At 30.7% G+C, this 115,343-nt stretch carries 120 protein-coding genes, 1 pseudogene and 1 riboswitch (1 of these 122 running past the window's edge); of the genes and pseudogenes, 11 read left to right on the plus strand and 110 right to left on the minus strand.

The annotated features are described in order from the left end of the window. From DR024_RS13240 to DR024_RS13315, 15 genes are all read right to left on the minus strand, one after another. Nucleotides 1-330 (minus strand): helix-turn-helix domain-containing protein (locus DR024_RS13240; protein WP_146742888.1); only part of this gene is annotated, 330 nt, incomplete at its 3' end. 177 nt (nt 331-507) lie between these two features. Then, nucleotides 508-1,893, minus strand: coding sequence for an FtsK/SpoIIIE domain-containing protein (locus DR024_RS13250; protein WP_000813488.1), 1,386 nt, complete (start codon nt 1,891-1,893; stop codon nt 508-510). A gap of 28 nt (nt 1,894-1,921) precedes the next feature. Further along, complete coding sequence (locus DR024_RS13255; protein ID WP_001234286.1) at nt 1,922-2,305, minus strand: YdcP family protein; 384 nt, start codon at nt 2,303-2,305, stop codon at nt 1,922-1,924. 18 nt (nt 2,306-2,323) lie between these two features. Then, a complete protein-coding gene (locus DR024_RS13260; protein WP_000420682.1) occupies nt 2,324-2,638 on the minus strand; it encodes a YdcP family protein in 315 nt (104 codons plus the stop codon). A 606-nt stretch (nt 2,639-3,244) separates the two neighbouring features. Continuing rightward, nucleotides 3,245-3,565, minus strand: a complete 321-nt coding sequence (locus DR024_RS13270; protein ID WP_027097581.1) for a rhodanese-like domain-containing protein — start codon at nt 3,563-3,565, stop codon at nt 3,245-3,247. Nucleotides 3,566-3,748: 183 nt separating this feature from the next. Next, nucleotides 3,749-4,138 carry an aspartate 1-decarboxylase gene (gene panD / locus DR024_RS13275; RefSeq protein ID WP_027097580.1) on the minus strand — a complete coding sequence of 130 codons (390 nt, stop codon included), beginning with the start codon at nt 4,136-4,138 and terminating at the stop codon, nt 3,749-3,751. Nucleotides 4,139-4,151: 13 nt separating this feature from the next. Beyond that, nucleotides 4,152-4,997: a pantoate--beta-alanine ligase gene (gene panC, locus DR024_RS13280; RefSeq protein ID WP_055184331.1), complete on the minus strand. Its 846-nt coding sequence runs from the start codon at nt 4,995-4,997 to the stop codon at nt 4,152-4,154. Between the two features lie 10 nt (nt 4,998-5,007). Further along, on the minus strand, nt 5,008-5,832 hold the full coding sequence (gene panB, locus DR024_RS13285; RefSeq protein ID WP_111919016.1) for a 3-methyl-2-oxobutanoate hydroxymethyltransferase: 825 nt from the start codon (nt 5,830-5,832) through the stop codon (nt 5,008-5,010). A 3-nt stretch (nt 5,833-5,835) separates the two neighbouring features. Then, nucleotides 5,836-6,693: a Rossmann-like and DUF2520 domain-containing protein gene (locus DR024_RS13290; protein WP_082419901.1), complete on the minus strand. Its 858-nt coding sequence runs from the start codon at nt 6,691-6,693 to the stop codon at nt 5,836-5,838. Between the two features lie 140 nt (nt 6,694-6,833). Beyond that, nucleotides 6,834-6,971 carry a hypothetical protein gene (locus tag DR024_RS17785; RefSeq protein ID WP_155849283.1) on the minus strand — a complete coding sequence of 46 codons (138 nt, stop codon included), beginning with the start codon at nt 6,969-6,971 and terminating at the stop codon, nt 6,834-6,836. 138 nt (nt 6,972-7,109) lie between these two features. Next, nucleotides 7,110-8,090 carry an SPFH domain-containing protein gene (locus tag DR024_RS13295; protein WP_027097576.1) on the minus strand — a complete coding sequence of 327 codons (981 nt, stop codon included), beginning with the start codon at nt 8,088-8,090 and terminating at the stop codon, nt 7,110-7,112. 12 nt (nt 8,091-8,102) lie between these two features. After that, complete coding sequence (locus DR024_RS13300) at nt 8,103-9,161, minus strand: hypothetical protein (protein WP_055253745.1); 1,059 nt, start codon at nt 9,159-9,161, stop codon at nt 8,103-8,105. A 13-nt stretch (nt 9,162-9,174) separates the two neighbouring features. Further along, a complete protein-coding gene (locus DR024_RS13305) occupies nt 9,175-9,804 on the minus strand; it encodes a PspA/IM30 family protein (RefSeq protein ID WP_051195907.1) in 630 nt (209 codons plus the stop codon). A 153-nt stretch (nt 9,805-9,957) separates the two neighbouring features. After that, nucleotides 9,958-10,731, minus strand: a complete 774-nt coding sequence (locus tag DR024_RS13310; protein ID WP_027097575.1) for an ABC transporter ATP-binding protein — start codon at nt 10,729-10,731, stop codon at nt 9,958-9,960. 6 nt (nt 10,732-10,737) lie between these two features. Then, on the minus strand, nt 10,738-12,021 hold the full coding sequence (locus DR024_RS13315) for a hypothetical protein (RefSeq protein WP_027097574.1): 1,284 nt from the start codon (nt 12,019-12,021) through the stop codon (nt 10,738-10,740). Nucleotides 12,022-12,151: 130 nt separating this feature from the next. On the opposite strand from DR024_RS13315, the gene DR024_RS13320 reads away from it, so the two are divergent. The 3 genes from DR024_RS13320 to DR024_RS13330 all read left to right on the plus strand — a co-directional run bounded on the left by DR024_RS13320 (nt 12,152) and on the right by DR024_RS13330 (nt 13,965). Continuing rightward, complete coding sequence (locus tag DR024_RS13320) at nt 12,152-12,475, plus strand: hypothetical protein (protein ID WP_027097573.1); 324 nt, start codon at nt 12,152-12,154, stop codon at nt 12,473-12,475. Nucleotides 12,476-12,607: 132 nt separating this feature from the next. Next, the gene (locus tag DR024_RS13325; protein ID WP_055184475.1) at nt 12,608-13,180 is read left to right on the plus strand and encodes a LemA family protein; all 573 of its coding nucleotides are present in this window, start codon (nt 12,608-12,610) and stop codon (nt 13,178-13,180) included. Nucleotides 13,181-13,182: 2 nt separating this feature from the next. Then, complete coding sequence (locus tag DR024_RS13330) at nt 13,183-13,965, plus strand: TPM domain-containing protein (RefSeq protein ID WP_034865882.1); 783 nt, start codon at nt 13,183-13,185, stop codon at nt 13,963-13,965. A gap of 46 nt (nt 13,966-14,011) precedes the next feature. Here DR024_RS13330 and DR024_RS13335 read toward each other — a convergent pair whose 3' ends face one another. From DR024_RS13335 to DR024_RS13350, 4 genes are all read right to left on the minus strand, one after another. Next, nucleotides 14,012-15,400, minus strand: coding sequence for a methyl-accepting chemotaxis protein (locus tag DR024_RS13335; RefSeq protein WP_027097570.1), 1,389 nt, complete (start codon nt 15,398-15,400; stop codon nt 14,012-14,014). A gap of 106 nt (nt 15,401-15,506) precedes the next feature. Then, nucleotides 15,507-15,824, minus strand: coding sequence for a DUF1540 domain-containing protein (locus tag DR024_RS13340; RefSeq protein WP_027097569.1), 318 nt, complete (start codon nt 15,822-15,824; stop codon nt 15,507-15,509). Between the two features lie 6 nt (nt 15,825-15,830). Next, a complete protein-coding gene (locus tag DR024_RS13345; protein WP_027097568.1) occupies nt 15,831-16,382 on the minus strand; it encodes an NADH peroxidase in 552 nt (183 codons plus the stop codon). Nucleotides 16,383-16,513: 131 nt separating this feature from the next. Beyond that, nucleotides 16,514-16,732 (minus strand): hypothetical protein, encoded by a 219-nt coding sequence (locus tag DR024_RS13350; protein ID WP_111919018.1) that lies wholly within the window; start codon nt 16,730-16,732, stop codon nt 16,514-16,516. A 117-nt stretch (nt 16,733-16,849) separates the two neighbouring features. Here DR024_RS13350 and DR024_RS13355 point away from each other — a divergent pair, with 117 nt between their 5' ends. Then, entirely contained in the window at nt 16,850-17,830 is a 981-nt protein-coding gene (locus DR024_RS13355) for an amidase domain-containing protein (RefSeq protein WP_051195906.1), read from the plus strand. A gap of 23 nt (nt 17,831-17,853) precedes the next feature. Here DR024_RS13355 and DR024_RS13360 read toward each other — a convergent pair whose 3' ends face one another. After that, entirely contained in the window at nt 17,854-18,396 is a 543-nt protein-coding gene (locus tag DR024_RS13360) for a hypothetical protein (protein ID WP_143331501.1), read from the minus strand. A 77-nt stretch (nt 18,397-18,473) separates the two neighbouring features. After that, a complete protein-coding gene (locus tag DR024_RS13365) occupies nt 18,474-18,875 on the minus strand; it encodes a hypothetical protein (protein ID WP_111919020.1) in 402 nt (133 codons plus the stop codon). Nucleotides 18,876-19,061: 186 nt separating this feature from the next. Between DR024_RS13365 and DR024_RS13370 the strand changes: the two genes are divergently transcribed. Beyond that, on the plus strand, nt 19,062-19,406 hold the full coding sequence (locus DR024_RS13370; protein WP_027097564.1) for a phenylpyruvate tautomerase MIF-related protein: 345 nt from the start codon (nt 19,062-19,064) through the stop codon (nt 19,404-19,406). A 48-nt stretch (nt 19,407-19,454) separates the two neighbouring features. Here DR024_RS13370 and glpK read toward each other — a convergent pair. The 38 genes and pseudogenes from glpK to DR024_RS13565 all read right to left on the minus strand — a co-directional run bounded on the left by glpK (nt 19,455) and on the right by DR024_RS13565 (nt 60,580). Beyond that, nucleotides 19,455-20,939, minus strand: a pseudogene (gene glpK, locus DR024_RS13375) (glycerol kinase GlpK). Nucleotides 20,940-21,044: 105 nt separating this feature from the next. Next, the gene (purB, locus tag DR024_RS13380; protein ID WP_027097562.1) at nt 21,045-22,475 is read right to left on the minus strand and encodes an adenylosuccinate lyase; all 1,431 of its coding nucleotides are present in this window, start codon (nt 22,473-22,475) and stop codon (nt 21,045-21,047) included. Nucleotides 22,476-22,901: 426 nt separating this feature from the next. Beyond that, nucleotides 22,902-23,162, minus strand: coding sequence for an HPr family phosphocarrier protein (locus DR024_RS13390; protein WP_027097561.1), 261 nt, complete (start codon nt 23,160-23,162; stop codon nt 22,902-22,904). A gap of 127 nt (nt 23,163-23,289) precedes the next feature. After that, nucleotides 23,290-23,550, minus strand: coding sequence for a stage V sporulation protein S (locus tag DR024_RS13395; RefSeq protein WP_027097560.1), 261 nt, complete (start codon nt 23,548-23,550; stop codon nt 23,290-23,292). A gap of 177 nt (nt 23,551-23,727) precedes the next feature. Then, nucleotides 23,728-25,257: a ribonuclease Y gene (gene rny / locus DR024_RS13400; protein WP_207734618.1), complete on the minus strand. Its 1,530-nt coding sequence runs from the start codon at nt 25,255-25,257 to the stop codon at nt 23,728-23,730. 355 nt (nt 25,258-25,612) lie between these two features. After that, nucleotides 25,613-26,662: a recombinase RecA gene (gene recA, locus DR024_RS13405; protein ID WP_027097558.1), complete on the minus strand. Its 1,050-nt coding sequence runs from the start codon at nt 26,660-26,662 to the stop codon at nt 25,613-25,615. Between the two features lie 266 nt (nt 26,663-26,928). Then, nucleotides 26,929-27,519 carry a CDP-diacylglycerol--glycerol-3-phosphate 3-phosphatidyltransferase gene (gene pgsA, locus DR024_RS13410; RefSeq protein WP_027097557.1) on the minus strand — a complete coding sequence of 197 codons (591 nt, stop codon included), beginning with the start codon at nt 27,517-27,519 and terminating at the stop codon, nt 26,929-26,931. Further along, nucleotides 27,503-28,840, minus strand: coding sequence for a 30S ribosomal protein S12 methylthiotransferase RimO (rimO, locus tag DR024_RS13415; RefSeq protein WP_027097556.1), 1,338 nt, complete (start codon nt 28,838-28,840; stop codon nt 27,503-27,505). The genes pgsA and rimO overlap by 17 nt, the downstream gene beginning before the upstream one ends. Before the next feature lie 78 nt (nt 28,841-28,918). After that, a complete protein-coding gene (locus tag DR024_RS13420) occupies nt 28,919-31,291 on the minus strand; it encodes an FtsK/SpoIIIE family DNA translocase (RefSeq protein WP_027097555.1) in 2,373 nt (790 codons plus the stop codon). An 80-nt stretch (nt 31,292-31,371) separates the two neighbouring features. Continuing rightward, nucleotides 31,372-32,013 (minus strand): ClpP family protease, encoded by a 642-nt coding sequence (locus DR024_RS13425; protein ID WP_394899442.1) that lies wholly within the window; start codon nt 32,011-32,013, stop codon nt 31,372-31,374. A gap of 155 nt (nt 32,014-32,168) precedes the next feature. Continuing rightward, on the minus strand, nt 32,169-33,365 hold the full coding sequence (dapG, locus tag DR024_RS13430; protein ID WP_027097553.1) for an aspartate kinase: 1,197 nt from the start codon (nt 33,363-33,365) through the stop codon (nt 32,169-32,171). A gap of 17 nt (nt 33,366-33,382) precedes the next feature. Further along, complete coding sequence (locus DR024_RS13435; RefSeq protein ID WP_027097552.1) at nt 33,383-33,664, minus strand: YlmC/YmxH family sporulation protein; 282 nt, start codon at nt 33,662-33,664, stop codon at nt 33,383-33,385. 57 nt (nt 33,665-33,721) lie between these two features. After that, nucleotides 33,722-35,029 (minus strand): M16 family metallopeptidase, encoded by a 1,308-nt coding sequence (locus DR024_RS13440; protein ID WP_027097551.1) that lies wholly within the window; start codon nt 35,027-35,029, stop codon nt 33,722-33,724. A gap of 123 nt (nt 35,030-35,152) precedes the next feature. Beyond that, a complete protein-coding gene (locus DR024_RS13445) occupies nt 35,153-37,264 on the minus strand; it encodes a polyribonucleotide nucleotidyltransferase (protein ID WP_027097550.1) in 2,112 nt (703 codons plus the stop codon). Between the two features lie 84 nt (nt 37,265-37,348). Next, nucleotides 37,349-37,612, minus strand: a complete 264-nt coding sequence (rpsO, locus tag DR024_RS13450; RefSeq protein ID WP_027097549.1) for a 30S ribosomal protein S15 — start codon at nt 37,610-37,612, stop codon at nt 37,349-37,351. Between the two features lie 120 nt (nt 37,613-37,732). Further along, nucleotides 37,733-38,659 (minus strand): bifunctional riboflavin kinase/FAD synthetase, encoded by a 927-nt coding sequence (locus DR024_RS13455; protein WP_027097548.1) that lies wholly within the window; start codon nt 38,657-38,659, stop codon nt 37,733-37,735. A gap of 16 nt (nt 38,660-38,675) precedes the next feature. Next, on the minus strand, nt 38,676-39,551 hold the full coding sequence (truB, locus tag DR024_RS13460) for a tRNA pseudouridine(55) synthase TruB (protein WP_027097547.1): 876 nt from the start codon (nt 39,549-39,551) through the stop codon (nt 38,676-38,678). A 2-nt stretch (nt 39,552-39,553) separates the two neighbouring features. Continuing rightward, nucleotides 39,554-40,525 carry a DHH family phosphoesterase gene (locus DR024_RS13465; RefSeq protein ID WP_027097546.1) on the minus strand — a complete coding sequence of 324 codons (972 nt, stop codon included), beginning with the start codon at nt 40,523-40,525 and terminating at the stop codon, nt 39,554-39,556. A gap of 1 nt (nt 40,526) precedes the next feature. Beyond that, nucleotides 40,527-40,877 carry a 30S ribosome-binding factor RbfA gene (gene rbfA, locus DR024_RS13470; RefSeq protein WP_027097545.1) on the minus strand — a complete coding sequence of 117 codons (351 nt, stop codon included), beginning with the start codon at nt 40,875-40,877 and terminating at the stop codon, nt 40,527-40,529. 13 nt (nt 40,878-40,890) lie between these two features. Continuing rightward, nucleotides 40,891-42,972, minus strand: coding sequence for a translation initiation factor IF-2 (gene infB / locus DR024_RS13475; RefSeq protein ID WP_027097544.1), 2,082 nt, complete (start codon nt 42,970-42,972; stop codon nt 40,891-40,893). Nucleotides 42,973-42,991: 19 nt separating this feature from the next. Beyond that, nucleotides 42,992-43,306, minus strand: a complete 315-nt coding sequence (locus tag DR024_RS13480; protein ID WP_027097543.1) for a ribosomal L7Ae/L30e/S12e/Gadd45 family protein — start codon at nt 43,304-43,306, stop codon at nt 42,992-42,994. Further along, entirely contained in the window at nt 43,299-43,565 is a 267-nt protein-coding gene (gene rnpM, locus DR024_RS13485; RefSeq protein ID WP_027097542.1) for an RNase P modulator RnpM, read from the minus strand. Before rnpM ends, DR024_RS13480 begins: the two co-directional genes overlap by 8 nt. A gap of 12 nt (nt 43,566-43,577) precedes the next feature. After that, nucleotides 43,578-44,660: a transcription termination factor NusA gene (gene nusA, locus DR024_RS13490; protein WP_027097541.1), complete on the minus strand. Its 1,083-nt coding sequence runs from the start codon at nt 44,658-44,660 to the stop codon at nt 43,578-43,580. Nucleotides 44,661-44,676: 16 nt separating this feature from the next. After that, nucleotides 44,677-45,138, minus strand: a complete 462-nt coding sequence (gene rimP / locus DR024_RS13495) for a ribosome maturation factor RimP (protein WP_027097540.1) — start codon at nt 45,136-45,138, stop codon at nt 44,677-44,679. Nucleotides 45,139-45,530: 392 nt separating this feature from the next. Continuing rightward, nucleotides 45,531-46,580, minus strand: coding sequence for a flavodoxin-dependent (E)-4-hydroxy-3-methylbut-2-enyl-diphosphate synthase (ispG, locus tag DR024_RS13500; protein ID WP_111919022.1), 1,050 nt, complete (start codon nt 46,578-46,580; stop codon nt 45,531-45,533). A 14-nt stretch (nt 46,581-46,594) separates the two neighbouring features. Then, the gene (locus tag DR024_RS13505) at nt 46,595-47,608 is read right to left on the minus strand and encodes a M50 family metallopeptidase (protein ID WP_055184496.1); all 1,014 of its coding nucleotides are present in this window, start codon (nt 47,606-47,608) and stop codon (nt 46,595-46,597) included. Between the two features lie 11 nt (nt 47,609-47,619). After that, complete coding sequence (gene dxr / locus DR024_RS13510; RefSeq protein WP_027097537.1) at nt 47,620-48,780, minus strand: 1-deoxy-D-xylulose-5-phosphate reductoisomerase; 1,161 nt, start codon at nt 48,778-48,780, stop codon at nt 47,620-47,622. A gap of 19 nt (nt 48,781-48,799) precedes the next feature. Continuing rightward, the gene (locus tag DR024_RS13515; protein WP_027097536.1) at nt 48,800-49,765 is read right to left on the minus strand and encodes an AI-2E family transporter; all 966 of its coding nucleotides are present in this window, start codon (nt 49,763-49,765) and stop codon (nt 48,800-48,802) included. Nucleotides 49,766-49,851: 86 nt separating this feature from the next. Then, nucleotides 49,852-50,646 (minus strand): phosphatidate cytidylyltransferase, encoded by a 795-nt coding sequence (locus DR024_RS13520; protein ID WP_027097535.1) that lies wholly within the window; start codon nt 50,644-50,646, stop codon nt 49,852-49,854. Nucleotides 50,647-50,661: 15 nt separating this feature from the next. Continuing rightward, nucleotides 50,662-51,432, minus strand: coding sequence for an isoprenyl transferase (locus DR024_RS13525; protein ID WP_027097534.1), 771 nt, complete (start codon nt 51,430-51,432; stop codon nt 50,662-50,664). A 69-nt stretch (nt 51,433-51,501) separates the two neighbouring features. After that, complete coding sequence (frr, locus tag DR024_RS13530; RefSeq protein ID WP_111919024.1) at nt 51,502-52,059, minus strand: ribosome recycling factor; 558 nt, start codon at nt 52,057-52,059, stop codon at nt 51,502-51,504. A 10-nt stretch (nt 52,060-52,069) separates the two neighbouring features. Further along, nucleotides 52,070-52,783 carry a UMP kinase gene (gene pyrH / locus DR024_RS13535; RefSeq protein WP_027097532.1) on the minus strand — a complete coding sequence of 238 codons (714 nt, stop codon included), beginning with the start codon at nt 52,781-52,783 and terminating at the stop codon, nt 52,070-52,072. Nucleotides 52,784-52,853: 70 nt separating this feature from the next. Further along, nucleotides 52,854-53,765, minus strand: coding sequence for a translation elongation factor Ts (gene tsf / locus DR024_RS13540; RefSeq protein WP_027097531.1), 912 nt, complete (start codon nt 53,763-53,765; stop codon nt 52,854-52,856). 88 nt (nt 53,766-53,853) lie between these two features. Further along, nucleotides 53,854-54,555, minus strand: a complete 702-nt coding sequence (rpsB, locus tag DR024_RS13545; protein ID WP_027097530.1) for a 30S ribosomal protein S2 — start codon at nt 54,553-54,555, stop codon at nt 53,854-53,856. Nucleotides 54,556-54,953: 398 nt separating this feature from the next. After that, complete coding sequence (gene codY, locus DR024_RS13550; protein WP_027097529.1) at nt 54,954-55,730, minus strand: GTP-sensing pleiotropic transcriptional regulator CodY; 777 nt, start codon at nt 55,728-55,730, stop codon at nt 54,954-54,956. A 156-nt stretch (nt 55,731-55,886) separates the two neighbouring features. Next, complete coding sequence (gene topA / locus DR024_RS13555; RefSeq protein ID WP_027097528.1) at nt 55,887-57,989, minus strand: type I DNA topoisomerase; 2,103 nt, start codon at nt 57,987-57,989, stop codon at nt 55,887-55,889. A 41-nt stretch (nt 57,990-58,030) separates the two neighbouring features. Further along, nucleotides 58,031-59,041 carry a DNA-processing protein DprA gene (dprA, locus tag DR024_RS13560; RefSeq protein WP_099313305.1) on the minus strand — a complete coding sequence of 337 codons (1,011 nt, stop codon included), beginning with the start codon at nt 59,039-59,041 and terminating at the stop codon, nt 58,031-58,033. Nucleotides 59,042-59,056: 15 nt separating this feature from the next. Then, entirely contained in the window at nt 59,057-60,580 is a 1,524-nt protein-coding gene (locus DR024_RS13565; protein WP_027097526.1) for a YifB family Mg chelatase-like AAA ATPase, read from the minus strand. Nucleotides 60,581-60,732: 152 nt separating this feature from the next. Here DR024_RS13565 and DR024_RS13570 point away from each other — a divergent pair, with 152 nt between their 5' ends. Continuing rightward, nucleotides 60,733-61,089, plus strand: a complete 357-nt coding sequence (locus tag DR024_RS13570; RefSeq protein ID WP_242829702.1) for a YraN family protein — start codon at nt 60,733-60,735, stop codon at nt 61,087-61,089. A 55-nt stretch (nt 61,090-61,144) separates the two neighbouring features. On the opposite strand, the gene DR024_RS13575 is transcribed toward DR024_RS13570, so the two are convergent. The 20 genes from DR024_RS13575 to pta form a co-directional block, all read right to left on the minus strand. Beyond that, nucleotides 61,145-61,951, minus strand: coding sequence for a ribonuclease HII (locus tag DR024_RS13575; protein WP_027097524.1), 807 nt, complete (start codon nt 61,949-61,951; stop codon nt 61,145-61,147). A 16-nt stretch (nt 61,952-61,967) separates the two neighbouring features. After that, entirely contained in the window at nt 61,968-62,810 is an 843-nt protein-coding gene (gene ylqF, locus DR024_RS13580; RefSeq protein ID WP_027097523.1) for a ribosome biogenesis GTPase YlqF, read from the minus strand. A gap of 81 nt (nt 62,811-62,891) precedes the next feature. Further along, nucleotides 62,892-63,239 carry a 50S ribosomal protein L19 gene (gene rplS / locus DR024_RS13585; protein ID WP_027097522.1) on the minus strand — a complete coding sequence of 116 codons (348 nt, stop codon included), beginning with the start codon at nt 63,237-63,239 and terminating at the stop codon, nt 62,892-62,894. A 120-nt stretch (nt 63,240-63,359) separates the two neighbouring features. Then, complete coding sequence (gene trmD, locus DR024_RS13590) at nt 63,360-64,076, minus strand: tRNA (guanosine(37)-N1)-methyltransferase TrmD (protein WP_111919026.1); 717 nt, start codon at nt 64,074-64,076, stop codon at nt 63,360-63,362. Continuing rightward, complete coding sequence (rimM, locus tag DR024_RS13595; RefSeq protein WP_027097520.1) at nt 64,066-64,563, minus strand: ribosome maturation factor RimM; 498 nt, start codon at nt 64,561-64,563, stop codon at nt 64,066-64,068. Before rimM ends, trmD begins: the two co-directional genes overlap by 11 nt. Before the next feature lie 58 nt (nt 64,564-64,621). Further along, nucleotides 64,622-64,849, minus strand: a complete 228-nt coding sequence (locus DR024_RS13600) for a KH domain-containing protein (RefSeq protein WP_027097519.1) — start codon at nt 64,847-64,849, stop codon at nt 64,622-64,624. Nucleotides 64,850-64,895: 46 nt separating this feature from the next. Further along, nucleotides 64,896-65,141, minus strand: coding sequence for a 30S ribosomal protein S16 (gene rpsP, locus DR024_RS13605; protein WP_027097518.1), 246 nt, complete (start codon nt 65,139-65,141; stop codon nt 64,896-64,898). Between the two features lie 36 nt (nt 65,142-65,177). Continuing rightward, complete coding sequence (gene ffh / locus DR024_RS13610; RefSeq protein ID WP_027097517.1) at nt 65,178-66,533, minus strand: signal recognition particle protein; 1,356 nt, start codon at nt 66,531-66,533, stop codon at nt 65,178-65,180. A gap of 19 nt (nt 66,534-66,552) precedes the next feature. Further along, nucleotides 66,553-66,882, minus strand: coding sequence for a putative DNA-binding protein (locus DR024_RS13615; RefSeq protein ID WP_027097516.1), 330 nt, complete (start codon nt 66,880-66,882; stop codon nt 66,553-66,555). An 81-nt stretch (nt 66,883-66,963) separates the two neighbouring features. Beyond that, a complete protein-coding gene (ftsY, locus tag DR024_RS13620; protein WP_027097515.1) occupies nt 66,964-67,875 on the minus strand; it encodes a signal recognition particle-docking protein FtsY in 912 nt (303 codons plus the stop codon). A gap of 17 nt (nt 67,876-67,892) precedes the next feature. Then, nucleotides 67,893-71,447 (minus strand): chromosome segregation protein SMC, encoded by a 3,555-nt coding sequence (gene smc, locus DR024_RS13625; RefSeq protein WP_027097514.1) that lies wholly within the window; start codon nt 71,445-71,447, stop codon nt 67,893-67,895. A gap of 15 nt (nt 71,448-71,462) precedes the next feature. After that, nucleotides 71,463-71,558, minus strand: a complete 96-nt coding sequence (locus DR024_RS17905; protein ID WP_195259236.1) for a DUF4044 domain-containing protein — start codon at nt 71,556-71,558, stop codon at nt 71,463-71,465. Between the two features lie 124 nt (nt 71,559-71,682). Further along, nucleotides 71,683-72,681, minus strand: a complete 999-nt coding sequence (locus DR024_RS13630) for an elongator complex protein 3 (RefSeq protein WP_027097513.1) — start codon at nt 72,679-72,681, stop codon at nt 71,683-71,685. Then, the gene (gene rnc / locus DR024_RS13635; RefSeq protein WP_027097512.1) at nt 72,674-73,372 is read right to left on the minus strand and encodes a ribonuclease III; all 699 of its coding nucleotides are present in this window, start codon (nt 73,370-73,372) and stop codon (nt 72,674-72,676) included. Before rnc ends, DR024_RS13630 begins: the two co-directional genes overlap by 8 nt. Before the next feature lie 98 nt (nt 73,373-73,470). After that, the gene (acpP, locus tag DR024_RS13640; RefSeq protein ID WP_027097511.1) at nt 73,471-73,701 is read right to left on the minus strand and encodes an acyl carrier protein; all 231 of its coding nucleotides are present in this window, start codon (nt 73,699-73,701) and stop codon (nt 73,471-73,473) included. 84 nt (nt 73,702-73,785) lie between these two features. Beyond that, nucleotides 73,786-74,784 carry a phosphate acyltransferase PlsX gene (plsX, locus tag DR024_RS13645; protein WP_099313303.1) on the minus strand — a complete coding sequence of 333 codons (999 nt, stop codon included), beginning with the start codon at nt 74,782-74,784 and terminating at the stop codon, nt 73,786-73,788. 55 nt (nt 74,785-74,839) lie between these two features. After that, nucleotides 74,840-75,022, minus strand: a complete 183-nt coding sequence (rpmF, locus tag DR024_RS13650) for a 50S ribosomal protein L32 (protein WP_027097509.1) — start codon at nt 75,020-75,022, stop codon at nt 74,840-74,842. A 2-nt stretch (nt 75,023-75,024) separates the two neighbouring features. Next, on the minus strand, nt 75,025-75,534 hold the full coding sequence (locus tag DR024_RS13655) for a YceD family protein (protein ID WP_027097508.1): 510 nt from the start codon (nt 75,532-75,534) through the stop codon (nt 75,025-75,027). A gap of 97 nt (nt 75,535-75,631) precedes the next feature. After that, complete coding sequence (locus DR024_RS13660; protein ID WP_027097507.1) at nt 75,632-76,828, minus strand: acetate/propionate family kinase; 1,197 nt, start codon at nt 76,826-76,828, stop codon at nt 75,632-75,634. A 27-nt stretch (nt 76,829-76,855) separates the two neighbouring features. After that, nucleotides 76,856-77,857 carry a phosphate acetyltransferase gene (gene pta / locus DR024_RS13665; protein WP_027097506.1) on the minus strand — a complete coding sequence of 334 codons (1,002 nt, stop codon included), beginning with the start codon at nt 77,855-77,857 and terminating at the stop codon, nt 76,856-76,858. A gap of 214 nt (nt 77,858-78,071) precedes the next feature. Between pta and DR024_RS13670 the strand changes: the two genes are divergently transcribed. Beyond that, nucleotides 78,072-79,283 carry a nucleotidyltransferase gene (locus DR024_RS13670; protein WP_065254467.1) on the plus strand — a complete coding sequence of 404 codons (1,212 nt, stop codon included), beginning with the start codon at nt 78,072-78,074 and terminating at the stop codon, nt 79,281-79,283. A gap of 50 nt (nt 79,284-79,333) precedes the next feature. After that, nucleotides 79,334-80,509, plus strand: a complete 1,176-nt coding sequence (gene ylbJ, locus DR024_RS13675) for a sporulation integral membrane protein YlbJ (RefSeq protein ID WP_027097504.1) — start codon at nt 79,334-79,336, stop codon at nt 80,507-80,509. On the opposite strand, the gene DR024_RS13680 is transcribed toward ylbJ, so the two are convergent. The 6 genes from DR024_RS13680 to DR024_RS13705 form a co-directional block, all read right to left on the minus strand. Next, the gene (locus tag DR024_RS13680) at nt 80,489-81,034 is read right to left on the minus strand and encodes a hypothetical protein (protein WP_027097503.1); all 546 of its coding nucleotides are present in this window, start codon (nt 81,032-81,034) and stop codon (nt 80,489-80,491) included. The two genes, ylbJ and DR024_RS13680, sit on opposite strands and share 21 nt — an antisense overlap. Nucleotides 81,035-81,047: 13 nt before the next feature. After that, nucleotides 81,048-81,527, minus strand: a complete 480-nt coding sequence (coaD, locus tag DR024_RS13685) for a pantetheine-phosphate adenylyltransferase (RefSeq protein WP_027097502.1) — start codon at nt 81,525-81,527, stop codon at nt 81,048-81,050. Between the two features lie 10 nt (nt 81,528-81,537). After that, nucleotides 81,538-82,086 (minus strand): 16S rRNA (guanine(966)-N(2))-methyltransferase RsmD, encoded by a 549-nt coding sequence (gene rsmD, locus DR024_RS13690; RefSeq protein WP_055184512.1) that lies wholly within the window; start codon nt 82,084-82,086, stop codon nt 81,538-81,540. Between the two features lie 66 nt (nt 82,087-82,152). Further along, complete coding sequence (recG, locus tag DR024_RS13695; protein WP_027097500.1) at nt 82,153-84,189, minus strand: ATP-dependent DNA helicase RecG; 2,037 nt, start codon at nt 84,187-84,189, stop codon at nt 82,153-82,155. A 53-nt stretch (nt 84,190-84,242) separates the two neighbouring features. Beyond that, nucleotides 84,243-85,892 (minus strand): DAK2 domain-containing protein, encoded by a 1,650-nt coding sequence (locus DR024_RS13700; protein WP_027097499.1) that lies wholly within the window; start codon nt 85,890-85,892, stop codon nt 84,243-84,245. An 11-nt stretch (nt 85,893-85,903) separates the two neighbouring features. After that, nucleotides 85,904-86,254, minus strand: coding sequence for an Asp23/Gls24 family envelope stress response protein (locus DR024_RS13705; RefSeq protein WP_027097498.1), 351 nt, complete (start codon nt 86,252-86,254; stop codon nt 85,904-85,906). A 197-nt stretch (nt 86,255-86,451) separates the two neighbouring features. On the opposite strand from DR024_RS13705, the gene rpmB reads away from it, so the two are divergent. Continuing rightward, nucleotides 86,452-86,643: a 50S ribosomal protein L28 gene (rpmB, locus tag DR024_RS13710; RefSeq protein ID WP_027097497.1), complete on the plus strand. Its 192-nt coding sequence runs from the start codon at nt 86,452-86,454 to the stop codon at nt 86,641-86,643. Nucleotides 86,644-86,916: 273 nt separating this feature from the next. Here rpmB and DR024_RS13715 read toward each other — a convergent pair whose 3' ends face one another. The 19 genes from DR024_RS13715 to DR024_RS13805 form a co-directional block, all read right to left on the minus strand. Continuing rightward, nucleotides 86,917-87,552, minus strand: a complete 636-nt coding sequence (locus DR024_RS13715) for a thiamine diphosphokinase (protein ID WP_027097496.1) — start codon at nt 87,550-87,552, stop codon at nt 86,917-86,919. Then, nucleotides 87,552-88,202 (minus strand): ribulose-phosphate 3-epimerase, encoded by a 651-nt coding sequence (gene rpe, locus DR024_RS13720; RefSeq protein ID WP_027097495.1) that lies wholly within the window; start codon nt 88,200-88,202, stop codon nt 87,552-87,554. The genes DR024_RS13715 and rpe overlap by 1 nt, the downstream gene beginning before the upstream one ends. Beyond that, the gene (gene rsgA, locus DR024_RS13725; RefSeq protein ID WP_027097494.1) at nt 88,196-89,065 is read right to left on the minus strand and encodes a ribosome small subunit-dependent GTPase A; all 870 of its coding nucleotides are present in this window, start codon (nt 89,063-89,065) and stop codon (nt 88,196-88,198) included. Before rsgA ends, rpe begins: the two co-directional genes overlap by 7 nt. A 132-nt stretch (nt 89,066-89,197) precedes the next feature. Beyond that, nucleotides 89,198-91,168 carry a Stk1 family PASTA domain-containing Ser/Thr kinase gene (gene pknB / locus DR024_RS13730; RefSeq protein ID WP_027097493.1) on the minus strand — a complete coding sequence of 657 codons (1,971 nt, stop codon included), beginning with the start codon at nt 91,166-91,168 and terminating at the stop codon, nt 89,198-89,200. A 1-nt stretch (nt 91,169) separates the two neighbouring features. Then, nucleotides 91,170-91,889: a Stp1/IreP family PP2C-type Ser/Thr phosphatase gene (locus DR024_RS13735; protein ID WP_027097492.1), complete on the minus strand. Its 720-nt coding sequence runs from the start codon at nt 91,887-91,889 to the stop codon at nt 91,170-91,172. A gap of 20 nt (nt 91,890-91,909) precedes the next feature. Next, nucleotides 91,910-92,953, minus strand: coding sequence for a dual-specificity RNA methyltransferase RlmN (gene rlmN / locus DR024_RS13740; RefSeq protein WP_055184514.1), 1,044 nt, complete (start codon nt 92,951-92,953; stop codon nt 91,910-91,912). Between the two features lie 8 nt (nt 92,954-92,961). Beyond that, complete coding sequence (gene rsmB / locus DR024_RS13745) at nt 92,962-94,281, minus strand: 16S rRNA (cytosine(967)-C(5))-methyltransferase RsmB (protein WP_027097490.1); 1,320 nt, start codon at nt 94,279-94,281, stop codon at nt 92,962-92,964. Between the two features lie 12 nt (nt 94,282-94,293). Next, nucleotides 94,294-94,983 carry a zinc metallopeptidase gene (locus DR024_RS13750; protein ID WP_027097489.1) on the minus strand — a complete coding sequence of 230 codons (690 nt, stop codon included), beginning with the start codon at nt 94,981-94,983 and terminating at the stop codon, nt 94,294-94,296. Nucleotides 94,984-94,997: 14 nt separating this feature from the next. Further along, nucleotides 94,998-95,924: a methionyl-tRNA formyltransferase gene (fmt, locus tag DR024_RS13755; protein ID WP_111919028.1), complete on the minus strand. Its 927-nt coding sequence runs from the start codon at nt 95,922-95,924 to the stop codon at nt 94,998-95,000. Nucleotides 95,925-95,941: 17 nt separating this feature from the next. After that, nucleotides 95,942-96,385: a peptide deformylase gene (gene def, locus DR024_RS13760; RefSeq protein WP_049176851.1), complete on the minus strand. Its 444-nt coding sequence runs from the start codon at nt 96,383-96,385 to the stop codon at nt 95,942-95,944. An 11-nt stretch (nt 96,386-96,396) separates the two neighbouring features. Next, nucleotides 96,397-98,604, minus strand: coding sequence for a primosomal protein N' (gene priA / locus DR024_RS13765; protein ID WP_111919030.1), 2,208 nt, complete (start codon nt 98,602-98,604; stop codon nt 96,397-96,399). A gap of 45 nt (nt 98,605-98,649) precedes the next feature. Then, entirely contained in the window at nt 98,650-99,840 is a 1,191-nt protein-coding gene (coaBC, locus tag DR024_RS13770) for a bifunctional phosphopantothenoylcysteine decarboxylase/phosphopantothenate--cysteine ligase CoaBC (protein ID WP_111919032.1), read from the minus strand. A 2-nt stretch (nt 99,841-99,842) separates the two neighbouring features. Next, a complete protein-coding gene (gene rpoZ, locus DR024_RS13775) occupies nt 99,843-100,061 on the minus strand; it encodes a DNA-directed RNA polymerase subunit omega (protein ID WP_027097484.1) in 219 nt (72 codons plus the stop codon). After that, a complete protein-coding gene (gene gmk / locus DR024_RS13780) occupies nt 100,054-100,677 on the minus strand; it encodes a guanylate kinase (RefSeq protein ID WP_111919034.1) in 624 nt (207 codons plus the stop codon). The genes rpoZ and gmk overlap by 8 nt, the downstream gene beginning before the upstream one ends. Before the next feature lies 1 nt (nt 100,678). Further along, on the minus strand, nt 100,679-100,948 hold the full coding sequence (gene remA, locus DR024_RS13785; RefSeq protein WP_027097482.1) for an extracellular matrix/biofilm regulator RemA: 270 nt from the start codon (nt 100,946-100,948) through the stop codon (nt 100,679-100,681). A gap of 19 nt (nt 100,949-100,967) precedes the next feature. Beyond that, entirely contained in the window at nt 100,968-101,849 is an 882-nt protein-coding gene (locus DR024_RS13790) for a YicC/YloC family endoribonuclease (protein WP_027097481.1), read from the minus strand. A 712-nt stretch (nt 101,850-102,561) separates the two neighbouring features. Then, on the minus strand, nt 102,562-103,929 hold the full coding sequence (locus DR024_RS13795; RefSeq protein ID WP_027097480.1) for an NCS2 family permease: 1,368 nt from the start codon (nt 103,927-103,929) through the stop codon (nt 102,562-102,564). 80 nt (nt 103,930-104,009) lie between these two features. Further along, nucleotides 104,010-104,107: riboswitch (purine riboswitch) on the minus strand. 86 nt (nt 104,108-104,193) lie between these two features. Next, nucleotides 104,194-105,189, minus strand: a complete 996-nt coding sequence (locus DR024_RS13800) for an asparaginase (protein ID WP_027097479.1) — start codon at nt 105,187-105,189, stop codon at nt 104,194-104,196. Between the two features lie 192 nt (nt 105,190-105,381). Further along, entirely contained in the window at nt 105,382-105,783 is a 402-nt protein-coding gene (locus DR024_RS13805; RefSeq protein WP_027097478.1) for a PBECR3 domain-containing polyvalent protein, read from the minus strand. A 150-nt stretch (nt 105,784-105,933) separates the two neighbouring features. Between DR024_RS13805 and DR024_RS13810 the strand changes: the two genes are divergently transcribed. Next, nucleotides 105,934-106,959 carry a branched-chain amino acid aminotransferase gene (locus tag DR024_RS13810; RefSeq protein WP_111919036.1) on the plus strand — a complete coding sequence of 342 codons (1,026 nt, stop codon included), beginning with the start codon at nt 105,934-105,936 and terminating at the stop codon, nt 106,957-106,959. Nucleotides 106,960-106,991: 32 nt separating this feature from the next. Here DR024_RS13810 and spoIVA read toward each other — a convergent pair whose 3' ends face one another. Then, nucleotides 106,992-108,470, minus strand: a complete 1,479-nt coding sequence (gene spoIVA / locus DR024_RS13815; RefSeq protein ID WP_027097476.1) for a stage IV sporulation protein A — start codon at nt 108,468-108,470, stop codon at nt 106,992-106,994. 244 nt (nt 108,471-108,714) lie between these two features. Here spoIVA and DR024_RS13820 point away from each other — a divergent pair, with 244 nt between their 5' ends. Further along, nucleotides 108,715-109,239, plus strand: coding sequence for a hypothetical protein (locus DR024_RS13820; RefSeq protein WP_111919038.1), 525 nt, complete (start codon nt 108,715-108,717; stop codon nt 109,237-109,239). 31 nt (nt 109,240-109,270) lie between these two features. Here DR024_RS13820 and DR024_RS13825 read toward each other — a convergent pair whose 3' ends face one another. The 5 genes from DR024_RS13825 to phoU form a co-directional block, all read right to left on the minus strand. Beyond that, nucleotides 109,271-110,263: an NAD(P)H-dependent glycerol-3-phosphate dehydrogenase gene (locus tag DR024_RS13825; RefSeq protein ID WP_027097474.1), complete on the minus strand. Its 993-nt coding sequence runs from the start codon at nt 110,261-110,263 to the stop codon at nt 109,271-109,273. After that, nucleotides 110,263-111,582, minus strand: a complete 1,320-nt coding sequence (gene der / locus DR024_RS13830) for a ribosome biogenesis GTPase Der (protein WP_027097473.1) — start codon at nt 111,580-111,582, stop codon at nt 110,263-110,265. The genes DR024_RS13825 and der overlap by 1 nt, the downstream gene beginning before the upstream one ends. Then, nucleotides 111,582-112,916, minus strand: a complete 1,335-nt coding sequence (locus DR024_RS13835) for a DUF512 domain-containing protein (protein ID WP_027097472.1) — start codon at nt 112,914-112,916, stop codon at nt 111,582-111,584. Before DR024_RS13835 ends, der begins: the two co-directional genes overlap by 1 nt. A 205-nt stretch (nt 112,917-113,121) precedes the next feature. Beyond that, on the minus strand, nt 113,122-115,119 hold the full coding sequence (locus DR024_RS13840; protein ID WP_027097471.1) for a methyl-accepting chemotaxis protein: 1,998 nt from the start codon (nt 115,117-115,119) through the stop codon (nt 113,122-113,124). A gap of 116 nt (nt 115,120-115,235) precedes the next feature. Then, a protein-coding gene (phoU, locus tag DR024_RS13845) for a phosphate signaling complex protein PhoU (RefSeq protein WP_027097470.1) crosses the window boundary here: on the minus strand, nt 115,236-115,343 show its final stretch. It continues 555 nt past the right edge of the window; only the last 108 of its 663 coding nucleotides appear in the window; its start codon lies off the right edge, out of view — the gene reads right to left on this strand; it ends in the stop codon at nt 115,236-115,238.

A 115,343-nucleotide genomic window follows, 5' to 3' on the forward strand; every position in this document is an offset into this window, starting at 1 on the left:
ATAGAAACCATAGTCCTCATGAAGAAAATAGGACAGTTTCAGTTGTAAGATGTTTTCGACCACCTGCTGTACGTCTGTTGTCGGAAAGCGAATTCTTACATAATCAAACAGCATTTCAAGGGGAGCGTCGGGATTGAAGCGTTCCAGAGCTTCCCAAAGGGACTGCTGTAAATCCTCTGATGGCTTGACTTTTCCTGTTTCAATATCGCTTAGATACTGCCTTGTAATACCAGTCGCAACAGCTAAACGGTTTTGAGATAGTCCATAAGCCAAGCGTTTTTCTTTTAAATGCTGTAACCAAGTTTGTTCATTCAGTAAAAATCCCTCCAATCAAAAAGGCGTATGTCAACTTTTAAAGCCCATTTGACATACGCTGAAATTTTGTAAATCCCTTGTAACCAAAGGATTTTCTAATGTTTTTTTGACTGTTTCCTGTCGATTTGTACCCCCCTGTTAGATACGGGGGGTTAAGTGCTGGCGTGGCTATTGCCACACCAGCCAGCAAGATCAGTCCACACCTGCGACTTCCGCTTCGCACGTCGCCTGCGTGGACTGTCTGCTGTTGGATAACTTTTTAATTTCCTCCAAGAAATCATATCCTTTTGGTACAAGGGGAGTATAAAACTCTGATATGACACTTGTTCCTACATCAACATAGCCACGACCTTTGATTCGCTTTAAGAAGAAATCCTTTTGTACGTCACTGCCAAACATCATGCCATAGCCCATTTCAGACATACGACCTAAAGCCACTCTGAAATTAAACTGATCACGGATTCCGTCGCCTAAATATTTTGCGTCTGGACGTTGACAAGCCAGTATTAGAAAGAAGCCAGCTTGACGACCTAACATGACAATCTGTTTCAGCTTATTCATAACTGCGGTGTTTTCTTTTGTTCCCAGCATTTCCATGAAAGCGACGTATTCATCAAAGATTAAGAAGTGTGCCGGGAGACCTAAGTAAGCATAATTTTTGCCAGTCTTATAGTTCTTCATCTGCTTCATTTCCTCACTACGTTTCATCATTTCTTCATAGAATGTTTCAATGCAAGAAAGCAAGTCTTCTTTTCTATAGTAGACATTTGCCATCACAGAACCTAAGTCCGCAAGATCAGCATTTTTCGGGTCAAGAATATACAGTTTTGAATCTGTATGAAGCAAGGCTTCAATCAGTGTCAGTATAAAGTAAGTTTTACCGCCACCTGTACCACCAGCAATCAACATATGAGGGAGCTTATCATATTCCCACCATACGTTTTTCATTAAGCGAAGTTTACCATCTTTAGCTTCTACTTCATCAATAGAAATACGACTGGCTATGGTGTCATAGAGCAAAGTATATTCCACATAGGAATCCTTTAACTCTTTATCCGTCAGCTCACAGTACAAGCCACTCTCTAATTTCTTTTCCAAGTGTAAGAGTTGGTCTTGATATTTTCCCAGCGTGATTTCCACCCGTATCTGTATCAAGCCATTTTTAAGTCGATAATACATTTTAGGGAAGTAGGTTATCTTTTCCTTTGTACGACCAGCACTATCTTTAAAGAAACCCTCTGTTTTGACCTGTTCAGATTCATACCACTTGTTTTCAAGTATCATCTTTGCCAGTTTTTGACGGTGGTAAAGTTGTTTAACCGTATCATAGCGAACCCGTTTGAATACAAACGCTACCAGCAAGCAGATAAGAATTGCGACACTGAAACTGATAATTAAATAGGGAATGTCAATCTTATCTGCTTGTGATAGGTTAAAATCCTGCCAGTTGATCTGCTGGATTGTCTTCACATGAAACAGTCCGACAACCAGCAGGAAAACAGGCAGGAGTGACGCTATCGTAAAATGAAAGACTAAATCTTTACCAGATGGGCGAATCCTTTTACCACGCTGTTTCATGCGAAAAAGTCTCCTTTCTACCTAGCGACTATTTGTCTTGTGTCGGTTCTTTCTTTGCTTGTGGTTGAGCTTTGAATGAACTAGAATCCTTTGTCAGCACAATATCGTCTGCCTTGATATACCAGTCAACATCTGCTCCTTGATAGGTGGCAGTAGCAACGGTGTCCGCAATGGGATTGATAAGTTCCACCCGTGCGTTATAATCAAACTCTTTCAAAGGCACGCTGGCAGGAATACTTACTTGAATCATGCGTCCTTGTCCTTTGGATTTTAAGTCATAGGTACGTTCCTTGATTTCATCTGAAACCGACCCGTCTTCATTTTGGATTCTCACTTCACGACGTAGAGCAGAGAATTTCAATTCTCCAAAAGTCGTGTCTTTATCTAATACAATGCCATTTGCTAATCTCATCATTTTTCCTCTCTTTCTTTATTCTTTTATCATGTCGTCAGCATGTAAAAGGTAATTTGTAAAACCACGAGTGCCGATTTTGTAGCCCTCTGCGGTAATACGTGGATTGACTAACTTCACACGTTCCTCAAAGCCGAAATGTTTTTCGCCAGCTTCAGCAGGAAGCACCACCACAATATCATCTGCTCTTTGAACATCAGAATAGAGATTATAGCTTCTTGATAAGACAGTTAGCCGTCCGTTGATTCTTCGCTGAACGACTTTATCCTCGCCAGCAAATTCTAAATTGCCGAATGTTTTTTCCATGTTGGGAATCACAAATTTAAGTTCCATATTTTTACCTATCCTTTCTTTTTTATTGGCTGAATGAATGTTTGATGGTCTTAAAGAGTGGGGAACGACCTTTTGATTCTTGATTTTTTGTTTTCATAAGTTCACTTCCTTTCAAAATCGGGTAAAAAAATAGACACCTCATTTTTTGAAGTGTCTACCTATTAAATATTCAAATTTTATTGGAAGTATCTTTATATCTTCACTTTTCAAGGATAAATCGTCGTATCAAAGCTCATTCATAAGTAGTAAATTAGTAGTAAATTGAGTGGTTTTGACCTTGATAAAGTGTGATAAGTCCAGTTTTTATGCGGATAACTAGATTTTTATGCTATTTTTTTTATAAAAAAAGGGTGGAATAAATTTTAAACTTATTCCACCTAATAACTATAATTTTTTATGAATTTAGGATTACTATTAGTTTACCAAACTAAAATTTTTTTATACCCTAATAATTTATATTTTTAACTTTACTTGTTTAAAATAATTTATTCTGTCAATAATTAAGATATAAATAACTTTCAAATCAATATTTTAATTTCATATATGATTTAAACCCAGACTTAGAGCGAAAATAATTCGCTCTATTTTTTTATCTATTTATTGCATTTAAATAGGCTCTAATCTTCCTGTATATCCTAGTGTACCATATGACAAGTTATATAATTTTTCAAATCCTGCATCATTAAGTATATTACATGCAACAACACTTCTATGACCTGCTCTACAATAAACTAAAATCGGTTTATCTTTATAATCTTCTAACTGCTCAATTTCCCATTCAAGTTCCTCTACAGGAATATTAATAGAATTAGGTATATTACCTGTTTTAAATTCATTATATCTTCTAACATCTAGAATTACTAATTCTTTGTTATTTTCTATAAAAGCCTGCGCTTCTTTATCACCTAAGTTTTTTATAAAATCCATCACTTTACCTCTTGTGTTTAAAATTTATACTTATTATATTATTTTAATAATATATTTTCAATAATATAAATAAACTCTAGTAAAATTATTTACTAGAGTAAGATTGTAGACAAAAAGCATTTTCTCCGATTGGAGAAAATGCTTTTTGTCTATAATCTGAAAGGGAACATTATCCCATCTAAATTAAATATATTCCAATAATCCATGTCTTTCATATCGTGATAATTTTTCTATCTTGTTTTTTTCATCAACAAATACTACACGTGGTTTATGATCCTTTGCTTCCTTCTCGTCCATATTACAATAAGCCATTATTATAATTTTATCTCCAACTTGTACACATCTTGCAGCTGCACCATTCAAGCAAATTAAACCGGATCCTCTTTCTCCAGCTATTGTATATGTCTCAAATCTACTACCATTATTTATATTAACAATTTGAACTTTCTCATATTCTAATATTCCTGATGCTTCTAATAAATCCTTATCTACAGTTATACTTCCAATATACTCTAATTCAGCTTGTACTACAGTCGCTCTATGAATTTTTCCTTTTAACATTTTTATATTCATTTGCTTTCCTCCATTAAATCTCATAAGTAAAATTATCTATTAGTCTTGTTTTTCCTATATATATAGCTATTGCAACTAAAACATTATCTTTAATTATATCCAGCTTTTCCATAGATAACGAATCCACAACTTCTATATAATCTACTTTAGCTAATGGTTCTAATTGTATCTCTTTATTAATTATATCTACTAATTCACTACACTCTCTTAATCCATTATCTAAAGCTTCCTTACCCAATTTTAGGGCTTTATTTAATATAGTAGCTGCTTTTCTCTCTTCATCATTTAAATAAGTATTCCTAGAACTCTTAGCCAATCCATCATTCTCTCTAACGATTGGACAACCTATTACATTAACATCAAAGTTAAAATCTCTTACCATTCTCTTTATAACAGCTAATTGTTGTGCATCTTTCTCCCCAAAGTATGCATTATTAGGTGAAACTATATTAAATAATTTACAAACTACAGTACATACACCTCTAAAATGTATTGGTCTACTCTTACCACACAATCCTTTAGTTAATCCCTCCATATCCACAAAACTGCAGAAATCATCAAAATACATTTCATCTACTTTAGGTGCAAATATCAAATCAACTCCTGAGTCACTACATAAACTAGCATCTCTCTCTAGATCTCTTGGGTAATTAGCTAAATCTTCTTTAGGGCCAAATTGAGTTGGATTTACGAATATACTTACTACCACTCTATCATTTTCTTTTACCGCTCTATCTATAAGGCTCTTATGCCCTTCATGTAAATATCCCATAGTTGGAACAAACCCTATTTTAAGGCCTTCTAACTTCCACTTTGATACGTATTTCCTTACATCTGTTATACTATTTGAAATATTCATAATTTACTCCTTAATATAATTTTTCTATTACTTCATCATCTATCTTAAATCCATGCTTTTCTTCTGGAAAAATTCCATCTTTAACTTCATTTATATATTCTTTAAAAGCTAATTTCATAACTTCTCCTACATTTGCATACTTTTTTACAAACTTAGGCGTAAAATCAGAAAACATTCCTAACATATCTTGATAAACTAATATTTGACCATCACATCCATCACCAGCACCAATTCCTATTGTGGGTATACTTAATTTACTTGATACCAATTTAGCTAGCTTTACAGGAACACACTCTAGAACAATTGCAAATGCTCCTGCTTTTTCTACAGATAAAGCATCTTCTAATAATTTTTTAGCTGCTTCTTCACTTTTTCCTTGTACCTTGAATCCACCGAATGAATTTACTGATTGAGGTGTCAATCCAATATGCCCCATAACAGGTATAGATGCATTTACAATAGCTTTAATCTGCTCATACATATCTTTACCACCCTCAAGTTTTATAGCCTGCGCACCACCTTCTTTTATTAATCTACCTGCATTAACTACAGCATCATATACAGATGTCTGATAAGACATAAAAGGTAAATCAGCAACCACCAATGTATTTTTAGCTCCCCTTGAGACAGCTTTTGTATGATGTATCATATCCTCCATAGTAACAGGTAATGTATCTTCATAACCTAAACATACCATTCCTAATGAATCTCCAACCAATATTCCATTTATTCCAGACTCGTCCATTAACTTTGCCGTAGAGTAATCATATGCTGTTAGCATAGTAAGCTTCTCTTTATTTTTTGACTCTTTAAATGTAACTGATGTATTTTTCATTGTTTATTCTCCAATCATTAATTCTATTTTCTCATAACTTCTGTATGCATTTTTCTCCTTTGCTATATTCAACAAACTTCTACTAAGCAAAGTATATATAGCCTTGACATCTCCATCTAACACATCTAAGTGACCCTTAATAGTAGTAACATCTCCTCTTTCTATAGGACCAGTTAATGCTTCTTTAACCCCCTTAGTATATACATTCTCAATGTTATTTTTAATTAATGGGTATAAAGCTTCAATAGCCTCTATATCAGTAAAATTACATTCTTTTAATAACGAAACACTATTATTTATTAATGCAATAATATGATTACTTACCATAACAGAAGCACAATGATATTTATACTTATTTTCTTTAGATATTACTTTTACTGTGTTTCCTAAACTACTAAATAACTCTTTAATGTTATTTAAATACTTTTCAGCCCCTTCGATTGTTATAAATGCACTTTTTAAATTTTTATGAGAATTATATTTGTCGCTGAATGCGAAAATAGGATGGATTGAATAACCATATGAACTATAATTATCTATTTCAGAAAATATACTTGATGATAGTGACCCACTACAATGACATATTATTTTTTCATTAATGTATAACTTTTTAATACTATTCCAAACTTCTTCTATTACTCCATCTGGAGTAGTAATGATAATAGTATCACATTCTTTTATAATATCTTTAATACTTGTAAAATATTTTGAATTTGTAAATTTAGCTGCTTCAATTGCTGAATTTATATTTTTGCTATAATACCCCACTAAATTTATATTATTTTCACTTAAATACTTCCCTAGCGCAAATCCTACCTTTCCTGCACCTATAAATCCGATTTTTATTGTTATCACCTCCATTCATAGAGTGTGATACATATTAGTCCCATTCTAAATAGATATGAGCTATACAAAATAAAAAAATTGTCAATCTGGTGTAGCTTCCTGAAAATACCACCCATGATAAAAATTTAACACATTTCCTCACATATTTCAATATTTTAAAATTTGGACATATATGAAAATCCATCTTTTAATTCTTTACATAAATCAACGAAGCCCACACTATCATGCACATTTCCAGCAGTAATATCAAACTCTAAATTAAAATCTAAATCTTCATTAATTTTCCTACTCAAATGGTCTTCAGGAACTAATGAATCTACACTACTACATTCTATTTATAATTTGTTATCTATATCTCTTTTTATCAAAAAAGGGTGTCGATTTTGTCGACACCCTGACTCTAGTAAAATTATTTACTAGAGTTATTATATTTATGAAAGTTTTTGACCACACTCACTACAGAACTTTCCTCCAGAAGTCTTTGTCCCACAACTTGGGCAGAACTTTGGATAAGACCCATTACTTGAATCTTGAATATTATTATTCTGAGTAGTATTATTATTGCTATTTTGTTGCATATTATTCATCATTTGTTGTCCCATTGACATACCCATTTGCATTGCTAACATATCAGATGCAACATTACCACCATTCATCTTTCCAGATGTCATTCCTTCAACCATACTAACTTGTTGATACTTACTCATATCCCCAACCATACTTTGAGAAGCTATTTTATTAATCATCTTTTGAACTTCTTCAGGATATGAAAAACTTGCTATATTAAAATTAGTTATGGATATTCCAATTTTACTCATTTCATAGTCTAAATCCTCACAAATTCCTCTTGATATATCAAAAGAATTAGCTTGAAGGTTAAACATATCTTTTCCCTCTTTAACTATCCACTTCATTAAAAGTTGGTCGAGAAAAGATAAAACTCTTTCTTTAGTTTCATCAATTGAATACTGATGCTTTATACCAGCTATTTTATCAATAAAAGCCATATGGTCTGAAAGCTTACAATTAAATGTCCCATTTGCTCTTACAGGCATTCCTCCTGGCAATGCTTGATTAGGAATATTTATAGCTTGTCTTGTTCCCCATCTTACAGTAAACTCTTTGGTATTAATAAATAATACCTCAGCTCTTATTCCACTATTAAACCCAAATTTAAAGCCTTTTAATGTAGATAAAAAAGGAATAATTTCAGATTCAATATCATAGCTTCCTTCATCGGTAAATACACCTTCAAGTTTTCCATTATACATAAATATGGCATCTTGCCCTGGACGAATTATTAATCTTGAACCCTTTTTAATTTCTTTATTATCCCACTTCCAAAATAACAAATCATCTCTATACTCTTCCCATTCAACTACATTTGAAAATTGTTTTGAAAATAAACCCATGCTCTTCTCCTCCTATGAATTGCTTAAATACATAAATAAACAAAATACTATAATTAAAACTATCACTATTAATACTATTTTGGCAATACTATATGGATATAATCCACTAACTTTTCCTGTTTGTCCATTTATCATAACCGTATAATTTTTACCTTTATAGTTATATGTTGTAGAATATACAGGAATTAAAATATACTTATATGTTTCATTAGAATATCCACCACTTAACCTTACACTTCTAACTCTATCATATCTACGTCTAACATTACTTTCTGCCATAGATCTTACTCCATCATTCATAATACCTATTGCATCTCTATGTCCACTTTCTAAATCTACGCTGTAGTTCTCTGATAAATGTCCTGATATATAATCAGGTGAATAAGGTAATAACTGCTTTAAATTAAATGGTTCTATTCCTTTAAATAGACCACTCTTATATCTAATTGAAGCTGGCACTTGTATGTCATCAAAGAAATTTTCTATATGGCCTGAGGTAAAATACCAATCAGTAACTACCTTGCGATATGTCTTACCATCTGCTCCTGTTCTAGTAACAGTCCTATCTCTGCCACCCTCTGCAGTGTAATCAAAAGAAGCTTGTGCATCAAAGGTCCAATAAGGTACATAAATACTTTGGAAGCCACCTCTTTGATATAAGTTCTTTAGTTCACTTGGTGCTAGTAGTCTCTTTTTCATCCAAGTATTAAATCTTTCATGAGCATCATTTTTATCAATTTTAAAAGGAACAACTCCATCAGGTATTAATGTTTCCTCTTGCTTTTCTGCCAAAACGTAAGCAGAACCACAATAAGGACATTTTTTAGCCGTCTCTAATCCTGAAACCTCAATTAAAGCCCCACAACCTTTACATTCCATTGTTTGAGTTTCTTTAATTTCAACCTTTATACTTCTTTTAGCATCTATTGTTAATGTATGTTCTTCTATAATTCCATCATTAGATTTTACATTCTCACTATTACCACAGTTTGGACACTTTAAGCATTGAGCTTTAGCATCAAACTCCATTACACCACCACAGCCCTCGCATTTGTAAACTGTACTAGACATATTACCCTCCCCCTTATTCTTTTTCTAACTCATCAAATAATCTCTTTAACTCCTCTTCCTCTGCTTTATCACTTGATAAATCATTTAATTCCTCCAAAGCTTTAGCATTAAATAACTTTTTGTCTGCCTCTTCCTCTAATTTTGAGACCTTATCCTCTATAGACCCACCATTTTTACCTGGAAGATTTCTCTCTTCAATCACTTTAGCACTATCTAATGTATTTTTAATTGTATTCATTCTTTCTTTTAAGGTATTAATATCTTTTGTCAATTTTTCTTCCATCTGCTTCATCTTATTAGAATTGTCTAGAATTACATTATAGTCACTAACTAGTTTACTCTCTTTAACCTTCAGCTCATTTATTTTATCTAGGAACTCACTTTCCCTTGAACTATCCCTGTCATCTTGAGCTCTTCTTAAATATCTCTCAGCCTTTGTTATCTCATCTCTGCATTCATTTAAACTTCTCTTCATTCTCTTTTCTTCAGTTATACAAGTTTCAACCTCTGACCTTATACTTCCTAAATCATCTTCGATTTTTCTTAAATATTCGTTAACCAGCTTTTCTGGAGCATCTTCCTTAGTTAAAATAGAATTAATGTTTGATGTCATTATGTTTGTAAATCTTTTTATAATACTCATAGCTCCCCCTTATATATACCATTTTATTTATGCCTATCTCTTAATATAATATTAATTTTACTGTAGATTACTGTCAATACAAACTGTTATTTACATATCTATAATATTAAAAAAACCAGAGTAAAATTCTATACTCTAGCTTTTTATAATTTATTATTCTATTTCACTAAATAAGCTTTGTGATTCCTTAGATGTCATGTCCACTATTTTATAAAAGAATTCCTTTTGCGATAAATCTTCTCTTTCTAAATTTCCCTCTATTTTTCCATCTTTTATTAGTAATATTCTTTCACAGTAACTTGCTATCATTGAATCATGGGTTACCATTACTATTGTTTTTCCTTCTTTACTATTTAACTCTTTTAAAATCTTTAATAACTCATGAGAATTCTTACTATCAAGGTTTCCTGTAGGTTCATCAGCAACAATTATAGAAGGATTATTTACTAGAGCCCTTGCAATTGCAGCCCTTTGCCTTTGCCCTCCCGAACACTCATTAGGATATTTATCTACCACTTCTTCTATTCCTAACCTTTTTGCATACTCAACGGTTTTTTCCCTAATTTCTTTTGTACCTAACTTTTGGGATAGGGTTAGGGGAATAGCTATATTTTCCCCAACAGTTATATTATCAATCAAATTAAATTCTTGAAATATAAATCCTATATTTTCATATCTAAACTTGCTTAATTGAGTATCATACATTGAACATACTTCTATTCCATTTAACTCAACTAGTCCTTTTGATGGGTTATCTATTGTAGAAATTATATTTAAGAGGGTAGTTTTTCCTGAACCTGATGGTCCCATTATTCCTACAAATTCCCCTTTATAAACCTCTAAATTTATATTATCTAATGCTATTGTCTTACTTGTTGCAGTTCCATATATCTTTGTTAAATTTTGAACTTCTATAACTTTTTCCATATCTAATCACCCCTTAATCATTCTAAACACTCTATCTTTATATAACTTATAAGATATAATCCCTAATATAATAATAGTAATTAAAGGTACTATAATTATTTGAATTAGCTCTTTTATTAATAAACAATTTCTAATTACTGATGAAGTTCCCATTATAATTAAAGGAATAAATGTTAATACCAAAAATACAGAATAAAATACAAACATTTCTTTTTTTATAATAGATTTTAATTTTTCATCACTATAACCAATAAACTTTAAGTTTCTATAAATTATTTTCCTATTATTTATTTCAATTAACATCTTAAAAATAATTGCAAAGCTCAGCAAGGCTAATAAACTAAATAATTGTATATTAGTTATAAATATAGTTGAATATGATACATCCATAGAGTTTAACACAGGCCCTATTGTAGATGATATCGCCACCATTATAAATGCCATTAAGGGGGATATTTTCATTATTAGATTTATTACATTTCCTGACCACACACTTCTTTCAGAATCATATAGCTTTCCAGATTTCCTTTTTTTATCTAAATATTTTGGAACGCCAAATCTTATGGTTCCCATAGCACCTGCAACACACATAATCATATTTATCCAAATTACAGGTCCAACATTTTCTCCTGCAAGATAATATGTTGATACTAATCCTAAAATATAAGTTATAAAATACATAGCCGTTGGCTTTTTAAACAGCCTTTTATCTCTTTCAAATGTAGTTCTATTATAATTCATAAGTTCCAAAATAGTTCTTCTATAGCAGAAACCTGTAGCTACTAAAACAGACATAATAAATTCAATTATTATAACCCCTATAGTGAGTCCTATTGCCTCAGGAGATATATATAATATTGGTCTTTCTATCTCTAAATTTATTTTTATAAAATAATTATATATTGGTGAAGATAGTACAGCTAGCAATAATCCAATAATAATTCCAATGCCTTGTAATATAATATTTTGGACTCCTATATAAATAGCCGTCTTTTCAACTGATCCTCCACTTATTCCAATAATACCTATATCACGTACTTTTGTAGTTCCATAATAATTACTAATATAGCAACACATTAAAAAAGCTATAATTACAATTACAAGCATTATTGTCATATTAGATATTAGTACTTCACCACTCATATCACTAGAATAAAATATCCATTTATCATAAGTAGAATTTAGAATATTAAATATTACTATAACTGAAATCGCGTAGGTTCCTATACATACATAATATTCTTTTAAATTTTTAAGTAAGTTGTCTTTTGCCATTCTAATAAAATTCATATATTCATCTCCCCACAACAAAATACATATATTAATATTATAACATTTATGGTATTATTTACAATATATTGTATTAATCACCACTATATGTTACTATATTTAAAAACTTATAAAAAAGGGGGAAAATAAAATGTTTATATCATATCCTATGCTAATTATATTCAATCAAACCTCTATACTTATAAAGGATGTTAACATTACTTCTACACATCCATTATGGAAAGAAAAATGTAAAAAAATAAAAAAGAATGACAACAAAAGCTTTGGTTTAGGTAAGTTTACACAAAACGGAGTTACTGATATAGTTATTTCTTTTAAAGATACTGAAGGTAATTCTCACGAAGTTATAGCTGCAAAAGATGTTTGCATGAAAGGTATGCCAAAAGTAAAAATATTCATTAAATATAGTGAAGATGGTAAATATATAGCTGATTATAAATTAGATTTCGAATAAATATATAAAAACTTAAAAGTGTGCTGTTATAAAAAATATTAATTATTATGACAGCATACTTTTATTATATAAATATATTTTTTATTGCACATACTAACAATATAAGAAAGGAGTGATACTATGAATTTTAAAATGAGTAATGGACTAAAAATAGCTTTAATAGTTCTAGCTGTAATTCTAGTTATTGCTATTCCCATTGTTGGTAGCTATAATAGCTTAGTTAATTTAGAACAAACTGTTAATAAAGCGGAATCAAATATTGATACTCAACTTCAAAGGCGTTCAGATTTAATTCCAAACCTTGTTAATACAGTAAAGGGATATGCATCTCAAGAAAAAGATATATTTACTGACATAGCAAATGCAAGAAGTAAACTTGCTGGAGCCACTTCAGTAACAGAACAAGCAGATGCAGATAGTCAATTGTCTAATGCATTATCTCGACTTCTTGTTGTTGTTGAAAGATATCCAGACCTTAAATCAAATCAAAACTTTAGGGATCTTTCAGTACAGCTAGAAGGTACTGAAAATAGAATTGCAGTTGCTAGACAAGACTATAATACTGCTGTAACAAACTATAATGCTAAAAGGAGAAGATTCCCTACAACAATTATTTCATCACTTTTTGGATTTCAAGAAAAACCTTTATATAAAGCTAGTGCAGGTGCAACTGATGTACCTTCAGTAGATTTTAATCAACAATAAGGATGAAATCTAGAGTATTAAAATTTTTATCTTCTCTTTTATTAATACTACTATTAAGTTACAACTCCATAAGTTCAGCAATTTCTATTCCTACTCAAACAAATCTTAAATATTTAAATGATTACGTTGGAGTTATAAATGAGCCTCAGAAAGGAAATATACTAGGAATAGGAAGAGAGCTTGAACTAAAAACAGGTGCACAAGCCACTATAGTAATTATTAACTCAACTAATGGAACACCTATTGAAAATTATTCATTAGAGTTATTTCGTAGTTGGGGAATTGGCCAAAAAAATAAGGATAATGGTTTATTAGTTCTTATCTCAATTGATGATAAGGCTTGGAGAGTTGAAGTTGGTAGAGGACTAGAAGGCGCTATTCCTGATGCTTTAAGTAACAGAGTTATGGAAACCCTATCAAAACCAAGCTTCTTAGAAGGAAATTATAGCGAAGGTGTAATGAACTCCTATAGCACATTTTGTGATATAATTGCTAAAGAATACAATATAACTTTAGATAAGTCCTTACATCTTACAGTACCTAGTTATGGTAATCCAACCGAAAGGTCATCAAGAGGTTTTGCCTTTTCAGGAGGTATAATACTAATTTTATTTTTGCTAGATATCATACTGAATCGCGGAAGAATCTCTTCTACTCTACTTCAAATAATATTTTGGAGTAATATTGGTAGAGGTGGTCCTAGAGGAGGACCCGGTGGTGGTGGTAACTTTGGTGGCTTTGGTGGAGGCTCTTCAAATGGTGGAGGCTCTTCTGGAGGATGGTAAAAAGGACATACAAGAATCCCCAATTTCTTGTATGTCCTTTTTTATATTAATCTTCTTCTGCTGGTCCATCTAGTTCAAATTTATTAACGTATACTGCAGTATTATCAGCATTCTTTTCCAACTCCTTTGCATATTCTGCTAAGTGATTTGAATATTCCTTAGTTGATTCTGAAGATACTGCAATTTCTTCAGCTGAACTAAATATCTGTTGATTTACTAAAGATAACTTTTGTATTTGTTCCATAATAATCTTACTACTCTTATAAATCATATTTGAACTATTTGCTAGATTACCCATCTTTGGAGTCATAGTTGCTACATATTCTGATATATTAGCAAAGGATTTAATAGACTTTTCTACCCCTACCCACTGCTTGTCCAATTCTACTTTCATAATTGAAGTACTCTCAACCAGATTTTTAGAATTAATAAGTACATTATTAATTAATTGGTTAATTGAAACAGATGATTCCTTAGTTTTTTCTGATAACTTCCTTATTTCATCTGCAACAACAGTAAATCCTCTTCCAGACTCACCAGCTCTTGCAGCTTCAATTGCAGCATTTAATGCAAGCAAATTTGTTTGTTCTGCTACATTGTTAATTAATTCAGTGATATCATTTACCTTTTTTATATTATCATTCATTGCTTCTAATGTATTTAAGAAAGTCATAAATATATTATTAAATCCTTTTAATGAATTAGTTAGTTCTTTTAAATCAGCATTACTTTCAACAGCATTATTATCTACTGTTAATGTCATATTAGAAACTGTTTTTATATCACGTGCTGCTTCTTTAACCATTCTTGTAAGATTATTTATTTTCTCAATCATCCCCTCTATATTTGATGATTCATTAGAAATAGATTTAACTATATTGTTTATAGATAAAGAAATATTACTTGTATTATCCTTCAATTCAGAAGAAACACTAGTTAGTGCTAGGGATTGCTTGTTCATAGAATATGTTGACTCTTTTAGTTCCTTTATCATACCTATTGTAGATTTCTGCATAATATCTAACGCTCTACATATTGCACCAATCTCATCTTCCCTATTAAAATATTTTTCTTTAATTTTATAATGATATACCCCATTTGTTAAATACTCTATATGCAATCTTAGTCCGTTTAATAGCCTTGCAGTTTTACCATAAAACTTCCAAGAATACATTGCTGCTACAACAATTGCTACTATGCTAAATATTAATAAAATTCCTAAAATTAAATTTAAAGATGAATTTATTGATGACGTAACCCTCTCCACTTCATCTAAAAAAACAATTTCTTTTAATTTATTAGAAATTATTATACCAGAAATAATTCTAGAGAATCCCACAATCCCTAATGCAACAAAAGATACAATTAAGATTGTAGTTCTCGTTGTATTGTACTTAAAACTTTTTTTCGAGTCAAAATTTGCATTTAATCTCATAACATCCCCCTACGTAATCTTACCCATTTTTATACATAAAATAATCTTTTTAACAAATTATCCACAAATTAATACTATCATTAATTTGTGGATAATTCAATTAAAACTATTCTAATTTAAAACTATGGCACTTAGTTTCTGTATATACTTCTACATTATTTCCGGTTACTTGTATCCCTTCTAATGAGCATAAATTATTATCATTATACTTACATGGTTTTACGAAACATACCAAACTATCACACTCACCATCAGAATTTGTGTTGTTTGTAAGATCACTGTATAAAAGTCTATTTAAAAAAGATCCACAACATGTTTCTTCATCTACTGCTGCTGCTTTTCCTCCAATATTAACTCTATTAGCATAACAAGTGCCACACTTATTATGTGAACAATTTGTAACACTACAATCTATTCTATTCATACCATCTTACCTCTTTCCACTAAAATATCTGTCTAATAATCCCTTAAATGCTCTTCCATGTCTAGCTTCATCTTTACACATTTCATGAACAGTATCATGTATAGCATCTAGATTATTTTGTTTTGCTACTGTAGCAAGCTTTTTCTTACCTTCACAAGCTCCATATTCTGCTTCTACTCTAGCTTCCAAATTTGATTTAGTATCTGCTACAACTACTTCCCCTAATATTTCCGCAAATTTTGCTGCATGTTCAGCTTCCTCATAAGCAATTCTCTTATAAGCTTCTGCAACTTCTGGATAGCCTTCTCTATCTGCCTGACGAGACATAGCAAGATACATACCTACTTCTGTGCACTCACCCATAAAATTTGCTCTTAAATCATCAATTATCTCTGATGATAAGTCTTTAGCAATTCCAATTCTATGTTCATCAGCCCATTGTAAATCACCTTTAATTTCTTCGAACTTTGAACTGTCTACTTTACAAATAGGACAAATTTCTGGTGGTTCACTACCTTCATGTATATAACCACAAACAGTACAAATAAACTTTTTCATTATTTTACCTCCTATATATTTCTCATTACTATTATTCCTATCTTTTCATTTAATAATTCTATTAAACAAGAAAAAAAGAGAAATTGTTCTACAATTCCTCTTTCTATCTCATTAATATATTATTCTATTTTTTAAACCCATATATTTAATATTGCTAATATACTAACCACTATAATTGTTATAAAAGAACACACCATAGATATTATAGTAAACTTCATAGCCTTCTTACTCATAACTTCATTTTCTTCTTCTGATTCACTTACTCTCTTTGATATTTTTCTTCCATATATATATATAGAAATATTAATTGCTATCATGATAAAAATTATCGATATTAATAAAATCTTCATTATAAATCCTCCTCTTATTGTAACAAAATTAATTTCAAAAACATTATATCATCTACATTCACATTTAGCCATACATTCAATATATACTGTAATATCTAAAGAAAATAGGAGGTTATAATGGTAAAGCTATACATCTACAAATTATTCTATCTTCTGCAAAATCCATCATCTAATTTAAAGAAATTATCATCTCTTATAATGAATGATAATATTTTAAAAGAAATTTCTCTACAAAATAAATATAAAAATAAGATAAGAAAAACATTTGGATATAATATTGAAAATGAAAAATATAAAATAGAAAAAATATCTATTGATAAAGAAAAATCAACATTCCGAATAAAAATTTCCGCTATTCATTCTTTTAATTATATCAATAGTACATTAAAGACAAAATCCTCTGAAAGACTGTACTTTATCCTTATCTTAAAAAAAGTAAATAAACTTTGGACTATATTAGATATGTGTAATAAAGACGTATTTCCTTCTACATATGATAAACTCTCAAAAAAAACTCTATTTTATAACATTAAGGAATGCCTTGACTTAGACTATAGATTAAAGTTTTTAGAGAATCAACTATCTTCTCTTAATTCTTTTCTTATAGATTATAAAAGAATGGTTAGGACTTCAAACTCACCGCTCCCTTTTAGAGGAAGCAACTATAATTCTAAATTAGCTAGCGAGTATGCTCAAAAATATGCTTTAAATTATAATACTAAATATAAAAGCTTTGATAATTCTGGAGGAGACTGTACAAATTTTGTATCTCAATGTTTACATGCAGGTAATATTCCAATTACAAATAGTTGGAGACCTTATAGTACTTCTTGGATAAGAGTTAATGAATTATATCATTACCTTATCAAAAATGCTATTGGTGTTAATATAACCTCGAAACACCCTTATAAAGAAGGTGATGTAATACAATTTTACGCTAACAGTAAGGGATACTTTTCTCACTCTGGTGTAATAACCAAATCTCTTGGCTACGGTGAATATTTATATTGTTGCCATAGCTATGATAAGCTAAACTTTCCTCTTAGCGAAATATTTCCTTTCATGTACGATAAAATACGTGTAATTCAGCCAAAATAAAAACGGGAATTCAACTCCCGTTTTTATACTTTATATACCTTCTTTATCTTAAATTTCTTATTTGCTTTCTTTTGATTTGCTTCTTTTAATAGCCTCTTCTCTCTATCATTAGTGGATTCCTCATAATCACCACTACTCATTATCTCTTCAGGAAAATATCCACTTATATTTTCTTCCTTTGTATCTACATCAATAACTTTATAAATACCAAACTTCCTGCTTAAAGTAACTATTCCTTTTCTATACTCTACATCTAACAAACTTAAATCTTTTTTTTCCTTTCTATATCTACATATACAAATAAAAATATATACATTTTCTAAATCATTTAAATATCTACTTCCAATCATTCTAAATGTGCAAATTGTCTTTTCTTTTTTCTTCTTTGAAACAAAAGTATCTTCAATATATTTTTCTATAGTTTCTCTTTTAGTGAAACTAAGACCTAACACTGATGGCAAATCTGAAATAAAACCTATTCCAAGTAATACAATCAATATTACCAAGATGATTATAGCCTGACCTATCCACAAATGCTGTAGCATTGCTTCACCCCTTTTCTTCATTAATTAATTACATAATACTATAAATCATTCTTTACTTCTATAGTATAGATGTTTTATATAAATATCCATACTACTAATTAAAAAAGATAGCCTTTAGCTATCTTTTTTAAAATAATCCTTAAGAATTTTTTATCTAAGTTATTAATTTCAAAATTATCTATATCATTTACATTAATCCATTTTACTTCTTTGTAATTCTTATCTAAAGTTACTTTTTCCTTTAGTATACCTAAGTATACCATAGTACTTTCATTTTCATTTATAGAATACTCATCTAAAGGCTCTAAATCAAAAACAATAGATTTCAATATATCCTTCACACCTCTATGTATTGTTTTCTCATGCTCTTCCTTACTTCTCTTCTTTTGAGTTAAAAGAGACCATTTTTCGATTTGTCCTCTCTTAACCTTTTTCTTAAGCAATAACACGTTATTAAAATCATCTCTAATGATTAAGCTACAACTAACAACCGTGGACATAATGCCTCCCCCTATTAATAAATTACTTTTACTATATTTTATCATAATTTGACTAATTAAGCCATTATTTTGTTATTTTTTTAATATAAATAAAATTTTAGAAAGTTATTTTAATTTGTAGAGTTTAAGATTAATTGCTATAATATGGATATAAAAACAAATCATTTATGATTAGGGGTGATTTAGATGCCATATATTAATTCTAAAGTAACAGTAAGTTTATCAGAGGATAAAACTAATAAACTAAAGGAAGAACTAGGAAGAATAATTTGTGACATTCCTGGAAAAAGTGAAAACTTTCTAATGGTAGGTTTTGAAGATAATTACACGCTTTATTTTAAAGGCGAAAAGCTTAAACTTGGAGCTTTTATAGAAGTTAAAATCTTCGGTAAAACCTCAAAGGATTCATTAAATACAATGACAAAGCACTTATGTGAATTATTCACTAGAGAACTTGGAATACCTGGTGAGACTATATATATCAAATATGAAGAAGTTGATAATTGGGGATGGAATGGTTCTAACTTTTAGTATACCTATTAAAATTAAGAAGCATAGTTTGTACTATACTTCTTAATTTTATTCTTCCCATGCTAGACTTCTTTCTACAGCCTTTTTCCACTTAGAATAAAGCTTATTTCTATCTTCATCTACCATGCTTGGATAATACCTTTCACTTTCATGCCATCCCTTTGATAGTTCATTTCTATCCTTCCAAAATCCTACTGCTAATCCTGCAAGATAAGCTGCTCCCAATGCTGTAGTTTCTGTTATTATTGGTCTAGAAACTTCTACATTCATAATATCTGATTGAAATTGCATTAAAAAGGTATTTCTACTTGCTCCACCATCAACTTTTAACCTTTTTATATTTATATTTGATTCTTTTTCCATTGTCTCCATTACTTCTTTTGATTGATAAGCAATAGACTCTAGAGCTGCACGAATTATATGGTTTTTGTTAGTCCCCCTTGTCAAACCAAAAATAGTGCCTCTTGCATACATATCCCAATAAGGAGCTCCTAATCCCACAAATGCAGGTACTAAGTAAACACCTCCATTATCTTTTACTTTACTAGCAAAATATTCGCTATCACTTGCATCACTTATTAATTTAAGCTCATCTCTAAGCCATTGAATTACTGCTCCTCCTACAAATACAGAGCCTTCTAATGCATATTGAACCTTATTTTCAATGCCAATTGCAATAGTTGTAAGCAAACCTTCTTTACTTTCTACCAATTCTTCTCCTGTATTCATTAACAAGAAGCATCCGGTACCATATGTATTTTTAGCCTCTCCCTTATTAAAAGCAGTCTGCCCAAATAATGCTGCTTGTTGGTCTCCAGCAATTCCTGCAATAGGAACTTTCCACTCTCTTAAACTTATATAACCATATACATCTGAAGAGTTTTTCACCTGTGGTAACATAGATATTGGAATATTGAAAATCCTTAATAACTCCTCATCCCACTTTAATTCTCTTATGTTATATAACATAGTCCTTGAAGCATTTGTATAGTCAGTAACATGTACTTCTCCTTCTGTCATCTTCCACGTAAGCCATGTATCAACTGTTCCAAATAATAATTCTCCTTTGTCAGCTTTTTCCCTAGCACCTTCTACATTATCTAAAATTCACTTAATTTTAGTTGCAGAAAAATATGCATCTGGAATTAAACCTGTTTTCTTTTTTATATATTTATCTATTCCACTATCTTTCAATTGGTCAATCATCTTTGAAGTACGTCTACATTGCCATACAATTGCATTATAAATTGGTTCACCTGTTGTCTTATCCCATACTATAGTAGTTTCTCTTTGATTTGTAATGCCTATTGCAGCTATATCTTTAGGGCTAATATTAATCTTAGCCATAACTTCTTGAAGTACACCATATTGACTAGCCCAAATCTCCATAGGATTATGCTCTACCCATCCCTCTTTAGGGTAAATTTGTGTTATTTCCTTTTGACTTATCCCTAATATATTTTGATTTTTATCAAATACAATAGCTCTTGAACTTGTTGTTCCTTGATCTAAAGCAATAATATATCTTTTCATAATTAATTTTCTACTCCTTTTATTAGATGGCGTAAATGTTTTCTTTAACTATAACTATTATAGCAGAAAAAGTCCAAGTATACCATGCTCGGACTTTTTGCTAAACTATACATTGATTTCACTATGAATATCAACAGCATCCTTATTATCTTCTATGATCGGAGTAATATACTCATCAATAAATTCAACAACTTGGCTTGGGGCTCTACCTACAAACTTTGTTGGATCTATTATAGCTAAAATTTCTTCTTTTGAAAGATTAAAACTATTATCTGCAATGATTCTCTTAATAAGATCATTATCTAACCCCTCACCCTTAACCCTTTGAGCTGCAGCCATTGAATGTTCTCTAATTCTTTCATGAAGTTCTTGTCTATCTCCGCCTCTTTTAACTGATTCCATCATAATATTTTCAGTAGCCATAAATGGTAATTCATTATTAACATGAGCTGCTATTACTTTATCATAAACAACCATATTTTCTGATATATTTATATAAAGATTTAATACACCATCTAAAGCTAGGAAAGCTTCTGCTACTGAAATTCTCTTATTTGCAGAGTCGTCTAAAGTTCTTTCAAACCATTGAGTTGAAGCTGTTATTGCTGGGTTTAATGCATCAACTATAACGTATCTAGCAAGAGCTCCCATTCTTTCACTTCTCATAGGATTTCTCTTATACGCCATAGCTGAGGAACCAATTTGATGCTTTTCAAATGGCTCTTCCATCTCCTTCATATTTTGAAGTAATCTTAAATCATTTGAAAACTTATAGGCACTTTGAGCAACTTCTGATAATGTGTTTAAGATTATTGAATCAAGCTTTCTTGGATAAGTTTGACCTGTTACTCCAAAACTCTTATCAAATCCCATTTTTTCAGCAACCATTTTATCAAGAGATTTAACTTTAGCTTCATCCCCTTCAAATAAGTTCATGAAACTTGCTTGAGTACCAGTTGTTCCCTTAACCCCTCTTAACTTTAAAGTTGATAATAAATGGTCTATATTCTCAATATCCATTACTAAATCTTGCATCCATAAGGTAGCTCTCTTACCAACAGTAGTTAATTGTGCAGGTTGGAAATGTGTAAATCCTAGAGTAGGCATATCCTTATATTGCATAGCAAATTTACTTAATCTATCTAATACAGTTACTATCTTCTTTTTAACTAATAAAAGTGCATCTCTCATAATTATTACATCTGTATTATCACCTACATAACAACTTGTAGCACCTAAATGTATGATTCCTTTTGCACTTGGACATTGTAATCCATACGCATATACATGACTCATTACATCATGTCTTACTTCTTTTTCTCTCTTAATTGCATCTTCATAATTTATATTATCAATATGAGATTTTAACTCATTAATTTGTTCATCAGTTATGTTTAATCCTAATTCTTTTTCGCACTCTGCTAAAGCAACCCATAACTTTCTCCAAGTTGTGAACTTCATATCATCCGAAAATATGTAACTCATTTCCTTTGAAGCATATCTTGAATTTAATGGGCTATTATATAAATTTCTCATCACTTACCTCCATACGAATATATTTTTATTTCTGCAAAACATCATTCGTATTATATCATATTTTTTTAAATTTTACATTACTTTATAAAAAAAATATTTAACCTAGTAATATTTATGTTTTGTTTACATATAAATTAAATTAGAACAAACTTTTGATAGGAGTGAACTATATAATGTGCAAATTAAATATTTTCGATAAAATTTCATTTTTAATTTCTCTTTTAGGTGGACTCAATTATGGCATACTTGCTTTAATAAATATCAATATTTTTTATATACTTTCGTTTGGTTCTGCCTTAATACTTAGACTCTTTTACTTTCTTATATTCTTAAGTAGTATTGACTTAATATCACTAGTATTTAGATGCAAATATATTTTTGAAAACAAATAAAAGGTTCCTCTTACGAGAAACCTTTTTTGACATATTAGTCTTCTAAGTTTTCAATTAACTTAACTATTTCTTCAACAGCTAAAGCTTCATCATCACCGTTAGCAATAACGTTTATTACAGAATCCTTAGTTACAGCTAATGAAAGAACTCCTATTAAGCTCTTAACGTTTGCTTTCTTACCATTGAATTCTATGCTTACATCTGATTTGAAAGATGAAGCCTTCTTAACTAATAAAGTTGCTGGTCTAGCATGTAAACCAGTTCCATTCTTAACTACAACTTCTTTTGAAACCATTACATTCACCTCTTTAAATATTCTATAAGCTTTCACTTAACTTTTATTATTATATATGAGATTGAAAAGAATTTCAAGACTTTTATAAATCTTATCTTTCATATCACAATAAAGGTAAGCTTATTCTTTATCTAGGTTGTACAATTAATTTAATTGCAGTTCTTTCTTCACCATCAATCTCTATGTCAGTGAATGCTGGAATGCAAACGATATCTTTACCGCTTGGCGCAACAAAGCCTCTAGCGATAGCTATAGCCTTAACAGCTTGATTTATTGCTCCTGCTCCTACAGCTTGTATTTCTACAATATTTTTTTCCTTTATAATTGCAGCTAAAGCACCTGCAACTGAATTTGGATTAGATTTTGTTGATACTTTTAATACTTCCATTTTTATTTCTCCTCCCAGACCTACTAATCGTTTACAAAATAAAATATAATTACTTTTCTCTATTAAATATATTCTATGTAAACTTTTAAAATCCTTTTTTTTAACTACTTTTTTTCTAAAATAATAATAATTTTAAAAGAGTTGTTAATATTGAATAATATTAACAACTCTAATTCTTTATTTTGCAAAATCTACTGCTCTAGTTTCTCTTATAACATTTATCTTTATTTGTCCTGGATATTCTAGCTGTTCTTCAATGCTCTTAACAATGTTATGTGCAAGTTCAACTGCACCTAAATCGTCAACATGATCTGGTTTAACCATAATTCTAATCTCTCTACCAGCTTGAATGGCATATGATTTTTCTACACCTTCATACGAATTTGCAATTTCTTCCAATTTCTCTAATCTCTTGATATAGGCTTCTAGAGTTTCTCTTCTTGCACCTGGTCTAGCTGCAGATACAGCATCTGCTGCTTGAACCAATATAGCTTCTAAAGATTGCATTTCAACATCGCCGTGATGGGCCGCAATTGCATTAACTACTATTGGTGACTCATGATACTTTTTAGCAAGATCTCCACCTATTAAAGCGTGAGGTCCCTCTTGCTCTTGATCTACAGCCTTTCCAATATCGTGTAGTAAGCCAGCTCTTCTAGCTAGAGTAACATCTAATCCTAATTCTGAAGCCATTAAACCAGCTAAATATGAAACTTCTATGGAATGTTTTAGAACATTTTGTCCATAACTTGTTCTATATTTCAATCTACCAAGTAGTCTTATAAGTTCTGGGTGAAGTCCATGCACACCTGTTTCTAGTGCTGCTTGTTCTCCTTCTTCCTTAATGTCATTTTCAACATCTTTTTGAGCTCTTTCAACCATCTCTTCGATTCTTGCCGGATGTATTCTGCCATCCACTATTAACTTTTCTAGTGCCATCCTAGCAACTTCTCTCCTAATTGGATCAAAACTTGATAAGATAACTGCTTCCGGAGTATCATCTATAATTAAATCTACTCCTGTTAACGTCTCTAGGGTTCTAATGTTTCTACCTTCTCTACCTATTATTCTACCCTTCATTTCATCATTTGGTAGGGCTACTACATGTACTGTTGTTTCAGACACGTGGTCTGCTGCACATCTTTGGATAGCAGTGGTAATAATTTCTCTTGCCTTTTTATCTGCTTCCTCCTTTGCCCTACTCTCGATGTCCTTAATCATTAAAGCTGCATCATGAGATACTTCTTTACGAACTTCTTCTAAAAGGATTTGTCTTGCTTCATCAGATGATAATCCTGAAACTCTTTCAAGTTCTTCTCTTCTTTGATTATAAACCTCTTGAACCTTTTCCTCCATTTTTTGAACTTCGTTCACTCTCTCATTTAGTGCATCTTCTTTCTTTTGTAAAGAGTCACTCTTTTTATCTAAAGACTCTTCTCTTTGTATTAATCTTCTTTCAAGCCTTTGAACTTCATTTCTTCTTTCTCGTGAATCTCTTTCACAATCAGTTCTTAATCTATGAACTTCTTCTTTTGCTTCCAAAATAGCTTCTTTCTTTAAAGCTTCTGCTTCTTTCTTTGAATTTTCTAAAACAGTTGTAGCTTCTTTTTCAAGTAATTCTATTTTCTTTTTTGATGCTGCTTGAATCGTTTTATAAAATACTATTCCTAAAACTAATAAAACAACAATGTCTATTAATATTATCATATACGTTTGCACGTAAACACCTCCTAGCTTGTAAACTTTCTATTATAAGTAAACAAGAAAGCATAGTAGGTATCATATAATTCTCACTGTTTATAGGAATATGATAAACCAGTATTTGTTATTATTTTATCTGAAAAATCAAATTATGTCAAGTTAGCACGTCTTTATAAGTATTCCCTTTATTATATTATAAATACACTATTTTACTAGCTTTACCTCTTGTTTTCTATCCATTTCGCTCATTATGAAAACCTTTTTATTCTTTTTTTATAATCTATTTTTCTTGCTATTATTTACTTTTATTTTCTTTACATATAATATACAACAAAAAAAGAGACGGTATACCGCCTCTTTTTTATTCTTTATCTATAGATACTTCTTTTTTAACTTCAGCTTCACCAACATATAAAGGTAAAGAATGCTTCTCTCTAATTTGATTTTCAATTTCTAGCGCTACTTCAGGATTATCCTTTAAGTAAATCTTAGCATTTTCTCTACCTTGACCTAATCTAACATCTCCATAAGAGAACCAAGCTCCACTCTTTTGTACTATTCCTTCCTTAACTCCAACATCTACTATATTACCTGTTCTTGAGATACCTTCATTGTACATAATATCAAACTCAGCTTGTTTAAATGGAGGAGCTACCTTATTCTTCATTACTTTTACTCTAGTTCTATTACCTATTATAGCATCAGCTTGCTTAATTGAATCTATTCTCCTAACATCTAATCTTACAGAAGCATAGAATTTAAGTGCTCTACCACCTGTTGTAGTTTCTGGATTACCAAACATAATTCCAACTTTTTCTCTTAGTTGGTTAATGAATATTGCAACACAATTAGTTTTACTAATAGTTCCTGCTAACTTTCTTAATGCTTGAGACATAAGTCTTGCTTGTAACCCTACGTGAGAATCACCCATTTCTCCTTCAATTTCTGCTCTTGGTACTAATGCAGCAACAGAGTCAACTACAAGAACATCAATAGCACCAGATCTAACTAAGGCTTCTGCTATTTCAAGACCTTGTTCTCCTGTATCTGGTTGTGAAACTATAAGATTTTCAGTATCGACACCAATCTTTCTTGCATAACTAGGATCTAAAGCATGTTCAGCATCAATAAAAGCTACTGCTCCACCAGCCTTTTGAGCTTCAGCAGCAATATGTAATGCAACTGTTGTTTTACCTGAACTTTCAGGTCCATATATTTCTACTATTCTTCCCTTTGGAACTCCACCAATACCAAGTGCTATATCAAGATCTAAACATCCTGTTGATATAGAATCGATACTTAATGTGCTATCTTCTCCTAATTTCATTACAGAACCTTTACCAAATTGCTTCTCTATTTGGTTCATAGCACTTTCTATAGCCTTTAATTTATCCATATTTATGTTACTCATTTTTATTCTTACACCTCTTTCATAAACGAACTTATGTTCTATAATCATATTATATAGTATTTATTATTTATAGTCAATATAAAACTTTCTTTTCTCCATTTTATGGCAATTTCCTCTTTAGTATTATCATAACTGATTGTTTTTATACATCTATATATCTTTTATTAAATTTTATAAAAAATTACTGATTTAACTGCTAATGTTACCTTTAAATTGTTTTAAAAAAGAGATCGTGCTAAATATATTAGTACGATCTCACATGTATCTTATTTATTCATATCAATTGTATGCTTATTCTTTCTAAAATAATCCCAACCAGATATTAATGTTATTACTACAGATATATTTAACATCCAACTAGGTACATTCATGAAGAACCAATTCCAAACACTACTTGATTCAACTAAATTTGTTAAGTATGAAGATGTAGTAATATTAAATTGTAATAACAATAGCACTATAGCTATTATTTGTATTACTGTCTTTATCTTGCCCCACCAACTAGCAGCTATTACTTTTCCTTCTGAAGCTGCTATTGTTCTTAATCCAGATACAGCAAACTCTCTTGCAATTATAACTATAGCTGCCCAACTAGGTACCATTTGTAGCTCTACTAAAGATATTAAAGCTGATGTTACAAGCAGCTTGTCTGCAAGGGGGTCCATAAACTTTCCAAAGTTAGTAATTTGATTCCTGCTCCTAGCTATATACCCATCCAACTTATCTGTAAGTGACGCTAAAATAAATATAAATGTTGCAATAAATGTACCATATGGTATGCCTTGAACAGCAATAAATATTAAAAAGATGGGAACTAAAAAGATTCTAATTACAGTTAATTTATTTGCAAGATTCATAAACCACAACTCCCATTAAATCATAATCGGCACAATTAGTAATCTTAACTTTAACTATTGCCCCAGTTTTTATATTCTCTTCTGAATCAAAGAATACTACACCATCTATTTCAGGAGCCATTTCATAACTTCTTCCATAGTAATATTCTCCATTATGTCCTTCAACAAGAATATCATAAATATTACTAATTTTCAATTCATTTATTTCTTTTGCCACTTCTTGTTGAACTAACATTAAGTTTCTTTCTCTAATTTCCTTTATCTCTTCAGGAACTTGATTTTCCATCTTTGCAGCTGGTGTTCCCTCCTCTTGAGAATATTTAAACACCCCTACATTATCTAATTTATAATCTTGTAAAAACTTTGTTAATTCATTAAAATCTTCTTCTGTTTCACCTGGAAACCCTACAATTAAAGAAGTTCTTACTACAATATCAGGAATTCTTTTCCTTAATGTTTCAATCTTATTTATTATAGCTTCTTTGCTTGTTTTTCTTGCCATTAATCTTAAAATGTTATTGCTTATATGTTGTATTGGCAAATCTAAATATTTGACTACCTTATTATTGTTAGCTATTTCATCTATTAATTCATCATAGATTTCTTCTGGATAACAATATAATAGTCTTATCCATTCAATTCCATCAACCTTTGATAATTCTCTTAATAATTCATGTAACTTTTGTCCACCATAAAGGTCTGTACCATACATAGTTAAGTCTTGAGCTATTAAAATTAATTCTTTTACGCCACTCTTGCTTAATAATTCAGCTTCTTTAATAATGCTTTCTTTATCTCTACTTCTAAATTTTCCTCTTATTTTAGGAATAATACAATAAGTACAGAAATTGTTGCAACCTTCTGCTATCCTTAGATATGCTGTATGAGATTTTGTTGTAAGAATTCTTATACCTTCATTAATCTTTTGATCTGAATAATTTACTTCTATTAACTTTTCATCATTATTAATGAAATTCATTATATACTCATTAATCTTTTCGTAATCATTAACTCCAAGAGTAATATCTATTTCTGGCATTAATTCTTGTAACTCTTTTCCGTATCTTTGTGTAAGACAACCTGTAGCTATCAACATTTTACACTTATACTTATTCTTGTATTCTGCCATCTCTAAAATTGTGTCTATAGATTCTTGCTTTGCTGACTCTATAAAACCACAAGTATTTACTATTATTATATCTGCTTCCTTTGGATTATTTGTTATTTCGTATTGCTCACTCATTCTACCTAGAATTATTTCTGCATCTACTCTATTCTTATCGCAGCCTAAACTAACCATTCCAACTTTATACTTTTTCAAATGTGTTTCCTCCTGTGTATTACTCTAGTTTAATACTATATCAAAAACATTTTATATCGCTTTTATAAGTATTACAAGTTAATTTTCTTCCATATTATCTGAATTATGGAGTAAATCTTCTTTTTTCATCAAAACTTGCCTTGGTCTACTTCCATCTTTAGGTGAAATTATTCCCCTTTCTTCTAGCTGATCCATTATTCTAGAAGCTCTGTTAAAGCCAACTCTTAGTCTTCTTTGCAAGAAAGATGTTGATGCCTGCTCGTATTCAATTACTAAATTTATAGCTTCTGGTAACAACTCATCAGCATCATCACTACTATCTATATTCTTGCCTTCTGTTTCATTATTTATATGATCTAAAATAGATTCTTCATAAACTGCATCTTTTTCTTCTGACTTAATAAATTCTATTACCTTTTCAACTTCCTCTTCTGAGATGAAGCATCCTTGAACTCTTTGAGGTTTACTTTCTCCAACAGGATAATAAAGCATATCACCTTTACCAAGTAATTTTTCAGCTCCAGCTGAATCTAATATTGTTCTTGAGTCCACCTGAGAAGAAACAGCAAATGAAATTCTAGATGGTATATTTGCTTTTATAACACCTGTAATTACGTCTACAGATGGTCTTTGCGTTGCTATAACAAGATGCATACCAGCAGCTCTTGCCATTTGTGCCAGCCTTCCTATATAATCTTCCACATCATTAGGACAAACCATCATTAAGTCAGCAAGCTCATCTACAATTATAACTATATAAGGTAGCTTCTCCTCAATAATTCCTTTATCCATTAAAGCATTGTATGAATCAATATTTCTTACTCCCATTTCAGCAAAAAGGTTATATCTTTTTGTCATCTCATTAACAGCCCAATTTAATGCAGCAGCTGCTTTCTTTGGATCTGTTACTACTGGAATTAAAAGATGGGGTATTCCATTATAAACATTTAACTCAACAACCTTAGGATCAACCATAAGTAATTTAACTTCATCAGGAGAATATTTATATAGTAAGCTTATAATTAAAGAATTAATACATACACTCTTACCAGAACCTGTAGCCCCTGCAATCAATGTATGTGGCATCTTACTTAAATCTCCTACAACGCAAGCTCCTCCTATATCTTTTCCTAAAGCAAAGGCTAACTTTTTATTACTACTAGTAAACTCTTTTGAATCTAGTACCTCTCTTAAAAATACTGGTGTTTGCTTTTTATTTGGTACTTCTATACCAACTGCTGCCTTTCCAGGAATAGGTGCTTCAATTCTCACCCCAGAAGCTGCAAGACCTAATGCTATATCATCTGATAAATTTACTATTTTACTAACTTTTACACCAGGACTAGGCTGAAGTTCAAATCTAGTTACTGAAGGTCCCTTTGTAACTTGCACAACTTTTGCATCTACTCCAAAACTTCCTAAAGTTTCTTCTAGCTTATTTGCGCTATCAATTAACTCTTTTTTATCAGAGCTATTTAATTTAGTTTTATTATTAACATTTAAAAGTTCTGTATTAGGGAATACATATTCTTTTTTCTCTATTTCTTCTTTGTCTTCATTTAGTATATCTTCAATTTCTTTATTCACACTTTCCTTTATTCCGTTATCAAGTTTTTCTTTTTTAACAGAAGGCATAGCTTCCTCGCTGTTAATAAATGAAGATATTTCTTTTTCTGTGTTATTTTCTACAGCCACTTCAAGCTCATCATCAATAGTGGCATTTTTCATAAAATCAAGTATCTTTATTTTATGATTTACCCCCTTTAAAAACTCTTCTCTATTTGGCTCTAGCTTTTCTTCCTTTTCAATTACATTTATAAAGTCATTTCTTTCATCGTTTTTGATTGTTGGTGAAATTTCTCTTCTCTTTTTAAATTCTTTTCTTTTTACATTTGCTCTTTCACCTAAATCAAAAATCGAAATACTAAATGTTAATATAGAAGCTATAATTATAAGCGCTATATACACAATAAATGAACCTACAAATCCAAGTATTTTAAATAAAGGATAGGATATAAGATGTCCAACAAGACCTCCATTAAATCCGTAATCAGCTTTTACTATTGTTTGAATTATATTACTCATACCCTTTCCAAAGGTAATATCACTTAATGATTCTACATAAAATGTTCCTGAAAATAAAATAATTACCCCAACAAATAGAGTAATACCATAAAACTTTTTATCAAGATTTATTTTTCCTCTTCCCTTTAAATAATTATATCCTAAATAAATTAAATAAATAGGTACTACATAAGCTCCTATTCCTAATAGTAAATGTGATATCTTCTGTGAAAATGTAGATAAAAATCCAGCTAGGTTTGTATATATTGATACTGCACTCAGTATTCCACATGCTATAAATATAATTCCAGTAATTTCACTATTATGATTTTGTACGTTTTTCTTTGCTTCTTTTGTATTTTTTCTTTTACTATTACTTCTACTCACTAAAAATCACCCCATCATAATAATTTCTACACTTTCTCTTTAATTCCTTTTAAGAAAGAAAAAAAATAGGGTTTACATCCCTATTTTTCATCTCCTATTAATTCATTTAATTTTTCAAGTGCTTTACTTATCCCCCCAACTTCATCTATAAGCCCACAATCTACAGCCTGCTTACCAATTAATATAGTTCCTACATCATTTAGTAGTTCATCTGTTTGCATCATAAACTCTTCTAATTTTTCTAGTTTAATATTGGAAGTTCTCACAATAAAATCATTAATTCTCTCTTGCATCTTCTTAAAATAGTCAAATGTTTGTGAAACTCCTATAATAAACCCATTCATTCTTATTGGGTGAATTATCATAGTAGCTGATGGAGTTATAAAAGAATAGTCAGAAGAAGTAGCTAAAGGTACTCCAATAGAGTGACCTCCTCCTATAACTATTGAAACTGTTGGTTTAGAAATTGAATTTATCATTTCTGATATTGCAAGACCAGCTTCAACATCTCCTCCTACTGTATTTAGTACGATTAGTACGCCTTTTACATTTTTATTTTGTTCTATAGAAATCAGTTGTGGTATTACGTGTTCGTACTTAGTTGCTTTAGTTTGGGCTGGTGAAACATTATGTCCTTCAATTTGCCCTATTATTGAAAGGACTTGAATTCTTTCATTAGGTACTGCCATAGTTGTGTTCCCATATTCCTTAACAGATTTCATTTTCTCATTGTTTTCTTTTAATTCTTCTTGTGTTTCTTCACTTCCAGATTTTGTTGACTTATTTGTTAATTTAATATCCTCCATAAAAACATTCCTCCTGTACAGTTTTATTTTGTACATGAGGAATGTTTTTATACTTTATTAAAGATACAATTTTAAAGTTTAAATGCTTTATGAAGAGCATTTATAGCTTTTTCTAAATTTTCGGTATGAATTAAACACCAAATAGTCATATGTGAATCTGCAGTTTGTAACACCTCTATATTGCTTTCACTTAATGTTTTATAAATTTTCGCCATAACCCCAGGTATTCCCTTCATTCCAGCTCCCACTAAGGCTATAGTACTACAGTTATCTATTAATGTATATTTTAAATCCAATTTACCAAATATATCCTTTACAATATCCTTTGCAGCTTTAGATATTGTGAATACTTGCTGCCTTGGAAAAATATTAATTAAATCCAAACTAATCTTATTTGCAGCTAATATTTCTAATACATCATTATATCTATCATTACCCTTATTATCATCAAGATTTATTGTAACCTGAATTCTATCATCATGATTAGTTATACTTGTAATTAATCTTCTCCTCTTTCTATCTCCCACACTATTAATTAATGTACCTATTGTATCATTTAAAGTATTTTTAATCATAATAGGAATATTACCTTCTCTAGCATACTCAACAGCCCTAGGATGTATTACCTTAGAACCTTGGTCTGCAAGCTGGAACACCTCATCATAGCTTATAATATCAATTACTGATGCACTTTTTACTATTCTAGGATCTGCTGTCATTACACCATCAACATCTGTATATATTTCAATTCTTTCTGCATCCAACATTACTCCAAGTATTGAAGCTGTAGTATCGCTTCCACCTCTTCCCAATGTAGTAAAGTATCCATTCTCTGTTATACCTTGGAATCCAGTTACAACAGGAACTCTCCCCTGTGATATTACATCTAATATTTCTTTTTCATTAGTTGAAAGCAAAGTTGCTTCGCCAAAATTTTTATTGGTAATTAACCCAGCTTGTCCGCCTGTCATAGGAAAGGCCTCAATATTTTTACTATTCATATCTGATGACATTACAACAGAACTTATTATTTCTCCACAGCACATTAAAAGATCTGCTGCTAACTTATTTTCTTTTATAAAATTTTCATTAACTAAAGAAAGTAAAGTATCAGTTGCATATGGACTACCCTTTCTTCCCATTGCTGACACGACAACCACAGGACTATATCCATTATCAATTGACTCCTTTACTTTCTCCATTACTTTTTCTCTATTCTCCTTGGTAGAAACTGATGTGCCGCCAAACTTTTGTATAACTATTTTCAAGTCATTCCCTCCAGATTCTATAGTTTAGCTCTCTTTACATCATTATCTTCTGCATCAAGTATTATAGTTCTTGATCCAATCTTCTTTACACACTCCCATGGAATCTCTAAAAACTCTCTAGACCTACTGAATAGTCCCATCTTACTTCCAGTAGTATTTATAATAAGATATCGTATTTTTCCATCATCATCTACTACTAAGTCATTATTTTGAAGATAATCGTACTTTTCACCATCATTAATATTTATAAGTTCATATCTTTCTATTTCACTAAGTAACTTTATGTTTTCTCCTGACATAAAAAATCCCTCCTTATTACCTACATAATACATATGATATAAAGAGAGATTTTATTCTTATATTTCTATTTTCCCAAAATTATTTTTATTATTATATGCTTTATCAGAGTCTAATATTATAGAGTTTAACTTGTCAGCCTCAACATTTTGCCCTACATAAGAAGTATTTAACACTCCACTTCCAAAGCACTCCTTTAATACAAAATCAATATCCTCCATATTGATTCTATCAACTTTTTCTATAACCTCTTCTTGAGTAGTTACCCTATTTTTAAATAATACAGATTTTGCATTACTAAACATTCTTGAACTAGTACTTTCCAATCCTAAAATATAATTTGCTTTTATCTTTTCCTTATTAACATCTAATAATTCCTTAGTTATACCTTCTTTAACAAATCTATTTAACTCATGCTTAATAGCATCTAAAGCCTTTTCACCATAATTCTTTCCAAGACCAGCATATATATTTAATACTCCTGCACCTTGATATGGTTGAGGATAACAATAAATACTATAGCATAACCCTAGTTGTTCCCTTACTCTTTGGAATAGTATAGATGACGCTCCACCACCAAATATATTACTTAATAATACGAGGCCATACCCATTATCATGGCCAAAAGGAAGCCCCTTTAACCCAAGGCTTACATGAAGTTGCTCTATATCCTTTGTAGCTGTCATAGAGTTTAAGTGCACTAAAGTTTCACCGTATGTTGGAACATAGATATTGTCGCTTTTCCACCCTCCAAAATATTGTTCTACTAAAGTCTCCACTTCCTTCTCATCAAACTTACCACATATAGATATCACTGTGTTGTATGGAGTATATTTTTCTTTTATAAAATTCTTTATTTTATCTCTAGTAAAACTTTTAACCTTATCAATTGTCCCTAAAATTGGGTAGGCTAAGGAACTATTATCAAAGCATGCTTTTGAATGTAAATCCTCAAGAACATCCTCTGGATTATCCTCGCTCATATTGATTTCTTCAATAACTACTCCCTTCTCCCTTTCTATTTCATCTCCATCAAACTTGGAGTTTAATATCATATCTGAAAGCACTTCTAGAGATAAATCTAAATGAGTGTATAAATTCTTAACATAATAACAAGTAGCTTCTTTACTTGTAAATGCATTTATTTGTCCGCCTATATTCTCAACTGATTCTGCAATTTCTTTTGCTGTCCTCTTATCTGTTCCCTTAAAAAACATATGTTCAATAAAATGTGATATTCCATTTACTTCAGGAGTTTCATTTCTGGAACCATTTTGTATCATTACTCCTACGCTTATAGAGTTTACCCCATCTACTTTTTCTGTTATTACTCTTAGCCCATTTTTTAAAGTATAAAAATTATACATATTTTCCTCCTATAATAAAAATCACGAATTCTCTTTATATAGTATAAAGTAATTCGTGGCATCTTATTCTATATTTTAATATATATAGAAAAAAGGCAATGAATTGCCCTTTTTATGTTCATATTATTCTTGTTCTTTATTTTCTTCATTTTCAGCTAAAGCATCTTTTCTAGAAAGGTTAACTCTTCCTTGGTTATCTATTTCTACAACCTTTACTAAGATTTCATCACCAACAGTAACTACATCTTCAACCTTATTAACTCTTTCCTTAGCTAGCTTAGAAATATGAACTAATCCTTCTTTATTTGGAAGAACTTCTACAAAAGCACCAAAAGTAGTTATCTTTGTAACCTTACCTAGGTACACTTCACCAACTTGAACTTCCTTAGTAATACCTTCAATAATCTTAAGTGCTGCATTAACTCCATCATGATCAGGTGAAGATACGAATACTGTACCATCTTCCTTAATATCAATCTTAACTCCAGTATCAGCTATAATCTTATTTATAACCTTACCACCAGTTCCAATTACATCTCTAATCTTTTCTGGGTCTATTTGAATAATAGATGTTTTTGGAGCATATGAAGAAACTTCTTCTCTAGGACTTTCTATGCATTCATTTATCTTATCTAATATAAATAATCTAGCTTTTCTAGCATCTTTAATAGCATTTTCAACTACATTAAATGAGAAACCTTGAAGCTTAGTATCAACTTGAATTGATGTAATACCTTCTGTCGTACCAGCTACCTTAAAGTCCATATCTCCAAAGAAATCTTCTATTCCTTGAATATCAGTTAATACTGCTTCTTCACTTAAATCTTCAGATGTAATTAATCCCATTGCAATACCTGCTGCTGGTCTCTTTATTGGAACACCTGCATCTAATAAGGCTAATGTTGAACCACATACTGATGCTTGTGAAGTAGAACCATTAGAACTTAAAACTTCAGATACTAATCTAATAGTATATGGGAATTCTTCTTCTGATGGTATTAATGGCTCAAGAGCTCTTTCTGCTAATGCCCCATGACCAATTTCTCTTCTTCCTGGCCCTCTTAATGGTTTAACTTCTCCAACACTATATCCAGGAAAATTATAGTGGTGCATGTATCTCTTAGTAGTTTCGCTTTCATCTATTCCATCTAATACTTGAATATCTCCAACTGAACCTAATGTAGCAACTGTCATTACTTGAGTTAATCCTCTTGTAAATAACCCAGTACCATGAGTTCTTGGTAATATACCAACTTCACAACTTATTGGTCTTACTTCATCAAAAGCTCTTCCATCCGGTCTTCTCTTTTCCTTTAATAACATATGCCTTACAACTTTCTTTTGCATGTTATAAAGAACTTCTTTTATATCACCAGTCTTATCAGCGTACTTTTCACCAAATTCTTCAGATACCTTTTCATTGATTTCATCAATTGCTAAGTTTCTTTCGTCCTTATCAGTGATGTACATTGCCTTCTTAACCATTTCTCCAGCAAACTCAGTTATATCCTTTTCTACCTCTAAATCAACATGGTATAATTCAGGAACTTCTTTTTCTTTACCCATTGTAGCCATAGCTTCTTCTTGGAATAAAATTATATCTTGACATCTTTCAAATCCATATTCTATAGCCTTTATCATTGTGTCTTCTGGAATTTCGTGACCTCCAGCTTCAATCATCATAACCTTTTCTTTTGTTGCACAAACAGTAAGATGCATGATTGATTCTTCTCTTTCTTCAGCATTTGGATTAATTACAAAGTTTCCATCTATTAATCCTACTTGAACTGCTGCCACTGGAATTGTATAAGGAATGCTTGATAAACATAATGCCATTGATGCTGCATTAATGGCTAAAATTTCTGGTAAGTTATCCTTTTCAACTGAAACCACTGTACATACAACTTGAACATCATTTCTATATCCCTTTGGAAATAATGGTCTTATTGTTCTATCTACTGCTCTACCGTTTAGAATTGCTTTTTCTGTAGGTCTACCTTCTCTCTTTATAAATCCACCTGGAATTTTACCTACTGAATATAATCTTTCTTCATATTCAACGCTTAATGGGAAGAAATCTATACCTTCTCTAGGTTGCTCTGAAGCATTAACATTTGTTAATATTACTGTATCTCCATAGCTCATAAAAATTGCTGCATTTGATAACATTCCTATCTTACCAAATTCAACCTTCATCTCTCTACCAGCAATGGTTTTGCTTAATACTTTATTCATGATAGGACCTCCCTTCACTATCTACATTTTACATAATTTTCTTGTAATTTTAAAATAATAGAGCGGAGTTATCCGCTCTAAAGATTATCTTCTTAAACCTAATTTTTTGATAATAGCTCTGTATCTTTCGATATCTTGAGACTCTAAGTAATTTAGAAGACCTCTTCTTTGACCAACCATCATTAATAATCCTCTTCTTGAGTGGTGATCCTTCTTGTGAGTCTTTAAGTGACCAGTTAAAGAATTGATTCTTTCTGTTAATAAAGCGATTTGAACTTCTGGAGAACCAGTATCTTGTTCATTTCTTCCAAATTCTTTAATTATTTCTAACTTTTTTGCCTTATCCATGCGTAATGCACCTCCATAATTTATCGCCTTAGTGCCATGTATAAAGTTGGCATTCTTTAAACATAGGACTAGGTTCCTAATGGCTATTATAACAAAAGCCATTCTTATTGTAAATATTTTTTATAAGTTTACAAAGAACTTTTCCTCTAGAGCATAATATTTATCTTTTTTTAATTGGATAACTAAATCATCTATTGAGTTAAACTTTTTCTCATCACGTATCTTTTTAATAAAGTATACTTTTATATTATGCCCATATAAATCATTATTAAAATCTAAAATATAAGTTTCTATTGTTAATTTATCACCATTAACAGTTGGATTATTTCCTACAGATGTTATTCCCTTATATATTTTACCTTGCCATTGTACATTAGTATAATATACACCTTTTTTAGGAATTAAAGCCTCCTTTGAATAATCTAAATTGGCTGTTGGAAAACCTATGGCTCTTCCAAGCTTCTTACCATGTACCACTTTACCTTTTATACAGTAAGGCCTATTAAGCATCTTCATAGCTTTATCAACATTTCCACTAAGTAATTCATTCCTAATTCTAGTACTACTTATAACTTCATCTTCATAATTACAAGGTTCCATTACATAAAGTTCATAGCCATACTTTGTTGATAATTCTTTTAACATCTCTATATTTCCAACATTCTTATATCCAAATCTATAATTGAATCCAACAACAATCCCTTTTACTTTAAACTTTTCACATAAATATTTAATAAATCCCTCTGGGGTTAATTTCATATATTCTTCATTAAATTCTTCAAAGTATATTAAATCAACACCTAAAGCTTCTAATATCTCTTCCTTACTCTCATTATCCATAAGTAGTTTAGGAGGAGTTGCTCCTTTTATTAAAGTCCTAGGATGATTTTTAAAAGTATATACTATACTTTTACCTTTGTTTTCATTTGCTAGCTCAATAATCTTATTTACTAATGATAAATGTCCTGAATGTAAACCATCAAAGCTACCAAGGGCAACATAACTATATGTACCTTCTTCTAAAAATCTATTAAGCTTCTCATTCATACTTCATTAGCTCCTACTATATTAATAGTTTTTCAATTTTAAATCCGTTAAGTTCTCTTTTCCCAAGACCTAAAAATTTATCATTTTCATCATAAACTCTATATAGAATATTATTGTCTATTTTTTCATTTGTTAATCTTCTATCCATTACTCTAACACCATTTATAAGTAACTTGCTAAAGCCTTCATTAACTTTAAGTTTAGGATAGAATTTTAATGCATCCTCTATTGATATAATATAATTATGTATGTTCTCACTAGTTAAATCCTTAATATTAATGCTATCTCTTTCATGAAAACAAGATGTTTCAGTTCTTCTAAGGTCTGTCATACAAGCCCCTACTTTTAATGCTTCACCTATATCATAGCAAAGGCTTCTTATATACGTCCCCTTAGAACAAGTTACTTCCATAGATATATAAGGAAGATTAATTTCTATATCTTTAATGTCATATATAGTTATGGGTCTTCCTTCTCTCTCTACTTCTATTCCTTTTCTTGCAAGTTCATATAGCCTTACTCCATTTTTCTTTAGGGCAGAATACATAGGTGGAACTTGATTATATGTTCCTTTAAATTTATTTATAGCTTCTAATGTCTCTTCAACTGTAATATTAGAAGTGTCACTTTCTGATAATATTTCACCTTCTAAATCATATGTAGTTGTAGTAACTCCAAGCTTAAATTTCACCTTGTAGCTCTTCTTATCATTCATAATGTAATCTATTATCTTGGTTGCCTTTCCTAAACATACTGGTAAGACACCAATTGCTTCTGGATCAAGAGTGCCTGTATGTCCAACTTTTTTCTCACAAGCAACTTTTCTTACAATTCTTACAACATCAAAAGATGACATTCCTGAATTTTTAAATATATTTAATACACCATTCATATCTATATCTCTTTTTCTATTTCAATTATTACTTTATTGAAAGCTTCTTCTAATGAAACATTTTTCATTTTAAATCCAGCAGCCTTTATATGGCCACCACCACCTAAAACCTCTGCAACCTTTCTAACATCAAAATCTTCTCTTGATCTTAAACTTCCCTTCACTCCATCTTCAACTTCTTTTAATACTAAGGCAACTTTTACTCCTTTTATCCCTAATGCCATAGAAATAACATCGGAAGTATCTATATTCCCTAAATTATAAGAGTCTAAAAGTTTTTTAGAAAGTTTTATAACTGATAATTTCCCATCAAGTAAAAGCTTTAAATTATTTAAAGCTTCACCTATAAGTTTGATTTTTTCATAAGGTCTATTATCAAATAGATTATTATGAATTTTAGTATTATTAACTCCAATGGCTATCAGCTCAGATGCTATTTTATGAGTTCTTTCTGTTACATTTGAATGTCTAAAACCACCTGTATCTGTAACTAAAGATGTATATATACATCTTCCTATTTTCTCATTAACTTCATCTTTTTCTTTAAAGTCAAAACCTAATTCTTTTAGAAGTAAATAAACAATTTCTGCTGTTGCAGCAGATGATTCTTCAACATAATTACTTGTTCCATAGTTTTCATTAGTAACATGGTGATCTATGTTTATAAGCTTACCATCATAATTTTCAAGATTTGCACATATTCTTTCATAATTACCACAATCTAAAACGATAACCATATCTGTTCCTTCTAGAGGTTCAGGTATATCACCATTAATTTCTTCTCCTAGAGGTAGGAAAGAGAGGTTATCCGGGATAACTTCTCTTGATATTATATATGAATCTTTTCCTAGTTCTCTAAGTCCATTTAATAGAGCTAATGTGCTTCCTAAAGCATCTCCATCTGGAGATATATGAAAGGTTAGCCCTATTTTCTTACTTTCAATAATATCTTTTGAAATATCTTTTAAAGTCATATTATTTATCTTTAATCTTTTCTATTAAACTATCTATATGCATACCATAGTCAATAGAATCATCTATTTCAAAAATTATTTGTGGATTATGCCTTAAATTAATTCTTTGTGCTATCTCTCTTCTTACAAAACTTGCTGCACTCTTTAGTGCATCAAGATTGCTTTTCTTCTCTTCTTCACTATTTGCAAATATACTTACATATACCTTTGCATATCTTAAATCTTTAGTAACTTTTACAGAAGTTACAGAAATCATAGCTGTAAGTCTTGGATCTTTAATTTCATTTCTAATTAAATTACTTACTTCTCTTTTAACTTCTTCATTTATTCTGCCGCCTCTATAATTTGGCATTTATATCACCTCTTTAAAGCTCTTTTCTCTTTATAGCCTCTATCTTGAATGATTCAATAATATCGCCTTCTTTAATATCATTGAACTTTTCAACACTTAAGCCACACTCATATCCAGTTGCTACTTCTTTAACGTCATCTTTAAATCTCTTTAATGAAGCTAAAGAGCTTTCAAATATAACTATACCATCTCTAATAACTCTTATATCAGAATTTCTTAGAATCTTACCATCTAATACATAGCATCCTGCAATTGTACCAACATTAGAAATCTTATAAGTTTCTCTAACTTCTGCCTTACCAAGAACAACTTCTTTGTATTCTGGTTCAAGCATACCAACCATAGCTGACTTAACATCTTCTATAGCATCGTATATTATTCTATATGTCTTAACATCAACCTTTTCTCTTTCTGATGCAGCTATTGCATTTGAGTCTGGTCTTACGTTAAATCCAATTACTATAGCATTTGAAGCTGTTGCAAGAGTTATATCTGTTTCTGTTATTGCACCAACAGCACCGTGAATTACTCTTACCTTAACATCATCTGTTGAAAGTTTTTCAAGAGATTGTCTTATAGCTTCTACAGAACCTTGTACGTCAGCCTTAACTATAATAGCTAATTCCTTAACTGTACCTTCTTTGATTTGGCTATATAAATCTTCTAATGATACTCTATGGGAAGCATTTAAGGTTTCATTCTTTAACTTATCCTTTCTTGCTTCTGCCATAGTTCTAGCAGTCTTTTCATCCTTAACTTGAATAAATCTATCTCCTGCTGCTGGAACTTCTGATAATCCTAAAATTTCTACTGGAATTGATGGTCCTGCTGATTTAATCTTCTTACCTTGATCATCAAACATAGCTCTTATTCTTCCATAAGTAGAACCTACAAGAATAGAATCTCCTACACTTAAAGTACCACTTTGAACTAATAATGATGCAACAGGTCCTCTTCCCTTATCAAGCTTAGCTTCAACAACTGTTCCCTTAGCTTTTCTATCTGGATTAGCCTTTAATTCTTGCATTTCAGCAGTTAATATAATCATTTCTAATAATTGATCAATATTTTGACCTTCTTTAGCTGATACTGGTACACATATAGTATCTCCACCCCAGTCTTCTGCTACTAATCCAAATTCAGTTAATTCTTGCTTAACTCTATCAATATTAGCACCTGGTCTATCTATCTTATTAATAGCAACAATCATAGGAACTTCTGCAGCTTTACAATGGTTTATAGCTTCTTTAGTTTGTGGCATTATTCCGTCGTCTGCCGCAACAACTAATATAACTATATCAGTAACTTGAGCTCCTCTAGCTCTCATTGCTGTGAAAGCTTCGTGTCCTGGAGTATCAAGGAATGTAATTTCTTCTCCATTTAATGTTACTGTGTAAGCACCTATATGTTGAGTAATACCACCAGCTTCTGTTTTAGTTACTCTTGTTTTTCTAATAGCATCAAGTAAAGATGTCTTACCATGGTCAACGTGACCCATTACTGTTACTATTGGAGGTCTCTTAACTAAGTTTTCATCATCTTCTGCATCTACTTCTAAGCTTTCTAGTTCAGATGATACCTCTTTCTTTTCATATAAGATTTCATACTTATCACATAACTTTGCAGCTGTTTCAAAGTCGATTTCTTGGTTAACAGCAGCCATTACACCTAAGAACATTAAATTCTTAATAACATCTGCATATGGCTTTTGTAAAGAATCTGCTAATTCTTTAACTGTAATAGTTTCACCAATTTCTAAAATTGTGTTTTCAGCAAATTCTTGTTCTCTTCTTGCCTTTTCTTCAGCAATTTGTTTTCTAGTTTTCTTTTTCTTTCCGTTACCCTTGTTAACTTCTTCATTTAATTGCTCTTCGTACTCTTCAACAATGCTACCATTATCTGCTGATACTTCCTTTGAAGCTTCATCTTTATTTGGTTCACCTAATAATTCCTTTATTAAAGCTGCATCTTCATCTTCTATTACGCTCATATGATTTTTCACTTCAACGTTAAATTCTGTCATTAATAATTCTATTAGTTCCTTTGAGCTTACATTTAATTCTTTTGCTAATTCATATACTCTAATTTTTGACATACAGTCACCCCCGAATATTTTACTTCATATATTTTTCCTCCTCGTAAAGAGCATTAAGCTTATTAGCCATATTCTGGTCTAAAATAGCTAGGATTTTAACCTCTGGTCTTCCAACTGCTCCTCCTAATTCCTCTTTTGAGAAATCTTCAATATATGGTATATTATTTTCCTTACAATGATTTTTAAACTTTTTTCTTGTGGCTTCCGATGCATCTGGAGAAATTATAAATAGAAAAAGCTTTCTTCTATTTCTCTCCTCATTGCATTTACTGTAACCTTCTAATATGTTACCTGACCTTTTTGCTAAACCTAAAAAATTAAAAAACTTACTCATTTCCAATTTCTTCCTTTAGCCTGTTATATATATCTTCGCTTATAGCTACATCTAGGTTTCTACTTAATCTCTTAGCTTTAAATGCCTTTTCTAAGCATTCTCCACTTTTACATATATAAGCACCTCTACCTGACTTCTTCCCTGTTAAATCAACAGAAACTTCACCCTCTGGACTTTTAACAACTCTTATTAATTCCTTCTTAGGCTTCATTTCCATGCATCCTGTACACATTCTTAATGGTATCTTCTTAACTTTCATAAAAACACCTCATTATTCAGTTACAGTAGCTTCTTCACTTTCTTTTAAAGCTTCTGCTTGAGATTTGCTCTTTATATCTATCTTCCAGTTAGTTAACTTAGCTGCTAATCTAACGTTTTGACCTTCTTTACCTATTGCAAGTGATAATTGATTATCATCAACAACAACCTTTGCAGACTTGTTATCTTCATCTACTTCTACACTTAATACCTTTGCTGGACTTAAAGCATTTGAAATAAATTCTTCTGGAGATTTACTCCACTTAATTATATCTATCTTTTCATTCTTTAATTCATTTACTATATTTTGAACCCTTGCACCCTTAGGTCCAACACAAGCTCCCATTGGATCTACAGATTCATCATTTGAGTAAACAGCTATCTTACTTCTAGATCCTGCTTCTCTTGAAATGCTCTTTATTTCTACAACTCCATTATAGATTTCAGGAACTTCAAGTTCAAATAATCTCTTAACTAAGCCCGGATGTGTTCTAGAAACATGTATTTGAGCTCCCTTAGATCCATTCTTAACTTCAACTATATAAAGCTTAAGCTTTTCATTGAACTTATATTCCTCATTAGGTATTTGCTCATTTGGTCCTATTACTCCCTCAAGCTTTCCAAGGTTAACAAAAACCATACCCTTATCTTTTCTTAAGATTGTACCAGTAATAATATCAAATTCTTTTTCCTTGTATTCATTGTAAATGATATTTCTTTCAGCTTCTTTTATTCTTTGTGTTACTACTTGCTTAGCTAATTGTGCTGCAACTCTACCAAAGTTCTTTGGAGTAACTTCTATTTCTACAATATCATCCACATCATATTTTGGGCTTATTTCTTTAGCTTCTTCTAAAGAGATTTCAGTCACATCATCATATACTTCATCACAAACTACTTTTTGTGCATATACATGTATTTCTCCTGTTTCTCTGTGCATGCTAACCCTAACATTTTGAGCTGAAGTATTAATATTTGCATAATTCTTTTTATATGCTGCAACTAATGCATCCTCTATTGTTGTGAATATTAATTCTTCACTAATCCCCTTTTCTTTTACTAGTTCTTTTAGAGCGCCTATAAACTCTTCATTCATTATTATATCCTCCTTGCTATATCTCCCCATCCAAATTAGCTTTTTTTATTTTATTTTTTGGTATAGTAACATCTTCTCCATTATTAATAATTATTGAATCTTCTGTTACACCTTTTAATATGCCATTAAAATTTTTACTCCCATTAACTGCTCCACTCAGCTTAATTTCTACTTCTCTTCCTACAAATCTATTATAATGCTTATCATTATATAAACCTCTATTAAGACCTGGTGAAGATACTTCTAAATAATACGAATCTGGAATTGGGTCCTCTTCGTCTAGCATAGTACTAACTCTTCTAGAAAGTGTTTCGCAATCTGTAAGACTTATGCTTCCTTCTTCCTTATCTATGTATATTCTTAGAAAATTCTCTCCGCTCTCTTTAACATACTCAACATAGTATAATTCATAGTTTAATTCATCTGCAATTGGTTGTACTAGAGCTGATACCTTTTCTACTAAACCTTCTCTTTGCATCTTTAAACCTCCTTTACAATATTCAATTTTCTCAAGATTATTATTCCCAAATACTAGTTTAATATTTTTTACCTAATCAAAAACGCAACTATTGTAGTAGTTGCGTTACAAATAGAAAGAGCGGGTATTTCCTCCCACTCCTTTTTTCTAGCTATCTGAAATAAATCTTCTTAAATTAGAATAGCACACTTTTTTTAATAATACAAGTAATTAGATAAAATTTTACATCATTTAGAGTTTATCACAATATATTCTTTCACCTATACATGTATATCCTAACGCTAAAGATACATTATTTATCTTTTTACCTTAAAGCAATGTTCCTTCTAATCAATTATACAAAAAGAGACTTAGCCAAAGTCTAAGTCTCTTAATAATATTTATATATTTAATTAAAGTAATTCTATTTCTTTCATTAACTCTTCAATTAAATCCTCTTCTTTGCACTTTTTAATTACTTCACCTTTTTTAAATATAATTCCTTCACCTTTACCGCCAGCTATACCAATATCGGCCTCTCTAGCCTCTCCTGGCCCATTAACTATGCACCCCATAACAGCAACCTTTATATCTTTATTAATTCCTTCAAGCCTTCTTTCAACTTCATTTGCAATTTCAATAAGCTTTATTTGAGTTCTTCCACATGTAGGACAAGATACAAACTCAAGGCCACCCTCTCTTAATCCTAAAGCCTTTAGCATTTCCTTTGCAACCTTAATTTCTTCAATAGGATCACTTGTAAGAGAAACTCTTATAGTATCTCCTATTCCTTCTGCAAGTAAAGTTCCAATACCAATGCTTGACTTTATTGTTCCTCTAAATGGAGTTCCAGATTCAGTTACCCCTAAATGAAGTGGGTAATCAACCTTTTCGCTCATAAGTCTATATGCATCAATCATCATTTTAACATCAGAGGATTTTATAGAAATTACTATATCATGAAAATCTACTGCTTCTAATATCTTAACATGAGCTAAAGCACTTTCTACTAATCCTTTAGCTGTAGGCTTTCCATCCCTCTCTAAAATCTCTTTTTCTAAAGAACCTGAATTAACACCAATTCTTATTGGAATATTTTTAGCTTTACAAGCTTCAGCAACCATTCTCACTCTTTCAATACTTCCAATATTCCCCGGATTAATTCTAACTGCTGATATACCATTTTCAACAACTTTAAGAGCTAATCTATAATCAAAATGTATATCTGCAACTACTGGAATAGGTGATTGCTTTACTATTTCTTTAATTGCTTCAGCAGCCTCCACATCAGGTACTGTACATCTTATAATTTCACATCCTGCATTATAAAGCTCTCTAATTTGCTTTAATGTAGCCTCAACATCTCTTGTATCTGTATTAGTCATAGATTGGATTGTAACAGGAGCATCTCCTCCTACATATACCTTTCCTACTTTAACTTTTCTTGTTAACTTTCTATCCATTTTATCATACTCTCCTAAAAACTAATAGGGAAAATTATATCCTTTATTGTTACTAATATCATAACACCTATCAGTAGCATAAATCCTACTGTATTTAGAGCCCCTACTATTTTGTCTGGCACCTTTCTTCTTGTTATTAATTCTATAAATAATATAACTGCCCATCCACCATCTAAAGCTGGGAATGGTAATAAATTAAACACTGCTATGCTAACAGAAAGTATTGCAACAAGCTTCATTAAGTTCCACACGCCTACTTCTGCTGCACCTGCTGACATCTTAATTATTGTAACAGGACCTCCAACGTCAGTTTTTAAATTAGCCTCCCCTGTAAATATCATCTTTAAACCTTTAAAAGTTTGAGAAATCAAAGATGCAGTTTCATTAAAACTTTCTTTTATACTACTTAATATACTAGGATTTTCTTCACCCTTGAAATAAACTCCTATCATATATCTTCCTTCATCCTCTATGTATGCAGGTTCTATAGTTACCGTATCTTTTAACCCTCCTCTTTCATACTCAAGGTCAATTTTTTTCCCTTTATTCATATTTACGCCAACAGAAATATCGCTATTTGTAAACACTTTGCTTCCATTTACTCTAGTTATTCTATCTCCTGGCATTAATCCTGCTGAAGCAGCTGGTGTTCCAGCTTCAATTCTATCTAAGCTTGTAGTTGCAAATCCAAAAATATTAAATATAGTACTTAAAATAACTATTGCTAAAACAAAATTCATGAAAGCTCCAGCTAAGATTATAGAAATTCTTCTTAGTGGTGATTTAGCCGAAAAACTCCTCTCGTCATCTACAGCTTCTTCTTCTCCTAACATTTGAACATATCCACCTATAGGTAATAATGAAATGGAATATCTTGTTTCTTTTCCTTGATGGGAAAGTATCTTTGGTCCCATACCTATAGAAAATTCAACAACCTTAACACCATTTAATTTTGCTGCTATAAAGTGTCCAAATTCATGTACTATGATTAATAAACCAAACCCTAAAATCGCCAAAATATAATTCAATGTCTTTCCTCCTAACCTCTATTACACGCTACATATTCTCTTACTTTTCTATCTAATTCAATTACGTTATCTAAGGATAACTCTTTTTTGCATTCAACATTAAAGTAATTTATAGATTCTTCAATAATATCTCCTATTTCTAAGAATTTTATCTTCTTATCTAAGAAAAATTGTACAGCAACTTCATTAGCAGCATTTAAAACTGTTGGAACTAAGCCACCCTTTTTCCCAGCTTCATACGCAAGTCTTAAACATTTAAATGTTTCTAAATCTGGTCTCTCAAAAGTTAATTTTGATATCTTCCAAAAATCAATGGATTTAGCTACTTCTTCTTTTCTTTCTGGATAATTCAATGCATATTGTATAGGAAGTCTCATATCTGGAGATCCAAGTTGAGCTATTATACTTGCATCTTTATATTCAACCATAGAATGTATAATGCTTTGAGGATGAACTACAACTTGAATATTATCATAACTACAATTAAACAACCAATGAGCCTCTATCACTTCAAGTCCCTTATTCATTAATGTAGCTGAATCTATTGTAATCTTCTTTCCCATACTCCAATTAGGATGATTAAGAGCCTCTTCTAAAGATATCTCCTTTAACTCATCTATCTTTCTTCCTCTAAAAGGTCCACCAGATGCAGTTAATATTATCTTTTTTAAGCTATCTAAACTATTCCCTCTTAATGACTGGAATATAGCACTATGTTCTGAATCAACCGGAAGAATTTTTACGCCATTATCCTTCGCTGCCTGCATAACTAATTCCCCTGCAACAACAAGAGTTTCCTTATTTGCAAGAGCAATGTCTTTCTTCGCTTCAATAGCTGCCATTGTAGGCTTTAAACCTATCATCCCTACAACTGAAGTAACAACCATATCTATTTCTTCAAGGGATGCTATTTTTATTAGCCCCTCCATTCCTTCAAGAACCTCAATATCAAAATTATTCTCAGTGCAATATTCTTTTATCTTTAAAGCTGAGCTACTATCCATCATTCCTACATATTTAGGCTTAAACTCATCTATTATTTCTATCATCTTTTCTATAGATGAATTAGCAGTTACCCCAATCAATTTTAACTCTTTAGCAGATTTTCTAATTACATCTAAGGTTTGAAGTCCTATTGACCCTGTTCCCCCTAATATTGAAAGTTTCTTCATGTCTTTATCCTCCTAATTGCTACTTATCTTCTCCATAGATTATATCTTTAGCTAGAATCCCATACATAGGGCCTACAACTATTCCAAGAACCCCAAATAACTTAATTCCTATATATATAGATAATAAAACTAATAAGGGATGTAATTCTAGTTTATCACTTAAAAATTTTGCTTCAAGAACTTCTCTAATAACTTGAACCAAAATATATAAGCATATTAACCCAAAAGCTACTATATAATCTTCTACTATAATATTGTATATTATTATAGGTACAAATACAATTATTGTTCCTACATAAGGTAATATGTCTAATATTCCACAAATAACTCCTAGTAAAACTGCTTTTGGTACCCTAAACACTATAAATCCTATAATTATTTCAAGAGTTGATATTAATACTAAAATAACTTGAATACCTATCATTTGCTTAAAGTTACCACCTTGATACTTAGCTTTATATAATATATCTCTTGGTATCAATCTTTTAACTAAATCCTTCATTTTTTCTCTATCTACTAAAATAAAAAAAGCACATATATTGCCTATAAAGAATGCTACTATTCCTTCTCCAGTTGTTATAGCACCAGTTTTTATAAAATCCTGATTTAATATAGATATAACACTACCTGCAATACTTTTCCCATCTCCAACATCAATAAATCCAATATAAGTTCTAATTAAATCTTCTATAAGTTTAATATTTCCCTCATATAATTTTTTTAACAAAATGAATATACTACCACCAAGATAAATAACAAATATAATTAAGGCTAAATTTACAAATAAAATTGATAATGCTCCTGCAATTTTATCATGTATATTTAACCTTATAAAAAACTTGTATAACGGATTTGCTATGAGAAACATTATAACCATCCATATAAAGGGTTTGAAATAGTATTTTATAGTTAATGTTAGAACCGTTATTATTAATAAAAGCATAATCAAATCAATTAGTTTCTTATATCTTCTTCTAAACTCCAAAAAACCCCCTCCCTTGCACATACATTAAAATATATGCAAAGAAAAGGGGTTATATTTACAGAAATAAAACATAATATTTTTTTAATTTACAATGATAATATAAAAGTTAAGTAATAAAACACTATCAATCCTGAAAATAATATTGAATCAAACCTATCTAATATACCACCATGACCAGGAATAAGATTACTATAATCCTTTATTCCAACATATCTTTTTACAGAAGATGCTACTAAGTCACCAAACTGACTAAATACTCCACATAATGCTCCTATAATAAAGAAATGATATATTGGGAAAGTAGCTATGTATCCTTTGGCAACAAATCCTAATATTCCACAAGAAATTGTTGACCCTATAAGTCCTCCAATCGAACCTTCTATAGTTTTCTTAGGACTTACTTTTGGGCATAGCTTTGTTTTTCCGAATAATCTACCAGCATAGTATGCAGTTGTATCTGTCATCCATGATCCTATAAATATTAGCCATACATAAAAAGCTCCACCACTTTTTTCACTTACTAGGTATATAAAACTAAACAAAATGCCCACATATAAGAAGCCCAGCAAAGTAATTGCAGCATCAATAAATGTATACTTTAAATCTATTACTGGTATTATTAAAAGTATAAATGTTGCTAAAATTATCATAAAAATAAGCTTTTCAAAATCATTATTAAACAAATAGAATAGTATTAATAAAATATATCCTACCATTTCAATTGGTTTAAAATCTTTTTCTTTTAACGCTTTATAAAATTCATACATTCCAAAAGCAGATAAAATGAAAGTAAATATTTTTAGAGGTAACCCTCCCCAAAATATAAATAATATAAATGGTGCTATCATAAGTGCACCTAGATATCTGTTATCTGATTTCAATACCTTCACCCCAATCTATTTTATTCCACCAAAACGTCTATCTCTGTTTTGGTAATCATAAATTGCTCTTTGTAAATCCTTCTCCTTAAAATCAGGCCAATTAATATCCGAATACCAAAATTCTGAATATGCACATTGCCATAAAAGAAAATTACTTAATCTTTGTTCTCCTGATGGTCGAATTATTATGTCTGGATCTGGCATTCCTGCGGTATATAAATAATTATTTACTAGACTATCATCTATATTATTTATATCTATTTTTTCATCTTTATAATCATTGGCTATTGCTTTTATTGCTCTTATAATTTCATCTCTTCCACCATAATTTAAAGCTACATTCATAACTATTCCATTATTATTTCTTGTTCTTTCTTTCGCTCTCTCTATTTCACCTATACACTCTTCCGGTAATCTAGAGATATCTCCAAGAACATTTATAACAACACCATTTCTATCTAATTCATCTATTTCTTGCTTTAAGTATTGAACAAGCAACTTCATTAGCGCTCCAACTTCTTCTTTAGGTCTCTTCCAATTTTCAGTTGAAAATGCATATAAAGTCATGTATTTAATGCCAAGTCTATCCCCTTCCTTAATTATGCGTCTTATGGTTTCTACACCAGCTTTATGACCCATAGTTCTTGGAAGATTCCTTTGTTTTGCCCATCTTCCATTACCATCCATTATAATAGCTACATGTTTAGGGATATTATTCATATCTAATTCTATATTTTCGTCATTATCGAAGTTATTCTTTTTCTTATTCTTATAAAAACTAAACAAGGTTGGCCCCTCCCATAATATCTAATTAACAAAAAACCTGCCCTAGGAGCAGGTTTTTTGTTTGCTAGCCTAAATTGACATTATTTCCTTTTCCTTAGCTGAAATTATGTTGTCAATTTCTTTAACGTAAGAATCAGTTATTTTTTGAACTTGATCCTCACCCTTCTTAATTTCATCTTCTGATATATCTGAATCCTTCTTTAATGCCTTTATCTTTTCATTAGCATCTCTTCTTACAGATCTAACTGCAACTTTAGCATCTTCACCTGTTTTTTTAACATTCTTAACTAAGTTCTTTCTAGTTTCTTCTGTTAATTCAGGTATTATTAATCTTATTACTGAACCATCATTTGAAGGATTTAATCCCAAATCTGACTTAAGTATAGCTCTTTCTATATCTTTTAGTAATGGTTTTTCCCAAGGTGTTATCATAAGTACTCTTGGTTCTGGAGCAGATACATTGGCAACTTGATTAAGTGGACATAAACTTCCATAATACTCTACTTGAATTCTGTCAAGCATAGTTGGATTAGCTCTTCCTGCTTTCATAGTCGATATCTCTGAATTAAGAACTGAAATAGTCTTTTTCATTTTTTCTTCTGAATTCTTAATAATGTCCTTGATCATTTTAACCCTCCTACTTTTTTGATACAAGCGTTCCTATTTTTTCGCCTTGTGCAGCTCTTTTGATATTTCCAGGTTCATCTAAACCAAATACAAGTATAGGAATATTATTATCCATACATAAAGATGTAGCTGTTGAATCCATTACTTGTAATCCTTGTTCAAGAACCTCTATATATGATAGTGTATCATATTTTTTAGCATCTGAATACTTATGAGGATCCTTATCGTATACACCATCAACTTTTTTAGCTAATAATATTACATCTGCTTCTATTTCTGCTGCTCTTAGTGCTGCAGTTGTATCAGTTGAAAAATAAGGATTTCCTGTTCCTGCTGCAAAAATTACAACTCTTCCTTTTTCAAGATGTCTCATAGCTCTTCTTCTAATGAAAGGTTCTGCAACCTCCTTCATTTCTATAGCCGTTTGTACTCTTGTCATTACTCCAACTTGTTCTAATGAATCTTGTAGTGCTAAAGCATTTATACAAGTAGCTAGCATTCCCATGTAGTCAGCAGTAGTTCTATCCATACCTTCGCCGCTTCTACCTCTCCAAATGTTACCGCCACCAACAACGGCACCTACTTCAATCCCCATATTTACAAGTTCTTTAATTTCTAGAGCTATTCTTGTAGCTACATTAAAATCTAAACCGAATCCATTTTCTCCAGCTAAAGCTTCACCTGATATCTTTAGCATCACTCTCTTATACTTAGAATTAGACATCTCTATACCTCCAACGTAAATTCCTATATCTTTAAAAAAAGAGAACACTTAGTGTTCTCTTTGGTTTTAACTATTTACCCATTTGCTTTGCAACTTCTGCAGCAAAATCTTCAACAACTTTTTCTATACCTTCGCCTCTTTCAAATCTTACGAAGCTATTAACAGTGATTGGAGAACCAACTTCTTTAGATTTTTCTTCAACAAGCTTTGCTATGCTCTTATCTCCATCTTTAACCCAAGCTTGATCTACAAGACATACTTCTTTATAGTATTTCTTGATTCTTCCTTCAACCATTTTATCAACGATCTTTTCTGGCTTTCCTTCATTAAGAGCTTGAACTCTGTAGATTTCTCTTTCCTTTTCTACAGCTTCCTTATCAACACCTTCTTCATTTAAGAATAATGGGTTTGCAGCTGCAACTTGCATACAAAGTTCTTTAGCTAAATCTACAACTACTTGAGATTCAGTTTCGCATCCTAATTCAACAACAACACCGATTCTTCCACCACCGTGAATATAAGTTTGAACTGCACCATTAGCAACTTCAACCTTCTTGAATCTTCTTACTGTCATGTTTTCACCTAAAGTAGCAATTAAAGCTGTTAAAGCTTCTTGAACTGTTTGTTCTTCATTGTACTTTTCGTTTAAGAATTCTTCAACAGTTGTAGCTGTTGTATCAACAACCATCTTAGCTAATGAATCAGCAAAAGCTACAAATTGTTCATTAGCAGCAACGAAGTCTGTTTCACAGTTAACTTCTACGATACCAGCCTTCTTGTTATCTTCTGTAATATATGTCTTAACAAGACCTTCAGCAGCAACTCTTCCTGCTTTCTTTGCAGCAGCAGCTAATCCTTTTTCTCTTAAGAATTCTACAGCCTTTTCTATATCTCCGTTAGTTTCTGTTAAAGCCTTTTTGCAGTCCATCATTCCTGCGCCAGTCATTTCTCTTAATTCCTTAACTGATTTTGCAGTTATCATATTCATTTCCTCCTTTATATTAAGTAACCCTTATCATTTAGGTTAAAAGGTAAATGAAGAATCCTTCACCTACCTTTTACATAGCTAATTATTCAGCTAATTGTTCACCTTGTCTTCCTTCAATGATTCCATCAGCCATTTTAGCAGTTATTAATTTAACAGCTCTTATAGCATCATCGTTACCTGGAATTACGTAATCTACTTCTTCTGGGTCACAGTTAGTGTCAACTATAGCTACTACAGGAATTCCTAAAATCTTAGCTTCTGAAATAGCATTCTTTTCTTTTCTTGGGTCAACTATGAACATAGCTCCGATGTTTTCGCAGTCTAAGTTTCTAATTCCACCAAGGTTCTTTTCTAACTTTTCTAATTCTCCCTTAAGCTTTATAACTTCTTTCTTTGGAAGAACTTCGAAAGTTCCATCTTCTTGCATTCTTTCGATTTCAGCTAATCTCTTAATTCTAGTCTTTATTGTTTCGAAGTTAGTTAACATTCCACCTAACCATCTGTTGTTAACAAAGTGCATGTTTGATCTTATAGCTTCTTCTTGGATAGCTTCTTGAGCTTGTTTCTTTGTTCCAACGAATAAGATATCTTTTCCTTCTGCAGCAACTTCTTTAATAAAGTTGTAAGCTTCTTCAGCCTTCTTTACAGTCTTTTGTAAATCTATGATATAGATTCCGTTTCTTTCTGTAAAGATGTAAGGAGCCATCTTAGGGTTCCATCTTCTAGTTTGGTGACCAAAGTGTACACCAGCTTCTAATAATTGTTTCATTGATATTACTGACATTTTCTTACCTCCTGGTTTTTCCTCCACTACCTTCTTCACAAGTAGCTACCTAATAGGCACCAACTACTTGCATTGGGTAATGTGTGTATTTTATTACCTTTGTTAGTATACCACAAGGTTTTTATTGTATCAACAAAATTTTATATTATTTTTATCCATCTTAAAAATAATATAAAAATACTCATTATAATTCTCCCCCTTCATAAAAATTAACTATTCATAAGATACACTTTTTTCAGTCATACACAGGTTCCAAAACTTGCTTTTAGTGTTCTGTGATGGCACTATAATTTTTACCCCTCATGCTCTGTATCCATAAGGAGGCTACTGAAAACTCTTTATAATTTCCTAGACGTAAAAAATCTGTACCTAATACTAGATACAGATTTTAAAATAAACTATTTAATCTTTTTCAACTCATCTAATAACTTTTCATTAAGTATTCTTATATGAGTCCCCTTCATTCCTAGAGATCTTGATTCTATTACTCCAGCACTTTCAAATTTTCTCAAAGCATTAACTATAACACTTCTTGTTATACCAACCTTATCAGCTATCTTTGAAGCTACTAAAAGCCCTTCAGTCCCATCTAATTCATCAAAGATATGTTCTACAGCTTCAAGTTCTGAATAAGATAAAGTTCCAATAGCTAGTTGCACAACAGCTTTTTTTCTTGCTTCTTCCTCTATCTCAACTTGTTTTCCTCTAAGCATTTCTATTCCAACTATTGTTGCACTATATTCAACTAAAACTAAATCATCGTCAGTAAATCTTCTACCAAACCTTGCAAGTTGTAACGTTCCTAATCTCTCTCTATTTCCTACTATAGGAACAATTGTAGACAGCTTGTCTTTCGCCATACAATCTCCTTCACCTTCAAAAACACAATAACCTTTGTTAGGTAAATTAGATATAGTTTCTGTAATATTAAGAAGCTTTTCATTGTAATCCGCCGGAAATCTTCTTTCTTCTATTACTTTCTTCTTCATCACATGACATTCGAAATCTTTTGCAAAAGTATATCCTAATATTTTCCCTTTTCTACTAGCAATATATACATTACATTCTAACACTTCGCTTAAAAGCTTACATATATCTTCAAAAGCAACTGGCTCTGTTCCTGACTTCTGCAATATCTTGTTCAACATTCTTGTTTTGCTAAGTAATGATGACATATAACTCCCCCTTAAATAATCTATTAAAATTCAAGTATATTTTAAATTTTCATAATTTTTTAAATTTTTGTTCTTTTCATTATAGACTATTTCAGTTTATCATACAGAGCCATTTATTTCAACTCCATTTTTGTTCTTTCGACATTTTAGTTACTATTAGTTATTTTCTTTGTCGTTTTTTTCTTCCTTCTTAATAACTTCTTTATATCCACATTCACTATTTGAACATTGTACATAATTCCCATCTTTTTTAGAGTATTTTAAAACCATATACGCATTACACTTAGGACACTTGTCTTTTACTGGTTCATTCCAACTTACAAACTTACATTCAGGATATCCAGAACAACCAAAGAATTTTTTACCTTTTTTACTCTTCTTAACGACAATCTTTTTACCACATTCAGGACATGGCACATCTAGTTCTTCCACTATTGGCTTAGCATTTTTGCATTCAGGATAACCAGGACATGCAAGGAAGTCACCATATCTTCCTCTTTTTATCACCATCATTCTTCCACACTTATCACATGGAACATCACTAACTTTATCTTCAATAACTACTTTTGCAACTTCTTTTTCAGCTTTATCTATAGCTACCTTTAATGGCTTAAAGAATTCATCTACAACTTCTCTCCATTCTTCTCTACCCTCTTCAATATGGTCTAGCTTCTTTTCCATATCAGCAGTAAACTCTACATCTACAATTTGATTGAAGTAATCACTTAAAATCTTATTTACTATAAATCCCAACTCAGTCGGAATAAGATTCTTCTTTTCTCTAAGTACATAACCTCTACTTAATATTGTTGAAATGGTAGGTACATATGTACTTGGTCTTCCTATCCCCTTTTCTTCCATAAGTTTTACAAATGAAGCTTCAGTAAATCTTGCAGGAGGTTGAGTAAAGTGTTGTTTTCCTTCTATGGATTCCTTCTTTAAAACTTCCCCTTCTTCTAAAACTGGAAGAATAACTCCTTCAGCATCTTCCTCATTAGAGTACTGATATAGTTTCATAAACCCATCAAAGTCAATTGTTGATCCACTAGCTTTAAATTTGTAATCACCATTTATTATATCAATTGAATTTGTATTCAATCTACACGAAGCCATTTGACTTGCCATGAATCTATTCCAAATTAATGTGTATAATTTATATTGTTCGCTAGTTAAGTTTGCCTTTGCAATCTCTGGAGTAATTTCAACATAAGTAGGTCTAATAGCTTCATGAGCATCTTGGATATTTTTCTTTCCTTTATACTCTCTAGGCTTCTCTGGGGAATATTCTTCTCCATAAGTACTATTAATAAATTCTAAAGCCTTTCCTTGAGCTTCTTCTGAAATTCTAACAGAATCTGTTCTCATATATGTTATAAGACCAACTGTTCCATATCCTTTAACTTCAACGCCTTCATATAAAACTTGTGCTACCGACATAGTCCTCTTTGTCATAAAATTAAGTTTTTTACTTGCTTCTTGTTGAAGTGTACTTGTAGTAAATGGTGGAAGTGGATTTTTAACTTTTTTACCTTTTTTGATCCCAGCTACTACAAATTCACCTTTTTCTAGTTCTTTAACTATAATTTTAGCTTCATCTTCATTTTTAATTTCAATCTTTTTGCCATTCTTTGTAGATAACTTAATAGGAAATTTCTTTCTTTCCTTTTTCATTACACAATCAACTGTCCAATACTCTTCTGCATTAAAAACTTTTATCTCTTCTTCCCTATCACAGATAAGCTTCAAAGCTGCTGATTGCACTCTACCTGCACTTAGACCCCACTTTACATTTCTCCATAAAATAGGACTAATTTCATATCCAACTAGTCTATCTAATACTCTTCTAGCTTGTTGAGCATCAACTAAATTTATATTTATTTTTCTAGCTTGTTTTATTGATCCTTTTACAGCAGTTTTAGTTATTTCATTAAATACTATTCTACATTGTGAATCTTCTGATATCTTCAAAAGCTTTGCTAAATGCCAAGAAATTGCTTCTCCCTCACGGTCAGGGTCAGTTGCAAGATAAACTTTATCAGCTTTTTTTGCTGCTTTTCTTAACTTATCTATTAATTCTCCCTTACCTCTTATTGATATATACTTTGGTTCATAATTATTTTCTATATCAACACCCATCTTACTTTTAGGCAAATCTCTAACATGCCCCATAGATGCTTCAACTGTATAATTTTTTCCTAAATATTTTGCGATTGTCTTAGCCTTTGCAGGTGACTCTACTATAACTAAATTTTGACCCATATAAAAACTCCATTTTTATGGAGCCTTCACCCCCTTAAAACTCACGTAATCTTTGCATAATAATTGCCAGGAAGGCTAACTATTTCATTTCTAATTTGCATTTCAAATAATACCTTAAACAAAGCAGCCCTGTCAATACAAGACTTTTCAACGATTTCATCTATATGTGTTGGTGCCTTTGCTATAACAGATAATATTTTTCTCTTTATTGGAGATATTATTCCTTCTTCCTTTGGAATTTTTAATTCCAAAATAGAATATAAGTCATCCATTCCACTAAAAATCTGCGCACCATCTCTAATAAGCTTATTACATCCATTACTTCCTTTTGAAAAAATTGATCCAGGAACAGCCATTACTGATTTTCCTTGTTCTGCAGCATAATTAGCCGTAATTAAAGAACCACTTTTACTCGACGCCTCGGCAACTATTACTAATCTACTTAACCCACTAATTATCCTATTTCTCATTGGAAAATGGTATGGAAGTGGCTTAGTGCCTGGTAGAAATTCTGAAATAATCAATCCAGTATCTTCAACCTTTTTAAATAATGATGCATTTTGTTTAGGATATACAACATCTATACCACATCCTAAAACAACAATAGTGTTTCCACCATCTTCTAATGCTGTTTTATGTGCTACTGAATCTATCCCTTTAGCACCTCCGCTTATTATTGTGATATTATAGCTAATTAATTCTTTTGTCAATAGTTTTGTAATTTGTGCACCATACTGAGTACACATTCTTGAGCCAACTATACCAACTATATCTTCATTAAGTAATTCTATATTTCCTTTATAAAACAAACCATATGGCGGTTCATCTATATTCTTTAAATCCTCAGGATATTTAAGATCATTATATGTAACAAGCCCTATATTTTCTTTAGCTAATATCCCTACATATTCCTCTGCATCCTGTAATGAAGAACTGCTAAAAGTACTGTTTAATTCATCATAAACAACTTTTTCATTTCCATATCTCTCAATAAGAGATATTTTATCCGAATTTGATACATTTAACATTATTAACCATATCTTATATTTCATAAACTGTCTACCCCTTTACACAATTTCTCCATGATAATCCCTCCTATAATTTATTCCCTCCAGAATATTTTCTTCTAATATATCCTTATTCCCATCTAGGTCTGCAATAGTTCTAGATATCTTTATAAGCTTTCCATATCCTCTTAATGAAGGACTATTTAAGTCAAAATAGTTTTCTAATATTCTCTCTATATTTTTTGAAACTCTACACAATTCAAAAACATCTTTTCCTCTTATTTCAGAATTATATTTATATTTAGTTCCTTTTAACCTTCCTCTCTGAACTTCTGTTGCCTTAATTACTCTCTCTTTCATTTTCAAGGAAGAATACATTTCATTATTATTTCTTATTTCTTTATATCCTACCTTTGGTACATAATTATATAGATCAATTCTATCCCTTAAAGCTTTTGACATTCTATTTAAATATTTCATTTTTTGATTATCACTACAATTACATCCATCTGAATCCCCACTTTCTAGTCCACTCTTACCACATGGACAAACATTAAAGGAACCTATCATTATAAAATTGCATGGTAATTCATAACTTCCATATAATCTATTAATTTTTATCTTTCCTTCTTCTAATGGTTCTCTCAAAACCTCTAGTACATCTCTTTTAAACTCTAATATCTCATCTAAAAACAGTACTCCTCTATGAGCCAAAGTAATTTCTCCAGCTTTAGCAATATTTCCTCCACCAATTAAAGCTCCTTTTGTAATAGAGTGATGAGGATTTCTAAAGGGTCTTTTTACATTACATAATTTATCATTTCCTGCTATACTATAAACCTTAGCAACTTCAAGTTCTTCCTCTTTAGTTAAATCAGGCAATATGGATTGAAGCGCATTTGCTAACATAGTTTTTCCTGCTCCTGTACTACCATAAATAAGTATATTATGATTTCCTGCAGCAACTATTTCCATTGCTCTTTTAGAACTTTCTTGCCCTATAATATCACTGAAATCTAAATAGTTTTCCTTAGAAACTTCTTCTAATAAAAATGAATCATAAGGTAACATATCTTTATAATTCAAAAAAGATATACTTTCTCTTAAATTACTAAAAGGATAATATTTCGCTTCCTTAATATATTTACATTCATTTAGGTTTTCATAAGGTAATACAAAATTCATTTTCCCTTCACTAACACCAGCTAGTATTATTGGAAGTGTCCCCTTTACCCCTTTAATATCTCCTGCTAATGATAACTCTCCAAACAAAATGTAATCTTCTATATATTTAGAGTTAATTTGTCTAGAACAGGCTAGTATGCCAATAGCAATAGGTAAATCTAATAATGATCCTATCTTTTTTACATCTGCTGGTGCTAAGTTAACTACTATCCTTCCTAGAGGAAATTCAAATCCGCTATTTACTATTGCTGATCTCACTCTTTCTTTTGCTTCTTTTATTGCAGCATCTGGTAATCCAACAATATTGAAGTACGGAATTCCTCTTGTAATATCAACTTCAACATCTATAAGCTGCCCTTCTAATCCAGAGTAGGTGGCACTAATTATTTTTATTGCCATGCGCTCAATCCCTTCTATACAATTTCCTCTTAGATTATTACCAATATAATTTATACTAAACATAAAATCTTGCTTGCATTAACCAAATAAAGGTAATAATTATTTATATAAATATAAAAATATATAAATATGGGAGTTATAAAATGAAAAATATGAAGAAACTACTAGGTAACCACGGCGAAGACATTGCCGCTAATTATTATTTAAATAACGGCTATACTATTCTTGATAGAAATTTTCTAATTAAAAAAGGTGAGATGGATCTAATTGTTAAAAAAAATGACGTCATAGTATTTGTTGAAGTGAAATCTAGAAGCAATAACTCCTTCGGTACCCCTTGTGAATCTGTAACATTCTCAAAGCAAAAAAATATAAAGTACTTATCTAAATACTATTTAACTATTCATAATCTCTATAACTATTATGTTAGATATGATGTGGCAGAAATATATTTTAACTACTACGATAATTCGTACAAATTAAATATAATAAGTGATGCTTTTAGATAAAATTAAAAACAAAAAAAAGAACTCTTAAATAAATCTTTAGAGTTCTTTTAGAGAGTTATAATATTTTTGTTAAAAAACTTTTTCTATGTATTTCACATGGCCCAATTGTTTTTAAAGCTTCTACATGCTTAACAGTTCCATACCCAGCATTTTCATCAAAATAATATTCAGGATACTTCTTTGAATATTCTTTCATTAAGTTATCTCTATATACCTTTGCTAAGATCGAAGCTGCAGCAATAGTAGCACTTTTAGCATCACCTTTAATAACATATTTATTCTCTATAGTGATATTTTTTACCAAGTAACCATCAGACAAAACTAAATCTGGTTTTATTTTTAATCCATAGCATGCTTCTAAGAATACATTATTATTACAATAAGCAATTCCTTTACTGTCTATCTCTTCATTTGATGCTTGGGCTATATGATATGCAAGTGCTTTTTCTTTTATTATTTGAGCTAATTCTTCCCTCTTCTTTTCAGAAATCTTTTTAGAGTCATTAAGCCATAAAATTAACTCGTCATCCATTGCATTTAAATCTAAAATTACAGCACAAGACACAATAGGGCCAGCAAGTGGACCTCTTCCCACTTCATCTACCCCCGCAATATATTGATAGTTTCCAAAATTCTTATCAAAAGCATACATTTCTTTAACTCTAGAAATCTCTTTCATAATTTTATCTCTATTCTTTTGAAGAGATTCTCCTAGTTTTACAACATTTTTTCTACTATCAGAAAGAAGTAAGTCAATATATCTTTTAACTAATTCGCTATTATAATCTTCTTCTATATTTATATTAGAAACAATTTTCTTTATCTCATTAAACTTAAGTTGATTAAAATCTACACTATTCATACCCTAATACCTTTCACTATGGACGTTCCAAAGTTATATTTCCAATTTTTCCGCCTCTAAATTCATCTAAAAGAATAACTGCTATTCTCATATAATCAATTTCGTTGCCCTTCATTAAACATCCTCTTTTTCTAGCTATAGCATCCAAAGTATCTAAAGGATTTTCAAAAATCTCATCTATTTTATATCTTTCTTTTAATTTTTCAGGATAATAAGTTTGTAATCTTTCTACAAGCTTATAAGCTAATTCTTCTGAATCCATTACTTCATCCTTAATAGCTCCAGTAAAAGCAAGATTTAATGCTGTTTCTTCATCTTCAAACTTTGGCCATAAAACACCTGGAGTATCAAGCATTTCTACACCTAATGGAGTTTTTATCCATTGCTTATTTTTAGTAACTCCAGCTCTATCTCCTGTTTTAGCTATATTATTCTTAGCCATTTTATTTATAAATGTAGACTTACCGCAGTTAGGAACTCCTACAACCATTACTCTTGTTATTATTTTTACTAAACCTTTTGCCTTTAATCTATCATGCTTTTCTTTTAATAACTCCAGAATTGCAGGCTTAATTGCATTAAGACCACTTCCAGTTAAACAATTAACTTCAAGTACCTTAACATTTTCAGAGGACAAGTGCTTAATCCATTGCTTTGTAACACTCTTTTCTGTTAAATCACTCTTGTTTAATAAAATTATTCTTGGCTTATCTCCCACCAATTTATCTATATCTGGATTTGCTGAACTTCTAGGAATTCTAGCATCCCTTATTTCTATAACAGCATCAACTAACTTTAAATTTTCTTTTATTTCTCTTTGAGTCTTTTTCATATGACCTGGAAACCAGTTTATTGCCATATAATTTCCCTCCTTTACGCTAGTTTAATTCTAAATATTAAAAAAGGAGACTTCATAAAAGTCCCCATTTTTATAAAGAAATTATCTAACTAATTCTTTAACCTTAGCAGCCTTACCTACTCTGTCTCTTAAGTAGTATAACTTAGCTCTTCTTACTTTACCTCTTCTAGTAACTTCAATCTTTTCGATGATTGGAGCGTTCATAGGGAAAGTTCTTTCAACACCAGTTCCATAAGCAACTCTTCTTACAGTGAAAGTTTCTCTGATTCCACCGTTTTGCTTCTTAATAACTGTTCCTTCGAAAGCTTGAACTCTTTCTCTGTTACCTTCTTTAATTTTTACGTGAACTCTTACGTTGTCCCCAACGTTGAATTGTGGTAAATCAGTTCTGATTTGTTCTTGCTCTATAGCTCTTAATATTTCGTTCATTGTGCATTCCCTCCTTAAAGATAATTTGACGTTCTTACCGAAGCCTAGTTCAGCAGAGGAGCGCCCGTACTAGCACAAACTATATTCTAGCATACAACTTTATCTAACGCAACATAAATATTATAATCTATCATCCTTTAAAATTTTTATATCCTCTTTAGTAAGTTGGAGATTTTTATAGAGATCTTTTCTTCTTTCTTTTGTTATAAGTAAAGATTGTTTTCTTCTCCACTTTCTTATATTTTCGTGATGACCTGAAAGCAATACCTCAGGTACTCTTTCATCTTCATACACTTCTGGTCTAGTATATTGTGGATATTCTAATAAACCATCAGAATGAGATTCGTCCATAAAACTTTCTTCTTTACCTAAAACACCTGGTATAAGCCTTAAAACAGAATCAATAATAGGAATAGCTGCCATTTCTCCTCCAGTAAGAACAAAATCACCTAAAGATACTTCCATATCAATATGCTTATATGCTCTTTCATCTATACCTTCATAATGACCACATAAGAAAATTAAATTTTCTTCTTTTGAAAGTTCTTGTGCCATTTCTTGATTAAAGGTTTTACCTCTAGGTCCTAGAAAAATTACCTTTCCTGAATTCTTTTCTTTTGCAGCTTTTATAGAATCAATTATTGGTTGAGGTGTCATAACCATTCCTGCACCTCCACCATATGGGTAATCATCAACTTTCTTATGTTTGTTTAAAGAATAATCTCTTATATTATAATACTCTAAATTTACAAGATCTTTTTCCCTTGCTCTTCCTATAATAGAATGATCAAATATGGAAAACATCTCTGGAAAGAGAGTTAAAATACTAATCCTCATCTTGCCATTCTCCTACTGGTCTTATAAGAACTTTCTTTTCATCTATATTAACATCTAACACTATATCTCTTAGAACTGGAATTAATAATTGTTTAGGTTTCTCAATCCAATAAACATCATTATTAGGAGTTTGTAGTACATCGTATATTTTACCTAAATCTTTTCCATTTGTATCATATACTGTACATCCCACTAAATCTACAACATAATAAGTATCCTCTGGAAGTTCAGGCTCTTGATCCCTTAAAACTTGTAGATACTTTTGTTTATACATTTCCGCATCATTCATAGAATCGATTCCCTCTAATTTAAGAATAACTCTATCCTTTTGAAACTTTACTCCTTGGATTTCAACCCACTTATTATCGATTAAAACTTTTCCATATCTTTTAAAATTGTTAACATCATCAGTAAAAGCCATTACCTTTACTTCTCCTTTTATTCCATGAGTATTAACAATTTGACCTACTTTGAAATATTCACTCACACTTGTTCCCTCCTGTGTAAATGTATAAAAAGAGTTAGGGTGTACCTAACTCTTTCATTTAGATTATTTCTACTACTACTCTTTTTTCTTCTTTAATTGCTGCAGCCTTTACTACGGTTCTAATAGCTTTCGCTATTCTTCCTTGTTTCCCAATAACTTTACCCATATCATCTTGAGCAACTTTAAGTTCTAAAATAATTGATTGCTCACCAACTACTTCATTTACTTCAACTTGCTCTGGATGATCAACTAAAGCTTTGGCTAATATTTCAACTAATTCTTTCATATAGTGCCTGTAATTATACTATAACTACAGTGTTCACCTCCAAAAATTACTTGTTAAGGCCTGCTTGGTCGAATAATCTCTTAACTACATCTGTAGGTTGAGCACCATCGTTTAACCATTTAGTAGCTTTTTCTTCATTAATCTTAACTTCAGCTGGTTCAGTTATTGGATTGTAGTATCCAATTTCTTCGATGAATCTACCATCTCTTGGGCTTCTTGAATCAGCAACTACTATTCTGTAGAAAGGAGCCTTCTTAGCACCCATTCTTCTTAGTCTTATCTTTACTGCCATTGTAATTTCACCTCCTTTTAAAATATACTTATATTTCTAACTCATGAAAGGCATTTTTCCAAATAAACCTTTTCTAGATTTCTTTGTTAATGATTTAACCTGTTTCATTTGTTTCTTCATTGCTTCATAGCCTTTAATAAGTTTATTAACTTCTTGAATTGTTGTACCTGCACCTAATGCAACCCTCTTCTTTCTGGAAGATGATCCAATTAAAAGTGAAGGATTTCTTCTTTCCTTTAAAGTCATTGATTGAATAATAGCTTTAGTTTTATCTAATTGCTTTTCACTCTTTTCAAAATCAATTTTTCCAACATTTTGAGACTCCATTCCAGGAATCATCTCCATAATCTTGTTTAAAGGACCAAGCTTCTTCATCTGTTCCATTGCAGTTAAAAAGTCTTCAAAATTCAGTTCATTGGTCATCATCTTCTTAGCTAAGTCACCAGCTTCTTTTTCATCAATAGCCTCTTGTGCCTTTTCTATTAAAGACAATACATCTCCCATCCCCAAAATTCTTGATGCCATTCTCTCTGGATGGAAAACTTCGAAATCGCTCATTTTTTCCCCTACACCAATATACTTAATTGGCTTTTCAGTAATGCTTCTTATTGATAAAGCTGCACCACCTCTTGTGTCACCATCTAACTTTGTTAAGATAACTCCTGAAACATCAAGTTCTTTATTAAAACTTTCTGCAACATTAACAGCATCTTGACCAGTCATGGAATCAACAACCAATAGTATTTCGTTAGGCTCAACTGCAGATTTTACATCTTTAAGTTCTTGCATAAGCTCTTCATCAATATGTAATCTACCAGCTGTATCTATAATAATTACATTATTACCATCATTTCTTCCTTGTTTAATTGCTGCCTTAGCAATATCAACAGGTGATACTTTATCTCCCATAGTAAATACAGGAATATCTATTTGTTTACCAACTACTTGTAATTGCTTAATTGCTGCAGGTCTATATATATCACATGCAACTAATAAAGGTTTTTTATTATCCTTCCTTAATTGAAGTGCTAATTTTCCACACATAGTTGTTTTACCAGCACCTTGTAAACCTACTAGCATAATTACAGTTGGTCCATAACTTGAATAATTTAATTTACTCTCACTACCGCCCATAAGATTAGTAAGTTCTTCGTTAACTATTTTTATAACTTGTTGCCCTGGTGTTAAGCTTTCTAGAACGTCGCCTCCAACACACTTAGAACTCACATTAGATACAAAGTTTTTTACAACCTTATAGTTAACATCTGCTTCTAATAAAGCAAGCTTTACCTCTCTCATAGCCTCTTTTATATCTTTTTCATTAAGCTTCCCTTTTCCCCTTAATTTCTTAAAGGTACTTTGAAGTTTTTCTGATAATCCTTCAAAAGCCATATTAAACCTCCTAAATATATTACAACTCTTCTAACTTAAATCTTAATTCTTCAAGTTCTTCATTAGATAAAGAATACTTTTCCTTAAAGTCTTTTAAAAGAACTGTAATCTTTTTTTCACGTTTTATACTCTTTTGAAGTAAGTGAAGCTTACTCTCATATGATAGAAGTAGCTTGTAACATCTTTTAATTAAATCATGGATAGCTTGACGGCTTGTGTTATTTAATTCAGCAATTTCAGCCAAGGATAAATCCTCATTATAATAAAGCTCCATAATGTTACCTTGTTTTTCTGTTAATAATGGACCATAAAAATCCATTAATAAAGAAATTTCAACTCTATCTTCCATATAATCACCTTACCCACAAAAGAGATAATAACAGAATAATTTATAGGTGTCAAGTATTTTTACTTAACACCTTTTGAAATATTAAAATAAAGCTTCTGCAAAAGCTTCTGCATCAAATTCTTGTAAATCCTCTATACCTTCTCCAACTCCAATATACCTAACTGGAATATTTAAGGTTTGTTTAATTGATATTACAACTCCACCCTTTGCAGTACCATCTAACTTTGTAAGTATTATTCCGTCTATAGGACATGCTTCCATAAATTGTTTTGCTTGTATAACAGCATTTTGTCCTGTTGTTCCATCCAATACTAATAAAGTTTCTTTTTTAGCTTCACTATATTCCCTATCAATTATTCTATTTATTTTGGATAATTCATTCATAAGATTCTTTTTATTGTGCAGTCTACCTGCAGTATCACAAATAAGTATATCTGCACTTCTTGATTTTGCAGCAGTTACAGCGTCAAATACTACAGCTGCAGGGTCTGACCCTTCACTTTGCTTAATTATATCAACACCAGCTCTTTGACTCCACACCTCTAACTGGTCAATGGCAGCAGCTCTAAAGGTATCAGCAGCTGCTAGAAGAACTTTTTTACCTTCTGCTTTATTCTTTGCTGCAAGTTTTCCAATAGAAGTTGTTTTACCAACTCCATTAACACCAATAACTAAAAGAACCCTTCTGCCTTCTTTATCTTCCTCTTCTTCAGCTCCTTCCATCATCATCTCTTTAATAACAGATTTTAATGTTGGAATCACTAACTCTGTATCATTTATTTTTTCTTTTCTAATCTTCTCTCTTAGCTTTTCTATGATTTCCATAGTTGTATCCATACCAATATCAGAAGTTATTAAAATTTCTTCTAACTCTTCATACAAATCCTCATCGATTGTTACTGCTAACTTTAAAGCTTCGTTAATCTTATCAGTTAATCCATTTCTTGTTTTTGATAATCCATCCTTAAGTTTGTCAAATAACTTTCCAAACATATTTTTTCCTCCTAGTTCTATTTTGTTAAGTCTACTGATACAACCTTTGATATACCCTTTTCCTCCATTGTAACTCCATACATTACATCACTAGCTTCCATTGTACCTTTTCTGTGAGTAATAACTATAAACTGAGTTCCTTTAGAGAATTCTTTCAAGAATTCAGCATATCTATATACATTAGCATCATCAAGTGCTGCTTCAATTTCATCTAATATACAGAATGGAGTTGGCTTCATCTTTAATATTGCAAACAGTAATGCAATGGCAGATAAAACTTTTTCTCCCCCTGACATAAGATTAATGTTTTGAAGTTTCTTTCCTGGTGGCTCTACATTTATATCTATATTTGCAGTTAATTCATCACCTTCTGCAAGAATAAGTTCTGCGCTACCCCCTTTAAATAATTCTTTAAAAGTTTCATTGAAGTTTTTATTTAACACCTTAAAATTTTCCTTAAATAATTCCTTCATTTTGGTAGTCATTTCATATATTACAGATAAAAGTTCTTCTTTTGATTTTTGTAAATCTTCTTCTTGAGAAGACATGAATTCATACTTTTCTTTAACTTCATCATACTCTTCAATTGCAGCTAAATTAACAGTTCCAAGAGCTGTAATTTTTCTTTTATAGCTATTAATACTTTCTTTTATATCATGGACATTCTCAATATTTACTGCTATTTCTTGTGCTTCAGCTAATGTAAGGTCCAACTCCTCATTTAACTTTGTATAATGATTATCTTTTTCCATTTCATATTTAGCTCTCTGCACTTCTTGCTTGTTTAATTCGCCTTCTTCTTTATTTATTATATCTAAGGTTTCATTTATTAAACTATCTTTAATCTTAAAGTCTTCTTTTAATTTAGCTTTTTCTAATTCCTCTTCTTTAAAACTTTCCTCAAGTTCAACAAGTCTATTCTTCTCTATCTCAATTCTGTCTAATCTTTCATGTATATTATTATTTAAAATTTGAACATTCTCTCTATTGTCTTTATTTTCATCTTCCATGAACTTAGCTTTTGAGATATTCTCATCTATTTCTTTTTCTTTCCTTGATATTTCACTTAACTTACCAGTTAATGCTTCATCTAAAGATGCCTTATTAACCTTAAGTTCTGTAATATATTCTCTTTCTTTATTAAGCTTCTCCCTAGCAATCTTTAATTCATCTTCTAGTGATACAGCTCTTTCTTTATTCCAACTATTTTGTTCTTCTATTTTTTCTAACTCATTAGTTTTTTCATTTAACTTATTCTTTAAGCTTTGTATATCTTCGTCATTTCTTTTAGACTCAAGCTTAGAAACCTCTAAACTATTTTTTAGCTTTTCAGATTCATTTTTCAAAGAAATTATTTCAGATTCATTCTTTGCAACCTCAACATTTTTAGCATGAATTTCATCTCTGTCATTTAATATACTTTCATCCAAATCCGATACTTTCTTTTTAAAACTATTGTACTCATTTAAAGCTTCTTGTAATTTTTGCTTTTTACTTTCTAATAGTTCACCTATCTCTTCAATTTCTCTTTTTCTACCAAGAATATTAGTATGCTTCCCTTGTATACTTCCACCAGTTAAAGCTCCTCCTGGAGATATTAATTCTCCTGATAAAGTTACTATTCTATAACTATTATTACTATTTCTTGATAGTCTTAAGGCTGAATCCATATCACTACATACAATAGTTCTTCCTAAAACATTATTAATAGCTTTAGTATACTTATCATCATATTTTATTATATCTGATGCTATTCCAATAAATCCTTCCATTGAAGTAATTCTAGAATCCAACGACAGCTTGTTTCCTCTTATATTATCTAGAGGTAAAAATGTTGCCCTTCCTATATTATTCTTTTTTAAATAATTAATAAGGTCTTTTGCTACCCTTTCATTCTCAGTAATTACATTGGATATACCAGCACCTAAAGCTATTTCTATAGCTGTTTCATAATCTTTTTCAACAGTAAAAACTTCTCCAAGAACTTTAGTTCCATCTGCTTTTGGTGTTAAGCCCTTCTCTATTCTTTCCATAAGAATTTTTACTGATCTATTATATCCTTCATAATGCTTTTCTAAATTGGATAACATATTTTTATTTGCTTCAAGTTCATTAATATTTTTATTAAAAAGTTTTATCTCATTATCCTTTTTGGTTATTTTAGAATTTAATATTCCTATTTCTTTTCTCTTCTCATATATAGAAGCTTCTAAATTTCCTATTTCACCTTTTATTGTCTCTACTTTATTTTTCAAACTTTCTAAAGTAGCTATATTTATCTTTATATTTCCTTCTAAAGACTGAATAGAAGATTTTAATGTTTGTTCCTTTTCAACCCTTAACTTAATTTCATTATTTATTAATGTAAGAGAGTTTTTAATTTCAGAATTACCTCTTAATAACTCAAATTCATCCTCTTTTAATTTTTTAAGTTCTTCATCCATATTATTAATATTTTTTATGGATTCGCTATTCTTATTTTCTAATAAAGAGATTTCTTCTTCCTTCTCTCTTTGTTCTTCTCTTTTTATTAAAAGTTCCTGTTCAACTCTATCTCTTTCCTCTTTGATAATAGAAATCTTATTCTTATACTCAGCTAAACTTAAAGTATTCTTCTCTATTATAGTTTCAAGATTTTTTATACGCTCTCTAAATACATCTATATCATTTGAGATTTTAGATATACTTTCTTTTTTCTCATAATACTCCGCTTTTTCTTGTATTGTCTTATTTTCTATTTCTTCTATCTTACTCTCTATTTCTTTTAACTTTTCTTTTTCAGTTAATAAAAGATTTTTCTTTTCATCTAATTTATTTCTCTTTTGTATTACTGCTTCACTATACTCTTTTAATGTCTTTTCAATATTATTTATATAGTGAACTAATAAAGATACTTCACTTACTCTTAACGTATCATATAACCCTCTATATTCAATAGCTTTTTCTCTCTCTATTCTTAATGGTTCAATTCTCTCTTCATATGTAGATATAATATCTCTAATTCTCACAAGGTTTTCATCTGTATTAGAAAGCTTCTTTTCAGCCTCTTCTTTTCTAGATTTATACTTTACAATACCAGCTGCTTCCTCTAATAGAGATCTTCTTTCTTCAGGTTTTCCACTAAGAATAGCTTCAATCTTACCTTGTCCTATTAATGAATATCCTTCTTTACCTATACCAGTATCCATAAATAGCTGATTTATATCCTTTAATCTACACTTAGTTCCATTTAAAAGATACTCAGTTTCACCTGATCTGAATATTCTTCTTGAAACAGTAATTTCATTGTAGTCAGAACTTAATGAACCATCTGTGTTATCAAGAGTTAAAGATACTTGTGCTAATCCTACAGGTTTTCTATATTGAGTTCCTGCAAAGATTACGTCCTCCATCTTCCCTCCTCTTAATGTCTTTACACTCTGTTCACCTAAAACCCATCTAACTGAGTCAGAAATGTTACTCTTCCCACTTCCATTTGGTCCAACTACAGCAGTTACACCCTTTTTAAACCTTAATTCTGTTTTGTCTGCAAAAGATTTAAATCCTCTTATTTCTAGCGACTTTAAAAACAATACGCCCACTCCTTACTAGTGAAATATAGCTGGAATTAATCCCAATATAAAAATAATCACCATAAATGTTGCTAATATATATTTCAATTTATCTCTTGTCTTCTTTTTCATAAAAACACTTCCTATCTTCTTTATAAGTTTATCTTAACCTTGTACAAAATTCAATATTTCTTAACTCTTAAGAATAAAATAACCCGAATTATAACTCTTCTTATAATTCAGGCTACCTCTCCATTTATTTAAAAATAATCTGTCCTCTTTCTAATGTGTCATCTGTTTGAACATCTATTTTGAATCCATCAGATAACAACTCTTTAAAATACTTTTTCTTATTTGCATATAACTTACTTAAATCTCTACTATTTAAACAGATTATTCCCTTTTTACTTTCCTTAAACACTTCACGTATCCTATCACTAATGAAACTACCTTCAACTAACTCTCTAAAGGCTGGATGGAATGGACCGTCTACAATATCTTTTCCTTCTGTAATAGTATCTGTAGGCTGAAGTCCTATTCTTATAACTTGAACACCTGCTTCCAAATACATTTTATATAACTTTTTACATATAGAAACCGCTTCATCTAGTGTATAAGGAATATACTCTCCCCTATTATACATGACTGACATTGGAGTATCCTTAATAACAAGAGAAGGATATATTCTACAAATATCAGGCTTCATACTAATAGACCTTTTAACTGTTTCTATATCTTTTTCGAAATTATCTCTAGGTAATCCAGGCATAATTTGATGTCCTAGGGTAAAACCATACTCTTTTATAAGTTTTGATGCATCTTCAACCTGCTTAATTGTATGTCCTCGTCCTGCTCCTATTAAAACATCCCCAACTAATGATTGTACTCCTAATTCAATTATATCTACACTATACTCTTGTAAATAACTCAGTATATAATCATTAATATAGTCTGGTCTAGTTGACATTCTTATCTTATCTATAAGACCTTTATCTTTATATTCTTTTGCAACAGAAAGTAATTCTCTTTGTTTTTCTTCTCTTATTCCTGTGAATGTTCCTCCAAAAAATGAAATTTCTATAGTTGCATCTTTATTATTAATTGTTTGTAAATACTCTTCAACAGTATCATATACCGTTTTTGCTGTAACACTTTCTTTTGAACCAGTTATTCTATCTTGGTTACAAAATACACACTTATGTGGACAACCTTCTTGTGGCACAAACAAAGGTATAATATAATAATTTTTACTCATCAACAACCTCCAGTTTAATTAGTGCTTCTTTTGCTGCATTTTGTTCTGCTTCTTTCTTGCTATATCCTTCGCCACTACCCAATAACTTACCTTCTACATATAAGTTAACAAAAAACTTTCTTCTATGTGGTGGACCCTCATGTTTATAAAGTTCATAATTTATATCAATATCTCCATCCTTCTGTAAGTATTCTTGTAACTTAGTTTTAAAATCTAAGATTATCTTATTATCTATAGCTTTTTTAATAATATCATTAAAATTAGTTAATATAAATTCCTTAGCAACTTCTAATCCTTTATCAATGTAAATAGCTGCAATAATAGCTTCTACTGCATCAGCTTGTATAGATATTCTATCCCTACCACCAGTTAACTCTTCACCCTTGCTCATCATTATAAAATCAGATATTCCTAGCTTTCTTGCTACATTATACAAGGAGTTTTCACAAACAATTAAACTACGTAATCTTGTTAGCTCTCCTTCTAACTTGTTTTTATAATTTGAAAATAAATACTCTGTAATTGTTAACTGCAAAACAGAATCACCTAAGAACTCTAATCTTTCATTATATTGAGATTCCTTAAACTGTTTTGCATATGAGCTATGAGTAAAAGCTGTTTGTATTATTCTTTTATTATTAAAATTTATCTTCAAGTTTTTTTCTACATTACTCAAATTAAAGTTATTCATATATACCCCTCTTCTAAGTTTATTCTTCAATCTTTAGCTTACTAATAAATTCAAGAATAAACTAAAATACAAAATCCCGCGAAAGATGCGGGATTACATTATTCTTCGTGATGAGTTTTTACATAATTCACAACATCTCCAACTGTTTTAAAGTTTTCAACGTCTTCATCTGGAATTTCCATTTCTAGTTCATCTTCTAAAGCCATAATAAGTTCAACAATATCTAACGAATCCGCATTTAAATCGTCTATAAACGATGAATCTAAAGTTATTTCTTCAACATCAATGCTTAATTTATCAGCAATAATTTCTTGTATTTTTTCAAACATTATATTCACCTCCTAAGTCCTTTCATTTAGATGATAGTATATATAATTTTATTCGTCAATATAACTTATAAATAAAATCTAATATTATTTTTCTTTATGAAATTCTTTTTTCATTGTATCAAGAATTCCTCTTTCATTAAATAATATAGTTTGTCTTATAGCATTTTTAAATGCTTTCCCATCAGAACTTCCGTGTGCTTTTATACATATGTTATTAACGCCTAAAAATGGTGCACCACCAACTTCTTTATAATCAAACTTAACCATTAACTTTTTAAACACAGGTTTTAATAATGCTGCTCCTAACTTAGGTATTAAAGGTGCCGAATAAATTTCGTCTTTAATCATTTTTAAAAGAGTGGAAGCAGATCCTTCATACATCTTTAAAACTGTATTTCCAACGAACCCATCAGTGACTAATACATTAACATCTCCTGTCGGAATATCCCTTGGTTCAACATTTCCCACAAAATTAAAGTCTTCTTCCTTTAACAACTGATACGCTGCTTTTGTAAGCTCATTTCCTTTTTCTTCTTCTGCTCCAATATTTACAAGACCAATGCTGGCATTTTTAGTATCAAACATCGCTTCATAATAAATTCTGCCCATCTTTGCAAATTGAGCTAGATATTGAGGCTTACAATCCACATTTGCCCCTACGTCAACAACCATAAAGTTACCATTTCTACCTGGCATTATAGGTGCAAGTGCTGGTCTTTCAACCCCTTTAATTCTTCCTATTATAAATGTACATCCTGCTAAAAAAGCTCCTGTGCTTCCACCAGAAATAATAGCATCACATTCTCCTTCCTTAACTAAATGTAAGGCCTTTACAATACTAGAATCTTTTTTCTTTCTAACTGCCATTACAGGATGTTCATTAGTAGATATTACTTCAGTAGCATCAATTATTTTTACTCTATCCTTTGGATAATCATACTTTTTAAGTTCTTCTGCCATGATATTTTCAGGTCCAGTTATATACATCTCTACACCATCAAATTCTTTTAGTGCTTGAACAACACCCTCAACAACAGCTTGCGGTGCATGATCTCCTCCCATACCGTCTATAGCTATCTTCATATTATTATCTCCTTTTTTATCTGAATATAAAGAAAAGAAAGTCTAATGACTTTCTTTATTCTTCAGTAACTACTACTTCTTTACCCTTATAGTAACCACAGTTCTTACATACTCTGTGAGCAAGTTTCATTTCGTGACATTGTGGACACTCTACGATCCCTGGTAAGCTTGCCTTAAAAGTTTGAGCTCTTCTTGAATCTCTCTTTGCTCTATATGTCTTTCTAGCTGGATTTCCCATTGTTACACCTCCTTATTATCTAACAACGCCTTTAAGCCTGCCAATCTAAGATCTACATCTTCATTGTTACAGTTGCATGCTTCTTTATTAAGGTTAGCACCACAACTTTGGCATAGGCCTTTGCAATTTTTGCTGCAAAGTCTCTTAATAGGTAAGGTTGATATTATTGAATTTTCAACAATTTCTGTGATATCTAATGCATCACCTTTTACAAAAACAACATTTTCATCTTTACAATGTTCGCTGTTATTTGTAAACCTTTCTTCTATATCAATATCTATTGGATAGATAAAGGTATCTAGGCATCTAGAACATTTTAATTCTAAATCTACTTTAATATGAGCTTTAATCGTTATTATATCATTATCAGATGTCACTTCACCTTTAACATCTACTTCGCTTAAAGGTTTAATATAATCCCCTTCGAAATAGAATGGTTCAGTTACCACCTTATAAGTAATATCTTTTTTTCTTTCTTTTCTAGAAATAAGATCTAAAAACTGTATCTCCATAAAAATGACTCTTTTTGAGCCTTTTCACTCCTTAGCTAAAATATTTACTGAATAAACACAATTTATTATATAAACTGCATGGTTAAAAGTCAAGGGATTAATTTAACAATTCTACTGTTTCTTCTGCTATCATTAATTCTTCATTAGTTGGAACAACATAAATTTTTACTTTTGATGTATCTTTAGACACTTCTTTAAGCTCTCCACGAACTTTATTCTTATCTTTATCTATTTCAATACCAAGGAATTCAAGTCCTTCAACACATCCTTCTCTTGTTTCAATAGCATTTTCTCCTACACCAGCTGTAAATACTATTACATCTACTCCTCCCATTGCTGCCGCATAAGCACCAATTTGACATCTAACCTTATAATGATATAAATCTAAAGCTAATTTAGCTCTTTCATTATTTTCTTCATAAGCTGCTGATCTTATATCTCTAAAATCAGAACTTACTCCTGATACCCCTAATATTCCTGACTTTTTATTTAAAATATCATTAACTTCTTCTACAGAGTAACCTAACTCTTGTATTAGATAAATAACAATTGCTGGGTCTATACTTCCCGATCTAGTTCCCATAACAATTCCATCTAATGGAGTAAATCCCATAGTAGTATCTATAGCTTTTCCATTCTTAACTGCTGTTAAACTTCCTCCATTACCTAGATGGCATGTTATGATTTTTAAATCCTTTATATCCTTGCCCATAGCTTCTGCTACCTTATTAGATACATATTTGTGACTTGTTCCATGGAATCCATATTTTCTTATTCCATGCTTTTCGTACATTTCATATGGCAAAGCATACATATACGCTTCTTTTGGCATTGTACCATGGAATGCTGTATCAAAAACAACAGCCATAGGTGTATTAGCCATAAGTTTCTTACAAGCTTCTATTCCGATTATATTAGGTCTATTATGAAGAGGTGCAAGTTTTACACATTCTTCTAAATAATTCATAACTTCATCATTAACAAGTACTGATTGCGAATACTTTTCTCCACCATGAACAACTCTATGACCTACTGCATCAATTTCGCTCATATCCTTTATTATTCCATGCTCTTTATCTATTAAAGCATCTAATACATGCTTTATAGCATCCTCATGATTAACCATTTTTTCCTCAACCACGTATTTTTCTTTACCGCTTATCTTTTGAGTTAAAATTGAACCATTAATTCCTATTCTTTCTACTAACCCTTGTGCAAGCACCTCTTCATTTTCCATATTTATTAACTGATATTTTAATGATGAGCTACCACAATTGATAACAAGTACCTTCATTATTAGAGACACTCCTTTTTAGCTTTATTATTTACTACTTTGAGCTTGAACAGCTGTGATTGCAACAACCTTTACTATGTCTTCTGAGCTACATCCTCTTGATAAGTCATTAATTGGCTTAGCAAAGCCTTGACATATTGGTCCAATTGCTTCTGCTTTAGCAAATCTTTGTACTAATTTATATCCTATATTTCCTGCTTGTAAATCTGGGAATACTAATACATTTGCTTTTCCTGCAACCTTGCTATTAGGAGCCTTTTGACTAGCTACTGACTCAACTATTGCTGCATCTAATTGCATTTCTCCATCTATTAATAAGTCTGGTCTTAATTCTTTTGCTTTTTCTGTAGCAGTTCTAACCTTTGATACTAACTCATGGTCAGCACTTCCCATAGTTGAAAATGAAAGCATTGCAACTCTAGGTTCAACCTTACATAAGTTTTTAGCTGTTTCTGCAGTAGCAATTGCTATAGCAGCTAATTGATCTTCATTAGGATTTGGGTTAACTGCACAGTCAGAGAATAGAAGCATTCCTTCTTCTCCGTATACAGAATCCGGTACCATCATTATAAAGAAGCTAGATACAACTGAAACTCCTGGAGCTGTCTTTATTATTTGTAAACCTGGCCTTAAAAGATCTCCTGTTGTGTGAACAGCACCTGATACCATACCATCTGCATCACCAAGCTTTACCATCATTGTCCCAAAATATAACGGGTCTCTAACTATTTTCTCAGCTTTACTCATAGTCATACCCTTATTTTTTCTTAATTCATAGAATGCTTCTATATACTTGCTTAAGTTTTCTGATGTCTCAGGATCTATAATCTCTACTCCTGTTAAATCAACTTTTAAAGCAGTAGCCTTGTTTAATATTTCTTCTTTATTTCCTACTAAAATAGGATGTGCATATCCTTGCTTATATATTTCTTCCGTAGCTACTATTGTTCTTTCTTCGTTTCCTTCTGGAAGTACAATTCTTTTTTTATCTGCTTTTGCTACTTCCAATATTTTATTCATCAGTTTCATGTTCATTTCTCCTTTCAAAGACACGTTGTCTCTTCATCTTATACTATACTCCTACAACACATACTATTTCAACCTTAAAATCCCCTATTTGCCAAAGTCTTTAGATTAAAAATTATCTTAATTATCAGAAAAATTCTCTCTATTTTATGTTGTGACCTAAATGGATATATTTTATGTTATAATATCTCTATATTTTCAGTATAGGAGGAAAGCTATGAATATAACTGGCTTAATAACTGAATATAATCCATTTCATCTTGGTCATCTTTATCATCTACAAAAAGCAAAGATGGATACAAATTGTGATGGTGTAATATGTATAATGAGTGGTAACTTCATGCAAAGAGGAATCCCAGCTATAATTGATAAGTGGGAAAGAGCTAATATAGCAGTAGCTAATGGCGTTGATTTAGTAATAGAACTGCCTTTAGTATACTCTATATCTTCAGCTGAAGGTTTTGCTTACGGAGCATGTAGTATACTAAACTCTACAGGAGTAGTAAACTCTATTTACTTTGGAAGTGAGTCTGGTAATATTGAAGAACTGAAAAGAATCTCACAGGTATTAATAACAGAACCTGAGGACTTTAAATCAAATCTAAAACTTCAACTTGATAAAGGTGCACCATTTCATACAGCAAGAAAAATTGCTTTAAAGAATTCTCTTCATGATATTTGTTGCGAAGAAATTATTGGTAGCTCTAATAACATTCTTGCTATTGAATATATAAAATCTTTATCAAAATTAAATAGTTCCATTATTCCATATACATTAAAAAGGCAAGGAGCAAATTATAACGATTCAGAACTTAACAATATTTTTTCTTCTGCCACTTCAATTAGAAACGCTTTAAAAAATAGTGGTAGTTTAAAAAAAATTGAAAATGCTGTTTCCAAAGAAACTTTCACCTATTTAAAAAAGTTGAAAGAGGAAAAATATAATTTTGTCTTTAACGATGATATGTTTCAATTTGTAAAATATAAAATTTTAACTTCAGGAGAAACTCTTAATAGGGTTTATGATGTAAAAGAAGGTTTAGATAATAAGATAATAAAAGAAATAACTAACTCTAAAAGCATAGATGAGTTAATTTTAAATATTAAGAGCAAACGATATACATATACAAGAATAAGCAGAATTCTAACATCATTCTTTTTAGGATTAGAAAAATATGATATTAAAAAACTTGTTCATAAAACACCTAATTACATTAGACCTCTTGCTTTTAATGAAACTGGAAGTAAAATACTTAAGGAAATAAAAAAGAAAGGTAATATAGAAATATTAACAAAGTTGCCCCAAAAGCTTAATGATGAATACTTAGAAATTGATTTACTAGGAACTAAAGCTTATTCTATCCTTAATTCTTCTATTTTACCTTATGATGATTATTTAAAAAGTCCAACATTTTTTAGGAAAAAATAATATTGTAAAGCCATAGGAAATATAAATACTATATAGATTGGAGTGATTTCATGTTAAGTATTATTTTCTTATGGCTTTTAATTATTCTATTAATTCAAATTTTATTTAAATTGATAAATATAAAAAAGAACTATATTATATCTTTTTTAATAAGCATACTTATAATTTTATTTTTTGTTAATTTAAAAGTATCTATGGCATCTGCAATTGAAGGATGCAAACTATGGTTTAAAGCAATGGTTCCAACGTTATTTCCTTTTTTAGTAATCTGTAATTTATTAATATCTTATGATGGTATTTCCTTATACTCAAAAATATTAGGACCTTTTTTATGTAAACCACTAGGTTTATCAAAAGTATGCTCTTTCCCATTAACTGCTAGTTTTTTATGCGGATACCCTCTAGGAGCAAAGTATTGTACTGATATTTATGATCTAGGTTATATAAATAAAAAAGAATATTTCAGACTACTTAATATAGCTTCTAACTGCGGTCCTTTATTTATTGTAGGTTCAGTTTGTACTGCAATGCTAGGAAATGCAAGATTTGGGTACTTACTATTAATAGCAAACTATATTTCTTTAATCCTTATAGGACTATTTACAAGAAAGAATAAAGAAATATGCAATAATAATTCATCTAACTTATCAAGTCCAAAAATCAATTTTGGTCAAGCCTTTAAGAACGCAATAGATAATGCAATTTCTACTACCATACAAGTTGGTGGATTTATAGTCATCTTTTCAGTAATTATCGGCATAATAAAAAATAATGCTAATATAAGCATTATTTTTAATAATTTAGAATCATTTTTAAGTTTACCTAAAGACTCTATATATGCACTTTTTCTTGGCAGTATTGAAATCACTAACGGTTGTAATATAATAGCCAATTCAACATTAACAATACCATTAAAACTAAGTATAATAAGCTTCTTATGTTCTTTTTCCGGGCTATCAATAATAGCTCAAGTAAATTCTTTTATTAGCAAGCATAATGTACCTATGTTTAGATATACTTTACTCAAGCTAATCCAAGGAATCTTAAGCTTTATAATAACCTTTATAGTTGCAAAGTTATTTGTAGGTAGTATAGCAACCTCTACTATAGTAACTCCTGCAACTCCTTATATAACAACATTTATGTATTTTATACCTTTCATAATAATTTTAGGTATATATGCAATAGGGAAAACCTTTAAAAAATTACTTTTTCATATCTCGTAGTTCTTTAATATTATCTTTAATGGTAGAGCTTATACCAGTGAAATTCTTATCTACATCACTAGCAACTTCTTCAAAGCTTGCTTGTAAGGCTTTTATAAGCTCTGCCTTCTTTACTTCTAATTCTCTATCAAGATCCGTTAATATTTCATCAGAATAGTCTCTTGACCCTAATCTTATGGCTTTTGCATCTCTTTGAGCAGCTGACACTATTTCTTGCGCTCTAATTTTAGCTTCTTTTACAACATCATGATTTTCAACATTTTGTCTCATCATTTCCATTGTTTCTTTTTTTACTGAATCATACTCTTTTTTAGCTTCTGATAAAATTCTTTCTCTTTCATTCATAACCCATTGTGCCTTTTTAAATTGATCTGGTAGATAGTTTATTATCTGATCTATTACATCAAGCACTTCTTTCCTATCAACCATTGTTTTCCCACTTATAGGCACCTTCGGAGAATTCTCAATTAAATCCTGAAGATATTCTAATAATTCTACGATATTAACATCCACGTTCTTATCCACAATACCACCCAACCTATTCCTTTATTTTTTTTATAATATCTGGAATTATATCACTAGGAACTAATCCTTCTACACATCCACCAAATTTAGCGACTTGTTTAACAGCAGATGAACTTAAATACGAATATTGAGCAGAAGTCATCATAAATAAAGTTTCCACTTCTGGATCTAACTTATTGTTCATCAATGCCATTTGAAACTCATATTCAAAATCTGAAAAAGCCCTTAACCCCTTTAAAATTACATTTGCATCATACTTTTTCATAAAATCTATCAATAAGCCATGAAAACTTACCACTTCAACATTAGGTAAATCTTTTGTCACTCTTTTTATTAACTCAACTCTCTCATCTATATTAAATAATCCCTTTTTATCTACATTAACCAGTACCCCAACAATAAGCTTATCAAAGGTCTTTGATCCTCTTGTTATAATATCTAAATGTCCATTTGTTATTGGGTCAAAGCTTCCTGGATAAACAGCTATCTTCATTTTCTTCCCCCTAATATTTATAGAAACATACTGTAGTGTTTCCATATTTCTTACTTCTACTAAACTTTATATCTTTATAACCTTCATATATCTCTTCTACAGAATCTATCTTTGTAACTATTATTCCGTCCTCTACTAACATATCATTTTCTTCTATTAGTTTGATAGCTTCTGGAATCATTTCCCTACAATATGGAGGATCTATAAATATTAAATCAAATTTCTTACCTTTCTTCGCTAATAATCTTAACGCATCATAAGAATCCATATTCATAGGATTACAAAATTCCTCAAATTTTAGATTTTTAACATTTTCCTTTAACAAAGGAAAAGTTGTGGAACTCTTATCTACCAGGTATACTTCCTTAGCCCCTCTGCTTGCAGCTTCTAAACCTAAGCTACCAGTCCCTGCAAAAACATCTACAACTACAGCATTAGGAATATATCCTTGAATCATGCTAAACATTGCCTCTTTAACTCTATCTAAAGTTGGTCTTGTTTCTAAGGTTGCTGGAGGAATTAACTTACGTCCTTTTGCTTTTCCTGCTATAATTCTCACTTCTTTTCTCCTCCTCGAAGTTTTATCACTAACATTTTATCATATTAGATAAATATATACAATTTATTAGTTAAAACATATATATTTGCTACTTTTTTCTAATCCTTGCTTAACTTCATATACTAGACGTTTATCATTCAAATCTTCAGACTCTAGCATTTTATTAGCTTCTCCCCTTGCACATTTTAAAATATTAATATCTTCATATATATCTGCTAACACTAGTCCTTCATCTCCACTTTGTCTCATGCCAAATACTTCACCAGTTCCTCTAAGCTTCATATCTTGCTCTGAAATGAAGAATCCATCTGTAGACTCTGTCATTATACTCATTCTTTTCTTAGTTATATTGCTCTTTGCATTAGCTATTAAAACACAATAAGATTCATATTGCCCTCTCCCTACTCTTCCTCTTAGTTGATGAAGCTGAGCTAATCCAAATCTTTCTGCATTTTCAATAATCATAACTGACGCATTAGGCACATTTACCCCTACTTCTATAACTGTAGTTGAAATTAAAACCTTAGTTTTATTTTCTTTAAATCTTGTTATTATCTCATCTTTTTCAGAAGGTTTCATTTTACCATGTAGAATTTCAACTTCAATATCATTAAATATTCCTTCTTTAAGTTTCTTATATATACTTTCTACAGAGTTTAACTTTTCCTTTTCATCCTCTTCTATTAATGGACAAACAATATAAACTTGTCTTCCCTTTTTAATTTCTCCAAGAGCTAATTCATATGCACTATTTCTTGATGATTCATTAAAGAATCTTGTATCAATTTTCTTTCTTCCTGGTGGAAGTTCGTCTATTGCAGAAACATCTAAATCTGAATATAGATATAGTGCTAATGTTCTCGGAATAGGTGTAGCAGTCATTACTAATACATCTGCCCTTGCTCCCTTATTTATAAGCTTGCTTCTTTGTTCTACTCCAAATCTGTGTTGTTCATCAGTTATAACAAGCCCAAGTTTATTAAAGTTAACATCCTCCTGAATTAGAGCATGTGTTCCTATCACAACTAAAGGTGCACCATCTGCAATTCTTTCCTTTATTCTTTTCTTTTCCTTAGCAGTTGTACTACCTGTAAGTAGTTCAATTTCCACTCCAAATTGTGATAATAACTTTTTAGCTTCTTCATAATGCTGATTTGCTAAAATTTCAGTAGGAACCATAAAAGCTGATTTATATCCATTTGTGTATGCATTATATATTGCTATTAATGCTACTACAGTCTTACCACTTCCTACGTCTCCCTGAACTAATCTATTCATAGGATAATTACTTTTTTGATCTCTTAATATTTCTCTTACAACCCTTGCTTGTGCGCCAGTCAATTGGTACGGAAGAGCTTCCCTAAGCTCTCCCATTCTTTCATTGTCCCAAGGAATACTAATACCTTTATTATTTTGTTTGATTTTTCTTTTTAATAAAAGTAACTTCATTGAATAAGTAAATAGCTCTTGAAACTTTAATCTTGTTATTGCCTTATCTAACATTTCTTTATCTTTAGGAAAATGAATTTCTCTTATAGCTTTATCTAATGAAATCATGCCATACCTTTCACACATTTCTTTTGGTAAGTTTTCTGTTATCTTTATTGAGTCAAGAACCAAACTAATAAGCTTTGTTATAAGTTTATCTGTTAAATCTCCCTTTAAGGGATATTTAGGTATTATTTCACTTTTCAGAGCATCTTCGCACCCTACTAATGGATTAACTATCTCTAAAGTCTTACCAACCCTTTTAAACTTACCTATCAAATTATATGTAACACCAATTCTATAATTATTTTTTATATAGGGTTGATTAAACCACTTACCATCTACCCTATGCCCATTATAATCAAATTCTATTGTTGTTATAGTTTTTCCTGTTCTAGTTCTAACATCTCTTTTAAAGGCAACTACTTTGCAACTTAGTATTTGCTTTTCTTCCCCATCAATCTCTTCAAAAGGTATGTTTCCATTAACAAATTCATAATCTCTTGGAAAATATAACAATAAATCAAGAATATTAAATATAGATACTTTATTAAGTTTTTCTAATACCTTAGGTCCTACTCCTTTTAAGGTAGATACTGAACTATATATATCCATTCTTTTTACTCCTTATATAACAAAAAGCACCCAAGGTGCTTTTTGAAAGAAATTTATTCTACTGATATAAAGAAATAATAAAGTGGTTGATCTCCCTTATAACATTGAACATCACACTCATCATACTTCTCTTCTAGTTTAGAAATAAAATCATTTACTTCATCTTCATTTACATCTTCACCATAGAAAACAGTTATAAGTTCGCTATCTTCATCAACCATGTTTTCAATAACTTTTTCAGCTACTTCATAGGTATCTGCTCCAACTTCCTTAATCTTACCTTCGATTAATCCAAGTTTGTTACCTGCTTCTACCTTTTGGTTGCTTCCTTCTAATTCAGTATCTCTTACAGCGTAAGTTACTGAACCAGTTTTAACAGACTTCATTAATTCCTTTAATTCTTCTTCATTTTCATCAACTTCTGCTTCTTGGTTAAACATAGTTACACAAGTAATACCTTGTGGTATTGAAGTTGTTGGAATCACTCTAACATCCTTCTCTGATATTTCTGAAGCTTGGTTTGCTGCCATAACAATATTCTTATTGTTTGGTAGTATAAAAATATGTTCAGCATTTAGTTTGTTTACACATTCTAGTATATCTTGAGTTGATGGATTCATAGTCTGACCACCTTCAATTACATAGTCAACTCCTAAATCCTTAAAGATATTTGATATACCTTCTCCCATAGCTACAGTAACAAATGCATATTTTTTAGCTTCTGCAGCTACTTCTTCATGTGCTTCTACTTCAGCATTAGCATATTCTTCTTCGCTCATAAGAAGTTCTCTGTGTTCTTCTCTCATATTATCTATTTTAATCTTAGATAATTCTCCTAACTTTACTGCTTTTGCTAATACATCTCCAGGATCATTTGTATGGATATGAACCTTAATTACATCATCATAACCAACAACTATCATTGAATCCCCTAATGGTTCAATTTCATCTTGGAAAGCTTTTGCATTGCTTGCATCACCTAAAATTATAAATTCAGTACAATATCCAAATTTAATGTCAGCTTCTGCAGTAGATTTTGCACCAACTGCTCCACCTTCACTTACCTTTATATCCTTAACTTCTGCTTGAATTCCTTCTTTTAATGCAGCTGTCATACCTGAAAGAATTATGTATAATCCCATTCCTCCTGAATCAACTACCTTAGCTTTCTTTAAAGCTGGTAATAAATCTGGTGTCTTATCAAGCATTATTTTTGCTGCTTTTGTAGCTTCATCCATTAAATCTGCAACATCTGTCGCTTCAATTTCAATAGCTGCTTCTGCTGTTGCTCTTATTACTGATAGGATAGTACCTTCTGTTGGTCTCATTACAGCCTTATATGCTGAATTTGAGCCTTCTTTTAAAGCCACAGCAATTTGAGCAGCATCAGCCTCTTCTAAACCTTCTAATCCCTTTGATATACCTCTTAATATTTGAGAAAGGATAACTCCAGAGTTACCTCTTGCTCCCATTAAAGCACCTTTAGCTAGCTTTTTAGAAACTTCTCCAATTGAATTTGAGTTTATATTTTCAATTTCTTTAACTGCTGCCTTGAATGTCATAGACATATTAGTTCCTGTATCTCCATCTGGAACAGGGAAAACATTTAAAGAATTTACAAAATCGCTCTCCTCAGCCAATCTATTACTAGCATTCACGACCATGTTATAAAAATCACGGCCATTTATTGATTTATATTCCATCAGATTACCTCCTAGACTCTTACCGCTTGAACATTAACTGTTATAGAAGAAACCTTTAATCCTGTAAAGTTTTCTACATTGTAACGTACCTTTTGTACTATATTGTTTGCAATAACGGAAATTTTAGTTCCGTATTCCACCATAACAAATAATTCTATATTTAACTTCTCATCTTCTGTAAGAGTTAACTTTACTCCCTTGCTTAAATTTTCAACTCTCATTAGTTCCCAAAAACCTTCAGTAGCGTTCTTAGATACCATTCCAACAACACCATAGCATTCCATAGTTGATAAACCAACTATTTTTGCTAAAACCTCATCAGAGTAATGTATATATCCATTTTCTTTAGAAAATCCAACCATTACAATTCCTCCTCATACTATCCTTAACTTCTATTTTATCTTAGAAATATATTTTATTCAAGAATTATCTACCATAATAGATATCTCGTCTCAATTTATTTTATATTTTACTTGCAAATATTATACTAGGTGTGGTAAAATCGTATTTGTCCTATTGAAGAGAACTTTATCTTCACTATATAAGGAGGTGTTTTCAAGTGGCAAGAAGATGCGAAGTATGTAATAAAGGTGTTGTTTCTGGAGTACAGTACAGCCATTCACATCGTCAATCAAAGAGAACTTGGGCTCCTAACATAAAGAGAGTAAAGGCTTTAGTTAACGGAACACCAAAGACAGTTCACGTATGTACAAGATGCCTTAGATCTGGTAAGGTTCAAAGAGCAATATAAGTTCAAATAGAAAAATGCAATGCTTAAGCAATGCATTTTTTTATGCTTTAAAAAGCCGGAAGTTTATAGCTTCCGGCTTTTTCTATTTTTCTATTCATTTTAAAGTTATGTATTATTTTTTTCTTCTAAAGAACCTTATAAAACTCGAAATGAATCTTGGTAATTTTATAGCTACTATCTTCATAAAATCCTCCCATTTAAATTATTAAAAAACCACCAAATTTTCTCTTTATTCTATTGTATGAACAAAAAGTCAATTTGGTGATTACTTTTTTAATCTTTAGGAAAATTTACTAAAATTAATCCACTTTCAAATGTAATTCGTATATCTTTATCCAAAAACTCATTACATATAGCTCTAGGCTCTAATAATTTCATATCATAGTCTTTTAATTTATACTTTCCACCTATTATATTAAGTTTTTTAACCTCATCGCTTAAAGAATGAAAACTAATTGTTTCTCCATAACTCCCTTTAAAAGTGGCTTCTTTATTTACAACAAACATTCTATTATTATCATCAATAATTTCTAAATGAACCTTATCAATTATTGAATTTCTAAAAAGTCCTAAGTTGCCAAGCATATGGTCAACTCTTGTGCCTGTTGCTCCAAACAAAAAAATTTTATCTGCCCCATTTTCAATGGCTGTAATATATCCCAAATGAGTATCAGAATAATCTTTTTCTGAATTATAAGTTAATATATGAGTATTTTTACTATTTAATATCTCATATACCTCCTTATTTATTGAATCAAAGTCACCTAAGGCTAAGTCTATATGAATATCATATTCAACTAATGCATTGCATCCCTTATCTACTCCAATTATAAAATCACCTTCTTGGATATAGCTCTTTAGTAACTTTTCTGATGGAGGTGTTCCACCACTTACAATAATTGCTCTCATTAAACACTTTCCTTTAATAATTTAATGTTTTCCTCAATCTTATTGTCCTTAAATACTGCTGACCCTGCAACAACAACAGTAGCTCCGGCTTCAACAATTTCTTTTATGTTATTAACTCCTACACCACCATCTACTTGTATCATTAAAGCATTGTTATATTTTTTCTTCAACTCATTTACCTCTCTTATCTTTTCAAGAGAATAATCAATAAACTTTTGTCCTCCAAAACCTGGATTTACAGACATAATTAGAACCATATCTAATTGAGGTATTAAATCCTTTATAAGGCATACAGATGTACCTGGATTTAATGCTAGTCCTACTTTTACTCCTTTAGATTTCACATATTGTATTGCTCTATCTATATGTACCTCTGATTCATAGTGAATTGTAATTAAATCTGAACCTGCCTCTACAAAGTCATCTATAAATCTAGTTGGGTTTTCAACCATTAAATGAACGTCAAAAACCTTATCACTCTTATCTCTTAGAGCTTTAACAACAGGAGCACCTATTGTTATATTAGGAACAAATGCTCCATCCATTACATCTATATGTATCCAATCGGCACCTGCTTCAGATACCCTCTTAACATCCTCTCCTAGTTTTGCAAAATCTGCTGATAATATTGACGGTGATATTTTTACCATCTATATTTCCTCCCCTCAAGTATTTCTTCTAATGTTCTTATATAAAATTCATATCTATATTTATTAATTTTACCTTCTTCAACAGCTTCCTTTATTGCACATCCTGGTTCTTTATGATGTAAACAGCCTCTAAACTTACATTCATTATTAAGCTCTTCAAACTCAGGAAAACAATATTTCAAATCATCCTTATCGATAAAAGTTACATCTAATGTAGAGAATCCAGGTGTATCTACAATATATCCACCTGATACTTCTATAATTTCACTATGTCTTGTAGTATGTCTACCTCTACCTATTTTTTCACTAACAACACCTGTTTCCATATGTTCTCTATCACTTAAGGTATTTATTAATGTAGATTTTCCTGCACCTGATGGACCACATAAAACAGTTATATTGTTCTTCATTCTTTCTTTAAGTAACTCTATACCCTCACCTTTTTTGGCATTTATATAAAGCACTTCATATCCAATATCATTAATTTTCTTTTTTACTTCTTCTCTTTCTTCATCTGTTACTAAATCTATTTTATTTAAACATACTATTGCCTCAATATTATTACTTTCGCATAGTACTAAAAATCTATTTAATAAGTCAAAATTTAAATCTGGATTTTTTATAGCAAATACAACAAAAGCCAATGTTACATTTGCAACTGTAGGTCTAATAAGTTCTGATTTTCTTTCATGAATATCTTCTATTACACCTTTGCCATTCTCAATTTTGATTGTAACATCATCTCCAACCATAGGTTTCATATCCTTATGACGGAATTTTCCTCTTGCTTTACATTCTATTATTCCTTCAGATGTTTTTATATAATAAAAGCCACCTATACCTTTAATTATTTTTCCTTCCATACTTCCTCCATGATTGTATTTCTATTATATATAATAACCAGATTTAATCTATAATTGCAATTAATTTTAGAAATTATTGAAAATAAGAAAGGAATCTACACATTAAATGCAAATTCCTTCTTTATATCTAACTTATTCTTCAGGATCAGTTGGTGGTAATGGTTCTTCAGCTTTTCCAGAAGTTATAATAACCTTTGTAGACTTTGTAATCTTATCTGTAGGATTCCATCCTATTACAACTCCATTCTTGTCTCCATTAATAACTACATTAGTGAAGCCAGCATCTTCTAATGCCTTTTTAGCATCTAAAGCCTTCATTCCTGCTTTAATAAAGCTATCAACAAATACTTTCTCTTCTTGTAATTTACCAACCTTAAGTTGAATCTTAGTTCCCTCTGCTACTGAAGTCCCATATGCATGAGATGTCCATGCTATTTTTCCAACTAACTTCTCATCAGTAACTTCAACTTCTCCAACTACACTTCCATCTAAATTTAATTTAGCTAATTCTCTAATTGCTTCATCTCTGCCTTTTCCAATTAAATCTGGCATTGGTTGATAATTAGTCTTCTTTCCTTCACTCACAACTATAGTTATGGCTGTATCTTCAGTTATTTCTTCATCCTTAACTGGATTTGTACTTATTACTTTTCCTTTTTCTATATCATCAGAAAAATTATATTCAATCTTATAATTTTTTAAATTCAACTTATCTAAAGTAGCTTTTGCATCTGTTTCAGTTTCTTCAACTAAGTTTGGCATTTTTATCTTAGTAACACCTGCACTAGTTATAACTCTTACCTCAGATCCTTTTTTAACTTCTTTTCCTGCTTCAGGATCAAATTTAATTACAGTGCCTTCTTCTTCATCACTCTTTTCAGTTCCTGCATCTACATACTCTAATCCCGCATCTTCAATTGCTTTCTTAGCTTCTTCAAGAGTCATTCCTTTTAAATCTGGAACCTTAACAGTTTTAGCAGCTGAGAATCCCCCTGATATAGCAAATGCTCCTACACCTAATAAAAGTAATCCTACAACTACAGCTACACCTATTATTAAATTTTTATAAGATTTTTTCTTTTTCTTCTTACCATCGTACTCTTCATCGTCATCATCTTCATCATAGTAGTCATCATCATAATACTCATCATCTTCATCATCTTCATAATACTCGTCTTCTAAAGCTTTATTAACAGACTTAGTATTATCTGGTGCATTAACACTACCCATGATTATTGTGTGTTCATTTTCTTCATTTTCAACAACATTATCAATCACAGCATTAGGATCTTCCTTAATCTTTTGAAGATCATTAATAATATCTCTAGCATTTTGATATCTCATACCAGGATCTTTCTCCATAGCCTTTATAATTAATTTATTAAGACTTTCTGGTATTTTTGAATTAATTTGTTTTGGTGGCACTACCTCTTCTTGTATATGTTTTAAAGCTATTGTTACTGGAGAATCAGCTTCAAAAGGAACCTTTCCAGTAACCATTTCATACAACACAACTCCTAGAGAGTATAAATCCGTTCTATTATCAACTAAAGTTCCTTTAGCTTGTTCTGGAGAAAAATAATGTGCAGATCCCATTATAGTTGTTGTATTTGTAAGAGTAGCAGAACTTGTTGATTTAGCTATACCAAAATCAGTAACCTTTATTAAACCTTCTTCTGTAACCAAAATATTTTGTGGTTTAACATCCCTATGAATAATATTATTTTTATGAGCACATTCTAATGCTTTTGCAATTTGAATAGCTATAGTAATTGCAGTTTCATAATTTAATTTGCCAAACTGTTTTATCAACTCTTTTAAGGTTTTGCCCTTAACATACTCCATAACTATATAGTTAATATCATCTTGACTTCCAACATCTAAAATATTTACTATATTATTATCTGAAAGTGCTGCTATAGCAGTTGCTTCTCTTTTAAATTTATTTACTATATCTTCGTTATCTGACATCTCTTTCTTCAGTACTTTTACAGCTACATATCTATTAAGCTTGTTACATCTAGCTTTATAAACAATAGACATGCCACCTTCGCCTATTTTTTCTTCTATCTCGTACCTATTACCTAAAATTTCTCCTATCATCTTACATCTCTCCTCCAAACAACAAAACTGTTATGTTATCTCTTCCACCTTTATACTTTGCTATATTAACAAGTCTTTCACAGGCCAATGATAAATCTTTTTCTTCATTAATTACTTTGATGATATCTTCTTTGGTAAGTTCATTAGTTAATCCATCTGAACACAATACATATTTATCATATTTGTTTTCAATTATATCAAATATATCAACATTTACCTTATCACTCGTACCAATTGCCCTCGTTATAATATTTTTTTTAGGATGATTAGCAGCCTCATTTTCAGAAATCGATCCAGAATCAACTAGCTCTTGCACCAAAGAATGATCCTTTGTTATTTTTATAATTTCATTATTAGTAATGCCAAAACAAGAGCTATCTCCTACATTAGCTATCTTTATCCAATCCTTAGTAATTAAACAAGCAGTTATTGTTGTCCCCATTCCATTTAAACAATCATTTTTTAATGAATGAAAATAGATATCTTTATTAACCTTTTCTATTGCATTTTTTAACACAACATCTTTAGTATTTTCACTGAAATTCTCTCCAACATAGTTTACGATTCCTTCTGCTGCCATTTTACTAGCAACTTCGCCAGCATTATGTCCACCCATCCCATCTGCAACCACATAAATTTTAAAATCATTACATTCTAAGTACTTTGCATAATCTTCATTTAAGTTTCGGACCATACCTATATCGCTCACTATACCTACCATACAATCTCCCCCCTTTTTAGTTATACTAGCTTAATATCATTTTCTTTTATGTAACTTCTTCTTAGCTGTCCACAGGCCGCATTAATATCGCTTCCCATTTCTCTTCTAACAGTTACTTCTACGCCAGTATTTTTTAATATATTTTCAAAGTTTTGAATTGTCTTTTCTGAAGACCTTTTAAAACTATTTTCTTTAACTTCATTTACAGGGATTAAGTTTACATGACATAACATTCCTTTTAGTAATTTTCCTAAAGCCTTTGCATCTTCACTTCCATCATTAACATCTTTTACCAAGGAGTATTCAAATGTTATTCTTCTCTTAGTTTTTTCTATGTAGTAATTACATGCATCTAATATTTCTTTTATTGAATATTTATTAGCTATTGGCATAATCTCTTTTCTTTTTTCATCGTTGAAAGCATGAAGCGAAATTGCTAGTGTTATGCTTAGCCCTTTATCCGCTAATTCATACATTTTAGGCACAATTCCACATGTAGAAAGAGTTATATGCCTTTGACCTATGTTTAATCCATAATCTGCATTTACTATTTCTAAGAATTTCATTACATTGTCAAAATTATCTAGTGGCTCTCCACTTCCCATTAAAACAATATTAGAAATTCTTTCTCCAGTAATCTTCTGAGCGACTAATATTTGCGAAATTATCTCACCAGCAGTAAGATTTCTTATTCTCCCCCCTAGGGTAGAGGCACAGAATTTACATCCCATTCTGCACCCTACCTGTGTAGAAACACATATTGAATTTCCATGTTTATACTTCATTATTACTGTTTCTATTAAATTACCATCATTAAAAGCTAATAATAACTTTTTAGTACCATCTACTTTTGAAATATATTCTTCCTCAACCTTTGGAATTCCAAAATAAAAGTTATTGCTTAATTTGTCTTTCAAGCTCTTTGGAATATTTTTCATTTCTTCAAAATTCCATATTTCTTTGTATATCCAAGAAATCACTTGCTTAGCTCTAAAGGCACTTTCTCCATTTTCTTTCATCCAAGTTAATAACTCTTCTTGTGTATAATCTAATATATTTTCCATAGTTTCTCCTAGTTTTTCTTAATCTTAGCCACAAAGAACCCATCCATATATTCATTTGGCAATATTGTTAAAGTTCCCATTTGGTTGTAACAAAGATTTGCGCCCTTACCTATAAACACCTTTTCTATAGTTGCATCTTTGTGCTTGCTTAAGAACCACTTAATATTTTCTTCATTTTCTTCTTTATTTAATGTACAAGTTGAATATACCATAACTCCACCTGTCTTTAAATATTCCCAAGCATTTTCAAGAATTTCTCTTTGAACTTCTACTATTTCCTTTAAGTCTTTTCTCTTTTTAGTCCACTTTATTTCAGGCTTCTTTCTTATTATTCCTATACCTGAACAAGGCACATCTAGTAATACTCTATCAGCATAAGATACTAATTTAGCATCAAGCTTAGTAGCATCCATTTGAGCTAATTTTATGTTTGTTATTCCAAGTCTTTCATAGTTTTCTTTAACTAATTCCAACTTATTTTCATGCAAATCAAAGCCTAACACTTCACCTGTATTATTTAATAATTCACCTATATGAGTAGTCTTACCTCCTGGTGCACAACATAAATCTAGTACCTTCATACCTTCTTCTAAATCAAGTAAAGGTGAGATGAGCATTGCACTTTCATCTTGTACTGTTATTTTTCCATCTACAAAAGCCTGATTATTTTCAATTCCCTTTCCACCTTTTATAGATATAGCCTCAGGACAAATGCAACCTTCTTCTATATTATATCCAGCTTCCTCAAGTTCTTCATATACATCTTCATAATCCCCTTTAATGCTATTTACTCTAACAGTCATCTTTGGAGTATTATTTAATCCTTCTAGTATTTCAAGTGCTTCATGTTCACCATATTGTTTTATAAACATTCTAACCATCCATGGTTCAAATGATAAATCAAAGGCTATTTCATCTATTTTATTTCTAAATACAATATCAAATTTACCTTCTTTTTTAACAAAGTTTCTTAAAATACCATTTACTAACTTTGAATCTTTATCTGATATTTCTTTTGCTTCTTCTACTGCTTCATTACATGCAGCATATGAAGGTACCTTATCAAGATAGTTCATTTGATATACTGCTACTCTTAAAATATTTAATATTTTTTTATCCATTATAGATATATCTTTTACAAAAGAAGCTATTATAGTATCTATAGTCTTTAATCTTCTTAAAGTTCCATATACAATTTCTGTAACTAACGCTTTATCCTTATCTGATAAATCAGAATTATTTAACTCATTAGATAAAATTATATTTGAATATGCTCCTTCATTTATTATTCTTTCTAGTATATTTATTGCTACTTTTCTACAGTTCATATCGCTACCTCTTTAATCATCTCTTCTACTTATTAAAATTAAACGCACTAATTGTAACACTGCCATTAATGCTGCTGCCACATAAGTCAATGCTGCTGCTCTTAATACCTTTTTTGCACCATCAACTTCATCGCCATATAATATTCCTCTACTGTTTAAAATTCCAAGGGCTCTACTAGACGCATTAAATTCTACTGGCAAAGTAATTAGTTGAAAAATCACTGTTGCTGAGAATAAGAATATTCCTATTGTCACTAATGGCTTAAACGAGAACAATATACCTGCAAAGAATAATACCCATGAAAAAGAACTACTAAAATTAACTGCTGGTACTATTGCATTTCTTATTATAAGTGGACTATATTCTTGCTGGTATTGTATTGCATGACCTACTTCGTGTGCTGCAATTCCTGCTGCTGCAATAGTTGAACCATTATATACCTCTGGTGATAATCTTATAACACCACTTCTAGGATCATAATGATCTCCCAAACTTCTCTCACATCTTTCAATTGAAATTCCTTGAAGTCCTGCTTCATTTAGCATCATTCTTGCTACTTGCTCACCGGTATACCCATTTAAGCTTCTAACTCTTTTATACTTATTAAATGCTGAATTCACCATCATTTGAGCTATAAAACTCAAAATAACTGCCGGTATTAATATTAAGAATGTAGGGTCAATGTAATATCCATAAGGCATCTTTAACCACTCCTCTATCCTAATTTTTCTTTCTTCTCAATCTTATGCCCATTTATATATTGTTCTATGGTTAAAGGCTTTCCATTTGGAAGCTGAATCTTTTTTATTAATAGAACATTACTTCCACATGAAACCTTCATACCTTCCTTTGTTGCACTAATAATTGTACCTGGCTCTTCTTTACTTTCTTCATTAAGTGGATTACTTTCATAAATTTTCATTCTTTCACCTTTAAAGTTTGTGAAAGCTACTGGCCACGGATTTAGCCCTCTTATAATATTATGAATATCTTTAGCACTATCATTCCAATTTATCTCAGCTATCTCTTTATTAAGCATTTTTGCATAGAATGTTTCATCGCTTTGCTTTTCTGGAATTATAGTATTGTTCTTAATCCCTTCAATAGTGTTAACTAAAAGGTCTGATCCTCTTTCTTTAAGTATATCATATAGTTCACCGGCGGTCATATTCTCTGGTATCTCTACTTCATCCTTTAATAACATATCTCCGGTATCTAAACCAACGTCCATAAGCATAGTCGTGTTTCCAGACTTCTTTTCACCCTTAATTATTGCCCAGTTTATAGGTGCAGCACCTCTATACATTGGTAATAAAGATCCATGTAGGTTAATACATCCATGCTTAGGTATATCTAAAACTTCTTTTGTTAATATTTGACCAAAAGCAACAACTATTATAAAGTCAGGATTAATAGACTTTAACTTTTCTATCATATCTCTATCATCCTTAAGCTTTATAGGTTGATACACCTCTATATTATTTTCTAATGCAACTTCCTTAACTGGTGAAAAAGCTACTTTTTTACCTCTTCCCTTTGGTCTATCTGGCTGTGTAAATACTGCACAAACATCATATTTTTCAATTAGCTTTTTTAATGAAGGAACAGCAAAATCAGGTGTTCCCATAAAAACTATCTTCATAAGTTATCCTCCAATTTCTACTTTAAATGGTCTACAAATAACACTCCATTTAAGTGATCATTTTCATGACATATTGCTCTTGCTAATAACTCCTCTGCTTCTAAAATAAATTCTTCACCCTTTTCATTTAAAGCCTTTACTTTAACATAATTAGGTCTTTCAACATCTTCAGAAACTCCAGGTACACTTAAGCATCCTTCTTCACCTATTTGGCATCCACCTACCTCTAGTATTTCAGGATTTATGAATACTCTTGGACCATAATCATCATATACATCTATAACGAAAATTCTCTTTAAAATCCCCACTTGTGGAGCAGCAAGCCCTACTCCATCTGCATCATACATAGTATCTATCATATCCTCTATTAATGTTAAAGTACGCTCATTTATAGCATCAACATTTCTACACTTCTTTCTTAAAACTTCATCGCCTTTAGTTCTTATATTTCTAATTGCCATTTTCCATCCTCCTAAGTCATATTATTTGGATTAATATCCATACTAATTCTTATTTCATTATATACACTCTTATTCAATTCATAAAGTATATCTTTTATTTTTAACTTTAATTTATTATCTAAATTTCCTTTAATAATTATTTGCCATCTATAGTTATCCTTCAACTTGGTTATTATACACGGTACAGGTCCTAATATTTGAATATTTTCCCTACTATCTAGTAGTTTTCTCAAACTTTCTCCTACCTTATTCATAAATCCTTTTAATTTTCGTTCATCTTTACTAATAGAATTTATTAAAAAGATAGTACTGAAAGGCGGATAATTCATTATTTTTCTAACCTTTATCTCTTCATTATAGAGATCATTATAATTGTTTTCTATGGCATATTGAAGGCTTAAGCTATTTGGAGTATAAGTTTGTATAACTACTTTCCCCTTCTTTTCTCCTCTACCAGCACGACCAGCCACTTGCGTTATTATTTGATAAGTACGCTCTGAAGACCTATAATCAGGAATATTTAATGATATATCAGCGGCTAATACCCCTACTAATGTTACATTCTTAAAATCTAACCCTTTTGATACCATTTGTGTACCAATAAGAACATCTCCTTCTCCACTTTTAAAAGCATTATATATATTTTCATGAGAATCCTTATTTCTTGTTGTATCAACATCCATCCTCATTACTCTAGCTTTAGGAAAATATTTTTTTACCTCTTCTTCCACTCTTTGAGTTCCTGCCCCAAAAAACTTAACATACTTACTACCACACTCTGGGCACACCTTTTGTTCCCTCTGTGCTCTACCGCAATAATGGCATATTAAATATCCATTTTTATGATAAGTCATTGATAAATCACACTCTGGACATTTAAAAACATAACCACAACTTCTACATGAAACAAAACTTGAAAAACCTCTTCTATTTAAAAATAGAATTATTTGTTCTTTTCTTTCCAAAGTTTCTTTCATCTCATTATATAAGCTTCTACTTAATAGTGACAAGTTTCTAGATTTTAATTCTTCTCTCATATCCACTATTTCCATTTGTGGAAGTGGTCTATTACTTACTCTATTTTTTATTTCTACTAATTCCAACTTTCCATTTAAAGCCTCATAGTACGTTTCAATAGATGGAGTCGCTGATCCTAAAATATATTTACACCCTTTTATTTCACTAAGAAATTTTGCTACTTCTTTAGTTAAATATTTGGGATTTTGTTCAGATTTATATGTGTTTTCATGTTCTTCATCAATAATTATTATTCCTAGATTATCTAAAGGTAAGAATATTGCACTCCTTGCACCTACTACAAGTCTTGCTTCTCCTTTTTTTATTCTATACCATTCATCAAACCTTTCACCTTGAGATAATTTACTATGAAATAATGCAACATTTTTACCAAATCTACCTTTAAACCTTTCTATCATTTGAGGTGTTAATGATATTTCTGGGACAAGAACTATTGCTGATTTTCCTTCTTTTAAAGTTTCACCTACTAAATTCATGTAAACCTCAGTTTTTCCTGAACCTGTGACCCCTTTTAAAAGAAATCCCTTTTTATCCGAATTAAGTATCTTATTAAAAGCATTTTTTTGTTCATCATTTAGAACATTTTTACTTTCTTCTATATAACTTCTAGTATTATATCTGTAAACAACTCTATCTTCTGTTAGTAAATAACCATTTTCTATTAATTTATTTAATGAATATGATGATAAAGAATAATCATTAATTATTTCACTTTTAGTTAATTCCCCATCCTTTTCTTTTATTAAATTAACTATTTTTACATAATTATCTTTGTCTTTAAGCTTTCCATCTAGTTCTTTATTAAAAACAATTACTGTTTTTTTCTTATTTTTAATTCCTTTTGATAATCCAGAAGGAATTATTGTTCTTATTGCATCTATATATTTACAAAGATAGTTTTCTCGTAAGAAATCAACTAACTTTAAATCATCTCTTGTTAAGATAGGAATATCATCAAGTATTGAAGAAATATATTTTATTTTTTTAACATTTTCTATCCCTTCGCACTTCAAACCTAGAACAAATGCTTCAGTAGGTTTATTTTTAACTCCAAAAGGAACCTTTACCCTATGTCCTATCTCTATAATATCAAGTAATTCTTCCTTAACTTTATAAGTGAAGGGTCTATCAATTTCTATTGCATCACTATTTATTATAACTTCAGCATATAATTCAAACAATTACCCTCACTCCTTTTAGATGTATAATATAAGAAAAAGCGCATTTTAGCGCTTTCCTCCTATAATGTCAAATAAATTTCTAGCCACTTCCCTTTTACTCATTTTCTCTAGGGAAAGCTCTTGTCCTTCTCTTGTAACGATAGTTACTCTATTGTCATTTGAAGCAAACCCACTATCTTTTGATGTAATATCATTTGCTACAATATAATCTAAATTCTTTTTAATAAGCTTACCTTTAGCATTTTCAACAACATTTTGACTTTCAGCTGCAAACCCAACTAAAATTTGTCCTGACTTTTTCTCTCCTAATTCCTTTAAAATATCATTGTCTCTAGTAAGAATTATTTCAAAATCGCCATTTCCCTTTTTAATTTTGTTTTCACTGTATTCTTTAGCCTTATAATCAGCAACTGCAGCTGACTTAACAACAATATCAGAAGTTTCAAAATGCTTTAGAACCTCACTTCTCATTTCTTCATTAGTGTTAATTTTAATTACATTTATTCCATATGGTGCAGGTTCATTTGTAGGTCCTGAAACAAGAACTACTTCTGCCCCTCTATCTCTTGCTTCTTCAGCTATTGCATATCCCATTTTACCTGTAGATCTATTTGAAATAAATCTGACTGGATCTATATTGGCTCTAGTTGGTCCTGCTGTTACAAGAACCTTTTTGCCTATTAAATCTTTTTTATCATAAAGCTCACTTAGAACTTTTTCTACTATATCTGAAGCAGGTGCTAATTTTCCTTTTCCCTCATCTCCACATGCAAGTCTACCACTAGCTGGTTCAATAAATTCATACCCTAACTTTTTAAGTTTTGCTATATTTTCTTGAACTATAGGGTTAGTATACATATTAGTGTTCATAGCTGGTGCAAATATTACTTTAGCTCTTGTTGCCATTATAGTAGTTGAAAGCATGTCATCTGCAATACCATTTGCAACTTTTCCTATAATATTTGCTGTAGCTGGCGCTACTAAAAACACATCTGCCCTTTTAGCTAAACTAATATGTTGTATTTCCCAAGCCTTAGGTTCTGCAAACATATCTGTTGTAACGATATTTTGACTCATAGATTGAAAGGTAAGAGGAGTTACAAACTCGGTAGCTGACTTTGTCATTATAACTCTAACATCTACATCTTTTTTTCGTAGTGCACTTATAACATCCAAAGCCTTATATACTGCAATTCCTCCAGTTACACCTAAAACAACACACCTTTTATTTTCCATGATTACTTAGTTGATTCCTTTACTCTCTCATATCCAACTGCGCCATCATTTACTTCATTTATTGCAATAGTTAAAGCCTTTTTAGAATCTACATCTACTAATTGTTTAGAACCGTCTATTAACTGTCTAGCTCTTTTTGATGTTACTATTACTAGTGAATATCTATCTTCTACCTTTTTTAATAAATCTACTACTGATGGATTAATCATTGAATTACTCATGACTTATGCCCTCCTCTAAATTCAAAATTGTTCCTTGTATTCTATCAACTCTACATTTTTCTGCAGCTAGTATATTTTCTATCTTATTCACTGCATTTTCTACAGTATCATTAACCACTGCATAATTATATTTAGAAATATAGTTAATTTCTTGATAAGCTGAATTAAATCTTCTCATTAAGGATTCTGGTGTTTCACTTCCTCTATTAATGATTCTTTGTTTTAATTCTTCCATTGAAGGAGGAAGTATAAATATAAATACTCCTTCTTCTGTATTTTCTTTTACTTTTAATGCCCCTTGTATATCTATTTCAAGAATTACATCTTTTCCAGAGTCTAAAAGTTCTTGTACATTTGACTTTGGTGTACCGTAACAATTACCATATACCTCAGCCCACTCTAAAAAATCATCCTCTTCTACTTTCTTTAAAAACTCATCCTTATTTAAAAAGTAGTAGTTAATTCCATGAACCTCACCTTGTCTTGGATCTCTAGTTGTAGCAGAAACAGAAAGGTGTATATCTTTATGTTTTTCTAAAAGTGCCTTGCATATTGTACCTTTTCCTGCACCTGAAGGACCAGAAATAACTATTAAAACTCCCTTGTTTTTTGCCATATTAATCTTCAACCTCGTCTTCTACTTCATCCTTTGTAGATAATCTATGAGCTACCGTTTCTGGTTGAACAGCAGATAATATTACATGATCTGAATCTGTTATTATAACTGCCCTTGTTCTTCTTCCATATGTTGCATCAATTAGCATGCCTCTATCTCTTGCTTCCTGAATAATTCTTTTTATTGGTGCTGATTCAGGACTAACAATTGCCACTAATCTATTTGCAGAAACTATGTTCCCAAAACCAATATTAATTAATTTAATACCCATGTTCTAATCCTCCTAATTATTATTCAATATTTTGAACTTGTTCTCTTATTTTTTCTAATAAGTTCTTTATGTTAATGACTATATTGGTCATACCCATATCATTAGCTTTTGAACCAATGGTATTAGTTTCTCTATTCATTTCTTGAACTATAAAATCAAGTTTTCTACCTATTGGCTCATTTAATTCTAGTGTTTTTCTCATTTGATTTATATGGCTATTAAGTCTTGTAATTTCTTCATCTACAGCAGCTTTATCAGCAAAAATGGCAACTTCTGTAGCTATTCTTTCTTCATCTAATTTAATACTACTAGTTAATTCTTTTATTCTTTCTTCTAATTTACGTTTGTAGTTTACAGGGACATTTTCTGCTATTTCTTCAATTTCCTTAACATTTGCTTCTATATCAGATAACTTACATAGAATATCTTCCTTTAACTTTTCTCCCTCACTTACTCTCATATCATTCATCATTTCTAATGACGATATAACAAGAGGTTTTATTTCTATTAAAATTTCTTCTAGGTTTTCTTCTTCAGCTTCTAATGTTAAAACATCTGGAAATCTTGATAATCTTGTAGCTGTTATATCGTTAACAACTCCTAGAGTTTCTGATATTTCCTTTAAACACTCATAATATCCCTTTGCAAGATCCATATTTACTTTAGGAAGAGCATTGCTTTTACTATAGCCTTTAAAGTTTATAAAAACATCTACCTTACCTCTATTTAGATAATTATTAATTATTTTTCTTACTTCATCTTCTAAAGCAATCATAAATTTAGGCATTCTTATATTAACATCAAGATATCTGTTATTCACACTTTTCATTTCTATAGAAAATAAGTGTTCTTTTCCTTCTTCACTTTGAGCTCTTCCAAAGCTAGTCATACTTTTAGCCATAATTATTCACTTCCCTCTCCCTTATTATAGACTCATATTAATTTATTTTTCCTCACCAGTCAATAATTCGTTAATAAATTATTTACATTTGTTCTTTTTCTTTTCTTCTCTAAACTTTATAGTAACCCTTCAGCTTACTCCGCTTATTTTTTAATAACTTTTATATTATAATCCTCATAACATTATCTCCAACTTCAAATAAAAAATTAACGACACCACTGTGGAACCCTCACTTTTTACCAGACGCACAAATAGCATTCTAATTTTTAATTTTACAAATAGAACTTACTCATTAAAGCTTCTAAAGCTTGTCTGAGAAAAATCTTGCAGAGTCACATATTTTATTTTTCATTCTTTAAGAAGCAGACAAACTTTATCAATATCAAACTATTGAAGCTAACTGAAATTTAATTTAATTTACTTAAGAATAAAAAAATAGTTTATCTTCTTTTCTTTTTTAAATAAAATCCTCCATGCCCTATTATAACTACATATTTATATATTTAAAACAATCTTTAAATATATATTTATACACAATAAATTCAAAAAATTTAATTTTAGATAAATAAAAAATTACCAAAGCAACTGTGGAGCCATCTATTTTTAAATCATCTACATAAGTGATGTTCCAAATTAAAATCTTATAACTAGTCTATACGTTAAAAAAGTGGTCATACCCACAAAAGATATAACCACTTAATCACTATAAATATTAAATAAATATTAATTTCAATAAGAATAAGAATGCAAGTATTATCATTACCCAAGATACTTTCTTCTTATCTTCTTTAACAAAGAATATATTGTATATTAAATTAATTGCTACATAAGAAATTACACCAAATGTTAAACCATCACCAATGCTATATGCAAGAGGCATCATAGCAATTGTAATAAATGCTGGTACACCTTCTGTTAAATCATCGAAGTCAATATTCTTAACTGCTCCTAACATTAAATATCCAACGTAGATTAATGCTGGTGCAGTTGCACATGAAGGAATTGCTATAAATATTGGAGAGAAGAACATTGCTAATAAGAATAGAACACCTGTTGTTATTGCAGTCCATCCTGTTCTACCACCTGCTGCTACACCTGTTGAACTTTCAACGTATGTTGTAACAGTAGATACCCCTAAGCAAGCCCCAGCTGTTGTACCAATAGCATCAACCATTAAAGCCTTACCTGCATTCGGAACCTTGCCATCTTTATCTAACATATTTGCTCTTGAACAAACACCAACTAATGTACCAACTGTATCAAAGAAATCTACGAATAAGAACGTACAAACTACAACAAAGAAACTACCAATTGTTGTTGGATGTAACATATATCCAAAATCAATCTTACCAGCTATAGGTGCTATACTTTCAAATTTAAAAATTCCTTCTGGAAGATAAATACCAAGTGATGCTGCATAAGCAGGATCAAACTTTGCATATCCCCAAGCTACTAATGTTGATACTAATATACCAATAAGAATTGACCCCTTAACACCTTTCTTATCAAGTACTGCAATAATTAATAGCCCTAATAAAGCAATTAAAAATGTAGGTGATGTAAATCTACCAAGTGCAACTAATGTACTATCATTGTTAACTACAATTCCAGAACCTTGTAATCCAATAAATGCTATAAATAGTCCAATACCTGCAGTAACTGCATACTTCATGTTTTTAGGAATTGCATTTACAACAGCTTCACGTACTTTAAATAATGATAAAAGAATAAAAATGATACCTTCTACAAATACTGCTGTTAAAGCTATTTCCCAAGGAATTTTATTTTGTCCTACAACTGTAAATGCAAAATATGCATTTAGTCCCATACCAGATGCTAATGCAAATGGTAAATTAGCGAAAACACCCATTAAAATTGTAGATAAACCCGCAGCTAAACAAGTAGCTGTAACTAAAGCTCCTGCATCCATTCCTGCAGCACTTAAAATATTAGGATTTACCGCTATGATATAAGCCATAGTTAAGAATGTAGTAATACCTGCCATGATTTCTCTTTTGAAATCAACATTTTCGTTTGTGAAGATTTCTAATAATCTTCTTTTTTGTTTAACGTCTTGCATTTTTCTCCTCCAAAATAATAAAAAGGTCCTTATGAGCTAAAGAAAAGCAACAACTCATAAAGACCTTTTAAAATTTAATAATATACATTCAGTCCACTCATAGTCAGATATTTACGGTATCTGGTAGAAACTGTGACCCTTATTGACACATTATATGAGTTATTCGCTTTACGAATATTATTATATAATGCGCAAGTAATAATTGTCAATAGAAACGTATGAAATTCGTATATCTTTTCACGAATATTCGATTTATTTTATTATTTATAATTCATTATTATACAATCCATCTTCCATAAACTCTTTTATAGCACTATATTCATCAGTATAACTTAAAGCTACCATCAACTTAATTCTAGCTTTTTGCCCTTGCATAGTATCTCCAAATATGGCACCTCTATTTCTTAAATCTTTTCCTCCACCTTCATATCCATAGGAATCAAAGACTCTCCCTTCAAAACACCTTGACACAATTACAACAGGAATATTTCTCTTTATAGCCCTTTCAACTCCATGAACCATTTGAGGAGGTATATTACCTCTTCCTAAGGCTTCAATAACTATTCCTATGTAACCTTTTTCTATAGCAAAATCAATGAAAGAACAATCTGAACCAGATACACACTTTATTAGGGCTACATCCCCTTTAATATTATCTATTTTTACATGCTGTCCTTTTTTACACTTTCTGTAAAATATTACATTATCATTATCTACTATACCTATAGGACCAAAATTAGGTGTTCTAAAAGCATTGAGAGCCATAGAGTTTGTTTTTGTCACTTCTCTTGCACTATTTAATTCTCCATTAAAACACACTAACACTCCTCTTCCAACAGCCTTTTCTGATGCAGCCGTACATATTGATGTAGCTAAATTAAACGGACCATCATACCCTAACTCTGAGCTACTTCTCATTGCACCTGTTATAACCACAGGCTTGCTACTATCTAAAGTTAAATCTAACATATATGCTGTTTCTTCTAGCGTATCCGTTCCATGAGTTATTACAACTCCGTCTATATCATCTCTTTCTAATAACTTATTAACAAATCTTGATAATTCAAACATAAGATTAGGTGTCATATGAGGAGATGGAAGACTAGAAAAGTTATAACTTTCTATTTCCGCATAATCTTCTATCCCTGTTACCATAGTCATTATTTCTTCACCAGTTAATGAAGGTACTGCTGCCTTAATCCTCTCATCTACTTTCATAGATATTGTTCCACCATTAAAAACCACTGCTATTTTCTTCATGTCAAACCTCCATATTTTATCTAAAAAAATAACTTTTGGTAAATTCCAAAAGTCATATAGTTTTTGGCAGGTCGGCGTATCCTGCATCTCTATTTACTAAATTTAGCGTGTGAGGAGCCATTTCTCACCTCAAAAAATAACTATTCAATTTCTATATTATAATTCTTAGAAAATAATCTTTCAAGTATATAGTTACTCTATACTACAACTTAATAATTTTCCACCATATATCTTATTATCTATTTTACTTTTTGTGATTGGGTATAAAGTAGAAACATAAATATATCCTTCATCTTTATCTACTTCCATTCCCAATAACAAAATACTATCTACCTTTTTTACAAACTCTATTGTTATCCTGTTATTTTCTTTTATCTTTGTCCCTATATAATCAGGATCCTTTAAAATACTTTCTATTACATTTATAAGATTATCCTTTACATTTCTACTTAACTGCTTACTATGGCGTCTTATTATATGCCTAATTACACCTGGTGAGATATATACACATCCGTAACACATAACTCCTAATTTTTCTGCTAAAGAAGTCTCTATTTTCCCTACTTTTTTATAAGCCTTATAATAACTTCTCATACTTTACTCACCACGCCTTTTTGTATTCTATTTACGCTTTATAGTATATTTTATTCTGCACAATTCAAATAAGATTACATTTTTTATTTACCTATTGAAAAATAGTGATAAAATATAATTATTATTAAAACAATTAGGAGGGCTATATTTATGGATACAACAAAAGAAATAAATTGGGACGAACTTGGTTTCAATTATATTAAAACAGATTTTCGTTACATATCTGTTTGGAAAGATGGTAAATGGGATAATGGCAAACTTACAGAAGATAATATGCTTAGAATAAGCGAAGCATCAACAGCTTTACATTATGGTCAACAATGCTTTGAGGGGCTAAAAGCATATAGAACAAAAGATGGTAGCATTCAACTATTTAGAGTAAATAGAAATGCTGCTCGAATGAATGATTCTTGTAGAAAACTTTTAATGCCTGAAATACCTGAAGAAAAATTTATAGATGCATGTATGCAAGTAGTTAAAGCAAACGAAAGATTTGTTCCACCTTATGGTTCAGGAGGTACCCTTTACTTAAGACCATTTATGATTGGTGTTGGTGACAACATTGGTGTAAAACCTGCTCCAGAATATATATTTTCAGTATTTTGCGTTCCTGTAGGAGCTTATTTCAAAGGAGGGCTTGCTCCAGTTAACTTTATGATTTCAGATTTTGATAGAGCTGCTCCATATGGAACTGGTCAACAAAAAGTAGGTGGAAATTACGCAGCATCTATGGAACCACATAAAATTGCAGCAGAAAGAGGTTTTGCAGACTGTATATATCTAGATCCAGCTACTCATACAAAAATCGAAGAAGTTGGAGCTGCTAACTTTTTTGGAATTACCCATGATAATAAATTTATAACTCCAAACTCATCATCAATATTACCAAGTATAACTAAGTATTCACTATTAGAGCTTGCAAAAGATTATCTTCATCTAGAAGTAATTGAGGGTGATGTTTATATTGATGAAATTGACCAATTTAAAGAAGCAGGGGCATGTGGAACTGCTGCTGTTATTACTCCAATTGGCGGAATTGAATATAAAGGTAACCTTCATGTTTTCTATAGCGAAACAGAAGTTGGTCCATTAACAAGAAAATTGTACGATCTTCTTGTTGGAATTCAATTTGGGGATGTTGAAGGACCAGAAGGATGGATATTTAAGGTTAAATAAAAGAAAACTCCTGAATTATCAGGAGTTTTTTTTTATAAAATTATGCAGATTAATCCACCATTACCTTCATTAATAATCTTTTGAAGTGTTTTCTGGATTTTTACTTGTACATCTTCTGGCATCTTATATAACTTATTTTGTAATCCTTCCTTAACCAATACCTCTAATGACTTACCAAACATATTACTTTGCCATAAACTTGTTGGGTCACTTTCGAACTGATCTAAAATTGCCTTAACTAACTCTTCTGATTCCTTTTCAGAACCCATTATAGGACTGATTTCAGTTTTAATATCTGCTTTAATAAGATGTAACGATGGAGCACTAGCTTTAAGCTTAACACCAAACTTATTACCTTGCTTAACTATTTCTGGTTCTTCAAATTTCATTTCACTTAGTTGAGGCGCTACTAGTCCATAACCAGTTTCTTTTACATCTATTAATGCATCCTTAACTTTGTCATATTCCTTCCTTGCTACATTAAGTTCCTTTACTAAAGACAATAAATCACTCTCTGAAGAAACATCTAAATCACAAATTTCACTAAGTACTTTATAAAAGATACCATCTTTAGGCTTCATAAGAATTCTTCCAGTTCCAACACCTAAATCTATTTCCATTAGTTGAGAACTACCTAAATTCTCGTCTTCTTTAAAGGACTCTAAAGAAACCTTAATATCTTTTACCTTTGATATGTTGATACTCATATCCTTAACTATGTTTAAGAAATCTTTCTTTAACCAATGAGAAGGCTCAAGTTTTTCTAACCACTCTGGCATATCAATATTTATTTCTCTTACAGGAAATTCTGTAAGCACAGACTTAAATATATCCTCTATATCCCCTTCCCCCATATTGTAAACATCAAGAATTTGTACAGTTACATTATACTTTTCTTCAAGTTCTTTTTTTAGTGCTTTTGTTTCAGGAGCATTTGGTTTCATACTATTTAAAACTATTATAAATGGCTTATTTATAGATTGAAGTTCGGATATTACCCTTTCTTCTGCCTCTACATATTCCTCTCTAGTTATTCCAGTTATACTACCATCTGTAGTTACCACTATTCCTATTGTTGAATGATCTGTGATTACCTTTCTTGTTCCTATTTCTGCTGCATCCTCAAAAGGAATTTCATACTCATACCATGGAGTATGAACCATTTTTGCTTCCTCACCATCAAGATAACCTAATGCGCCTTTTACGATATATCCAACACAGTCTACCATACGCACTTTAAATACTAACTCATCGTCAAGACTTATCTCAACAGCTTCGTTAGGAACGAATTTAGGCTCAGTTGTATGAATACTCTTTCCTGATCCACTTTGTGGCAGCTCATCCTTAGCTCTTTCTTTTTTATAGTTATTATCAATCTTTGGTATTACCATAAGGTCCATAAACTTCTTTATAAAAGTTGATTTTCCAGTCCTTACAGGCCCAACAACTCCTACATATATGTCCCCTTGGGTTCTTTCAGCTATATCTTTGTATATATTGAAGCTGTCCAAGTTACGACCTCCTATATTATTTTTTAACAATATATATATATTCTTGATTTATAAAAGATATACTACCTTTTATATTTAACCTTAAATAATATATCTATTTTTCTATATATGATATGTTCCATATCTTAAGTAAATACCATGTGAAATTAAACTATTTTTTCCTATAATTATAGAATGTATGCATATTATGTGTTAAACTATTATTAAGATAACATTTACAGTAATTGATAAAAGAGGGATTAATATGGAGAAGAAGGAAATCATAAAAAGATTAATTAACTTTCTTAAGGGTATAACTAAAAGATGTCTTATAATTGATACTAATAACACCGAAGGTATGTCTAAGCTTACCTTAAATATATTAGTAAAAGAATTTACTACCCCACTTAACATAGCGATTGTTTCTCCTTCAGAAAAATTTTTCAATGAAATATTCCCTACAGCAAAAGATGGAATTAAGCTAAATACAAATTATTCTGTAGGTATTCACAAAATTTCTTTCTTTATATTTGAAAAGTCTTTTGTGAAAACTCCACCTAAGGATATAGAAATTTTAATTGTGCATCCTATTGACGGAATAAAAGATAAAGATTTACTAAAAGTGTTCGAGGGAAGCAAAAAAATGAAAAAAGCTATTCTTTTAGCAGATTCAATCAACGATGTTAGCAAAACATTTAAAAAATTTAACGTTGACTTCTTTTCATTGAAGCCACCTGAAGATGTAAGCTATTACGATGTTATGAAACAAAAATTATTTGATATCAAATAAAAGACCACGGAGTACCCGTGGTCTTTATACTTTAATATCTTTCATTCTTTTTATCACGTTCCATAAGTTCTTTAACGCCTTCTTCTGCGCTTTTCCCTTGGAATAGAACTTTATATAAAGAATCTGTGATAGGCATTGAAATATTCATTTTCTCTTTTAATTCATAAAAAGCCTTACAAGCTTTAACTCCTTCTACTACCATTCCTACTTCCTTTAAGGCAGAGTCTAGAGTTTCACCTTTTCCTATCAAAATACCCGCTCTTCTATTTCTTGAATGCATAGAAGTACAAGTTACTATTAAATCTCCCATTCCAGTTAGTCCATAGAAAGTATCTTCTTTCCCTCCAAGAGCTACACCTATTCTTGAAATCTCTTTCATGCCTCTAGTCATTAACGCAGCTTTTGTATTATCTCCATATCCTATTCCATCAATTACTCCAGCAGCTAGTGCAATTATATTTTTAACAGCACCACCAATTTCTACACCAACAATATCATCATTTGTATATACTCTAAAGTAAGATGTCATAAATAAATCTTGAATTTCCTTTGCGCATTCCATATCTTTTGATGTTACAACTAAAGTTGTTGGAATTTGAAGTGCAACTTCTTCCGCATGGCTAGGGCCTGATAGCACAACAACTTTATTAGGTAACTCTTCATTAATAACCTCTGAAAGTCTTATATCAGTTCCTTCTTCAATTCCTTTAGCTATTGAAACTATAGGAACATTAGCATTAAGCTTTCCTTTCAAACTTCTTGCAACAATTCTAATTATATGTGAAGGAACAGCTAATACTAAATAATCAATTCCTTCAATAGCATCATCTAAGTTATTATAGGCAGTTAAATTTGATGGTATATCTAAATCTTTTATATACCTATCATTTTTTCTGTTGATGTTAATATCATCAACAACACTTTGATCCTTATCATATATAGACACTTCATTTCCTTTGTTCGCCAAAAGGATTCCTAAAGCTGTACCAAAGCTTCCTCCTCCTATAAACCCGACTTTACTCATTACTTGTCCTTCCTCTCTCTATATTCTATCTCTATACCTGTTCCCTTAAAATCAAAACTTTCTCTTATTTGGTTCTCTAAATATCTTTCATAAGAGAAATGTCTTGCTTGTAGGTCGTTAACAAAGAATACAAACTTAGGTGGCTTTGTAGCTACTTGAGTAGCATAATATATCTTTAATCTCTTTAATGCTACCACAGGTGGCTCTTTCATTAATACCGCCTTACTTATAACATCATTTAAGATACCTGTTGATATTCTCTTGTTATAATTATCATAACACTTTTTAGCTAATTCTAAAACCTTATGTGTTCTTTGACCTGTTAAAGCTGAAATAAATAAGTATTCTGCATAAGATAAGAACTTAAGATTTTGTTGTAAGTCCTTTTTAAACTTATCCATAGTCTTATCATCTTTTTCTACCAAGTCCCACTTATTAACTATAACCATTATAGCTTTTCTCATTTCATGAGCTAACCCTATTATCTTTTCGTCTTGTTCTGTAATTCCTTCTGTTGCATCTATCATAAGTATACATACATCAGCTCTTTCTATGGAAGTAAGAGTTCTTACAGCACTATACCTTTCTATTTCTTCTTTAATCTTACTCTTTCTTCTAAGACCAGCTGTATCTATAAGAATAAACTTTCCTAACTCTGTTTCTAAAGTACTATCTATAGCATCTCTTGTAGTACCTGGAACATTAGATACAATTACTCTATCTTCTCCTAAAAGCTTATTTATTAAAGAAGATTTACCAACGTTAGGCTTACCTATCATTGCTATTCTAATGAATTCATCTTCCTCTTCTTCATCATCAAATTTATCGAAATTTTCTACAACTCTATCAAGCATATCCCCAAGACCTAATCCTTGTGATGCTGATATTGTTATAGGGTCTCCTATTCCTAAATTATAAAATTCCCAAGCATTTTCTTCTTCTTTTAAAGAATCTACTTTATTTACTACTAAAACAACAGGCTTTTTACTCTTTCTAAGCATATTTGCAACTTCTTCATCAGCTGCAGTTATACCTTCTTTACCATCAACGATAAATACTATAACATCTGCTGTTTCTATGGCTATATTCGCCTGTCTTCTCATCTGTTTTACAATGATATCATCTCTTTCAGGTTCAATCCCTCCAGTATCAATCATAGTAAAGTTATAACTTAGCCATTCAGCCTCTGCATATACTCTATCTCTTGTTACACCTGGTGTATCTTGTACTATTGATATTCTCTTTCCTGCTAATTTATTAAATAATGTAGACTTACCTACATTTGGTCTTCCTACTATAGCAACTATCGGTTTACCCATTATATCTCCTCCTGGTTATATTCATTTATTAATGATATAAGATCTTCTCCTGTATAATCACAAACAATAACTTTAACATCTAAAGCCTTCTCTATATCATCTATTGTTAAATCATCTAGCATAATACTATCTTGAGGTGCAAGTTCATATCCACGTCTGAACATATTATCTGCCATAAATAGATAAGGTGTTCTTATCTTTCCTTTTAATTGCTCAATAATATCTCCTCCTGTTAATAATCCATTAACAGTAATAGTATTTCCAAAGAAATTATTTATTATCTTAAATACATCTATGTGTATTTTAGGATTCTTCTTCACTATTTTTTCAGCTGCACTTTTCACTTCATCATAAGCTAAAGCACCCGTTATCATTGTATAACTTCCCTTTTTATTTAGATCTAATATATCTAAATCACTTTCTATCGCATCTCTAAAACACCTAGTAACTCCAACGCCATCTTCTATTTGGGTAAAACCATTATAAAATTCTGCATCTGGAATTTCTTCTCCTGCAACAATATAAAATTCATCTGAAAGTCTTACAAAAGGCTCTCCAACTTCATTATAAAATTTACTTTGAAGCTCTTTAACCATATCTATTGTATATTTTGAACCTTCTTTAGTAAAAGTATTTACTTTTTCAAGTCCTTCTCTAAATTTTGTAATACCTATAGGAACAACAGCTACATTATTAACCTGAGGATATAATTTATATAAATCCTCAATAGTTCTTTTAAGCTCTTCTCCGTCATTAACATCTGGAATACACACTATTTGCGCATGCATTTGTATTCCTTCATCTGATAGCCTTTGCATTCTTTCCAAAACATTTCCTGCAAACCTATTTTTAAGCATCCTTACTCTTAATTCTGGGTTAGTTGTATGTACAGAAATATTAATAGGGCTTATTCTATATCTAATAATTCTATCAATATCCTCTTCTTTCATATTTGTTAAGGTTACAAAATTTCCTTGTAAGAAAGATAGTCTTGAATCATCGTCTTTAAAGTATAGAGTATCCCTCATTCCTTTTGGCAACTGGTCAATAAAACAGAACATACATTTATTACTACAACTCTTAGCTTTATCCATTATTCCGCCGCCAAATTCAATTCCAAGTTCTTCTCCATAATCTTTTTCTATCTCTATATCCCAAATTTCGCCATTAGGCTTTTCTATTTGTAATACTATCTCTTCATCAGCTGAAAGAAATCTATAATCTATTATATCATCAATAATATTATCATTTATAGAAATTAACACATCATTAACTTCTATTCCAACTTCTTCTGCGATACTATCAGGAAGTACTTCTTTTATAACGTTTTTCATCTTTTCACTCCCTTTTTGTATAAGTTTCTACCTATGCTATATTACCTTATTAATAAATTCAAGTCAATTATATTGCCAACTTAATCCTTTTTTTAATTTTAACCAAAATTAAAAAATACAGTCTTAAATAATCCTAATGATTTTGTAATGAAAAACTATTTTTAATATAAAAGGTGAATTACCATATAGTAATCCACCTTTTTACTTATTGTTTAAAATGATTTAGTTTTTCCACTAAGTTTTCATTTAATTCAACTATTTTTTCAGACAATTCATTTACCGAATTATTTATTGATAACTGTTCTTCTGTATAAGCAGTTACCTCTTCTGTTGATGCAGAAGTTTCTTCTATTCCAGCAGCTAAGCTTTGCATTGAACTAGATATATTTTCTTTCTTTTCAATCATGGTTTCATTTCCTTCACTAGCAACCTTTATAGAATAATTTAAATTATTTACCCCATCAAATATGTTAACAAATGATGTTTCTGTTTCTTTAACATTATCATTTTGAGCATTTATAACTCCATTTACAACTTTAATTCTTTCAACAGCATCTATAATTTTATGTTGCATAACTGAAATAATGTTTTGAATATTAGATGTTGCTTCTTGAGATTGTTCTGCAAGCTTTCTTATTTCTTCAGCCACAACTGCAAAACCTTTTCCGTTTTCACCAACTCTTGCTGCTTCTATAGCTGCATTTAAAGCAAGTAAGTTAGTTTGTTCCGAAATACTATTAATGAAAATTATAATGTTTTCTATTTCTTTAGAACTTTCCTTTACATTATTAACACTATTATTTATTTCTTTTGTAGCTTCTATTGTATTTTTTGACCCTTCAACTAAGTTATTTACTGTCAACAAACCACGTTTAGATAAATCCTCTAGTTTGCTACATGCACTTTCCATTTCATCTAAAGAGTTTGACACACTTTCTATTATATTAGATAAATCTTCAGACTCTTGTGCTACTGACTCAGTATCCTTGGCTTGCTCATTTGATACGTCAGCAATCTGATACATTGTAGATGCTATTTGATTAGAAGAATTCTTTAATTCATCTAAAGCAGAGTTTAACTCTTCATTTCTTTCCATTAATGAAGATAAAGTAGCTTTAGTATCGCTTATTGCTACAGAAAAATCATCCAACATTAAGTTATAAGACTGTGCTATAGAGGTAACCTCATCATCTTCATTGTCAATTTCAACCTTACTACTTAAATCTCCCTCTCCTGCTTTCACCATAGCTTTTGCAACTCTATTTAATCTTTTAACTATTTTATTAATTATTATAGTTACTATAAATACAGTGGCAACAATCATAAGTATCATAGTAATAATAACATTTATTATTACTCCCCTACTAACATCTACATGCTCATCTTCATTTATAAAACTTATCATCTTCCACCCAGTTCTTGATATATCTGTAGAAAGGTATTTATATGTATGTCCATTTAAATCTATCTCGCCATTTGTATCTCCTTCTTTTGAGATAATATCTAAAATATTTTTCTCTTCTACCTTTGTATGAACTTTTGACATATCACTTCTATCAGATAATATAGTACCTTCTTTATTTATTAAAACTGAATATCCTGTTTTACTAAAGCTCTTTTCTGAAAAATAAACTGATATATCATTAAAGTTTATATTCATTCCTATAACACCTATAGGAGTATCTCCATTTTTCACACTTATATATATAGTAAGTGCTATATTACCTGAAAGCTTGTCTTCATACGGCCCAACCCATACAATATCTTCTGTCATAGCTTTTTCATAATACTCATTAGGGATAACATTGTCCAACCCTTTACTCTTATAATCAATAGAAGGAGTAATTAAATTAACATTACCACTTCTAAAGACTGTACTCATAATAACATCTGTTGCCCCTTTAAGACCTGATAAAATTCTCTCAGAATTAGTGAAATTCCCATTAGCTAAATCAGCTTGAAATATTCCTGTTTTAGCCATAGTATCCATTCTATATTCGATTCCCCAAAAATACTCATCCATAGCCTGCATAGCCGAGCTATAACCATTCTTTAAATCTGTCTCTAATACTTGATTACTAAATCTATTAATACTCCTTATACAGATAAAACTCAATAATACCTGTCCTAAGATAATAACTGGTAAAAGAATTAATAAAACTTTTACTTTTAATGATTTCTTCTTTTTAATTATACTATTCATTTGTACCTTCCTTTCTGCTATGCTCCTTACCTTTTATTAATTTTTCCTACTTTATATTTTCGCCCAAAAAGCTATATATCTTTAACAAAAAAAGACAAATTCCAAAAGAATTTGTCTTATTCATTCAAATCTACATATGTTCCTTTTTTAGAAAAAATTGTCCATTCACAAATATTAGTTACATGATCTGCTATTCTTTCTAGATATTTTGTAACAAATAATAA

This window comes from Clostridium paraputrificum, assembly GCF_900447045.1.
GTDB lineage: Bacteria > Bacillota > Clostridia > Clostridiales > Clostridiaceae > Clostridium > Clostridium paraputrificum.

Bases quoted from the DNA above. Each gene is read 5' to 3' on its own strand.
- DR024_RS13350 (WP_111919018.1), bottom strand. From the start codon at position 16,732: ATGAAGATTTTATTAATATCGATAATTTTTATCATGATAGCAATTAAT.
- rpoZ (WP_027097484.1), bottom strand. From the start codon at position 100,061: ATGAGTAATTCAATGATTAATCCATCAGTAGTAGATTTATTAAAAAAG.
- DR024_RS13575 (WP_027097524.1), bottom strand. From the start codon at position 61,951: ATGAATAGTGTAGATTTTAATCAACTTAAGTTTAATGAGATAAAGAAA.
- DR024_RS13270 (WP_027097581.1), bottom strand. From the start codon at position 3,565: ATGGATTTTATAAAAAACTTAGGTGATAAAGAAGCGCAGGCTTTTATA.
- coaBC (WP_111919032.1), bottom strand. From the start codon at position 99,840: ATGGAAAATAAAAGGTGTGTTGTTTTAGGTGTAACTGGAGGAATTGCA.
- codY (WP_027097529.1), bottom strand. From the start codon at position 55,730: ATGTCATCATTACTTAGCAAAACAAGAATGTTGAACAAGATATTGCAG.
- rbfA (WP_027097545.1), bottom strand. From the start codon at position 40,877: ATGCCAAATTATAGAGGCGGCAGAATAAATGAAGAAGTTAAAAGAGAA.
- DR024_RS13600 (WP_027097519.1), bottom strand. From the start codon at position 64,849: ATGAAAGAATTAGTTGAAATATTAGCCAAAGCTTTAGTTGATCATCCA.
- ftsY (WP_027097515.1), bottom strand. From the start codon at position 67,875: ATGTTTGGAAAGTTATTTGACAAACTTAAGGATGGATTATCAAAAACA.
- rsmB (WP_027097490.1), bottom strand. From the start codon at position 94,281: ATGAACTGTAGAAAAGTAGCAATAAATATACTAGAAAGAATAATAAAT.
- DR024_RS13795 (WP_027097480.1), bottom strand. From the start codon at position 103,929: ATGCAAGACGTTAAACAAAAAAGAAGATTATTAGAAATCTTCACAAAC.
- panC (WP_055184331.1), bottom strand. From the start codon at position 4,997: ATGAATATTTCAAATAGTATAACAGATGTAAGGAAATACGTATCAAAG.
- DR024_RS13800 (WP_027097479.1), bottom strand. From the start codon at position 105,189: ATGAAGAAAATAGCAGTGGTTTTTAATGGTGGAACAATATCTATGAAA.
- rsgA (WP_027097494.1), bottom strand. From the start codon at position 89,065: ATGGAAGGAAAAATAATTAAAGGTATAGGTGGCTTTTATTATATAAAA.
- DR024_RS13315 (WP_027097574.1), bottom strand. From the start codon at position 12,021: ATGAATTTTATTAGAATGGCAAAAGACAACTTACTTAAAAATTTAAAA.
- DR024_RS13370 (WP_027097564.1), top strand. From the start codon at position 19,062: ATGCCATATATTAATTCTAAAGTAACAGTAAGTTTATCAGAGGATAAA.
- panD (WP_027097580.1), bottom strand. From the start codon at position 4,138: ATGAATATAAAAATGTTAAAAGGAAAAATTCATAGAGCGACTGTAGTA.
- DR024_RS13805 (WP_027097478.1), bottom strand. From the start codon at position 105,783: ATGAGAAGTTATTATAAGGCTTATAAAAAAGTAGGGAAAATAGAGACT.
- DR024_RS13290 (WP_082419901.1), bottom strand. From the start codon at position 6,693: ATGGAGGTGATAACAATAAAAATCGGATTTATAGGTGCAGGAAAGGTA.
- DR024_RS13655 (WP_027097508.1), bottom strand. From the start codon at position 75,534: ATGGAGATACAGTTTTTAGATCTTATTTCTAGAAAAGAAAGAAAAAAA.
- DR024_RS13345 (WP_027097568.1), bottom strand. From the start codon at position 16,382: ATGAAAAAGTTTATTTGTACTGTTTGTGGTTATATACATGAAGGTAGT.
- DR024_RS13250 (WP_000813488.1), bottom strand. From the start codon at position 1,893: ATGAAACAGCGTGGTAAAAGGATTCGCCCATCTGGTAAAGATTTAGTC.
- DR024_RS13660 (WP_027097507.1), bottom strand. From the start codon at position 76,828: ATGAAGGTACTTGTTATCAATTGTGGTAGCTCATCATTAAAATATCAG.
- tsf (WP_027097531.1), bottom strand. From the start codon at position 53,765: ATGATAACTGCAAAATCAGTTAAGGAATTAAGAGAAATGACTGGCGCA.
- recG (WP_027097500.1), bottom strand. From the start codon at position 84,189: ATGGATATATATAGTTCAGTATCTACCTTAAAAGGAGTAGGACCTAAG.
- ylbJ (WP_027097504.1), top strand. From the start codon at position 79,334: ATGTTAAGTATTATTTTCTTATGGCTTTTAATTATTCTATTAATTCAA.
- DR024_RS13565 (WP_027097526.1), bottom strand. From the start codon at position 60,580: ATGGCAATAAAAATAATTAGTGCCACCTACTCTGGATTAGAAGGGCAG.
- DR024_RS13670 (WP_065254467.1), top strand. From the start codon at position 78,072: ATGAATATAACTGGCTTAATAACTGAATATAATCCATTTCATCTTGGT.
- rpsP (WP_027097518.1), bottom strand. From the start codon at position 65,141: ATGGCAGTAAAGATAAGACTAAGAAGAATGGGTGCTAAGAAGGCTCCT.
- DR024_RS13310 (WP_027097575.1), bottom strand. From the start codon at position 10,731: ATGGAAAAAGTTATAGAAGTTCAAAATTTAACAAAGATATATGGAACT.
- DR024_RS13840 (WP_027097471.1), bottom strand. From the start codon at position 115,119: ATGAATAGTATAATTAAAAAGAAGAAATCATTAAAAGTAAAAGTTTTA.
- panB (WP_111919016.1), bottom strand. From the start codon at position 5,832: ATGAAAAATACATCAGTTACATTTAAAGAGTCAAAAAATAAAGAGAAG.
- rpsB (WP_027097530.1), bottom strand. From the start codon at position 54,555: ATGTCAGTAATATCAATGAAACAATTATTAGAAGCTGGTGTACACTTT.
- acpP (WP_027097511.1), bottom strand. From the start codon at position 73,701: ATGTTTGAAAAAATACAAGAAATTATTGCTGATAAATTAAGCATTGAT.
- dxr (WP_027097537.1), bottom strand. From the start codon at position 48,780: ATGAAGAAACTTTCAATATTAGGGGGAACAGGGTCAATAGGACTTCAA.
- rnc (WP_027097512.1), bottom strand. From the start codon at position 73,372: ATGAATAACTTTAATTTGAGTAATGTAGAAAAAAACTTGAAGATAAAT.
- rny (WP_207734618.1), bottom strand. From the start codon at position 25,257: ATGATAATATTAATAGACATTGTTGTTTTATTAGTTTTAGGAATAGTA.
- DR024_RS13435 (WP_027097552.1), bottom strand. From the start codon at position 33,664: ATGTCAGGAGAAAACATAAAGTTACTTAGTGAAATAGAAAGATATGAA.
- DR024_RS13440 (WP_027097551.1), bottom strand. From the start codon at position 35,029: ATGTATAATTTTTATACTTTAAAAAATGGGCTAAGAGTAATAACAGAA.
- DR024_RS13340 (WP_027097569.1), bottom strand. From the start codon at position 15,824: ATGAATAGAATAGATTGTAGTGTTACAAATTGTTCACATAATAAGTGT.
- ylqF (WP_027097523.1), bottom strand. From the start codon at position 62,810: ATGGCAATAAACTGGTTTCCAGGTCATATGAAAAAGACTCAAAGAGAA.
- trmD (WP_111919026.1), bottom strand. From the start codon at position 64,076: ATGAGGATTAGTATTTTAACTCTCTTTCCAGAGATGTTTTCCATATTT.
- DR024_RS13365 (WP_111919020.1), bottom strand. From the start codon at position 18,875: ATGTCCACGGTTGTTAGTTGTAGCTTAATCATTAGAGATGATTTTAAT.
- DR024_RS13810 (WP_111919036.1), top strand. From the start codon at position 105,934: ATGGATACAACAAAAGAAATAAATTGGGACGAACTTGGTTTCAATTAT.
- ispG (WP_111919022.1), bottom strand. From the start codon at position 46,580: ATGGATAGAAAGTTAACAAGAAAAGTTAAAGTAGGAAAGGTATATGTA.
- rpmF (WP_027097509.1), bottom strand. From the start codon at position 75,022: ATGGGAAATCCAGCTAGAAAGACATATAGAGCAAAGAGAGATTCAAGA.
- pknB (WP_027097493.1), bottom strand. From the start codon at position 91,168: ATGATAGGAGAAATTTTAGGTAATAGGTACGAGATAGAAGAAAAAATA.
- pyrH (WP_027097532.1), bottom strand. From the start codon at position 52,783: ATGTCTAATTCTAAGTATAAGAGAGTGATGCTAAAGATATCAGGTGAA.
- DR024_RS13255 (WP_001234286.1), bottom strand. From the start codon at position 2,305: ATGAGATTAGCAAATGGCATTGTATTAGATAAAGACACGACTTTTGGA.
- DR024_RS13630 (WP_027097513.1), bottom strand. From the start codon at position 72,681: ATGAGTAAAAATTATTATATTATACCTTTGTTTGTGCCACAAGAAGGT.
- DR024_RS13445 (WP_027097550.1), bottom strand. From the start codon at position 37,264: ATGAATAAAGTATTAAGCAAAACCATTGCTGGTAGAGAGATGAAGGTT.
- coaD (WP_027097502.1), bottom strand. From the start codon at position 81,527: ATGAAGATAGCTGTTTATCCAGGAAGCTTTGACCCAATAACAAATGGA.
- DR024_RS13570 (WP_242829702.1), top strand. From the start codon at position 60,733: ATGAAGAAACTACTAGGTAACCACGGCGAAGACATTGCCGCTAATTAT.
- DR024_RS13750 (WP_027097489.1), bottom strand. From the start codon at position 94,983: ATGCCTTATGGATATTACATTGACCCTACATTCTTAATATTAATACCG.
- DR024_RS13355 (WP_051195906.1), top strand. From the start codon at position 16,850: ATGGTAAAGCTATACATCTACAAATTATTCTATCTTCTGCAAAATCCA.
- DR024_RS13305 (WP_051195907.1), bottom strand. From the start codon at position 9,804: ATGAGTATTATAAAAAGATTTACAAACATAATGACATCAAACATTAAT.
- rnpM (WP_027097542.1), bottom strand. From the start codon at position 43,565: ATGAAAGTTAAGAAGATACCATTAAGAATGTGTACAGGATGCATGGAA.
- DR024_RS13325 (WP_055184475.1), top strand. From the start codon at position 12,608: ATGAGTAATGGACTAAAAATAGCTTTAATAGTTCTAGCTGTAATTCTA.
- topA (WP_027097528.1), bottom strand. From the start codon at position 57,989: ATGGGTCAAAATTTAGTTATAGTAGAGTCACCTGCAAAGGCTAAGACA.
- rplS (WP_027097522.1), bottom strand. From the start codon at position 63,239: ATGAACGAAATATTAAGAGCTATAGAGCAAGAACAAATCAGAACTGAT.
- rlmN (WP_055184514.1), bottom strand. From the start codon at position 92,953: ATGGAAAATATATTAGATTATACACAAGAAGAGTTATTAACTTGGATG.
- DR024_RS13705 (WP_027097498.1), bottom strand. From the start codon at position 86,254: ATGGTTGGATTTTCTAAAGAAAATGGATATATACATTACTCTGATGAG.
- DR024_RS13330 (WP_034865882.1), top strand. From the start codon at position 13,183: ATGAAATCTAGAGTATTAAAATTTTTATCTTCTCTTTTATTAATACTA.
- DR024_RS13715 (WP_027097496.1), bottom strand. From the start codon at position 87,552: ATGAGAGCAATTATTGTAAGTGGTGGAACACCTCCATCAGAAAAGTTA.
- fmt (WP_111919028.1), bottom strand. From the start codon at position 95,924: ATGAAGATAGTTTTTATGGGAACACCTGATTTTGCTGTTCCTTCATTA.
- def (WP_049176851.1), bottom strand. From the start codon at position 96,385: ATGGCAATTAGAAATATAAGAACTAAAGGCGATGAAGTTTTAAGAAAG.
- DR024_RS13395 (WP_027097560.1), bottom strand. From the start codon at position 23,550: ATGGAAGTATTAAAAGTATCAACAAAATCTAATCCAAATTCAGTTGCA.
- DR024_RS13825 (WP_027097474.1), bottom strand. From the start codon at position 110,263: ATGAGTAAAGTCGGGTTTATAGGAGGAGGAAGCTTTGGTACAGCTTTA.
- DR024_RS13455 (WP_027097548.1), bottom strand. From the start codon at position 38,659: ATGAATGAGAAGCTTAATAGATTTTTAGAAGAAGGTACATATAGTTAT.
- DR024_RS13320 (WP_027097573.1), top strand. From the start codon at position 12,152: ATGTTTATATCATATCCTATGCTAATTATATTCAATCAAACCTCTATA.
- DR024_RS13260 (WP_000420682.1), bottom strand. From the start codon at position 2,638: ATGGAACTTAAATTTGTGATTCCCAACATGGAAAAAACATTCGGCAAT.
- DR024_RS13615 (WP_027097516.1), bottom strand. From the start codon at position 66,882: ATGGAAGATAGAGTTGAAATTTCTTTATTAATGGATTTTTATGGTCCA.
- DR024_RS13390 (WP_027097561.1), bottom strand. From the start codon at position 23,162: ATGGTTTCAAAAGAAGTTGTAGTTAAGAATGGAACTGGTTTACATGCT.
- pta (WP_027097506.1), bottom strand. From the start codon at position 77,857: ATGAAACTGATGAATAAAATATTGGAAGTAGCAAAAGCAGATAAAAAA.
- DR024_RS13700 (WP_027097499.1), bottom strand. From the start codon at position 85,892: ATGGAATATAAATCAATAAATGGCCGTGATTTTTATAACATGGTCGTG.
- DR024_RS13295 (WP_027097576.1), bottom strand. From the start codon at position 8,090: ATGGGTTTATTTTCAAAACAATTTTCAAATGTAGTTGAATGGGAAGAG.
- DR024_RS13300 (WP_055253745.1), bottom strand. From the start codon at position 9,161: ATGTCTAGTACAGTTTACAAATGCGAGGGCTGTGGTGGTGTAATGGAG.
- DR024_RS13480 (WP_027097543.1), bottom strand. From the start codon at position 43,306: ATGAGTAAGTTTTTTAATTTTTTAGGTTTAGCAAAAAGGTCAGGTAAC.
- rpsO (WP_027097549.1), bottom strand. From the start codon at position 37,612: ATGGATAAGGCAAAAAAGTTAGAAATAATTAAAGAATTTGGAAGAAAT.
- remA (WP_027097482.1), bottom strand. From the start codon at position 100,948: ATGGGTATTAAATTAATTAATATTGGTTTTGGGAACATAGTTTCTGCA.
- DR024_RS13425 (WP_394899442.1), bottom strand. From the start codon at position 32,013: ATGAAATCTGTTAAGGAATATGGGAACACAACTATGGCAGTACCTAAT.
- infB (WP_027097544.1), bottom strand. From the start codon at position 42,972: ATGTCAAAAATTAGAGTATATGAATTAGCAAAAGAATTAAATGTAAGC.
- plsX (WP_099313303.1), bottom strand. From the start codon at position 74,784: ATGAAGATAGCTATAGACGGTATGGGAGGAGATCATGCACCGCAAGCT.
- DR024_RS17905 (WP_195259236.1), bottom strand. From the start codon at position 71,558: ATGAAAAAGAAGACAAGAGATAAATTGAAATATATATTAGCAACATTT.
- DR024_RS13465 (WP_027097546.1), bottom strand. From the start codon at position 40,525: ATGACTTTAAAAGATATTTCAAAAGATATTATTGAAAGTAAGAAAATA.
- rimP (WP_027097540.1), bottom strand. From the start codon at position 45,138: ATGCAAAGAGAAGGTTTAGTAGAAAAGGTATCAGCTCTAGTACAACCA.
- dprA (WP_099313305.1), bottom strand. From the start codon at position 59,041: ATGAAATATAAGATATGGTTAATAATGTTAAATGTATCAAATTCGGAT.
- DR024_RS13735 (WP_027097492.1), bottom strand. From the start codon at position 91,889: ATGGTAGGTATAGTGAGCGATATAGGTATGGTCCGAAACTTAAATGAA.
- der (WP_027097473.1), bottom strand. From the start codon at position 111,582: ATGGGTAAACCGATAGTTGCTATAGTAGGAAGACCAAATGTAGGTAAG.
- DR024_RS13790 (WP_027097481.1), bottom strand. From the start codon at position 101,849: ATGGCTAAAAGTATGACTAGCTTTGGAAGAGCTCAAAGTGAAGAAGGA.
- DR024_RS13360 (WP_143331501.1), bottom strand. From the start codon at position 18,396: ATGAAGAAAAGGGGTGAAGCAATGCTACAGCATTTGTGGATAGGTCAG.
- nusA (WP_027097541.1), bottom strand. From the start codon at position 44,660: ATGAATGAAGAGTTTATAGGCGCTCTAAAAGAACTAGTAAAAGAAAAG.
- DR024_RS13335 (WP_027097570.1), bottom strand. From the start codon at position 15,400: ATGAGATTAAATGCAAATTTTGACTCGAAAAAAAGTTTTAAGTACAAT.
- pgsA (WP_027097557.1), bottom strand. From the start codon at position 27,519: ATGAATCTTGCAAATAAATTAACTGTAATTAGAATCTTTTTAGTTCCC.
- gmk (WP_111919034.1), bottom strand. From the start codon at position 100,677: ATGGCAAAAAACAAGGGAGTTTTAATAGTTATTTCTGGTCCTTCAGGT.
- recA (WP_027097558.1), bottom strand. From the start codon at position 26,662: ATGAGTAACATAAATATGGATAAATTAAAGGCTATAGAAAGTGCTATG.
- purB (WP_027097562.1), bottom strand. From the start codon at position 22,475: ATGAGAAATTTATATAATAGCCCATTAAATTCAAGATATGCTTCAAAG.
- truB (WP_027097547.1), bottom strand. From the start codon at position 39,551: ATGAATGGTGTATTAAATATATTTAAAAATTCAGGAATGTCATCTTTT.
- frr (WP_111919024.1), bottom strand. From the start codon at position 52,059: ATGATCAAGGACATTATTAAGAATTCAGAAGAAAAAATGAAAAAGACT.
- rpe (WP_027097495.1), bottom strand. From the start codon at position 88,202: ATGGTAAAAATATCACCGTCAATATTATCAGCAGATTTTGCAAAACTA.
- ffh (WP_027097517.1), bottom strand. From the start codon at position 66,533: ATGGCTTTTGAAGGATTATCAGAAAAACTTCAAAGTACCTTTAAGAAA.
- DR024_RS13820 (WP_111919038.1), top strand. From the start codon at position 108,715: ATGGAGAAGAAGGAAATCATAAAAAGATTAATTAACTTTCTTAAGGGT.
- DR024_RS13835 (WP_027097472.1), bottom strand. From the start codon at position 112,916: ATGAAAAACGTTATAAAAGAAGTACTTCCTGATAGTATCGCAGAAGAA.